Below are 108,094 nucleotides of genomic sequence, written 5' to 3'. Positions count from 1 at the left end.
ATCATTGGCGCTTCCTTTCGGAAGCTGTGAATCACGACATCGCGCCCAAGCCAACAACTTTATAGGTCCGAGCCCTAGCTGTGTGGTCTATCATCGATCGACTCTCAGTCTTGAGTTTTGCTCTTGTGCTCCGCCACGATAGCCGCTCTTACCGCATCCTGTGGTGACCGTATCGCGCCCAAGTGTAGCACAGCAAAGATACGCCTCCTGTCGCTTCCTTCAATAGGCGACGACCACGCATAGGCGCGGGTTGATTTCGCATTTCCCTCTAGGTCGAAAACATCGACCACGCCTTCCCATACGGTCTGGCCTTGGAATGTTTCTTTGACGGGGGCGGATTCGACATGCGTTGCGATGCCGCCGTGTTGCGATTCAACAGCGCCTTTTAGGTCAGAAGCATCCATTATTTTTGCTTCTTTCTGTATTTCATCCCGCCAAATTTCGCGCCTGGAACGCCCTCTATCTCTCCTTTGTCGGCCATCGTGCTTAGGATGCGCTTCATTTTGTCGCTGTCTTTGATGTGTGTGATCTCTCGCGCTTCCTTATTTCGGATTGTGGCGTGTTCTTCCAGATAGTTCATGATTGTTTGCTCAGGAGATGCGAGCGGCTCATGGCGTATCGTCACTAGCACATCGGAGTCTCGTTCTTCGATGCTAGGCTCCTTCAGCCCAAGCTGGTTCATCTTTTCAAATGCGGTGTTGAGCCCCTCGCCTACGTCCCTGTTTGGAGGGTTTGGGAACTTGTTTAGCAGTCTGACAATCGCCCCATTCCGCGCGAATCTTTCATTCAAGATATTCTCCGGCGTTATATGAGCGGGTAGGCGGCCGGGGCTTTGAACTTCGATTCTGTTGTCAAAAATTCTGACGTGTACATCGTCAGCAATACTATAATCTCTATGGATTACTGCATTAGTAATTATTTCGTGAAGCGTTTCACGAGGGTATATGATATCCTGTAATCCACTCGGCCCCATTCTTTTGATTTTCTCTACCTCTTCGACAGTTACGTCAACTGCGTCCTGAATTTGCTTGTATAGGTTTCCTTCGACGGTGATTGGGATAAATGTAAGTACGTCGCGGTAACCATCGGATTCGTTAGTCTCATATCTATAAACTTTTATTCCACATCGCTTCGGTAGCTGTGCTTGGGGCTCTTCTGAGAATAGGAGGAGTCCTGCCACAGTTGGCGAGTCATTCACGATAAGCGACTGCTTCTTAAGCCATGCTTCTGGCAACGCGCTTGGTACTACATACTTTAAGTAGTCGTGCGTTACTGGAGAATCAATAATTAAATCTTTTGGGGCATTTGTTGTATGGCCCTCAAATGATATAACTCCTTTTGTGTATTCAAGCCTGCGCAATTCATCATTCTTTATAAGAGGAAGGTTTTGAGCCCCGCGTCGGACATATGCCCTACCATCTGTAGCGGTAATTATTGCCTGAGTCCGAGATACGGTAGTGTGTAAAATCACGCCATTGCGCTTTGGGCAGCGCAAAAACTCATACTGAAAATCCTTTCCGAGAGGAAAATACCTTTCAAACGCCTGCATATGACCATTAGCTGATTCTATGTCTTTGAATCCGTCCCATTCTCTTTGTTTAACGCTGCCGCCAAGGATTTGCTCGGAGATGCCGATGTAAAGCTCGCCGCCATCGGAGTTGGCGAATGCCGAAATCGTGTGGCTCAGTTTCGCTGGGGCTATCGCCGTCGACTTAACATCCAAGAATTGGCCTTCCTCAATCCTTGTTACCAAGTCCGCCTGCTGCTCATCGATCTCAACCGTCGGAAGTTCAGGCGAAAACATATTTATCTGAGATTCGGACATTTCTTTTCTCTTGCTTCCGGATGTTCGTGTGATAAACTCCGGAAATCAAAAAGTCAATATTCCGGAGTTTGGAGCAAGCCGATGAACCGCCTATCTCTTGAGCGCCGTACCCAAATCGTTTCCGCCCTTGTCGAGGGCAACAGCATCCGCTCAATCGAGCGCATGACTGGCGTGCATCGCGACACGATTATGCGCCTTTTGGTTGAGGTCGGCGCGGGCTGCGCGAAGCTTCAGGACGAGCTTATGCGCGACCTGTCCTGCCAGCGCCTCCAGTGCGATGAAATCTGGGCTTACGTCGCCAAGAAGCAGAAGCAGGTGACGAAGGATGACGACAAGTCCCGCGTTGGCGATCAATGGACCTTCGTGGCAATGGACGCAGACACGAAGCTTGTCCCCTCGTTCCTTATCGGCAAGCGCGACCTTCCGACCGCCACGAAGTTCATGAATGACGTGGCCTCGCGTCTTTCGAACCGGGTCCAGCTTTCGACCGACGCCCTTGGAGCTTATGTCGACGCTGTTGAGCAAGCTTTCGGTTGCGAAGTCGACTACGGGCAAGCAGTAAAATTTTATGACGCTGAACCCGCTGGCGCTGGCCGCTACAGCCCGCCAAGCGTTGCGCGCGTCGAGCGCAACTCCATTGCCGGGGCGCCCGACCGCGCGCATATCTCGACCAGCCTTATTGAGCGCCAGAACCTGACCATGCGCATGTCAATGCGTCGCTTCACGCGCCTCACGAATGCCTTCTCAAAGAAGCTTGAGAACCTTCAAGCGGCGGTCGACCTTCACTTTGCGCATTACAATCTTGTGCGCACGCATAAGACTTTGCGCGTCACGCCCGCCATGGCCTCGGGCGTCGAAAGCCGCCTCTGGTCAATGCATGAGTTGGTCGAAGCGACAACGGAATGAAATGCACAGGCATAAGATGGCGGAGCCATTGACTCCGCCGTCTATTTGTTTCTGCTATTGGTTAATCGATTCTTCCTATGAGGTGCTGAATGCAACAGGGCGATAAGCGTTACGGCGTTGTACTCCTGCATCTATCGATGAAGTATGAACTTGAGGACTGCGGAAGAGACCTTGCGGTAATCCAGAAATCAATCGGACGTTGGTGTAAGCGCGGCATGCATGGGAAGCGCATGGTCGCGTTGCTGATCACGACCGAAGAATCTGTCCAGGAAATTGGGGAGCGCCTACGCCCGGTCATAGGCATTCTCGACTCTGTCGAGAACTTTTGGATTATGGCGGCCCCTAAGCCTAACGACGTTTTCGGGCAGCACGGGAACCTCGACCCCGCCGTTCATCGCATCGGCGAAGCTTGGGTCGAAGCATGGGAGCGGAACAAGCCGCATGACATGCGCGAGGCGCAACGGCGGAACGCTAGGTTCAAACAGCGGCATTAGCACCGCCAGCGCAGCGCAATCGTCTAGATGCTTGTCGAATCCGGCGGTGTGCGGGATTCTACGAAAAACTCTAACTGCCCAAAGTGCGCCCATTGACTTCCCTCCCGGTTTATTTTTCTGGGAGTATGCTCCAGCGCTGCCCACCACGCCAGCGTGACAACTGGTTGGGCATAGGAAAACGATATCTCCTAGGCGGTAATTTGTACAGCGTTCATTTTCAAATTAGGACACCACCGAAATCCCGGCGAGCTTCTCCCGTTGTGGGAGAAGCTCAAGGGAAAGCTTACGCCTGTCGGATCGCGGCGACGATCTTTTGCGCCGCGTCGTCGAGGTCGTCGGCGGGAATGACGTTCAGACCCGACTCATTGATGATCTTCTTGCCAAGATCGACATTGGTGCCCTCAAGCCGCACGACCAGCGGCACTTTGAGGCCCACCTCCTTCACGGCCGCGATCACGCCTTCGGCGATGGTGTCGCAGCGCATGATGCCGCCGAAGATATTGACGAGAATGCCCTTCACATTCGGATCGGCGGTGATGATCTTGAACGCGGCCGTCACCTTCTCCGTGGTGGCGCCGCCGCCGACGTCGAGGAAGTTCGCCGGAAACTCGCCATAGAGCTTGATGATGTCCATCGTCGCCATGGCGAGGCCGGCGCCATTGACCATGCAGCCGATATTGCCGGGCAGCGAGATATAAGCGAGGTCGTATTTCGACGCCTCGATCTCCTTCTCGTCCTCTTCGCTCTTGTCGCGCAGCTCGACCATGTCGGGATGGCGATAGAGGGCGTTGTTCTCGAAGCTGACCTTGGCGTCGAGGCAGCGCAGCTTGCCGTCCTTGGTGACGATCAGCGGATTGATCTCCAAGAGCTCCATGTCCTTGGCGACGAAGGCGGCGTAGAGCTTTTCGGTCAGCGCGCCCGCCTGTTTGGCGAGATCGCCGGTGAGGCCGAGCGCCGCGGCGACCTGGCGGCCGTGATGCGGCATCAGACCCGTCGCCGGATCGACCGAGAAGGTCACGATCTTCTCGGGCGTGTCATGCGCCACCTTCTCGATGTCCATGCCGCCTTCGGTCGAGACCACATAGGCGATGCGCGAGGTCGCGCGGTCGATCAGCATCGAGAGATAGAATTCCTTGTCGATGTCGGCGCCGTCTTCGATATAGAGGCGGTTGACCTGCTTGCCGGCCTCGCCGGTCTGCTGCGTGACGAGCGTCGCGCCCAGCATCTGCTTGGCGAAGGCTTCCGCCTCGTCGATCGACTTGGCGATGCGCACGCCGCCCTTGTCGCCCGCGCTCGCCTCCTTGAACTTGCCCTTGCCGCGCCCGCCGGCGTGGATCTGCGCCTTCACCACATAGACCGGGCCGGGAAGCTTTTCGGCCGCCGCGCGCGAATCTTCGGCGCGCAGCACGGCGACGCCGTCGGCGACGGGCGCGCCGAAGTCGCGCAGAACGGCCTTGGCCTGATATTCGTGGATGTTCATGGGCTATGTCTCCCTGGCGCAATGGCGCGCCGGCGCGGCGAAAAAATCGCGCTCAATGGGCATAGGCGGAGCCGTTTCGTCAAGGCGGCGGGAGGACGCGGGAGAGAGGCGACGCAAGCTGCGACGGCTTTTTAGAAGCGCGCCGCGCTTGTCCTCCAGGTACATGAGCCTCAACTGAAACTTCGTTAGCAAAACCTAAAGCTTCGACAATAAAGCGCGCATTCCGACACCGCGCCGCTGGAACAATTCTTAGCCCGCCGGGTTCAATCCGCACGGAGATCCCCTCTCCCCCCTCGACTTGGCGCTCGGTCAAACTGGCCGGGCGCTTTTTCTTGAGCCGAGGCATTGGCGGGATTAGCTGAGGGCTTCCCTCCCTTGCCTGGGATGGATCCACGTCAGCTCCCAGGTCTGGCGGCTTTTTCTTTTGAACAGAGACAAATAAATCACACTTAACAAAATTAGTAGAATGACCGAATATTCCGCATTGATGCATATCAACTCTGCTGATTAATCTGCGTCTCAGCTGAACACTCAGAGGAGGAGAGCCATGAAGACAATTAAAATAGCGTCAGCTCTGTTTCTAATGAGCAGCGTATCAGCTTTTGCAGCCGATCTGCCTTCAGTTAAATCAGCGCCAGTCGCTGCACCTACGCTGATGTGGACAGGCTTCTATGCTGGTATCAATGCTGGTGGGACGTGGGCGAATAACACTGGCGCCTACTCCCAGGGTATTCCTCTATATACTATCGATCGTTCTAACATATTCGGTAATACGTATTTACCAGGAACAAACGCTGCTGCAATCGGCCTAACACGCTCACTTGCGACAAACAGCAGCAGCGGTTTTCTTGGAGGCGTGCAAGTTGGATATAATTTCGAAGTTTATAAAAGTTTTGTTGTTGGGGCTGAAACCGATTTCCAAGGATTCGCTGGTGATAATGGGCCTGGACAGTTTCACTTCACATCTACGCCTTCAACTGTGAAGTCAGCCATCTATGGAGATATAACAACAACTACTTACACTACTATGCAGGCATCCAAATCCGTATCCTATTTAGGAACAGTTCGTGGGCGCGTCGGATATATCGTTACTCCTAACCTTCTTTTTTATGGAACTGGCGGCCTAGCTTATGGCGGTGCAAAGATTAGCTATTATGCCAGTCAGGAAAAAGTAGATCAAACCGACGAACTCGATCCAGGTAATATTTCTGCTTCAAAAATATTGGTAGGTTGGACAGCTGGTGGTGGAGTAGAATGGATACTTGCTCCTAACTGGACTCTGAAAGCTGAATATCTTTACTATAATCTGGGTAGCTTAAGCACAAGCAACGGTGGTTACTTTACAAGAGTTCATCAAGCTGGAATATATCCCGTACCAGATATTGTACCTGGCACTATAGTAGGCCTTGTACAAGCAAGGGCAGGCACGAATACTATCGATGGAAACATCATCCGTGCTGGCGTGAACTACCACTTCAACTTTGCTTCATCGCCAGTAGTCGCAGAGTTCTAATCAGTAATCACAAGGATGGACGAAATGCCAGGTCAGAAATGGCTGGGCTTTTCTTTTTGTGACCAATAGGTCACACTAAGATCAATAAGTTCATACGATGCGTTTTATGGCCTTGATGTGATCGAGTGCGAAAAGCTCAGCCCAATGCGCGCGTGATGACCAACATCGATAATCCCTTCGGCGAACGCGCCCAAAAATACTGGGATCGTCGCTACGATCTGTTTGCGAAATGGGATGAGGGCGTCGAAACCGATGAGGTGGGGCTGTTCTCCGTCAAGCCGGAGCGCTTTGCGCTGGAGATCGGCAATCTCCTGAGCGGCGCCGTCGTATTGGACGCCTTTTGCGGCATCGGCGGCTCGGCGATCGGATTCGCCAGATGCGGAAAGCGCGTCATCGCCGTCGACGTCGATCGCGACAGGCTGTCCATGGCGAGGCGTAACGCTGAAATCTACGGCGTCGCAGAGCGCATCGAATTCATTCATGCCGACGTCATGGAGGCCTATCCCAAGCTCTCATTCGATGCGCTGAATATCGACCCGCCCTGGGGAGGACCGGACTACTTCACGAAAGCGCGCTTCGGCTGGCAGGATTTTTCGCCAAATCCGCTGCCGCTCATCCAGAAGGCGATCCATTCGGGGATTGCCGTCGCTGTGGGATTGCCAGCGAATTTTTCAGCCGACGAACTGCGCGAACTGCCGCCTGAAACCGTCGTACGAGAGTCGAGGGACGCAGCGCGCGTGCTGTTCCGGACGGCTTATTATCCGCCGGTGGACTGAGGCCCATGCTTTCGTCTGCAATGTTTCAAAAATGCGAGCGATCAAAAATCGGCAGCTTCGCCAACGCCTATCTGGTGCGCGCTGTCAGGATCTATCTGCGAACACTTATATGATTGAAATAAGCACGTAATTATTATTGAAATAATGACGTAATTCGTCTTACAGTCGTATGTCGTGAAATAGAATGGACGAGACGCCGCATATCTGCAAATCTGGCGAACGAAGAACCCTCGACCGCCCGCTTCGTGGAGCCCCGGCTTGCCAAGACCCAGCCGACGGCACAAATTTGCCTCCGAAAACGATTCCGTTTGGCCATATTGGAATGGACGACTCTCGCTGTGAGCGATGGATTTAAACTGGCGCCGCCTGAACCTGCGCCAGCCGTGCCGCCCGAGAAGGCGATTGGCCTGGTCCCGGTCGACGAAGAGCAAAAGTCGAAACTGAAGGGGCGTGTCGTCGAATTCGTGGACGACCTCGTCGCGCAGGATTGTCATTCGCCCGAATTCGGCCGGCGCGTCGACCAGGTCACCAATTTGGGCCGTCGCGAAATTTCCGAAGCTGCGAACCACTCAAACCGTTTCCTGAATCGGCCGGTCCGCGCGATGGATGAGACGACGAGCCTCGGCGCCGACATTGCCGAGTTGCGCCGCACCGTCGAGGATCTCGATCCGCTCCGTCAGGGCGACCTCTTCGCCCCGCGCAGACTGTTTGGCGTCATCCCGTTCGGCAACCGGCTCCGCGGCTATTTCGACGCTTACAAGAGCGCGCAAAGCCATATCGCGACGATCCTTGCCCGCCTGAAGAGCGGCAAGGACGAATTGCTGAAGGACAACACCGCGATTGATGTGGAGCGGCAGAATTTGTGGGTCGCGCTCGGTCGGCTCGAGCAGATGATCTTTATGTCGAAGGCGCTCGACCTCGAACTCGAGTCCCGTGCGGCGGATCTCGATGCGACTGATCCGGCCAAGGCGAAAGCGTTACGCGAAAGCGCCTTGTTCTATCTGCGTCAGAGGACTCAGGATTTGCTGACTCAAATGGCGGTCAGCGTGCAGGGCTATCTCGCCCTTGATCTCGTGAAGAAAAACAACATCGAGCTTATCAAGGGCGTCGACCGCGCGTCCACCACGACGGTTGGCGCGCTGCGCACCGCCGTAACGGTCGCGCAGGCGCTGACGAACGAGAAGCTGGTGCTCGACCAGATTGGCGCGCTCAACGCCACGACCGCGAATATCATCGACAGCACGGGTCAGATGCTGCGCGATAATACCTCGCGAATCCATGAACAGGCGTCCAGCGCCACGATCCCCCTCGAAACGCTCCGCCGCGCCTTCCAGAATATCTACGACACGATGGACAGCATCGATTCCTTCAAAGCGCAGGCGCTGGAGAACATGAAGCAGACGGTCGCGGCTTTGGAAAGCGAGGTCGACAGATCGAAGGCCTGTATTGCTCACGCGCAAGGCCAGATCGAGGCGCAGTCGCCCGGCATGCGCGCCGGCGGATTGCTCGACGCGCTTGAGTGAGGCGCAGCGAGAATGGTCGAGTCGTTCCTTCTGCCAGAGAATCTGCCGTTCAGCGTCGCCATCGCGCTGATGGTGTTGCTGGGGCTCGTGCAGGTCCTTGGCCTCGGCGACGTGATTGACGGCGACGCCGAGATCGATACGCCGGGGAGCCTGACGATCGATGCGGGGCTTCTGTCCCTGATGGGGCTACGGCGCTTGCCATTTCTGATGTGGGCGATGCTGCTGCTGACGGCCTTCGGACTGATCGGCCTCGCCGGCCAGCAGGCGCTCGCCGCGTTGACCGGACACACGCTGTCGGCATGGCTTGCCGGCCCCCTCGCGGCGCTGGCCGCAGTCCCGGTCACGGGAGCGCTCGCACGTCCGCTCGCCGCCATTATGCCGCGCGACGAAACCACCGCGATCGACCTGGTGGCGCTGGTCGGACGAGAAGCGGAGATTGTGATCGGCAGAGCCGCGAAGGGCAGTCCAGCGCGCGCGCGCGTCGTCGATCATTTTGGGCAGACGCATCATGTCATGGTCGAGCCGGACAATGACGGGCAGACCTTCGGCGAGGGCGAACGTATCCTTCTTGTCCGACAGGAAGGCGAAAACTTCCGCGCGATCACGCGCGGCGACACATACTTGCCTCAGCTCGACTGAGTTGGGGCAAAACATGGCGGAATCTGCGGGCGTCAGGCCGTCTCGGATTCCCTGTATTTGGAGCGGCGAACATGATTCCCTTCAACGTCATTAAAACAACGCAAGAAGCCATCACCCTGGCCGAACTGCCCGCCTTGCAAATTCAAAGCGATAAGATGGATGCTCATCTGATCCAGATCGGCGTTTACGCCGTCATCCTTCTCTTCCTGCTGCTGACATTCGGGGTGATCATCACCCGCTTGTACAAGCGGGCCTCGAAGCAGATTGGATTTGTCCGAACCGGATTCGGCGGCGAGAAGGTCGTGATGAACGGCGGCGCGCTGGTTCTGCCTGTGCTGCATGAGACCATGCCGGTGAACATGAACACCGTGCGCCTCGCCGTCGAGCGCAAGAACAGCGACGCGTTGATCACGCTCGACCGCCTTCGCATCGACGTGAAGGCGGAGTTCTATGTGCGCGTGCGGCCTGACTCGGCGGCGATCGCGATGGCGGCGCAAACGCTCGGCGCGCGCACCATGCAACCCGAGGCGCTCAAGGATCTCGTCGAAGGCAAGTTCGTTGACGCACTGCGTTCCGTGGCGGCCGGCATGACGATGAACCAGCTGCACGAACAGCGCGCCGACTTCGTACAGAAGGTGCAGCAAGTTTCGTCGTCAGACCTTGCGATGAACGGCCTCGAACTTGAATCGGTCTCGCTGACGGGACTAGACCAGACCTCGATCGAACATTTCAATGCCAACAACGCTTTCGACGCGGAGGGCCTCACCAAGCTCACTGAGCAGATCGAACTGCGCAAGAAGGCGCGAAACGATATCGAACAGGACACGCGCGTTCAGATCGAAACGAAGAATCTCGAGGCCGAGCGGCAGTCGCTGCAGATCAAACGCGAAGCGGAATTTGCGTTGCTGGAGCAGACAAGAGAGATCGAGATTCGCCGGGCCGAGCAGGCGGCCGAGATTGCGCGCGAACAGGCGCAACGCAACCGCGAGGCGGACGAAGCGCGCATTCTCGCCAAGCAGCAGGTCGACGCTAAACAGATCGAGGCTGACCGCACGATCCAGGAAGCCAAGATCGCGCAGCAGCAGGCGGTCGAGCTCGCCCGCCAGGAACAGCAGATCGCGGTTCAGAACAAAAGCCGTGAGGAAAGCCAGGCCAAAGCCGAGGCCGACGCCGCGCGCGCCAAGGCGGTGGCGGCGGAGGAGCAGGTCGTCACGAGTCGCGCGACCGAAGTGGCCGAACGCGCCAAGCGGATCGAACTCATCGAAGCCGCGAAGGAAGCCGAACGTCAGGCGATCTCGATCAAGGTGGAGGCGGAGGCGGAGAAGGACGCCGCCGCCAATCGCGCCGCCGCGACGAGGCTCGCGGCGGAAGGCGAGGCGGAGGCCGAGAAGTTGCGGGCGGAAGCCGCCCGGGTCCGCTTCGAAGTCGAGGCGGCGGGCCAGCGGGCCGTCAATGAGGCGGCCAACCTGCTCTCGTCCAATCAGGTGTCCCTGCAGACGAAGCTCGCGCTGCTGAAGGTTCTGCCCGAGATCGTGCGCGAGTCCGTCCGGCCTTTGGAAGCGATCGACTCGATCAAGATCGTGCAGGTCGACGGCATCACGCCGCGCGGACCGTCGCAGGCTGGCAACGGCGGCGTCAGCAACGGCTCGGGCAATCTCGCCCATGACGCAGTTACCGCAGCGCTAGCCTATCGCGCGCAGGCTCCGGTGATCGACGGCCTGATGAAGGAGTTGGGCCTCTCCGGCGCGTCGCTCGAGTCGCTGGTGGAGGGCGTGGCCGCCGTCAAGGCGCAGGCCGAGCCCGCGGGGGAAGCGAGATAAGAGGTTGAGCAGACATATCGGCGTCACAAACGCACGATGACCCGATAACCCCATGTCCACAGAGGCGCGTCTAACCTGAAGCGAGGAATTTCTCCTGATAGACCTGTTGCTTCGGCACGCCGGCCGTCTCGGCCGCGGCGAAGGCGGCGTCGATCATGGCGGGCGGTCCGCACAGATAGATGTCCGGCCGCGCGTCATCTTTCGCCAGTTCGGCTTGAAGCAGATCAATCACCGTCCCGCCCGCAACGCCATTGCCATCGCCGCCTTCAACCACGGCGACTCGCAATTCCAGATTGGGCATCGCGCTCTGAAGCGTCTTGAGTTCGTCGACATAGAAGAGCTCATCGCGCCGCGTTACGCCGAAGAAAAGCTTCGCCGGCGTCTGATCGCCGCTGCTCTTCATGTGCCGGACCATCGACAATACAGGCGACAATCCGGTGCCGCCGCCGACGAAATAGCGGGGTCGCGCGCCGCTATCGCGCAAATTGAACGCGCCCGTCGGTCCGCGCAGGTTCAGCTTCATGCCCACTTTGGCGTCATTCGTCAGGAACTTCGAAAAGGCGCCCTCAGGCAAAATGCGGATGAAGAATTCGAGTGCGCCGTCGCCGGAAAGCGACGCCATCGAATAGGAGCGCCGCGTGTGCGTGCCGGGAATTTCAATGTCGACGAACTGACCCGGCATAAAGTTGAGCGAAATCGGCGATGTGCCGTCGGACGTCAGGACCTGCACGACCAGTCGAATGACATTGGACGACACCTTGTCGCAGGTCTTGATCTCGCCGACCCAGTTGGTCTGGATCGCCTCGAAGGAAATGCGATCAAAGGTATAGGGAACCATGATGTGCAGGTCGCTTCGCGGAAAGGTGCGGCAAAGCAGCACCATGCCGTCTTCCTCTTCGTCGGGCGGCAGGGCTTGAACGCTGACGTCGAAGAGTTCGTAGTCGCCATCCGTACATTCGCCCTTGCATGTCGCGCAACCGCCCGCCCGGCACGAGGACATGAGGATGACGCTTTGGCGGAGTCCGGCGGAAATCACGTCTTCGTTGGGCCCGCATTCGAAGGAACAGGTTTCCCCTTCCTCGGTTTCGATAGTGATCTGGTACATTTCAGTCGCCCTGAGGATGATCTTTGCCTCGTTGCACGGATTCGGCGCCGCGCACGACTTCGGGCGCGCCGAGACCAGCGTCTCTGAGCAAGTTCCGGATTCCGTCTACGTTCACGCCGGATGCGCTCGCGCCATCCTGACGCTCGAAAAATCGGACGACGAGCGCCACGGCTTCGTGCGCGGAGCGCTCCGACAATGAACACCCCTCCTGCACGAACTCGCCGTCACGCAGGATTTCCCAGTGCCACATATATTCGAGATCTCGGCCATACGCGGCATAGCGCGTCGATGCGTGAAGCAGCATCGCGTTCGGGTCCGCAGCCGGATCGCGACCCTCGCCGCGAGATTCAAAATCCAAGCTAAACATTGGCGCCTCCATTGCAGTCATGGATAGGAGCCCGGGCGCTTCCGCCCGAGCCCACAAAATCCATCGATCGCCGATGCGATCAGGACGCCTTCTGCAGATGCAGGACTTTCACGCCGCGCTCCTTGCGCAAGCCTTCCAGCGGCGTCGCATAGTAGTCGGTGTTGCGCATTTCCATGAGCAAAGTGCCGAGCGCCGCGTCAGTGCGCAGGAAGACGTTCACCGGCATCACCGGCGGCTTGTAGAGCTGCCGGAATTCGACATGGATGCGCTCGGCGTCATACTTGTTCTTCGCCGCCTTCATCTTGCCGATCCAGGTCGCCTCGACGGCGGCGGCGTCCTCGCCGGCCGATGTTTTCGTCATCAGCGCGCTGACGGGCAGGTGGCTGACTTTGAGCTGCGAGAGCTTTTCCTCGATTTTGCGTTCGATGTACTGATAGTCGGTGTCGAGGGCGTAGCTCTTGCGCCAGGGCGACGAATAGGCGAGACGGAATTCCTGAATGAACTTCGTCGCCGCATCGACGCTCGTCAGCTTGGAGATCTTGTCTTCCCAAGTCGCGCGCGTGGCGTTGTCATGGATGGGTTCTTTCTTCCCCATTGGTGCATTCCTTATCGTTCAGCCGACGATCAGATGTCGGTGAGGGCGCGATCGAGGCCCATGAGTTTCGAGGTGATGGTGAATTTGGAGCCGAGCGTATAGGCCCGCCCCACGGTCGACGACACATTCACGAGAAGGTCATAAACCGAGAACGTCTTACCGAGCAGATCGGAGGCTTCAGCCGCGTCGATCTCGATCGCGCCGTCGGCCTTGATCCACCAGAAGCCGGCCTTGTCCTCGACGACGATCGTCGGATTCTTGGCCTTGCCGTCCTTGAGGATGATGTCCTCGACGATCGCGTCGATTTCATCGCTCTTCATGAGTACGAGCACCACGGCGTTGGACTCATGCACGACCTGATTTTCTTCGGCGAAAAACTCGTCGGCGAAGGCCTTGCCGGATTTCTGCATGATGCCGGCATTGTAAGCGTTATGGGAAGTTGTCATTTCGACGTTTCCTTACTTCTTGAGGCCGGCCAGCACGGCGTCGACCCTCTGGTCGACATTGACCTTGTAGCCAATCTTGTCGGCGTAATCGGCGTTCCAGTCGCCGAAGACGCGATGCAGCGCTTCCGACACGCCAGCGCGATCCGTCGCGCCGGCGACCTTTTCGACCTTGGCGTAGAGACCGACGAAGTCCCTGAGCGCCACGACCGACTTGTCGAGATACTGATCGGTCCAAGCGTGAAGGAAGGTGCGATTATGCGCGCCAAATTCCGGATCATTGGCGAGACAATAGACGAAGAGATCCTCCATCGCGCCGCGTGTGATCTGGAAGTAGGTCTGCGACTGCGCCGTGAAGAAGGGCGTGAGCGTGTCGCCATAAACCGTCGCGAGCCGCTGGAAGAATTCGCGACGGACGAATTGACCGAACAGCGCGTCATAGACGCAATGGCCGGCCCACAGGATCTCATTCCAGTCCTGAATGCCCTGCCAGATCTCTTCGACCGCCGCGCGAGCGCCGGCATAGATAGGATCGGTCGTCCAGATTTTCTTCGGTATGTCGGTCGATGCGTCGAAGCCAGGAACGAGCTTGGCGATGAATAGACGCTCCATCTGGATCATCTGCGCATTGTCGACCTTGTCGAGACCGGCGAAGGTCGCCGACTGACGAATGGTGTCCGAGAGACAATCTCGGCCAACCGACGAATGCGAGTTGAACAACCCGTATTCATTGTAGAGCAGCGCGCCGTAATATTTGTTGAGGATCTCGTCGCGCCAGTAGGGGTCGATCGTGCGGATCGAGCCTTCGGCTGAATAGGCCGCGAGAAAGCGCTGCGTATAGCGCGCTTCTTCCGATTTGTCCTTCACATAGGGCGCATGCCAGCGGCGCGCCGGATCGCGATGGCGATACCAGTCGGTGGTGCGGAGCTCTGTGCTTTCATTGCCCCAGGACGGACGGCCGCCGTGGAATTTCTGCGTCCAGTCACCCCAGTCGAGGCCGCCGGCGATCCAGTCCGGATTGGGCTGCGCATAGACGGAGAGCTGCTCGTATTCGCACAGGCGCTTCCAGCGGGGCTGAATGAAGTAGTGATATTTGCGCTGCGTATCGAGCGGATGGTCAGGGATCGCCTTGAGAATGATCGCGGCGCGTTCGGGATCAATCAGGCCGCGCTTGGTGACGGCCGAGCTTTGCGGTTGAGACATCTCATATTTCCTCGGATTTTAGTGATTCGTGATTGGTTCGCCGGGCGCAGATGCGTCCGGCGAACATTTCGGGAGTCACACTTTTGGGAGTTACGCTTGGAGAGATCAGTTGAACTTCGCGAGCGGATCATGGAAGACGCAACCGGCGCGCTTGATGTCCTCGAGCGTCCAGAGATTGTCGCCACGCACATGCGGCTGGGCGATCAGCGTCTTGCCGTCCGAGCGAACGCCATGACCTTCGGCGATCACTTCCGAGAGCTCGCGACCTTCGTACTGCTCGAAGATCGAGTGGCACTCATAACGCTCCGGCTCGGTGAGCCACATACGCTCGCCCCACTCATCCGTGAGCGAGTGCTTCTGGCCATTGAACTCGTGAACGCGCAGCGAGCCTGAACCCTTGGCGAGGGACGGAATGAACGGCACCTGCGAAACGCGGTCGATGTAGACCTCGTGGCCGTTCTGGACCAGCCAGGCGTATGGAATGAACCCGCTCTTGGGGTCTTCGTAGCCGAGCTTCTTCCACTCGTTGTAGATCTTGCCGTAGTGATCGGCCCAACCGGGATAGTTGGCCTCGAACCACGCCTGATCCTCTTCGTCCGGCAGCGACAGACGCGAGAAGCCGAGCGGCCACAGCGCGTAAGCCGCAAGCGCGAGATCGTGGTGCGCCCAATAGGCGTCGACCTTGGCGTCGCGCAGCGAGCGCGGGCTCTCCACGCCATACTTGCCAAGACGACCAATCCAGATTCCACCCCAATCCTCGTAGACCCAGCGGTTCCAGGTCTTCACCCACGGCTCGACCTTGAACTTCGAGCCATACTCGAAGAGATAGCCAAGCGCTGGCGTGAAGTATTTCTGCTGCGTCCAGAAGGCGTTGTTCAGGTCGGTGTTCAGATATTTCGCCGCCGCCGGATCATTGGCGATCGAGACCACCGTCTGATAGCCGTTCGCCATGTGACGAAGCTCGTCCGTCTCGACCGAGAGGAACACGGTCGGCGTGATCTCGTCGCCATTGGCCGACGCCCATTCGGTGACCGCGACGATCAGCGGATTGGTGAAGCAGGCCTCGCCGACAAGCTGCAAGTTGACCGAGCATTCGACCGCGTCGCCGGAAATAAAGCCGTCCGCGAAGACGCGCTTCATGCCCTTCCAGAGCGGCCCGATGGCGCGGGTGCGACGCGCGTCATTGTGGCCAGCCGGATCGTGATAATGCTTTGAATAATAGTGGTTGATGAAGGCGCACTGATGCGTATGACGAATTTCGTCGAGCACCTGCGCGAGATAGCCGTTCTTCTGCTCGGCCGCCGTGGCGGAATCCCACAACATCGCCGAAGCGGCGATCGCGTTGTATTCGCCAACCTCGAGGAAGTTGGAGATGACCTTCATGGTCTCGCCCCAGCGCGGATGCACACGATTGCCCGCGCCAAGGCGCGTCAGACCGTCGAGCAGCGTGCCAAACTGGCGTTCGTCCTTCGCCGCTTCCATACGGGCGTATTCCTTGGCGATGACCTTGAACTGCTCCTTGGTCTGGTTCGCCATGTGATACTTGGTGGCGTATTTGGTGCGGTTGTTCTTGAAGTCCCAATTGAAGCTTTGCAGCCACTTGTGGACCTCCTGCGGCTCGACTCCCACCGGCGCGCGATTAACTTTTAGCGCGTCGGTCGCCGCTTTTGTCGCGAGACTGATAGCCATGCTTCCTCCTCAAAGATTTCTTCGAATGTTTTTGGGCCCAACATCCCGTCCGTGCGAGACGAATGCGATGACTGAGCCCCTTCGGCGCCGGAGTCTTGCGAGGCCGCAAAAGACCGAACGACCCTACGCCGCGCCAAGATGATGATTTCAAGGAACGACGTTACTTTCATAATCGCAAAGCGTATGCCAATGGATTCAATTGCTAGAATGCATTGGTTTTTAAAGGCTTTTAGATACGACGCAGACGATGTCGAAATGCATGCGCAAGTAAAACATTTATACAGGCGTTTAAGACTTATACGCATCGGACGACGCAGCCTTCGCGACGAGGACCAAATGTAAAGGCGGCGCATCCACGATACGCCGCCTTGATGTTTTCGTTAGGCGATTGGTCATCAGCAACGCGGATCTTCTCGCGTCGCCGCCGCCGCTCCGCCGTTAAAGCCGAATGTCGGATCGTCGGGCGGAAGAATCGTGACCGCGCATTCCACCATCATTAACGAAGTCGCCGTCCCGACCGCATTGCGCAAGGCAAGACGCGTAACCCCAACAGGATCGATGACGCCCATCTCGTACATATCGCCCCATTGCCCTCTGCGCACGTCGAAGCCGAAGAAATCGCTGTCGCCGCGGCGCAGTTCGAACAGAAGTTCATTGGCGTCTAGCCCCGCATTGGCGGCGATCCGGCGCAACGGTTCGTCAAGCGCATCGCGAACGATCGCGACGCCATGGTTTTGGTCGAGACCCTCGCCCGTCAAATGTTCGAGAGCGCGCCGCGCCCGATAGAGCGCGACGCCGCCTCCTGCGACGACGCCCTGCTTGCGCGCCATACGCGCCGAATTGAGCGCATTGTCGACGCGTTGAAGGCGTTCCTTGATGAGCACGTCCGAATATCCGCCGACCTTAATCGTCATCATCTTGCCGGTAAGCGCGCTGATGCGCTCTTCGAGCTTTTCGACCTCGCGGCGCTTTCCCGAAGGCGAGCCTTTGGAGCGATCTCCATTAACGATCCAGTCGAGTTCTCGCCGCGCGCGCGCCAGACGATCCGCGATTGCTTCCGGATCGCCGCCCGCGCCGATGACGATCGTCGCATCCTCGCTCGCGACGACACGACGCGCTTTGCCGAGATGCGTCCGCGTCACGCTGCTGAGATCTTCGCCAAAGGACTCCATGATCGGCCGCGCGCCGGTCAACGCCGCAAGATCGAGCAGATAGTCGTAGCGACTGTCGCCGAAGCCTGGCCCCTTGACCGCAATGGAAAGCAGGTTTTTGCGAACGTGGTTGAGGAGCAGACCGGGGAGCGCGGATTCCTCGAAATTCTCTGCGACGACAAGGAGACTGCCGCCGGTTTCACGCACGATCTCCAGCGTCGGGATGAGCTCGGAAAAATCGTTGATCACCCGGTCGTAGATCAGCACATAGGCGTCTTGCAATTCCGCCAGCTGGCGCTTGCTGTCGGTCATGAAATAGGGCGACCGATAGCCCTGCTCCCAGCGCATGCCGTCGACGCATTCGATTTCGTCGCAGACGCCTTCGCCGAGTTCGGCGGAGATCACGCCGCCCGCGCCGGCTTGCTCAAGCGCGTCGGCGACGATCTCGCCAATATCTTCCTCGCCCCCCGACGCGATGGTCGCGACGTGCGAAAGCCTGTTCCGCTCCGTACAGGGCCTTGCCTGACGAACGAGTTCCTCGTCGACAGCCCTCATCGCGCGTTCGATCCCGAGGGTCAATTCGCGTGGGTTCATTCCCGACGCCAGCGCCTTACGGGTGTCCTCGGCGATGCGGCGCGTCAAAACGACTGCGGTCGTCGTGCCGTCACCGGCCTCTCGCGAGACCGTCGTCGCCATGGAACGAACCATCGACACGCCGATACTTTCGCGTCTTCCCGGCAGTTCGATGGCTTGTGCGACGGTGACCCCGTCCTTCGTCGCGACCGGCGGCAGTCCGTGAGCGCGGTGCTCGATGATGACGTTTCGTCCACGCGGCCCAAGCGTGACGCCGACCGAGTCGGCGAGCGTACGGACGCCTACGAGAATGTCCCGACGGACTCCATCGCCGAATTGAATGTCCTTAGCCATGGGTTTCCTGCCTTGCCTTGTTCTGTTGTTTTTCAGCTATTCAATTTTCTTTTTCGGCGGCGTTGCGTCGAGATCGTCGCGTCCGGCATTCATGATCATGGCGCTTCTGCCTGCGCGCGCGCGACGATCGCGATTCCGATGCAGGCGATTCCAGATCCACAAGAGCGAGCGGTCGTCGAAATCCAGCCCGCGGCGGATTTCCTCCATGTCGACTTCGTCAAACTCGGCGAGCCAGAAGGCGCGAAGCTCGTTCGCACGCTCATCTCCAACGATCCCGCGGAGGCGTATCTCCTCGGCCTCGAGTTGCTCGAGCGTTGCGTCGAGACGCTTTGCCGCCTCCTCAATGAATTCACGATCGTCGGAATTCATCTGCTTACCTCGGGGGCGGCGATGCGGCGCACGCTGCGCATGCCATAGCGATCCATTTTGTGATAGAGCGTTGCGCGCGTGATCCCGAGGCGACGCGCCGCCTTGGCGATATTGCCTTCGCACTCCGTCAACGCCGCGCGCACAGCCTGCTCCTCCCAGTCGGAAAGAGCCGTTTTACGGACAGTTGTCGGCCAGTTGGCTGGCGCGACAGACGCGCGCATATCAGCAAATTTATCGGAAGCCTCCGTCTCGTCCTCCTCGACAAAATCATGCGGCAGATCCTCAAAACGGATCACGCCGTCACGTGCAACCGCCAGCGAAGACCGTATGACGTTACGCGCCTCACGAATGTTGCCGGGCCATGGATGACGAAAAAACAAAGCGCGCACCTCGTCGCATAAACGCTTACGGTCGCTTTGCCCTTCCTGTTCGCATGCAAGCAGATGATCGAGAAGCTGGAGGCGGTCCGGGCGCTCGCGTAGCGGCGGCAGCCAGATTTGCACTCCGTTGAGCCGGTAATAAAGGTCGCGGCGAAATTTTCCGTCCTTGACCATTTCCCGCAGCTGACAGTTGGTCGCCGCAACTACGCGCACGTCGACTTTGATTGGCCGGTGAGAGCCAATTGGAACCACCTCTGAAGAATCGAGAACACGCAACAGAGTCGCCTGCAGATCGAGCGCCATGTCGCCGATCTCGTCGAGAAACAGCACGCCGCCGTCGGCCTCGACAAATTTTCCTTTCTTTCCCTTGGCTCGAGCGCCGGTAAAGCTGCCACCCTCATAGCCGAAGAGTTCGCTTTCAATGAGTTCCCGCGGTATGGCCGCACAATTGATCGCGACGAGCGGTCGATCCCTTCGTGGCCCGCTTGCATGCAGCCGCCTGATCAGATGATCCTTGCCGACACCCGATTCACCGGTGATCAGAAGTGAGATATCCCGTTGCAGCACCGCGGAAGCCTTTTGCAGCGCGGCCTCCGACACATGATCTCGCCACGGCTCTTCTCGCTGCGCCGCTTTGAGCTTCACGCGCGCATGACGCCCGTCAGCGACGGCATCCAGACGAAGCGCTTCGAGACGGATGCGCCGCTGGGTTTTGCTGACGGTCAAATGCCGGACGCCTGCGGCCTCGCTCTCGCCGACGAGGTCGAACAAATCGACGCCAAGGACATCGCGGAACGGCTTGCCAATCATAGAAGCAACGCTATCCACGCCAAGGAGGTCAACGGTCGAACGATTTGCGCCTTCGATGACGCCTTCGGCCGAAACGAGAAGCTTGCCGTCGATGAGCGTCGACTGTTCCGCGAGAGTGTCGGCGCCGTTGCGATGGCGCAGACGTAAGAGATAGCCCTCGGTCGCGAAGCGTTCGAAAAGCCGCGCCTCAAGGAGCTGACACGTGATCCGCAAAAAACCGAGCATCAGTTTCGCGGTATCTCGTCTGTCGGTCACCATGCCGATCGTCGCGCAGGCGCGGCCGTCGGAGCCAAGGATTGGACACCCCGCGGTCGCGAATGGGTGAAGTGCGCGCGAGAAATGTTCCTTGCCCTCAAATGCCGCCGGCTCATCGAGAAGGCACGCGGTTCCCAGGCCATTGTTGCCGATGCTGGCCTCGTGCCAGCCAACGCCGATGCGGGCGAGATTTTGGCCAGCGGACATGATGCGCAGACCAGCATCGAGCAGGTGCACCACATGACCTTGAGTGTCGGCCAGAAGGATCGTCACATTCCCTTCATCGAGGAATGGACGCAGATTGTAGACCATGAGCGGCAGGCCCGCGGCGAAAGCGTCGCATAAACTCTGCTTGGCGTGGTCAATGCGGCAAAGCTGCGCGTGCATCGCCATTCGTGGCCCGAAATCTGAACCCGGCGGCAGATCGTATTCGTCGATGCAGCGCGCCCAAGCTTCAAGCACCTGTGGTCGTACCCAGTCCGCCCCCTGAGGAGCCTGACCGGTCTGGCGCATCCAGTCCCACGCGGCGCTCGGTCTCTCGAGTTCGAAAACTTCCGGAGGGGGCTTTTCGCCGTCGCGGGCGAATGCCGCAACGGCGCTCCCACGCATCATATGACCCATGATAGTCTTTCGCGATTATAGTTTGTGAGCGATCGCGGCCGTGCTCGGCGCGAAACTTGGCGCGCGATGCGCCCGACGTCGCGCACCCCGTAGCGATATTCGATGCGATCGCCGCTATGCCTTGGCGATCGACTCGCTGACGCGCGAACGAAGCCGCTGCACAATCTCTTCCGCTGCATAGGCGAATAAGGCGCCGATGATCAGCGACGCGACGGCGCCGAACACCGGATTGCCGACACTCGGAGACAAAATCCTCTCGGCACGGTAATCCGGCAAAGTCGCGACAAGCACACTGACGTAGCCCAGCAGTGACGCAGGAACGCTGCCGAGCAACGGCAAGCGCGCCGCGAGCGTAACCAGCGCCACCGTCACAGCGACGCCGAGCGCGGCCCAGACGGCGAAGTCGACGCCGAGCGCTTCGGGTTGATGCGTTGCAAAGACCAACGCGCCGAGTGCGAGAGAGGCGCCGAAGAGTGAATGGATCGCCGATTTACGAAGGCCGTCGAGCCCGCCTCCAAGGAGGAGAAAGGAAGCCCATCCGGTCAGAAGAGCCCAGACCTGCAGTCCAAAGGGAGAGGTGGGGCCCAGCGCCAGAAACGCCAGCGCTCCTGCGGCGATGCCGACGACAGCGGCGCAAAGGGCATCGTTGTATATTGCGCGATTAGATGCAGCGCTCATTAAGCAGTCCTCCTGAAGGCGCACGGAAAGCGTGGCCACGTCTGAAAGAAACCCATATCCAGCGGACGATGGCTTCTCGCCAGCCGCCCGGACATGCTTTTCGGCGTCAGACAGTGCGCGAAGGAGGCGCGCGCGAGCACAGAGGACGCAATTCAGGCGCAGCCTGAATTGCGTCGGGATTGAAAATAGAAACAAGCAAGACCGGCGGCGCTTCGTCAGGCGCCGTCTTCGCGGGAATCTCCGCCAAGGCATTTTCAACTGCGGAGCTGGCGTGAAGGATCGCACAAGCGACGCAATGCGCTTTGCTGGGCGCTTTCGACCCGGCGTCGTCCTGCGCCAGATCGACGCTGGAGCCGCACACGACGCTCAGGACGCCGCTCCCGCCGATATCCGCCATCGCGCCGCTGGCAAATCCGAACGCGACAGCATTGAAGAACAGAACAAATGCCGCCGCCCAATGTAGGGCGCCGCGCAGTGCCGCCGTGTTCTGGTCCCCCGCTTGGATCACAGTTCGCTCGCGATTTCTGAGTAACAGGAACGCTAAGACGGTTCCCACAATGCGTCAAACATTCACGTGACTTAAATAGGCGCGGCGTCAATATGACGCACGAGCAGTTGCGGCCGGTCTATAATCTTCCAAACACGGAAAGTGTTCGAATTTTATACAGTGCGCTCGCCTTCGGTTCATCAACAGAAAACGTGCTGACCACCTCACCGCCGCTGCTCACAAGATAGACGAGAGCGCTGTGATCGAGGCTCTCGACCGACGCATTCGTGCTTTTGGAAAAATAGACTCGCACCGATTTGGCGGCGGCTGCAACATCTTCGTCAGAGCCCGTAAGGCCGAGGACATTATCGCCAAAGCCTCTGACGAAGTTCCTCAACGCCTCTGGCGTGTCTCTCGCGGGATCGACCGACACGAAGTAAATGGGAAATGTGTGCGTCGCCGCGCCCGCTTCACGCAAAAGCGCCTGCGTTTCCATAAGCGTTGTCGGACAGATCGCAGGGCAGTTGGCGAAACCAAAAAACAGCAAATAGGGGCGCCCGCGCAGCAAATGGCTGTCAACGATAGAGCCCTCCGAAGACTGCAAACGAAAGTTCGGGCGCAACGGCGCGTTGGGCGAAGCGATCCCGCGATCGAATGTCGCCTCGACAAAAATCGTCGCAACGAGCGCCTGGACAGCCAGAGCGGCCAACGTCAATCTGATAACTCTGCTGTGGAGCATTTTCATAAAGGCTGTCCGCATTTTCGAACCCCAGCTTCGGCAAACCCGCGCGCGACAAGGACGCAAGCCTTCATCGTCGCTCTGTGCGCCTTGAATGATCGTTGATTGATCGAAGAAAGCATCAAGCCGCATCGGCGTCTTGCAACGAAGATGCCTCTCGATATGCCTCGAAGTTCGAACGCTATATCTTCGTAAACGCTGTTCGCATATGCGGCGATGTGTCCGTCATTCGTGGGCGGACGTCGCGACTGACTGAAACTTATACATTGAATGTTCGATACCTTTACACGCGCTCTGCGCGATCCGTTCGACACGATTTGGTTTTGACTGTCAGAGTCATGCCCGCCGCACCATACCGAGATGCCAAAGCGCCCGTGGGGCGACGCCTTGACCAAGTCAGCATCGACGTCACGACGCGCGCCCAGAAAGAGATCGGCTGTGAAGTGGCCGAGCCGTTGGAATTCCAGCGCATGATCGCGCGCGCCTGCGACGACGATCATCCGATCGACGAGAGGTTTTTTTGCACTGTCCAAGCCTAGCTATGGAATAGACCACAAGCGTCTGGATGGGCGCTGCAAACGCCCGATGAGAATCTCGGCTTCTGATGCGCTTTCTCGGCGGCGGAAGCGGAGTTCTCCGCCCAACCTCTCGGCCTGCACGGCAAGCTCGAAATAGCGAGAGTCTCGACAATGACAATGAAATTGGGCGATCTGAACGTCGGAGAACGGGGCCGCGTGACAGGCTTTGAGCCAGGCGACACGGCCCATCGACAAAAACTATTGTCCTTGGGACTCACCCCAGGCGCCGAATTCTCCGTCATGCGGGTCGCTCCGCTCGGCGATCCAGTTGAGGTGCGGGTGCGCGGCGCGTCCCTTAGCTTGCACAGGGATGAGGCGTCGGCTCTGCTGATAGAGCGCGTCGCCGCCGAAGTGCAACCCTATCGGAAGGCGACGACGACGATCGCCATCGTCGGCAACCCGAACTGCGGCAAGACCACGTTGTTCAACGGGTTGACGGGCACGCATCAGCGCGTCGGCAACTGGGGCGGCGTCACGGTAGAGAAGAAGGTTGGAGAATTTGAGTTTGCGGCTCAGCGCTTTTGTGTCGTGGATATGCCGGGGATCCATTCTTTGGACGCTTACGATGAAGCGACGTCCGTCGATGAGAGGATCGCGCGAGATTATGTTCTCTCCGGCGAAGCTGACCTCATCATCAACATTATCGACGCTTCCCATCTCGAACACAGCCTGTATCTGACGACGCAGTTGCTCGAAATGTCTGCGCCCGTGGCCGTCGTGCTCAACGTTATGGATGACGCCGACGACCGAGAAGCGGAGCTCGACGTCGACGCCGTCCGGCGTCGCTTGGGATGTCCCGTCGCCGCAATCGTCGGCACGCGGCGAAAAGAAATTGAAAGCCTCAAAGCACACATTCAGCAATGGGTTCAGGAGCGCGAGTTCTCGGATTTTTCCATCGATTATCCGCCATTGATCGAAACGGCGATCTCAGAGCTCTCTCTCTTGATCCGGGAAACGTCGACCACGAGTCGGCTGGACGATCGCTGGCTGGCTTTGCGCCTGTTGGAAGGCGACGGTTTCGCAACTCGTTTGGCCACGCCCGCGACGAAAGACGCCTATCTGCGGCTCGCCGGCCGAATTTTGCGCGAGAGCGGCGATGAGGCCGACACGATAATCGCCAACAGCCGTTATCAGTTCGCACATATGGTCGCCGACGAGACGCTGCCCGAGCGCTTCGCTGCAGCCGGCTCCCGCGCATCCGAGCGACTCGATCGAATTGTGCTGAACCGGTTTCTCGGCATTCCAATCTTCCTCGCCGTTATGTACTGCCTGTTCTGGTTCACGATTGAGCTCAGTCGCGCGTTCAGGCCATTCTTCTGGTTGCTTTCCGAGACGCTGTTCATCGACGGTCCCCGCTATCTCCTTGGAGCGATCGATACGCCCGCGTGGCTCACCGCCCTCATCGCGGACGGGCTCGGCAACGGTCTCCTGCAGGTCGTGACCTTCATTCCTATCATTGGCTTCCTCTATCTCTTCGTTTCGATGCTCGAGGAATCGGGCTACATGACGCGCGCCAATTTCGTCATGGACCGGGTCATGAAATCCTTGGGCCTTCCGGGGAACGCCTTCATCCCGATGGTGGTGGGCTTTGGATGCAATGTGCCCGCCATCATGGCGACGCGGACGATGGAGCGTCCACGAGACCGGATCGTCGCCGTGCTGATGAGTCCGTTCATGAGCTGCGGCGGACGGCTGGCCGTTTACACCGTCTTCGCGGCCGCCTTTTTTCCGGAGCACGGTCAATATGTGATCTTCGGTTTCTATCTCCTCGGCATCGTCTTCGCGGTGATGACGTCTCTGCTGATGAAGTTCAGCCTGCTGCCCGAAGAGCGCTCGTTGCATGTGCTGACATTGCCGTCCTATCACTGGCCCAAGCTGCGCAATGTGCTGATCAACGCCTGGATACGCCTGAAGATGTTCATCTTTCGGGTTGGCAAATACATCATCCCCTTGGTGTTTCTCGTGAAGATTCTGAGCGCATGGGGGACTGATGGCTCCTTCAATCAGCAGCCCGTCGATCAATCAATGCTGGCGGCGGGAGGACGCGCAATTACTCCCGTCCTGGCTCCAATGGGCGTCTTGCAAGACAATTGGCCGGCCACCGTGGCGCTCTTTACCGGGGCTTTGCATAAGGTGGTGATCGTGACCACGCTCAGCTCGATCTATATGGAGCAGGCTCAGCAGACGGCGCCGGCAGCGGTGGAGCCGCCGGTCCCTGCTGAAGCTCAGCACAAGGGGGCCGCCGCTTCGCCGGAAACAAAAGCAATCGCGGAACTTCCAGACGCCGCCCCCAGTCCCAGCCATGAGATCCAGCAGAGCGGCGGCGCCGGCTCGAAAGACGGAAAGCCGGTGAGCGCCGAACGCTCAGGCCAAACGCCAAGCGGCGATGTTCAGCGCAGCGACCGGGCCGACGCAGAAACGGGCGCGAGCGGCGTTGTGACTCAGGAGGACATGAAAGCGAAGATCGCTCCGTTATGGAGAAGCGCGGCCACGGCGCGGGCGTTTGCCGCCGCCGTCACCGAGGCCGGATGGATTCTCGCCCGAGGCGAGCGGCGCGACCTCGTTTTGATCGACCCTAAAGGCGGAGCGCATCCGATTGGCCGTAGCATCGAGGGCGTCAGCGCGAAGATTATCCGCAAGCGCATGGCCCGGCTCGACCGCATGAGCTTGCCGAACGTTCGTGAGGCGCAGCAGGCGCAAGTCCGCGCCGCCGTCGCCGCTGAACAGGCGCGTACAGCTTCCCAACATGTTCCGCCGGCTGCGGCGAAGCGGGCGCCGCCAATCGTCTCCGAGCATGCCGGCCAAGCGCCGAAGCACGACGTTCAGCAGGGCGGCCCCCCAAGCCAAGGCCTGCAGCGCGCACCGCCCAAGGAGGGACAAGGCTTCGGCTTGCTGGAAAGGCTAAGTCGAGCGGTTATGACTGTTCCGCAAAATCTCAAAGCGATGGTGGGAATGGGCAAGCCGGTGCGTTTGCATAAAGCGGCCGCGGGTCTCGCTCCGGCCTTGGCGACCAAATTCGATGGCCAAGTCGGCGCGCTCGCCTATCTCATCTTGATTCTGTGCTACCCCTGCATAGCCACCACCGCCGCGACCGTGCGCGAAACCAACCGGCGATGGACCGGATTCATGGTGTTTTGGACAATCAGCATCGGCTACGGCGCGGCAGTGCTGTTCTACCAGACTGGAACTTTCGTCTTGCATCCGTACGCATCGGCCGCTTGGATCGTGGGCCTCGTGACGTACTTCGTCGCTCTCGGCGCGATAAGTTTCTACGTCGGCGCAAGGCCGAGGACGATCGCTGCGCGCGACGTGGGGGCTAAAGCCTGATGCTCTTGGAGCTTAGGGATTATTTAGCGTCGCATGGCTGGGCGTGCGTCCGAGACGTCGCCGCCCATTTCGATATTTCTCCGCAAACAGCGCACGCAATGCTCGAGCATTGGGTACGCAAGGGCAAGGCTTCTCGATTCGAAAGACAGTGCCATAGCTGCACCCTTCCTTGTGCTAAATCGCTGGTTATCTATCAATGGATCGACCAGACGGCGGAAGGGACGGCGGGCATCAAGGTTCAGCTTACGCCTGAAGTCACGTTGGAGCCGGATCAAGTCGAGCGCTTCGGCGCTTTCATGCGGGAGCGCACAACCAGCGGCGAGACCACATTCCGGAAGGCCTATTCGCGTTCGATCGTCGACGCCATCGAGGTCGACGACAAAGTGATACGCATCCTCGGCTCAAGGGCCAGCCTGGAAACGGCCGTCATCGCCGCAGAACAAATCGGCAAGGGTGTTCGCGGTCTTATACGCGAATGGCGCTCCCTAGGGGACTCGAACCCCTGTTTTCGCCGTGAGAGGGCGACGTCCTAGACCGCTAGACGAAGGGAGCGGGAAGGAGCGTTCTATAGACCGCCGCCGCCCGCCGGGCAAGCTGTCACGCAAGGATCAGCCTCACCCGCCCGCCGAAGTCTTGCGGCCGAGCAGCGTCCGCGTCGCGACACGCTTCGCCTCGCCCTCGGCGGCAAGATAGAGGGCGCCCTTGGCCCCTTTGGCGCCGCGCACCGCCTCATTGATGCGATCGATCGAAGAGGGTTTCGGCGGCGCGCCCGCGACCTCCAGGCGTTCAGCGGCGGCCTTGGCCGCCTGCGCCGGCTTCGCGGCGCGATAATCCTCGATCGCGGTCAGTTCGCCGGCGATGACGGCGCCCTTTTCCAATTCGATCTCGCCATAGGTGATTTTACCCTCGACGCGCCCGGTGGCGCGCACGACCAGAAGCTGCTTGATCTCGATATGATCGGAAATCCAGCCGCTGACGTCGGCTTCCGTGGCGCTGACGTTGCCGCGTATGACGCCGCCCTGCCCGACCTGAATGACGCGCGCGGAGACGTCGCCCTCGATCGCGCCGTCGACGATGATGAGATCCGAGGCCGAGATTTCGCCCTTGAGCGTCACGCCGGCGCCAATATAGGCGACATTCTCTTCTTCGGGCCGAAAGTCCATCGCGTTCTTCGCCATCGCCAAGCTCCTCGGTCGCGCAAATGCGCGGAAAAGCTTACGTTGAGCGCGCCTCAACATTCAACGGAAAATGCGCCCAGGGCGGCTCAACCCGGCTTTTCCGTCGTCTCCGACAGCGGATGCAGATCGCGCACCATCGCCCGCATGCGCTCGTCGAGCACATGCGTATAGATCTGCGTCGTCGAGATGTCCGCGTGGCCGAGCAGTTCCTGCACCACCCGCAGATCGGCGCCGTTCTGCAGCAGATGGCTCGCAAAGGCGTGGCGCAGCGCATGTGGATGCATGTCGGCGGCCGGCAGGCCGGCGGCGCTCGCCAGCGCCTTGAGATCGCGCGCGAAGGCCTGGCGCGTGAGATGACCGCTGTCGCTGTCGGCCGGGAACAGAAAGCTCGAGCCGGCGCGCTCTGGCGCCATCTCCTCAAGCAGCTTGCGGTAGGAAAGAAGCGCGCGACGCGCCCGATCGGTCAGCGGCGCCAGGCGCTCGCGCCCGCCCTTGCCGCGAATGGCGATGAAAGGATCGCGCGAACGCGCGGCGGTTTTTGGCAGCGAGACAAGTTCGGAGACGCGCAGGCCGGTGGCGTAGAGCGTTTCGAGCAGCCCATAGAGCCGCGCCGCCCGCAGCCGCTCGCGAACCGGCCGCGTTTCGTCATCGAGCCCTTCGCTCGCGACCGCAAGCAGCCGATCGATTTCCGCGGTGGAGAATACGCCGGGCGCGCTGCGCCGCATCCGCGGTCCGTCGAGCCCGGACGCAGGGTCGTCGTCGCGATGACGGTCGACGTAGAGAAATTTGTGGAACTGGCGAATCGCCGAAAGGCGCCGCGCCACGGTCGCCGCCGACATGCCGCGCGGCTCCAATGAGGCGAGATAGGCGCGAATGTCTTCCGTGGACGCCGCGCCGGGATCGCGGCCGTTTGCGGAAAGATGCGCGATATAATCGGAAAGATCGCGCCGATAGGCGTCTTGCGTGTTGCGCGCCGCGCCGCGCTCCGCAGCCAGCATGTCGAGAAAGGCGTCGAGCTGGCGCGCTGCGCCGGCTTTCATGCGCTTAACTCCCCAGCATCATTCCGTACAGGCGTCACGAATGACAGCCGTCACTTGTTCAACCGCTGCGCCGGGATCGTATAGGTCATCTGGCGCGGTTGCGGCGTCACATAAGCGACGAGCGCGACCATGACGCCGTAGACGATCGCGACGATGGCGCCGACGATGATCAGAAAGCGGATGAGACTCGGCAAGGATTCGACTCAGCCCCCATAAACCTGAAGACTCTCTTCGCCCGAACGCGCGTCGATTGCAACCCGCGCGCGATGGACAGCGCCGATGCGCTCGAAATCATCGGCGTAGGAGCGCGGCCAATCATGACGAGGAGTTCATGTTGGAGCGGAATCGCGTCTGAGCGATTCGCGCGCAAATGCGCGTGCGGCGCTGCGATCAAGTTCAGAGGCGCGCGCCGAAATCAGAAATGCGTTTCGGGGTCTTCGTCCTCGGGGCGAATTTCATGGCGCATGATGAGCGGCGCCTGCGCCAGCGCGAAGACGAGCGTCAGCGGCAATATGCCGAAAACCTTGAAATTCACCCAGTCGTCGGTCGTCAGTATACGGCGAAGGACTTCATTGAGCCCCGCCAGCGCGAAAAAGAACAGGCCCCAGCGTATGGTGAGCTTGCGCCAGCCGGCGTCGTCAATGTGGATCGCCATGTCGAAGACGATCGGCAGCAGCAATTTGCCGAAATAGAGCGCGCCGATGAGGCCGGCGCCAAACAGCGTGTAAAGGATCGTCACCTTCAGCTTGATGAAGGTTTCGTCGTGCAGAAAATAGGTGAGCGAGCCGAACACCAGCACCAGCACGGCGGTGACCACCGGCATCGCCGGCAGATGTCGGGTGATCGCCCATGAGACGGCGAGCGTCAGGACGACGCCGGCCATCAGCACGCCGGTCGCGGCGAAAATGCCGTATTTGGAGTTGATGACGAAGAACAGCAGCAGCGGTCCGAGTTCCAGCGCCAGCTTCAGCCAGGGATTGAGCTTTCGTTTTGCCGCGATGGCCGTTTCCTGCGTCATCTCTCTTAGCTTTCCGCCTCTGACGTTTCTTCAAGCCCCGCGATCGCCCGTGCGAAGTCGCGCGCCGCAAACGGCTCCAGATCGTCGGCGCTTTCGCCCACCCCGATGAAGTGGATCGGCAGGCCGTAAGTCTCGGCGATTGCGACCAGAATGCCGCCTCGCGCGGTGCCGTCGAGCTTGGTCATCACGAGGCCGGTGACGCCGGCGATCCGCTCGAAAACATCCACCTGCTGCAGCGCGTTCTGTCCGACGGTGGCGTCGAGAACGAGCAGCACCGCATGCGGCGCCTCGGCTTCCGCCTTTTTCATCACGCGGACGATTTTTTCAAGCTCGGCCATCAACTCGGCGCGATTTTGCAGTCGGCCGGCCGTGTCCATGAGCAAAATGTCGGCGCCCTGCTCTTTCGCGCGCTTGATCGCGTCGAAGGCGAGCGCCGCCGCGTCGGCGCCTTCCGCGCCCGAAACGACTTCGGCGCCGAGCCGCGCGCCCCAGACCTTGAGCTGCTCGACCGCCGCGGCGCGGAACGTGTCGCCCGCCGCGAGCACGACCGTCTTGCCCTCGCCGGTCCATCTCGAGGCGAGCTTGGCGATGGTCGTCGTCTTGCCCGAGCCATTGACGCCGACGACGAGGATGATGAAGGGGCTTTTGCTGTCGTCGACGACGAGCGGCTGCGCGACCGGCGCCAGCACGCGCTCGACTTCGCGCGCCAGGATTTCGCGCACTTCCTCGGGCTCGATGTCCCGTTCATAGCGCGCCTTGCCGACCGCCTCGGTGATCCGCGTCGCGGCGCTAACCCCCAGATCGGCCCGCAGCAGTACGTCTTCGAGCTCCTCGAGCGTCAGCGCGTCGAGCTTACGCTTGGTGAAAACGTCGGCGACGCCCTGGGTGATCGCTTGCGAGGTGCGCGAGAGGCCGCCGGACAGGCGCGACCACCAGGAGCGCTTTTTTTCCTCTGGCGCCGCTTGCTCCGGCGCCTCTTCCTCCGGCGCCGGCTGGGGCGCCGCTTCGGGCGCGGGCGCGCTCTGGCCGCCGCCAAACAGGCGGGAGAACATGCCGCGCTTTTTGCCTTCTGTTTCCTGGCTCATTCACGGGATGGCCTACACGAGTTACGCCGAAAGGGCTAGCGCGCGGAGCCCCTAACTAAGCGCCTGGCGTGAACAGGCCGGCGTCCCGGCCCGCTTCCTTCCTCAGGCAAGGCGATCGGGTGAAGGGCTTCCTCATCCTGATGAGCGTGCGCAGCACGCGTCTCGAAGGACGAGGAAGCCCGTTCCTCAGGCCGACGCCTCGGCGCAGCCCTTCGCCATCGCCTCGCGGCCCGCCTCGAGAATCTCTTCCGGCGTCAAATCGCGCATATGCGTCGCGATGGACCAAACATGGCCGAAGGGATCGACGACCAGGCCGTAGCGGTCGCCCCAGAACATGTCGGCGACCGGCATTTTGACCGTCGCGCCGGCGGCGACGGCCTGCGCGAAGACGGCATCGACATCGTCGACCATGAGATGAATGGTCACGGGCGATCCCTTGAGCGCCTTCGGCCCGAGCGTGCCCCATTCCGGCACTTCGTCAACGAGCATCACCATCGAATCGCCGATCCGCACGGAGCCATGCATCAGCCGCCCGTTAGGACCGGGCAGGCGCATCATCTCCTCTGCGCCAAAGGCCTTCTTATAAAATTCGATCGCGTCGGCGGCGCCGGCGCAAATGAGATGCGGCGTTATCGATCGCATGCAGGAGGGATTTTTCTCGACATTGGCGTTCATGCTTTAACGTCCTTTCCTTCGGTTTGAGTTTCAGCCCCTAATGTGCGCAGCGCTTTGCGAAGCTTTTGTCCCTCGCTTTGTGAAAATCCGGCGTCGAGCGCCGCATGTTCTTTGCGCCAGATCGGCAGCGCCGCCGCGAGCAGATCGCCGCCCGCGTGGGTCAAAAAGAGCCTGCGGGCGCGGCGGTCCTTTTCATCGAGACGCGTCTCGACGAGACCGCGCCGCTCCAAGGATTTCAGCGCGGCGGTGAGCGTCGTGCGATCCATGGCGAGCGCGCTCGCAAGTCTCCCCAGGGTCGGCGCCTGCGGGGCGTTGAGCGACATCATCAGCGAGAACTGGCCATTGGTGAGTCCAAGCGGCGCGAAGGCGCGGTCGAAGCGCCGCGCGAGCCTGCGCGCCGCGCGCTGCGTCGCAAGGCAGAGACAGCAGTCGCGAACCTCATGAACGACCTCGATCGGCAGCTTCTTTGACATGGCGTCATTATGTTGATATCAACTTATATCACTTTTGTCCAGTTTTTCGTTTGAGGCGCACAGATCTCGGGTGTCATTCCCGACAGGCCGCAGGCCTGATCGGGAATCCAGAGTCCCAACGAGCACTCTGGGTGAAGCTCTGGATTCCCAATCGCGCGCAAAGCGCGCGTCGGGAATGACAGTGAGGAACCAATCGCAAGGAGCAGCCATGCCGTCGAAAGTCAGAACCTGTATCGCCTTCAAGGATCAGGCGGAGGAAGCGGCGCGCTTCTATGTCTCGGTCATTCCGAATTCGGCGTTCGAAAGCGCCTTCCGCCGCGAGCCGGACGGGCCGGCGGTGCTGGTCTCCTTCACCCTCGCCGGCACGCCCTATCAGGCGCTGAACATGGGCCGCGAGACGAGCCACAACGAAGCCTTTTCGATCTCGGTGACGACCAAGGATCAGCGCGAGACCGACGAGATTTGGGAAAAGCTGCTCGAAGGCGGCGGCGCCGAGATCCAATGCAGCTGGCTCAAAGACCGCTACGGAATCTGCTGGCAGATCGTGCCGGAAGCCTTGCCGCGCATGTTCATGGATGACGATCGCGCCGCGGCGGGCCGCGCCTTTCAGGCGATGCTCGGCATGGTGAAGATCGACATCGCCGCGCTCGAGGCGGCGTTTCGCGGCGATTCCGCTTAAGCCGAGCGCGCAATCGGAGCGGCGTCGCCCTTGGAGCGCTTCCCGATCGCATGACTCATGTGATCGATAGGAAGCGTCACTGCGACACGCGCGCTTCGGATTGAACCCGATGTCATTCCCGACGCGCGCTTTGCGCGCGATCGGGAATCCAGAAATGCCGATCATTCACGAATTTGCTCTGGATTCCCGATCAGGCCTTCGGCCTGTCGGGAATGACACAGGCGCTCATAATCAAAACATTGGCGCAGCTTCTCATCGAAAAAGTCTGTCGCCTTTTTCGGAGCCTGCTCTCGCGGCGACGGCGTTCCACTCCTTTTCCCAGAAGTCGGCGACGCCGAAGCGCGCGATGACCGCGCCTTTTTCGTCGAGAACGATCACCTCGTCGAAATCGACGACGTCGAGCGCCTTGGGACTGGAGAGCTCCATCTCGAAGAAGCGGCTCACTTCGGCGATGACGCTCGCCGCATCGGAGGATTCCCGCTCATATTCACGCAGCGGCTTCAGCTTCACATGGCCGCCTTCGGTCTCAATGAATTTGACTTCACGAACGCGATAGATCGCCATTGTCTTACCCTCGCTAACGCTGGGCGCATCTGTGTGAAATTGGTTGCGCAAGCGGCGCGTCAAGAGGGATAGCGGGACCGTCGCTGTCGTTTGGAAGCACAGGCCAACCTGTCGTTCCAACGCGCGCGCTTGGGCACATTCCGCGATGTCATTCCCGACGCGCGCATCGCGCGCGATCGGGAATCCAGAAAAGCCCATCATTTGCGATTTGCTTTGGATTCCCACTCGGCGTGAAAGAGACCGTCACCAAGCAGCGCGGCAAGTCATAGCTCCAAGCGTTGAACGCGCGCATCCGCCGCAAAAGGCGCGGAAGGCAAGCGGCTAAACTATCGACGCCCGACTGCCCCCGCTCGGCGGTTTAAGGCCGGGCGACTTATCCGCCGGCGTAAAATGAAAAAGAAGAAGGGAAAGGCTTAGGAGGCTCGCCCCTGACCGCTTCTGCAGAAAGGCGCGATTTTATCATTTCGTTGATCTGGCGCGTTGACGCCACGATTCGCAGGCGACGCTTCAAATCAACAAACGGCATAGCGTCGAGCAACGGAACGAAACTCGCGTTAACGAAAGACGACGTCGCGGTATCCAATCCAGCGAACGATACGGTCGCTACGTCGTGACTACCGAGAGCCTTGATAAGGCTTGCGTATAGTCGTGTCCCTTGCTCTTCCGTATCAGCCGCGACGATTATGTCGGCAACGATGATCACCATTCTAGTTCCTCTGTCTCGTCTGGAACATGAACGATCGTGTCCGTTCTGAACGTGATTTCCAAAGTTGTCCCGGGGCAAAACCCGGCATTTGGCACCGGATGAATGCCAACCCCGTTCTTAGATGGGTAGAATAGGACATAGCTAGTTGACGAGAAGATGCAGACCCGGCCTTTATTGGCCACGACAACCGTTTTAAGCAGATAGTCCAGCCCAGCGCCCCCATTCCGCGGCGTACTCCTTGTCGTAAACCCGTTCTCAACAGCCTTGATGATGGCTTGGCTGTCAGACAGCAGAGGTAGCGCAGACCTGACAACAGCAGGTATGCCGGCGCCAATCAGCTATAGCTATTGTTATTTCCCTCTTATTCGGAAAATGTTGCGCGAAAACACTGCCAATATCGCGAGTTGAATGGTCTTTAATATTATTAAATATTTCCGAAACGCATACATGAAATCCATGAACGGATGCTTGGTTGATGTTTATGCTCGTTGACAACCATGGCATCAAGTTTGTTCGAATCCATGAATGGCTATGATCGCTAGCGACTCGCTGAATAGGACGCGTCGTAGATCGTGGCTCAGAGTATAAGTTGTTCTTAATTCCAAGGTGACTTTGAAAAAACAGAGAGTCGTCTAAAAACTGCAACGCCTGACTGGGTTTGTCATGATTATAGAAAAAACATTTTACAGATTTTACATGTAACCACTGAATAAAATTACTTAGAAATGTAACGCCTGCCGGATCTATGAACCTTAAAGGTGCGAAATCTATCCCAATTTCTCCTGGCAATGTAGTGCCGCATTTAACGGAGAAGTCATGGGCAAACCGGCACAAGGACGCCCCATTGAGCTGAGATGGCAAAGGGAGAATCATTCGCGTCATGCATGAATGTTAGCAGCCTGATGAGGGCGGGTAACGTCGGCTATTTGTAAGCGGTTCGGCTGAAGGCGGTTGCTGGATTCCTCTTGACATTCCTGGAATAAATTCCTATCCTCTGCTCGCCTTCGTCAAGCGAGGGCGCGGCTCAGGGTCGAGCGGCGCCGGCGAGGGACGGATCCGGCGGGACGAACGACCCTCGTTCCCTGGTCCGGCGGCGCGTCGCCGGTCTGGGCTTCTCTCCTTTGCGCGGAGACGCATGAGAACTTCGTAGAGCCGCAAGGCTTGCCAAAACTCATGTGCAGGCTTTGAAAGCCCGGACCACAATATCCGAGGATGGCGCAGGCGTCGGTTACCCGAACGATGGGGAGCGGCTCCCTCAGCCCGGAGGCGGCGAGACGACGCGATCCGTGTCCGGGAGAAACCGGCCGTCGAAGACACTTCTTTGCGCTGCGGCCAGCGACGGCCGGGGCGTCCCGGACCGCTCGCCCCCCGCGCCTTAACGGCGGCGGGACGTCTTCGCGCGCCCGCTGCGCGCCCGATTCTTGGCGCGCTTGGCCGCGCCAGACATCAGCACACTTGCGCCACCACCATGGCGACGTCGTCCGACGCCGGCGCCTGCCCGCGGAAGGCGCGCACATCGGCGAGCACCGCCTTGATGAGGTCGCGCGGCGAGAGGCTGCGATGCTGCATGAACGCGGCGGACAGGCGTTCGAGTCCAAAGAAATCGCCCTGGCGGTTTTGCGCCTCGGTGATTCCATCGGTGTAGAACAGCAGCTTGTCGCCGGCGGCGAGTTCGAGGCTCCCCTCCTTGAAATCGACCGCGCGCACGACGCCGAGCACCAGGCCGTCGGCGTCGAGCTGCACGCACACCGCGCCGTCCGCGCGCAGCAGCAGCGGCGGATTTTGGCCGGCGTTGGCGTATTGCAGCGTGCGCGTGCGCGGCAGGAAGCGGCAATAGAACATGGTGATGAAGAGGTCCGCGGCGGTCAGGTCCTCGTGCAGGAGCTCATTGAGGTCGCGCAACAGCTCCGCCGGCCCGCTCAAAGCGTTGGTCGCCTTTCGCGTTTCGGCGCGCAGCGTGCTGCGCACTTCGGTCATGATCAGCGCGGCGCCGACGCTATGGCCGGAAACGTCGGCGATGACGATGTCGACCACGCCGGAATTTTCGAAATAGTCGAAATAATCGCCGCCGACATGGGTCGCCGGCACGCAGATTCCGGCGATCTCCATATGCGGGGTGCGCAGCGGCGCGTTCGGCAGCAGCGACAGCTGGATCTGCTTGGCGATTTCCAGTTCGTGGCGATTCTCTTCGACGCGCCGCCGGTCGGAAATATCGGCGTGAACGCTGACGAAATGGGTGATGCGCCCCGCTTCGTTGGCAACCGGCGAGATCGAGAGTTCGTCCCAGAAGGAGACGCCGTCCTTGCGGTAGAATTTCACCACCACCTGGCAGCTGGTGCGATGCACGATCGCGTTGCGGATGGCTTCAAGCGCCGCAGGGTCCGTCTCCGGCCCGCGCAACAGATGCAAGCTGTGCCCGAGCAGCTCTTCGCGGGTGAAGCCGGTGATCCGGCTCAGCGCCGGATTGACGTAGATGTTCGGAACGCGGGGCGCCTGCGCGTCCCAGACCGCAATGCCGATCGGCACCGCTTCGATCGCGCGGTTGCGCACGCGCAGCGCGTCTTCGAATGTCTTGCGCGAAGTGATGTCGTGGTCGACGCCGCGCCATTTTACCAGTCGGCCGGCTTCGTCGAAGATCGGCGCGCCGGTCGACTCGGTGAAGACGTCGCCGTCGTTCTTGTGCCGGTAGTGGTTGACGACGCGATGGAAAGCCCGGCGCAGCGCGAACGAGCTCGGCGCCGTCTTGAGAGCGGCGTCTTCTGCGCTCTCCTTGGCGAAGAGATCGAGATAGGACTTGCCCACGACCTCTTCGGGCGTCATGCCGAGCACGTCCTCGACGGCGCCGCTGCTATAAGTGTAGCGGCCGTCCGGGTCCTGCTCCCACAGCCAATCGCCGGCCATGTCGGCGATCTGCCGGAAACGCTGTTCGCTCTCGAACAGCGCCTCCTTGTCGCGCTTCTGTTCGGTGATGTCCTGCTGCATGGCGAGATAATGGGTGATCTCGCCCTTCGCGTTGTGCAGCGGCGTGATGATTTCGGAGGCCCAATAGAGCTTGCCGTCCTTTCTCTTGTCCTGGATCTGACCGCGCCATTCAACGCCGGCGCGAATGCTCTCCCAGAGCCGCCGATATTGATCCCCCTCGGTCCGCTTCGATTGAAGCATCCGCGGGTTCCGGCCGATGAGCTCATGCGGCGGGTAGCCGGTCAGGCTGGCGAAGCGGCTGTTCACATATTCAATTTCACCGTGCTTATTGGTGATCATCACCGCGATCGGACTTTGCTCGACGGCGGCGGAAAGCGTCAGCAACCTATCCTCAGCGCGCTTGAGCCGCGTAAGATCATGCGTGACGCCGACGAAGTAGCGCGTTCCTTCGAGCCAGATTTCGCCAATCGACAGATACATAGGGAAGGTGGTGCCGTTCTTGCGTCGCCCGACGACCTCTTGGCCAATGCCAATGATCTTCTTGACGCCGGTTCGCCTGTAGGCGGCAAGATAACTGTCATGCGCATCGCTATAAGGCGACGGCATCAACATCTTGACGTTTCTTCCGAGCGACTCCTCGGCGCGGTAGCCGAAAAGCTTCTCCGCGCCTTTGCTGAAGAGCAGTATGTCGCCAAATTCGTTGATCACGACGAGACCGTCGGCCATGCCGCCGAAGATCGTTTCGAGCATTTTCTTTGTCTCGTCGAGCGCGTCCGACTTACTGGACCCGCCGATGGGACGAAGCTTCAGCAGCGAACCGCCATCCCCGTCTCCGGAAAGCGGGTCGACCTCGCAGCGAATCTCGATCGTCGTTTTGTCCTTGCGCCGAATCCGCAGGGACAACCGCTCGCGAGCGCTAAACGCCGCCAAGCTCGGCTCACAATCGTCCGCGTCTGGCGCGACAAGCCGCGAAAAGAACTGCTCCCCGCGAAGCTCCCCTTCGCGATAGCCCGTGAGACGCTCGGCGGCTCGGTTCATCGATCGCAGCGCGCCAGACGATTCGAGGATGCAAAGAGCTTCATCGAAAGCGTCGAGAATGGCGCGATCGGCCGCGACCGTTTCCATGCGCTACGAAGCTCCTGCTTCCAAGGACGCGCGCCTTGGCTTTCGCGCCCTCTCCACGCCCTCCGCCGAGCGGCTGCGATAAGCGGCGTCGCACGCGTCGACCAAGGCGTTCAGCTCGGCGACGAAAGCTGCGAAAGGCGTCAGCGTCGTAAAGAGCGAAGCCTCGAGTTTGAACGCCAGCCGCTCGAGCCCGGCGAGACGAAACTCCAGGCCGACGTTTCGAAACAAAGCCCGCGCGTCGGCGATTCCGCTCAGCAACTGCATGGACGCGATGCGCGCGGACGCATCCCGCATTCGCGCGTCGAGCGCAGCCTGCAACTGCTGCTCCCAGAGGTCTCTTGGCTTCACCTCTGCCAGAAGGGCGGTAAGCTTTTCCAATCCGAACAGATTGGCGGCCTTATCGAAATATCCGCCAGCGACTCGCATGTTCTCTCCCGATTCGCGGGTAAGCGCGACAAGGAAAGGAAAATTCCGCAGCCGATTAAAATAAGGCGCCGCCACAGACGGGTCGCCCTGCGTTTCGCTGACACCCACGCGTTCACGATAGGCGCGCAGATCGGAACGCCAGCGCTCGATGTCTTCGTCGTCGGGGCTCAGCCGATGTCCACGCCGCATGGCCCAGTGACACATATATGCCAAAGCCTCTTCAAGCTGGAGAATCAGCCCGTACTGGCGCGCGGCGTCCAATTCGCGGCTTTCGCCAAAACTGGCGCGCCATCGATCGCCCTCGAAGATTCGATCGAAGGAAAGATAGAGCTTAACGGCATAGCTCAGCAGAGTTGGAACCAATCCCTCGCCCAGCAACAGGAAGCAAACTCCTGCCTGATCGACGACTTTGTTGCAGATCATCGTGACCGCGATTTCCCGCGCGAGGGAATGACTCCTGATCCGCTCCGAAAAATGAGACCGCAAAAATTCTGGGAAATAGCTCGCCAGAAATTCATACGACCAGGAACCCTGCAGAAAGGCCTCGTCCTCCAGCAGCCTCTGCTTCAGCGCCAGCTTCGAACTGGCCATCAGCAAGGCGAGCTCCGGTCGCGTCAGCTCTTTCGTTTCGCGCGCCGAGACATCCTTTCGTGTCGGGAAGGCCTCGGCCGCAGGATTGATATAGCCGGCGTTTTCAAGTTGCTCCGCGAGGTCCATGAATGGATCGAGATTGATGCGGCACCGCGCGCGATCCAATGACAGGCAAAGACTCTGTTGGTCATTGTCCTGCAATACGGACGCGCAAACCTCCTCGGTGAGGGATTCGAGCAAACGATTGGGATCTCCGACGTCTGGCGCGTTTTGGTCCGGCCGCGTGTGCAGCAGAGTCTTCAAATTGACTTCGTGATCGGAGAGATCAACGCCCGCCGAATTATCGACCGCGTCGGTATTAATCCGGCCGCCTCTCAGGGCGTATTCAATGCGCCCCCGCTGCGTAAAGGCGAGGTTGGCGCCCTCGCCGACGACCTTGGCGCGAAGCTGCAGCGCGTCGACGCGCGCGCCGTCGTTGACGCGATCGCCGACGCTCTCATTCGTCTCCGAGCTTGCCTTGACATAAGTGCCGACCCCGCCCATCCACAACAGATCCACAGGCGCGATCAAGAGCCAGCGGACCAGCGCTTCGCCATCGACCGCGCTATGCCGCACGCCAAGCCACGCACGCACCTCCGAGTTCAGCGGGATATCCTTGGCGTCGCGCCGATAGACGCCTCCGCCTTGTGAGAGCAGCGCCGGGCTATAGTCGCGCCACGTCGACTGCGGCAGTTGGAACAGACGGCGTCGCTCGGCGAAGGAAGTGAGCGGGTCCGGGTTGGGGTCGATAAAGATGTACTGACCGTCGAACGCGCCGCGCAGCCGAATGTTCGGCGTGTGCAGCATGCCGTTGCCGAAGACGTCGCCATCCATCGAGCCGACTCCGACGACCGTAATCGGCTCCGCATCGACGTTGCGACCGAGTTCATGGAAGTGCCGTCTTACACAGACCCAGGCGCCGCGCGCAGTAATGCCCAGTCGCTTATGATGATAGCCATGCGCGCCGCCGCTCGCGAAGGCGTCGCCGAGCCAGAATCCGTAGGATTTCGAAATCTCATTCGCGACGTCAGCCCAGGTGGCGGTGCCCTTGTCGGCTGCAACGACGAGATAAGGGTCGGGGCCGTCATAGGCGACGAGCGCCGGCGGCCGGACAATCTGCGAATCCTTCAGATTGTCGGTAAGATCGAGAAGCCCGCGCAAGAACTGCGAATATGCCTCCTTCCCGAGGCGCTGCCGCTCCGTCGCGTCTTCAAAGGGAAGCTTCAGAACAAAGCCGCCCTTGGCGCCCTGCGGCACGATGAGGGCGTTCTTGATCATCTGAGTCTGCATCAGCGCCAGGACTTCTCCGCGGAAGTCCTCGGCTCGGTCCGACCAGCGTATGCCGCCGCGCGCGACTTTCGCGCCCCGCAGATGCACGCCTTCCATTGAAGGGGAATGAACGTAGATCTCCGCCATAGGCTTTGGAGCCGGCATGTTGAACACGCCGAGACTGCTGATCTTTAGAGCAATGAACTTCCGCGCCCATTCGCCGCAAAAATAGAAGTTGGTGCGCACCGTCGCGTCAATGAGATTGAAGAGGTCGCGAAGAATGCGATCGTCGCCACCGTCTGTGACCTTGTCCAATACGTCGACAAGCTGAGCCCTGATCGGCGTGAGCGACTCCAACTCGATCTCAAAGGAGTCGCGTCCGCCGCGATCCGGTTCGAACCGCGCTTCGAAGTAACGATAGAGGAGTTGGACGACCGCCGGACTGTGCAAAAGCGCGCGATAGATGCGGGCGCGCTCGATCCGCAGGCCGAGCTGCTGATAATAGTTGCTATAGGCGCGAAAGAGATCGATCTGCCGCCAGTCAAGCGCGGTGACCAAGACCAACCCGTTCAAGGCGTCGCTCTCAACTTCGGCTGAGAGCACGGCTTTGAGCGCCTCCAACAGTCGACCGTGCGATCGTGCGATGCTCGCGCCGCTGCGCATCGAGGACTCGACGATGAAACTTCGAATGAAACGCGGCCCGGTGCTGAGATTGAGTGCGAACTGAATTTGATCTGCGACGCGTAGTCCGAGGTTCTGCAGCATCGGCAGAAGTTCGTCGAGCGCATGGACTTTGGCGCCAATCAGGCGAACTTCGTATCGGGCGACATCGGCTCCGGGGCCGCGCAGCTGACGCAATTCGACGATCTCGCTCTCGTTTTGGTTGGCCGCAATCAGCGCGAGATCGCGTGCGGCGCGCCGCGCCGGCACGAGATAGCGATAGGATTTGGGCAGCGCGTCGAGCGCCTCGCCGGAAAGATTCAGCCCAGAACGGCGACCGGCGCGGCGGAGGAAATCCCGCACCGCAGAATCCCAGTCCGCAACGCGGGGCGTCTCAGACGTCAATGTGTCCGGAGAGCGAAGCACGGGCAACCATTAGCTAGGCGATCTTCTTGCGCATTTCGAGAACATTGCCCGACTCCGTCTTGTGATATTGAACAGAGTCCATCACAGAGCGAATGAAGAATATGCCGCGGCCGCGTTCGCGAAGTTCGTCGATCTCGGGCGTCGGCAGAGCAGCAAGGTCGAAACCTTCGCCGTGATCGAAAACCCGGACGGAAAGATTGGCGTCCTCCACCGAAAAAGAGATCCGAACGGAGTCAGGCGAATTTGCCGCGGAGCTATACTGAATGGCGTTGGCGACGGCCTCGGTTAGCGCAAGATTGAGGTGAAAAGCGAGAGTGTCGCGTGTGTCCTCCGGAACGTCCAGCTCTTTCGCAAGCTGCTCGGCGATTGCGCCAACGAAACGCAGATAACGTGTCTGATTGGGAACGACGATGTCCAGATTGACGACTGTCTCGCACATCTCGATTCCCGCCCACCCCATTCGCGGACTCACGCGCTCAGCGCCAGCTGCAAGCTTGGATAGATATCGAAAACACGGTGCAGTCGCGTCAGTTCGAACATCGACCTGACACGCGGCTGCAAACCCGCCAAAGCGAACCCGATCGAGCGCAAACTCGCATTCTTGTAGCCTGAGAGCAGCGCCCCCAGCCCTGAGCTGTCGATGAATTGAACTCTCGCCAAATCGATAACGACGTTTTGTGCGCCGCCTTCGAGCGTCTTTAGCACCAAGTCCTTGAGCTCGCCCGAGTTGTGCGCATCGATGCGATCCTCCTGGATGCTCAGAACGGTTCGGTCGTCTCGCACTTCCTTCGTTACTCTCATTGTCCAGTCTCAGCTCGATTTATGGCCACAAAGGTCTCTCGGGAATAGATATGTCTGCGGCGCCCGATTAACAGGGCTTAGCGCCCAGCTTGCGGCAGCGAACGCTACGACGAAGGTTAATCAATCGAACGCCTGCGCCAGATCGGCGATCAGATCGTCCGGATGTTCGATGCCGATCGATGCGCGAACCAGCGAAGGCGTAATGCCGATTTCGCGGCGGGCCTCTTCGGTGAGCCCGGAATGCACGGTGGTCGTCGGATGACATATCAACGATTCGGTGCCGCCGAGGCTGACGGCGAGCTTGAAGATCTGCAGCCGGTTGAGGAAGGCGAAGGCTTCGGCTTGTCCGCCCACGACCTCGAAAGAAAAGGTCGAGCCGGCGGAACTCGACTGGCGCGCCATCAACAACCTTTCGGGATGATCAGCCGGCAGCAGCGGCGGATAGTGAACGCGGGCCACCTTGGGATGACCGGCGAGAAAATCCGCGACGATCGCCGCGTTCTCCGCCGCCCGGTTCATGCGCAAAGACAATGTCTCGAGCGAGCGGCCAAGCATCCAGCAGGAATGCGCGTCAAGCTGCGTGCCGATGGCGCTGCGCATCGCGCGAATGGTCTTCAGATGCGCGCAGGATCCGACGACCGCGCCGCCGATGAGATCGCTGTGCCCGCCGACATATTTCGTCAGCGAATAGAGCGACAAATCGGCGCCATGCCGAAGCGGCGATTGGAAAACAGGGCCGAGCAGCGTGTTGTCGCAGCAAATGACCGGCCTCGAGCCCTGTTTTTCCGCGATGTCTTCGGCGATACGTCGCACCAGCGCGATATCAACCAGGCTGTTCATCGGATTGGACGGCGTCTCGATGAAGATCATCGCGATGCGTCCGACGTCCATCGCGCGCGCGGCCGCGGCGCGGATATTGTCTTCGTCGAGCCCGTTGGTGAAGCCGACGCCGGTCAATCCGAACGGCGCCAGCGTCTTGTCGATGAGAACTTCCGTGCCGCCATAGAGCGGGCGGCTGCGCAGGATCGTTTCTCCTGGGCGCGCGAAGGCAAGTATCGTGGTGACGATCGCCGACATGCCCGAGGAAAAGACGAGACCGCATTCGGCGTGCTCGTAGATCGCCAAGCGGTCCTCGACGATCTCGAGATTGGGATGGTTGAACCGTGAATAGACCAGTCCGGATTCTTCGCCTTCCGGCGGCGCACGACGGCCGGCCATATAGTCGAAGAAGTCGCGCCCCTCTTCGGCCGTTCGAAACACGAAGGTCGACGTTAGAAATACCGGCGGCTTAACCGCGCCTTCCGACAGCGTCGGATCGTAGCCGTAGCCCAGCATGAGCGTTTCCGGCTGAAGCAAGCGGTTTCCGATGCTCGCCTTGTGGTAACGCGCACTGTCCATGGATGCTTCCTCGGCTGTCGCCGCGCTCGAAAATCAGGCGGCGCCGCCACGGTAAATAGCGCGCTAAAGCTGCTTCGCCCGCGCCAGCGGAACATTCGCCTCCGCCATTTCCGCCAGCGCCGCCAACGCCGCATCGATGTCGGCGGCCGTGTGATCCGCGCTGATCTGAAAGCGGATCTCCTCGTCGCCCCTCGGCACGACCGGATAGGTCAGCCCCGTAACCAGAACGCCTCGCCGCCGCAGATGCTCGACAAGCGCTACGGTGCGGGCGCTGTCGCGGGTCACGAGCGGCGCGACCGGATGCTCGCCGGGCAGCGTCTCGAAGCCAAGCCTGACGAGCCCCGCCTTGAAGCGTGCGGTCATGGCGCGCAGATGCTCCAGCAACGACAGGCCGTCCGGACTGTCCAGGATGTCGATGGCCTTATGCGCGGCGGCGGCTTCCGCCGGCGTGATGGGATTGGAGTAAACGTAGAAGGGCGAGCGCTCGCGCAGGTAGCGGATGAGAATTTCATCGCCGACGACATAGCCGCCATTGACGCCGAAGGCCTTGCCGAGCGTCGCCACGAGAATGTCGACCGGAGCTGACCGCGTATATTCCTCCGCGCCGCGCCCAGTTGCGCCGAGCGCGCCAACGCCATGTGAATCGTCGACGACGACGATCGCGCCCTCCACGAAGGCGTTATCGCGGCTGCGCGCCAGCGTCATGATGCGGTCGAGCGGCGCGTGATCGCCGCGCATGCTGAACACGCCGTCGGTCACGATGATGGCGCGGGTGCATGACCTCGCGGTCTCGTCGAGACATCGCTCGAGTTCGCCCATATCGAGATGTTTGTAGATCCGCTTCTCCGCAGGCGCCGCAAGTGAGATCGCGTTGATGATGCAATTGTGGTTGAGTTCGTCGCTGATGACTGCGGTCTTCTTGCTGACGATCTGCGGAATGAGGCCCATGATCGCCGCATAGGCCGACGAAAAGATGATCGCCGACGGCCGCGAATGAAAGGCGGCGAGCCGACGCTCCAAGGCGACATGAGGCGACCAGGTGCCGCTGATAAAGCGCACCGCGCCGGGCCCGGCGCCATAGTTCGTCGCCGCCGCATCTTCGGCGTCAATCACCTCTTCGCGCAGCGACATGCCAAGATAATTGTTGGCGTTCATGCGCAGGAACGGCTTGTCGCCTTCGCCTTCGATGAGAAGGCGCGGACCGTGGCCGTCACGCGGTGCAATGACGCCACAGAGCACGCTTTCCGCGCCCTTGAGCAGCCCTGCCTGCGAAAGTTCGCCGAGCTGCGCGGCGAGCGCCTTAGCCAAACCCTGCATTGGCATTGGGGACCTCGTCAGAATTCGGATCGTCAAATGGATCTGTCGCCGCGCCAAGACGCGCGAGCATTTCCCGCGTCATGGCGGCGAGATCGAAGCGCGGCGCAAACCCCCAATCTTCGCGCGCCGCGTTGGCGTCAAGCGACTGCGGCCAGGAGTCGGCGATCGCTTGGCGTAACGGGTCGATGCGGTAGTCCACGGCGAAGGAGGGCGCGTGTTTGCGAATTTCCGCGGCGATCTCGCCCGGCGTAACGCTCATGCCGGTGACGTTATACGCGTTGCGAAACCTCAGGCGCTCGGGATCAGCCTCCATGAGGTCCATGATCGCGCGCGTCGCGTCCGGCATATACATCATGTCGAGACGGGTCTCTGCAGCAAGGAAGCAGGAATAGCGCTTGCGCCGAGCAGCGGCGCGAAACATTTCGACGGCGTAGTCGGTCGTGCCGCCGCCCGGCGGCGCCGCGGAAGAAACGAGACCCGGCAGGCGCAATCCGCGCGCATCGACGCCAAAGCGCGTCGCGTAATAGTCGCAGAGCAATTCGCCCGCGACTTTGGTGACGCCGTAGATGGTCGTTGGCCGCTGGATCGTGATCTGCGGCGTGCGACGGCGTGGCGTCGACGGGCCGAACGCCGCAATCGAGCTTGGGAAAAACACCTGGCAACCGAAGCGGCGGGCCGCCTCCAGCACATTGTAGAGCCCGCTCATATTGACGCTCCAGGCGTCTTGCGGCCTGTCCTCGGCGACAGCCGAGAGCAGCGCTGCGAGGTGGTAGACGACGTCGATGTCACGCCGGCGCATCAGATCGGCGACCGCTTCCGCCTGCGTGCAGTCGAGGCGTTCATAAGGATCGTCAGATGGCCGCGCCTCTGCGAGGTCTGAAGCGATGACGCGCGCCGCGCCATATCGCTTTCGCAGGGCCGGCGTCAGTTCGGCGCCGATCTGGCCGAGGGCGCCCGTAACCAGGATGCGTCGCATGCGCCTTCCAATACCGCGGCGCCTCCGCCCATGCGTCGAGCGCCCTACTCCTCAGTTATGGCTGCTTTCCGCCGCGCCAATATGCGCGGCGCCCGTTTTTGCCAATTGCACAGAACCGGCGCGATCGACGCCAAGCGCCTGCAGGCTGTCCCCTAAGGAGCGCGTCTCCGCTTCCTCATAGAGCGCGAGTTCATCCAAAACCGGCGCACCGATCGCGGCCTCGAAGGCGCGTCGGTCCGCGCGCTCGGTCAATTCCTCTTCACCCCGCTCACCAAGATTCGAGCGAAAAATGCCAGCGGCGCTCACCGGCAGGAAATCCTCGTAAGTGATCGGTTCGGCGCGCAGAACGCCGGAGCGCAGGAGATCATCCAATGAAACGGGAGACGAAGACTGCCCCGCACGCGCGCGCGGAACGGCCGAATAGCGGAAGAAGGCGAGCTTCTCCCTTCGCAGCGCTTCGTAATCATCGGGAAACGCCGCGAAGCGCCGCGCCAGCTCCTCGTTAAAGACGCGCGCATTGGCGCCGTCTGTCGCGAGCGGAACCGCAGCCTGAGCTTCAGCGAGAAGCCTGTCGTAGAGCGCGCGCCCCTTGGCGGTCAGCGCCGCGCCTCTCTGCTCGATCTCGCCGAAGCGCGCGGCATGGGCGCCCGTCACGCGCCGGCCGTCTTCCTCGATGAATTCGACGGGCTCGGGGCGCGCCTTGAAGCTCGTCTGGCGCAACAGGATCGGGCAGCGGCGACGCGGGGGCCCCTCGACAATCGCTTTCGGAGTCATCCCGCGCGCCGCCATGGCGCTGTGCGCGGCATCGATATCGAGCGCGTGCACGGTAAGATGATTGATGTGCGGTCCTTTGAAACAGACGACGTCGGCGAGCAGCGGATGCGTCGCATGGAGCGTCCGATAGACCGCCGATGAGACCGTCGCCTGCCGGTTCCAGCGAAAAATCTTCGCCGCCTCCCGGACAAATTCTCGCACCTCTCCGTCGTCAAACCCACGTCTTTCGAAGAGATCGATCAGCGCTCGGCAGCGCGGCGTAAAAATGTCGCGCTGCGCCAGAACCTTGGCGGCGATCTCACGCGCCTGCGCGTCGGCGATGAGATCCAGCCTGAGAAGGGAAGTGAAGATGCGAAAGGGATTAGCGCGCAATGCGTTCTCGCCGATCGGACGGAATGCCGTCGAATGCACTGGAATTCCGGCGATCGACAGATCGTAATAGCCGACGGGAGCCATTCCCATGATCGCAAAGAGCCGGCGCAGCATCGACAGTTCCTCGGCGGTTCCGACGCGAATCGCGCCATGGCGCTCAACGTCGAGTCGCTCAAGCTCATTGTTTTCCGCCAGGCGCCGCTTGAGTTGCGGCTCGTCGGCGAGCGTCTGCCGGTTTACGTCGGCGACGAGCGCCTGCATCGTGCGATACTGCGGCGCTTCGGCCTGATACATGTCCGAGATCGCCGATGCGAACATTGTCCGAATCGAATCAGCGGAAGCGTCATTCATCTTTTGTGACCTTCGCTACCCTCGGGTATGTAATCCACAAGCGGCGGAAATCATGAGCGTAGCGTCATGCGCTAAGATCAAATTTGACGCCCTGCGCCAGCGGCAGTTCGCCTGAATAGTTAATCGTGTTGGTGGCCCGGCGCATATAGAATTTCCAACAGTCAGAGCCCGCTTCGCGGCCGCCGCCCGTGTCCTTCTCGCCGCCGAAGGCTCCGCCGATTTCGGCGCCGGAAGGTCCGATGTTCACATTGACGATGCCGCAGTCCGATCCGTCGGCGGCCATGAAGCGCTCGGCTTCGTCCAGGCGCGCGGTAAAGATCGATGACGCAAGACCATGTGCGACATCGTTATTGAGTGCTATCGCTTCGTCGAGGCTGCGGAACCTCATCACATAAAGGATGGGCGCGAATGTCTCCCGCCGAACGACCTCCGTCTGCCCCGGCATTTCGACGAGCGCCGGGCGGACGTAGAACGCGTCGGGGAATGTCTCCGTCAGCACGCGCTCTCCGCCGAGGATGACGCCACCTGCCGCGCGCGCATCTTCGAGCGCGGCGCGCATCGCCGCATAGGCGTTCTGATCGATGAGCGGGCCGACAAGCGCGGCGCCGTCTCGGGGATCGCCGACCGAGACTGATGTGTAGGCGCGCCGCAAGCGACCGAGAAGTTCGTCATAAACGTCTTCATGAACGATCAGCCGCCGCAGCGTCGTGCATCGCTGGCCCGCCGTGCCCATGGCCGCGAACGCAATTGCGCGAACGGCCAAATCAAGCGGCGCAGAGGCGCAAACGACGGCGGCGTTGTTGCCGCCGAGTTCCAGAATAGACTTCGCGAAACGACCCGCGAGGCGCGGCGCGATGGCGCGCCCCATCGCCGTCGAACCCGTCGCGGAAACGAGTTGAACCCGCGCGTCTTCGACAAGCGTTTCACCGACGTCGCGCCCGCCGACAAGCACGGTTGAAAGCCCGTCCGGCGCATCGCCGAAACGCGCCGCGGCGCGCTCGAATAGCGCTTGGGTCGCCAGCGCCACAAGCGGAGTCTTTTCAGAGGGCTTCCAGACCAGCGTATTTCCGCAGACCAGCGCGAGCGCCGCGTTCCAGGCCCAGACGGCGACCGGAAAGTTGAAACTGGTGATGATTCCGACGACGCCGAGCGGGCGCCAGGTTTCCATCATCCGATGGCCGCGGCGCTCGGTGGCGATGGTCAAGCCGTGGAGCTGACGCGAGAGGCCCACGGCAAAGTCGCAGATGTCGATCATCTCCTGAACTTCGCCGAGACCCTCCGTCGTGATTTTGCCGGCCTCGATCGTGACAAGACGCCCCAGCTCGGTCTTGACCGCTCTCAGCTCTTCACCGAGCAAGCGCACGAACTCGCCTCGGCGGGGCGCCGGGACGTTGCGCCAGATGCGAAAGGCATGCGCCGCTCTAGCAATGGCGCCATGCACGGCCGCCGAATCCGCGCTCTCGACGCGTGCAATGATCTCGCCAGTAATCGGCGAACGGGCTGTCACCGAGCCTCGCTCGAAGGACTCTGAATTGACCCCCATCTTGCGCAGGAGGGCCGCGGCTTCCGCGGCGACGCCTGGATCCAAAGCGCGCGCCTCCATTTCACCTCCCGATGTCCGCGGCGGCTGCGCGGCTGGCGCCGCGCCCTGCATGTGCCCATGTAATGTAGTCAGCACATTGAACATTCGCACGCATTTATCCAAAGCGAATGCGCGCCAAAAGCTCTCGGATATGGACAACTCGGAGTTCAGGAACCCCCACGTCGCCAGAAACTACGACCCGCTGCCCGTCGTACTCACGCGGGGACAGGGCGCGTATCTGTGGGATGTGGAAGGCCGGCGCTACATCGACATGATGAGCGCCTATTCTGCTGTCAGCCTCGGTCACGCGCATCCCCGAATCCTTGCAAAGCTCGCTGAGCAGGCGCAACGGCTCGCGGTGCCGTCCCGCGCCTTTTACAATGACCGGCTCGCGCCCTTTCTCGAGGAGCTCTGCACCCTGACAGGACTCGACGTCGCTCTGCCGATGAACACCGGCGCGGAGGCGGTTGAGACGGCGATTAAAGCGGCGCGCCGCTGGGCCAATCGCGTGAAGGGCGTTGCCAATCCCGAGATTATCGTCGCCGCAGGCAACTTCCATGGCCGCACCACCACGATCATCAGCTTCTCCTCGGAACGCGAGTATCGAGACGGGTTTGGTCCGTTCATGCCAGGCTTTCGCGCCGCGCCGTTTGGCGATCTCTCCGCCTTCGAAGCCGCCATCACCCCGCAGACCGCCGCCATTCTCGTCGAGCCTATCCAAGGCGAGGCGGGGATCATCGTGCCGCCGGACGGCTGGCTCACGGGGTTGCGCCGACTGTGCGACGAACGCGGCGTTTTGCTGCTGCTGGACGAAATTCAATCGGGTTTGGGGCGCAGCGGCGCCTGGTTCGCCTTTGAGCATGAGAATGTCCTTCCCGACGGCGTGATGCTGGGAAAGGCGCTCGGCGGCGGCGTTCTGCCCGTCTCCGCTTTTGTAGCGAAACGCGAGGTGATGGATGTCTTCACGCCCGGCTCGCACGGATCGACTTTCGGCGGCAACGCTCTCGCCGCCGCCGTTGGTTTAGAGGCGCTGCATGTCATTCGCGACGAACGGCTGGTCGAACGCAGCCAAGCGCTTGGCGCGAGAATGCTGCAACGGCTGCACGCGATGCGCGCCCCAGCGATCAGCGAAGTTCGCGGGCGCGGCCTCTGGGCAGGCGTCGAGATCGATCCGCGCTACGCGAGCGCGCGGGAAATCTGCGAGGGCCTGCTCGCCAAAGGCGTGCTGACAACCGCGACGCATCACACGGTCGTGCGCTTGGCGCCGCCCTTCGTCATTTCTCAAGAGGATCTCGATCTCGCGCTCGACGCCGTCGAGGAAGCGATCTCGAAATTTCACGCGCCGCGCACTCTCCATGGCGCCGCCGACGTCGGCCATTCACTTGAAGCGTAGGCGAAGCGGCTAAGCGCGTAGGCGTTCGCCTTTCGGATCATAGAACGGCGAAAGAGAGACGGTCGCCGGCCGGCGCTCGCCGGCGATTTCGAGTTGATATTCGCCAGAGAGCACAAAAGCCGGATCGACCCCCTCGGAATTTCGAACATAGCCGTAGCCGATCGCCTTGCCGATCGAATAGCCGTAGCCGCCGCTCGACAGCCAACCGACGCGCAGGCCGTTGCGATAGATCGTTTCACGCCCGAGCAGCGCGATCTCAGGATCGTCGACGACGAATCCGGCGAGAAGACGCGGCAACGGATTCGCGCCGACTTCAATGAGCGCGTCTCTTCCCTGAAAAGGCGCGCCGAACTTCATCTTGACGGCCCAGCCGAGACCCGCCATCGGCGGCGTGTGATCCGGACCGATATCCGAGCCCCACGCGCGGTAGCCCTTCTCCAGACGCAGAGATTCGATCGCTCGATAGCCCGCGTCGACAAGGCAAAACGGCGCGCCCGCCTCGATGAGCGCGTCATAGACCGAGACAGCGAAATCGACAGGGATGTGAAGCTCCCAGCCGAGTTCGCCCACATAAGTGACGCGGATCGCCAGCACCGGCGCGCCCGCCAAGCGAATTTCACGGGCGCTCATGAAAGGAAAGGCGACATTCGAAAGATCATAGTCGCAGCACGATTGCAGAATCTCTCTCGCGCGCGGACCCATCAATGCGAGCACCGAATTCGCCGAGGTGACGTCGATCACTTGCGCGTCCATGCCCTCGGGAATCGATCGCCTGATCCAGTCGAAGTCGTGCGTGCCGAAGGCCGTCCCCGTCACGACATAGAAGCGGTCCATCGACAATCGCGTGATCGTCAGGTCGCATTCAATCCCGCCCTTGCGGTTCAACAACTGCGTATAGGTGACCGCGCCCGGCGGCTTGGCGACAGTGTTGGCGGCGATCCAGGACAGCGCCGCTTCGGCGTCTTTGCCGACAATGAGCGCCTTGGCGAAGCTTGTCTGATCGAAAAGCGCCGCCGCCTCCCGGCATGCGCGATGCTCTCGTCCGACCGCATCGAACCAGCCCGGCCTGCCGAATGAATAGCGATCGCGCGGCGCTTCGCCCACGCTCACATCCGCGAACCAATTGGGCCGTTCGAAACCCATTTTTTCGCCGAAGCACGCGCCCTTCGCCTTGAGGCGGTCGTAGAGCGGCGAGCGCCGCAGCGGCCGGCCCGACGTAAATTCTTCGAAGGGCCAGGCGATGCTGTAGTGACGCGCATAGGCTTCGAGCGTCCGCACGCGCACCCAGGACGGATCCCTGTGTGGCGCGCCGAAGCGACGGATGTCGACCGGCCAAAGATCGAACGGCTGTTCGCCGTCCGCCGCCCATTCCGCCAGCGCCATGCCGGCGCCGCCCGCCGACGCGATGCCGAAGGCGTTGAAGCCGGCGCCGACGAAGAAATTGCGCACCTCCGGCGCTTCGCCGATCATCCAATTGCCGTCGGGCGTGAAGCTTTCGAGGCCGTTGATCATCTGCTTGACGCCGGCCTCGGCGAGCGCCGGCACGCGGCCGAGCGCGAGATCCATGATCGGCTCGAAATGATCCCAATCGTCTTGGAGAAGCCGAAAGGCGAAATCCTCGGGCACGGTGCCGGATGACCAAGGCACGGGATTTGGCTCATAGCCGCCCATAACGAGGCCGCCGACCTCCTCCTTGTAATAGGTGAGCCGATCCGGATCGCGCAGAGTCGGCAGATCGCTCGTTACGCCGTTGATCTTTTCGGTCACGAGATATTGGTGTTGCACCGCCGAGAGCGGAACGGTGACGCCGGCGCGCGCCGCGAGCGGCTGGGTCCAGAGGCCGGCGCAGAGCACGAGCTTCTCGCAGGCGATGGCGCCGCGATTCGTGACGACGCCGCGCACGCAATCGTTCTCGATGATGAAGTCCGTGACGGCGACGCCCTCGACAAGCTTTGCGCCCGCAAGCCGCGCTCCCTTAGCCAGCGCCTGGGTGATGTCAGAAGGATTCGCTTGTCCGTCCGTCGGCAGGAAAGCCGCGCCGATGACGTCATCGACATTCATCAGCGGCCAGAGCGCCTGCGCCTCCTTGGCGCTCAGGAGCTGCATCTCCAGACCGAAGCTCCTCGCGGACGTCGCCTGCCGCTTGACTTCGATCCATCGGTCGGCGTTGCAGGCGAGACGAAGACCGCCATTGCGTCGCCAGCCCGTCGCATAGCCTGTCTCTGCTTCGAGCCGATCGTAGAGCTCCACCGAATAACCGAGGAGCTTGGTGATATTGGCGTTGGTCCGCAACTGACCGATCAGTCCCGCCGCATGCCAGGTCGAACCCGAGGACAGTTGATGGCGTTCAAGCAGCAGCGTCTCCACGCCGCGCTTGGCGAGGTGGTAAGCGACGGAGCAGCCAACGATGCCGCCGCCGACGACGACGATCTGGGCGCTTCGCGGGAGATCCGTCATGCTCTTTCCATCTGCTGGAACGCCGCCCAGGCGTCATCGAAGCGCGTCAGATTTTGTTCTGAGTAAGCGACGTAATCGAAATCAATCGTGGACCGACTCTCCGAGACAAGGCTCCACAACGCTTCGCGCAACAGCGAGGCGCAAAGCATCGCCTTGAAGCGGCGCCGCAATGCATCGGTCGGCGCCGCCTCGAAATATTCCTCGAGCATCGCGTCGTCGTCCGTGGCGTCAAAGCCATTATTCGACGAGAGTCCGCCAAGATCGAACAGCGGCGTATTCCATCCGGCATAGTCCCAGTCGACGAGCCAAAGCCGACGCCCGTCGTCGATGAAATTCGCGGCAAGGAGATCATTATGGCCGAAGACAAGGTCGATCGCGCCCGTCGCCTTTTCCAAAATCTCGCTCGCGGCAAGCAAGCGCGGCAATTTCGCCGACATCCGGCTTTTGTCCTCGGCGAGCGTATGGGCGTAGTCGCGAATGATATGGAAGACGTTGAACGCCAGGGTCGGCCCGCGCAAATGCAGCGCAACCTCACGATGAACGCGCTTGATGAGATCGACGCAGCGTCTGCGGTTCGCCCGCATGTCTTCCGGCTCATAGGTGCGGCCCGAGATATATTCGAGCGCCATCGCCATCGGCGCGGCATACAGAACTTTCGGCGATATGCCGGAGGCGCCCGCGGCCCTGCTCGCCGCCAACTCGTTAAAGCGCATGACGCCATGAACCGGAATGTCGCCGCCAAGGCGAACGACGACGGATCGATCGCCATCCTTGACGATATAATTTTTGTTGGTGATGCCGCCGAGCAACGGCGCGATCTCGACCGGGCCGCGCCAGAGCGGTAGCGCGCGTATCAGGGCTTCGGGATCTGCGGTATGGGCTGACATCGGCTCCGGCGGGGCAATAAAACAAACTCTGACTGAGCTAATATATGCGGCTGGCGCGCAAAGGCCATGGGCTACGCGGGGCCTTGGGGAAAACCCTAAGAGCGGGCAGTGACATGTCCGCTGGGGCGCCATAGCCTGTGAGAAGGTCTTTCGAGGTCTGGCCATGTATGCGACGACGATACGTGGAACGAGCTACAGGTTCCCAGACCTTAAAACGCTGATGGCGAAGGCGACCCCATTGCGTTCCGGCGACTGCCTCGCCGGAATTGCGGCAATGAGCGCCGCGGAACGCGTCGCTGCGCAGATGGCCCTCGCCGATCTGCCCTTGAGCGTGTTTTTGAACGAAGCGCTCGTTCCCTACGAAGAGGACGAGGTCACGCGACTGATCCTCGACGGCCACGACCGAAACGCCTTTGCGCCGATCGCCTCGCTGACCGTCGGAGAATTTCGCGACTGGCTTCTCTCCGACGCCGTCGATGAGGACGCGCTTGCCGCCTTGACCTTTGGGATCACCCCCGAAATGGCCGCAGCGGTCTCGAAGATCTGCCGCAACCAGGACCTGATCCTGATCGCCGCCAAGCGGCGCGTCGTCACGAAATTTCGTAACACGCTCGGCCTGCGCGGACGGCTGTCATCACGCATTCAGCCCAACCATCCGACCGATGATGCTCGCGGCGTCCTCGCAAGCGCCATCGACGGACTTCTGCTGGGCAATGGCGATGCGGTCATCGGCGTCAATCCGGCGTCCGACAGTCCGGAACAGTGCTACGAACTCCTAAGCCTTCTCGATGAACTGCGCGAGACGCTGAACATTCCGACGCAATCCTGCGTGCTCGCGCATGTCACGACGACGCTGCAGCTGATGGAGCGACATGCGCCCGTCGATCTGGTGTTTCAGTCGATCGGGGGCACGCAGGCCGCCAATTCAAGCTTCGGGATCGACCTCGCCCTATTGCGCGAGTCCCACGAGGCCGCGCTTGCGCTCAGGCGCGGAACGATCGGCGACAATGTCATGTATTTCGAAACCGGCCAGGGCAGCGCGCTTTCGGCCAATGCCCACTGGAATTGCGATCAGCAGACGCTGGAAGCCCGCGCCTATGGCGTCGCGCGGATGTTCGATCCTCTGCTGATCAATACGGTCGTCGGGTTTATCGGCCCCGAATATCTCTTCGACGGCAAGCAGATCACGCGGGCGGCGCTCGAAGACCATTTCTGCGGCAAGCTGCTCGGACTGCCGATGGGCTGCGACGTATGTTACACGAACCATGCCGAAGCCGACCAGAACGATATGGATGATCTACTGACGCTGCTCGCGGTCGCCGGCGTTAATTACGTCATGGGTGTCCCTGGCGCGGACGACGTGATGCTGAATTATCAAAGCACCTCCTATCATGACGTGCTTGCCGTTCGGCGTATGCTGAATCTGGCGCCCGCTCCGGAGTTTGCGCAATGGCTCGCGGATGTCGGTTTGACGGACGCGCGTGGCGAATTGCAGGCGCCGGCGCTGCCTGCATCCTTTGCGCCGCTTCTCGAAAGAGCCTGAGGATGGCCGACGATCGCCCGACGCCTCTTGATAAGATGTCGATGCTGCGTTCGGCGACGCCGGCAAGAATTTTCCTGCCACGCGCCGGAGCAGCGCTGACGACGCGCGCTACTCTCGATTTCCAGCTGGCGCATGCCGAAGCGCGGGATGCGGTGGAAGAGCGACTCGACGCCGACCGGCTCTTCGACGAGTTGACCTCGCGCGGGCTGACGGCCGTCCGCGTGAAGAGTGCCGCCCGCGATCGGCGAAGCTTTCTGCTGCGTCCCGACCTTGGCCGAAAACTCGACGACGATTCCCGCCAGCATCTCAAAGCCCTCGCGGGCGATTACGACCTTTCATTTGTCATCGCCGAAGGACTATCCGCCCGCGCAATCGCCCGGCATGCAATTCCAGTGCTCGAAAGAGCGCTGCAATCTCTCGATCGAACATCGTGGAAAATCGCGCCGATCGTTCTCGCCGAACAGGGGCGCGTGGCCCTCGGCGACGATATTGGCGAAACGCTTGGGGCAAGGCTTGTGGCGGTTTTCATCGGCGAACGACCGGGCCTTTCCTCGCCCGACAGCATGGGCGTCTATCTCACATTTGCGCCGCGCGTCGGCCGCACCGACGCCGAGCGTAACTGCCTCTCGAATATCCGCCCGCAGGGCCTTCCCTATGCCGACGCCGCGCGCAAGCTGGTTTATCTTTGCCATGAGGCGCGCCGACGCCAGCTGACCGGCGTCGACCTCAAAGACGAAGCCGATACGCTTCCATCGGGAGAACTGCGCGCGATCGACGCCAAGAGTTAGCTGGGTTCCACCCGTAGCGGAACCCGGGCGTCAGGCAGATCCCAATTTGAGCGTCCCTTCGCCATTTCGCGCCAAACGTCCCGCTGGAAGCGAAACGGCTCCCAGCCGCGCTCCGTGAGTAAGGTCTTCACGGCGGACTATTTGGCGCGTCGTCCGATCATGCGCCGCCGCCGGGCAATAGCGCGTGTAGCGCCTCGATCGTGTCGGCGTCCTCCACGGGCTTATCCTGTCGCCAGCGCAACATGCGGGGAAAGCGAACCGCGATGCCGCTTTTGTGGCGGTTGCTGGCGCCGATTCCCTCGAAGCCGAGTTCGAAAACCATCGTCGGGCGCACGCTGCGCACCGGCCCGAAATTCTCGATCGTCGTCCTTCTGATCATCGCGTCGACCTTGCGCATCTCCTCGTCCGAAAGCCCGGAATAGGCCTTGGCGAAGGGCAGCAGCGTGCGGTCCGTCTGCTCCGGCGGGCCGCTCCACACCCCGAATGTGTAGTCGCTGTAAACGCCCGAACGGCGCCCATGGCCCCGCGCAGCGTAGATCAGCACGGCGTCGACGCTCATCGGATCGAGTTTCCATTTCCACCAGAGATCGGCGCCGCTCTTCTGGCGTCCGACGCCATAAGGCGCGTTCATCGCCTTCAGCATCATGCCTTCAGCGCCGCGCGCCCGCGCCTCTTCGCGCTGTCTTGCAAAGGACTCCCAATCGGGTTGCGTCAGCGCCGGGCTGAGCCGCAGGGGTAAATCGGCGCCGACCTGCATCGCGCAGGAATGCGCGCGCGACACGACCTCTTCGAGAAGCGCACGTCGCTCCCGCTGCGGCTTTTCGCGCAGATCGTGGCCGTCTTTCTCGAGCAGATCATAAGCGATCAGCGCCACCGGCCTGTCGCGCAGCATTTTGGGCGTGAGAAGCTTGCGTCCGAGACGCTGCTGCAGTTCGGAAAAGGAGCGCAGGTCGCTAAGATCGTCCACAGCGGAACGCGCGTCCGAACGGGGCGCGACGACGATAAGCTCGCCGTCGAGGACAATATCGTCGGGGAGAAAATCGACGAGCGCGGCAAGCTCCGGAAAACTGTCGCTGACAAGCTCCTCGCCGCGCGACCACAGCCACCACTCTCCGGCGCGATGGATGAACTGCGCGCGTATACCATCGAATTTCCATTCAACGAGCCAGTCGTCGACTGGGCCGAGCAGTTCTGGAAAAGCCGAAAGCGGCGTCTGAAGCGGGTGCGCGAGAAAGAACGGATAAGGCTGGCCGCGCAGAGGCCGCCCGTCTTCGCCCGCTTCGGCCGGCGCGACGAGCGCGATAAAATCTTGCGCCTGAGGCGTGCGGTTTGCCTGCGTGTAGCCCATCATCCGCTGCGCGACGAGCTTGGCGTCAAGCTCCGTCGCCTGGGCGATCGCTTGGGTCATTTGCAGCTTCGAGACGCCGATGCGCAATTCGCCGGTGACGAGCTTGAAGAATGGCAAGCGGTCGTCGGACGGCATGGCGTCGAGCCAGTCGCGTAGCGCCGCGAGCCGCGCTGCGTCATCGCGCTCGCGCAAGGGCAGTAGCCGTTCGTTCATCCAAAGATCGAGCGGCGCGTCTTCCACGCGGGTCGGCGGCGGCAGCAGAAGCGCCAGAGTCTCTGCAAGGTCGCCGACGCTGTGATAGCACTCGTCAAGGAGCCACTCGGGCAGCTCGGTCGCCTCCAAGGCGAACTGGCGCAGGAGCTTGGTCGAGATCATCTGGCGCGGCTTGCCGCCGGCGAGAAAATAGACCGTCCAGGCGGCGCTGGCATATTGCTCCGGATCGCCGACCGCAAGGCGCAGATAGTCGATCAGCGCCTGTCTCTTGTGCTGCGTCGACGTCGCGGCGTCGATGCGCCGGTAGAGCGTGGCGAAGGTCTTCATGCGCCGTCTGTGTCGGCCTCGGCGTTCGGCTCCGCCTCGCCCTCTTCGTCGCCATATTCGGTCGCCATCGGCCGCGCGTCATATCCTTTTTCGCGCAGATAGCGCGAAAGCGCCTCCCCGCTTCCATGCGTGACAAGGATACGCTCTGCGCCGGTTCCGGCGATCGCCTGCAACAGACCCGGCCAGTCGGCATGATCGGAAAGCGCGAAGCCTTGATCGACGCCGCGGCGTCGCCGATTGCCGCGCAGCCGCATCCATCCGCTGGCGAAGGCGTCTGAATGATCGCCAAAGCGTCGAATCCACCCGCTTTGCACGGCGTGGGACGGCGCCAGCGCAAAGCAGCGCGAAAGCCCCGCCTTGTCGAGCGCGCCGACGTTGAGCGTCGGCGGCAGCGAGATGCCGAGATCGCGATGAATCTGATTGAGCGGTTCGATCGCGCCGTGGCAGACGATCGGGCCGATATTGGCGTCAAGATGTCTGAGCAGGCGCTGCGCTTTGCCGAGCCCGTAGGCTTGCATGACGCTGGCGCGTCCCGCGCGCGCATTTTCCGCCCACCATGAATTGATGTCGCCCATCACTTCGGCTTGCGGGCGCCAGCGATAGATCGGCAGACCGAAGGTCGATTCGGTGATGAAGACATCGCACTGGACGGGCTCAAAAGGCGCACTGACGCCGTCCGCTTCGAGCTTGTAGTCGCCGGAGGCGACCCAGACCTCGCCCCCGCGCTCGATGCGCACCTGCGCCGAGCCGATGACATGGCCGGCGGGATGCAGCGAGAGCCGCACCTCGCCGATGTTTCGGCTCTCGCCATAACGCAGCGTCTCGATGCGAACGTCGCCGAGTCGTCTGCGCAGGATCGGCGCGCAATCCTCGTGACAGAGATAGGCGCCGCTGCCCCATCGCGCGTGATCAGAATGGCCGTGCGTAATCACCGCCAGAGCCGCCGGGCGCCAGGGGTCGATGTGGAATTTTCCAGGAGGGCAGTAGAGGCCCTCCGCGGCGGGAACGATCAGATCCTTGGTCATCTAGCCGAAGATATGAAAAGCGCGTCGGCGCGGCCCTTGGAGTAGCGCCGACAGCATAAATAGGAACTTGGTCGCACGGATTCACTCAGGCGACGACGGCCGAGTTCGCGATGCGCCGCGAGACGCCGCTTGCTTCCGCTGCGCCTGTGGCGGTCAAAATCGTCCATTGATCCTCTAGCTTGCGCTCGACTATATGAAGTGCTGGCAATTGCGCTTTTTCGATACGCGCCTGGCGCGTCAATCGTGAATGGGAGCTGGGAATGCACCTAGGGGTCGATTTTATCCTCGAAGCGCTGGCGCGCGAAGGACTCGACCATGTGTTCATGGTGCCCGGCGGCCTCGTCGATCCTTTTCTGCCTGCTTTCGGACGACAGGAAGCGCTGACGCCGATCGTCGCCGCGCAAGAAGGCGGCGCCGCCTATATGGCGGACGGCTACGCGCGGGCGAGCGGAAATTTTGGCGCCGCGCTTTGCATCGGCGGCCCCGGCCTCACCAATACGGTCACCGCGGTGGCAACCGCGCAGTCCGACGGCTCGCCGCTACTTCTGATGAGCGGCGAAGTGGCGACCGTCCTCGAGGGCTTGGGCGTATTTCAGGACGCAAGCCCCCAGACGCTCGACGACGTCGCGATCATGAAGCCGCTGACCCGCTATTCCTCTTCGATCGACAATCCGAAGAATATGCCGCATCTGCTTGAGCACGCCCTGCTACAGCTTCGTACCCGTCCCGCTGCGCCCGTACATCTCTCCTTGCCAGGCGACTGCCTGGCCGCAGAGCTTTCCGTCAGCCATACGCCGATTGATCCGGCCTTGATCAATTACAACGCGCTCTCGATGGCGGCCGCCGAGTCGTCGCTGCAGCATTTTTATGGCGGCGCCGGCGGCAAGCCGCCCGTCAAGATCGCCATACTGGCCGGCGCTGGCGTCGAGCACTCGAAAGCCGCCAATGCGTTGAAGGAATTCGCCGAGACTTGGCGTATTCCCGTCGCGACGACACTGCGCGGAAAGGGCGTCTTCCCAGAGGACCATCCGCTTTCGCTCGGCGTTTTCGGCTATGCGGGGACGCACCATTCCCGCGCGGCATTGATGGACCCCTCGCTCGATCTCCTGATCATCTTGGGGTCGGGACTGAACGAGCGCGACACGATGCATTGGGCGCTCCAAGTCAAACCCAATAGGACGATCTGCGTGAACTTGCTGCCCTCCGCGATCGGGACGCATGTCCAGGACGGCGGGATCGTTGGCAGCTGCGGCGCCTATCTTCGCTATCTGCTCGACCAGAGCGACAGATTGCGCGCGGCTCTCGAGCCGACGCTCTCCGCGCGCGCGGCTTGGATGTCGCAGATCCGCTCCCAGCCGCGCCTGCAGGACCCGGAAAACTGCGAGAGCGACGCGGTTCCGATTCATCCGGCGCGCGTCGTCAGCGAGCTGAGAAAGGCGTTCCCGCGCGACGGCATTCTGGTGGTGGATTCCGGCGCCCATCGAGCCTTCGCCGGTCATTACTGGGAAGCTTACGAACCCAAAACCTATGTATCCGCCACAAATCTCGGGCCGATGGGCTGGGCGATCGGCGCTGCGATCGGCGTGCAATGCGCACAGCCGCGCCGCCGCGTGGCGGTCGTCACGGGCGATGGATGCATGCGCATGGGCGGCATGGAAATCGCCACCGCGGCGCGCTACCAGCTGCCGGTGATCTACGTCGTCATCAACAATGCCGCGCTCGGCAATGTCTGGTTGCGCGCGCATGGACTCGGTCCAACGCCCGACGAAATGACGCGATTGCCGGATCACGACTGGGCAGGTTTTGCGCGGGCCTTGGGCTCTCGCGCCGAAACCGTGCGCTCTCCGGACGATCTTGCCGGCGCATTCGAGAGAGCGTTGCAGGGAGAAGGCCCATGCCTCATCGACGTCAAAGCCGACAAGGCCTTCACGACCCCGGTGAAGGACTGGGCCGAGGCCATTGCCGCCTATTCCTACCACGAGTGACAAGGGGAAGCGCCGATGGCTCAGTTGCCTTTTGATCCTTCAACGCTGTCGCCGGCGGATCGTGCCCGCTATGACCGCATGGTCGAACGGCGGAAGGCGCAAGGCGCAGGCTTCGGCGGTCCTTACGCCGCCCTGATGAACCATCCGCAGCTTTGCGAAAAGATCGAGGACCTCGGCTATTATTTAAAGTTCCAGGGCCATCTGCCCCGCGAGATCTATCAGTTCGTTGTGCTGTTCGTCGCACGCCGGACCGGCGCCGCCTTCGAATGGGCTGATCATGTTCAGCACGCCGAAGCGGCAGGCGTTCCATCCTCGCTGATCAGCGCCCTGGAGAAAGGCGAAGACTTAAGCTCCGTCGCTTCGTCGCCCTATGATCTTGTCGCCGCGGTGTTGGCGTCGACATTGTCCTGGCGAAATATTCCGCAGAACGTTCAGGACGAAGCCATCAAGGTGTTTGGCGTCGAAGGGTTTATCGAACTCGTCGTCCTGTCCGGTTTTTATCAGATGTTTTCGGCGATCAACCAGGGTTTCCACGTCGCATTGCCGCCAGGCGTCGAGAGCCCGTTCAAGTGAATCGCCCGTCAAATGGAAAGGCAGGCGCTTGGGCTCCGCTGTCGCGCCATGACATGATGACGTGTTCGGCGCGATATCGCGACGAGCGGCATGAAATTCCTTGAGGCACTCGCCGCCGGAAGCGCCGATTGAGCGGCGGCGCGCGCATTGCGAATGCGCCGCAGATGAACTCCGCAGCGAAATCGTCTCCCCGTGCCGCGATCTGGACGCGACCGGAGACGACGTCCGCCAACGGCGTGACAGTCTTGGCGTTGACTTGGCGTGACCGAATCGAAGCTGGTCCGGCGGTTTAACGGAGCGTTCTCTGCCGCTTTCGAGAGGGGAGTTCTCCTTCATAAACTTTCTTCGCCTCGTCTCGCACGAGCGCGCAGAACCATTTTACCAAAGGGTCCATGGCCCGAAGCTGGGAGGAAACAAGGGTCATCGGCAGTGAGATATTCTGGAAAGGAGGCTTCAGCAAAATAAGTCCGAAGTGATCCGCGAAGCGGCGCGCAAATGTGGCCGAGAGAGTCGTCACCATATCCGTCGCCGCGACGCAGGCGAGCGCGGTCGTAAAATGGGGGGCGATGAAGGCCATGCGGCGGGACACGCCTGACGCCGCGAGCATGGCGTCGATCTCGGACGCGCCATCGCCGAGCAGCGCGACGCCGACATGATCGAAACGACTGTAATCCTCGAGTTTCCACCGGCGCTTTGCCGCCCGATGGCCTCGGCGCAGAATGAGCGCAAGCTCGTCGCAGGCGACCGTCTGGCTCACGACCCCTGGCGGGAGAGGCGTGGTCGTCAACGCGAAGGCGAGGTCGAGCGCGCCGCTCTCCAATCGACTAAGAACGTCGCCGCCATAAGGTTCGAAGCGAAGATCGACCAGCGGCGCCTCACGCGACAGACGGCTCATGATTGGCGGTCCGAGCAAAATCGACTGAACGTCGGCCGCCGCGACGCGCAAGACTCGGCGTTCTTTCGCGGGGTCGAATGGCGTCGGCGCAAATACCGGCTTTAGACCATCGAGCGCAGCGACGACCTGCGGCGCCAGCGTTTGCGCCTTCGGAGTCAACACGAAGCCTTCGCGCGTGCGAACGAGGAGTGGGTCGCCAAGCAGGTCCCGCAACCGCGCGAGCGCGCGACTCATAGCCGGCTGGCTCAGCCCGACGTCTTCGGCGGCGCGCGTGACATTGCGCCGCCGCAGCAAGGCGTTGAGCGGCGGCAAGAGATTGAGATCAACGCCAGATAAATGTGTTTCATGCATAGTCGATATCATAACAATGCATTTTCTATATACAAAGCGCCGCGATATGCTCATGCGCACAAGGCGGCCTCGCCCGCATGAGGGTTGGAGAGGCCGCTCACAAATTTAACGAGATTCGAAGCAGAGGCAGATGAGCACTGATGTTACGGTCTTCGGCTTCGGCCCGGTCGGACGGGAGACGACGCGGCGGCTTCTCGCGCAAGGCGTCTCCGTTCGCGTCGCGCAACGCCACACGCCAAAGGATTTACCTCAAGGCGCGCGTTTCATCGCTTGCGACGTCCTGGACGCTGAGGCTGTCCGTCGGACAACTGAGTGTGCGCAGCAAATCGTGGTAGCGGTCGGATTTCCCTATGCAGGCGACGTCTGGCGCGTCGCCTGGCCACGCGCAATGATGAATTTTGTTAGCGCCTGCGAGGCGACGCGCGCCCGCATGGTGTTTGTCGATAATCTTTACATGTATGGTCCGCAAAACGCGCCCTTGCGGGAGGACATGCCCCTTGTTCCTTTTGGCGTGAAGCCGGCCGTTCGCGTCGAGGCGACCCGTATCTGGATGGCGGCGGCGGAAGCTGGACGAATCCGGGCGACGGCTCTACGCACCTCAGATTTTTATGGACCCGGCGTCACCTTATCTCATTTGGGCGCGAACGCCTTCGGCGCAATCGCCAAAAGCAAGCGCGCCTTGTTGCTGTCGCCGCCAGATGCGCAGCATGATTTTGCTTATGTTCCCGACGTCGCGCGTGGGGTCGTCACACTGCTCGACGCGCCGGACGACGCTTACGGCCACGCTTGGCACCTCCCCTGCGCGCCCACGCGCACGCCGCGTGAAATTCTAACTCTTGGCGCCCAGGCGCTCGAGCGTGCACCACGTATTTTTGCCTTGCCGCTCGCATCCCTTCCGGTCCTTGGGCTGGGCTTCCCTCTATTGCGGGAAATGACTGAGATGCGGTTTCTTTGGGATCGCCCCTACCGTGTCGATGCGCAAAAGTTTTCGTTGCGCTTTTGGTCGGACCCGACACCGCTCGAGGTAGGAGCGGCGGTGACAGCTCGATCTTTTGTCGACGGCGGGTGAACCGCTTACGCTGTTCCATTCGCCTTTCCTAAAATAATTCGAAGCCCAAACTCATACGCCAGATGACTGTCGCGCTATCCGATTTCCGTCGAGCCACCTCGCCTTAGGCCGTTGTTCGGTAGATCGCAGTGGGGCTTTCGCCATAGGAGCGCGCAAGATCGGCGACGGATTCGCGATCTTTCCCTCGGCGCCGCGCTTTCTGCTTCAGCGCCGCCGTCATTTTCGACGGTCGCCCCATATGCTGACCGCGCAATTTAGCGCGGGCACGTCCTTCGCCGGTACGCGTGCGGATTAAATCACGCTCGACCTCCGCCGGCCCGCCAAGCACAGCAATCATAAGCCGCCCCGTGCTCGTCGATGTGTCCCCGAACAGTTAGCGTCCTTGGGGACCCTTGAGTTCGACAACATTTCGCTCGGGGTCCGTGACATAGATAGAGGGTCCGTCGCCTTCGGCGCCGTAACGGAAGCGGGTCGGGCCGGCTTCGATGCCGTTGGCGTCAAGATGTCTGCGGATGCCAGGCTCATCAAAGGGTTCAACACGGAAACAGAAGTGATCTAGGTTCCGCCCGCCCTTCCCCGGCGCCTCGCCTCCGGCGCTGCCGAGTTCGCCATCGACCGGCACAAGATCGTCCCGCCTTGGCGGCTTCCGGCCTGTGTCGATTGCCCCTCCTGGACGCCGCAGCGGCGTCAAGAAGCCCGCGGGTTGCGCGCCGGTTACGATGACGAGGCACACGAGCGCATAAAATAGGAGGGGAAGCTCAAACTGGTTGTGATAGGCGCGATCAATCTGAGTCAGACGACGAGGCCATGCCGGCTGGCCTAACGCAATATCCGAGATTCTCACATCCCGATTTCGGATGCTCAAATAGCGCGATCCTCCCAACCAGAACAGCAATGTGAAGGTCCATGAGACAAGCTCAAAAACGGGCGTCAGAAGCCCCGTCATAGCAAAGCGTCCCCCAAGAAAGTTACGCTGAAGCCAGCGGAACGCCGACGGCGGATGATCGCCCGCCTGCGCCGGGACTGCGGATGCCCGAAGGATCATGCGCCTTTCGCCGAATTTCGCTGGGCCGATTTCCTACGGGTCCATATCAAACTCGATTTACATCGAAGTGACCCTGCCCTCGCGATCAAAGCAGCCAAAAGGCTGATTCGCGACGCATGGTGCAAAGACCCATGCGCTGAATGCCGCTGCACGGAAGAAGCGGTTTCATAGGAGACAACGGGACATAAGGTCGATTAGGAGCGTTTAGGACGGGGAATGCGTCTCAGATCACCACCCGCTCCACTAACTCAAGCGCTCGCCTTCGGCTTGCGCCCGCGCTTCGCCGGGGCAGCCTTGTCGCGCGATTGACCAAGCCCCATGCTCTTCGCCAAGTCAGAGCGCCGCGCCGCATAGTTCGCCGCGACCATGGGATAGTCGGCGGGCAAGCCCCACTTGGCGCGATACTCCTCCGGCGTCATCCCCAGCGTCGCGAGATGCCGCTTGAGCGATTTGAACCGCTTGCCGTCATCCAGACAGATCAGATGGTCCGCCGTAACCGACTTGCGGATGGAGACGGCGGGCGTGGGTTGCTCGGCTGGCAAAGCCGGCGTCGCCGGAACGCCCGTCGCGAGGCGGCGCAACGTCGCATCCACGGACAAAATCAGAGCGGGAAGCTCCGATACGGGAAGCGAATTGCGAGAGACGAAGGCCGCCACGATTTCGGCGGCGAGCTCGGTCGTATTCGGCTGGTCTATATCTGATGTCACGGAAATTCCTCGAAGCGGTCGCACCCCCCTCGATACGCGGACATTGCTTCCGCGTCGATAGGCGCCGTTCTACTTGCGCCGCAAATTCTGCGGCTTCAAACTCTGGGCGACGAGGGTTTCTGACCGTCGCGCCCCAAGGCCCACTCCTAAAAACTCAAAGAGCTAAGGGCGCAGCAGCCCGTGCCCTCCTTTAGAATTCACTCTTGAGAGCCCGTCTGAATACCGCCAACCAGGTCTCAAGCCTGTCACCCGGAGGAGCTAAGTCCTCGGGGTGCTTTGCATTGGCTAAAGAAGAGAGATTCACTTATCGGCGATAGCGCCTTCCACTAGCCTGCCCGCCAGCCCGGCAACCGCCATATGGGCCACGGTGTCCGTAAACGCCACATCCCCCATAAACTTTCTCGATTGGAGCCTGAACCGCATTATTCACCGAGGCCGCCGGCATGGCGTTCGATGCTGTGGGCGCGAAAGCAAAACCAAGACCTAGTGTAGCCGCAGTCACCAAAATCCGAAAGTGTGCCATAACTTCTCCTGTAGTTATCGGCGACACGCTATCTCCTAATTCGCAATTGCGCCACGCGTTTCGTGCGCTCTCAGCCGGAATTCGGGCTCGAACTGGTCCGGAGAGAGCTGGGACGGCATGGAGACGGCCCGGACGCCCGGCAGGCATGTCGGAAGGCCAGCGGCCCGCGCCGATCAGCCGTTAAGCTGCAAGCGTCGCGCCGCCGTCCACGACAAGGTCCTGAAGCGTGATATGGCTGGCGAGATCCGACGCAAGAAACACGACGGCGCTTGCGATCTCCTCTGGGGCAGCGATTTTTCCCAGCGGAATTCCCAATTTGAAGGCCCCAAGGTCTCCGGCGATCACTTGCTTCTCTGCGTCTGCCGAACGCCACATGGACCGCTGCATGGCGGTGTCCGTGGAGCCTGGGGAGACGAGATTGCACCTCACGCCATAAGGCGCGAGCTCCAAGCCCACGCAGTGGGTCAGACTGGTCAGCGCCGCCTTCGAGGCGCAATAGGCGCTCATCAGCATGCGCGGCGTATGCGCGGCGTTGGAGCCGACGCTGACGATCGCGCCCGAGCGCTGCCGTTTGAACTGCGGGATGGTCTGCTGAAACAGGTGGAAAGGGCCCGACGCATTGACGTTCATACACGCGGCCCAATCATCAAGGCTCAACTCTTCCGTCAGACCGAGACGCAGCACGCCCGCGGCGCTGACCAGCACATCCAATCTCGGACGCTCTTTCAGCAAGGCTCGGCAGGTCTCTTGCACCTGATCGCGCTCGCTGACGTCGAGGCGCACGGTCGCGAAAGGATAGCTCGAGGCCGCAAATGTCTTGTCCAGCCCGACAACGTCGCCGCCGAGCGCTGCAAATTGGGCGGCTGTCGCATAGCCAATTCCCTGGCCGGCGCCCGTGACCAAGATCCGCTTTCCTGAAAAATCCATGCGCAGCCGCCGAGATGTCACGCGGAGACGACCGCGGCGAGCCGGCGATCGATGATCTCCCACCAGCCATTCAAGGTCGGCTTTTTCGCCAGCTCGTCAAAACCCACATCTATGCCGAGCTTGCGCCATTTGGTGACCAGCATCATGACTCGCACCGAGTCGAGGCCGTAATCGATAAGGTTTTCGTTGGGGTCGAATTCTGATTCCTCGACATCGAGCGCCGGCAAGAGCTGTTTCTTGAGGTCTTCTCTGGTCAGCGGAGCAGAATGTGCGTTTCGGGTGGCGATCATGTCGTCAACGCCGACCACCATGCCGCAGCGTCCGGCGACATAGTTCAGAGTCATGAGATGATCCTCGAGCGAAAAATCGCCGATGGCGTCGGCGATCATGAAAGGCTTGATGTCATGCATGAACGCGTCGAGCGCCGTCGTCAGACAACCGATGTGGCCATAGACGCCGCAGATCGTCAGTTGATCTCTGCCCATGTCCTTCATCATCTCGGCCAATCGCGAGCGCTTGAACGCGCTATAACGCCACTTCGTCAGCACTGTATCCCCAGCGTCCGGCAATAGAGGCTCAACAATTTTGCGTCGGTGCGGTTGCGCGTTCAGACCAGATCCCCACATATCATTCAGCAAGCCGCGATCTTCGTCGCTCTGTTCAATGGGCTGGGCCGTATAGATCACCGGGGCGCCGTGGGCCCTGAAAAAGGCGCGCAGCCTTCGAATATTTGAGATGAGCTGATCGACGAGCGGACTTTCCTCGCCGTAGAAGCCGACGAAATAGTCTTGCATGTCGTGGATCAGCAGCGCTGCGCGCTCGGGCGCAAAACTCCAACTGACTTTGTTTAATCGGAAGGAATCCGGGCCCGGCATTGCGTAGGATGCAAGGGATTGTATGGCCATGGTCAATTCCTGTTTGCTTTTAGACGTTGAGCTTTGCCTGGATGTCATCGCGCAGCGTTTGCTTGTCGACCTTACCGAAGGCGGTAAGCGGCATCTGATCGATGAATTCAAAACGATCGGGGAGCTTGAATTCCGCAATTCCCTGGCTGCGCAGATGCTTTCGCAAAGCGATCGGCCTTAACGCGGCATCGTTCGCGACAATATAAGCGCAGCTTCTCTCTCCCATCAGGGAATCGGGCATGGAAATGAGCGCCGCGTGCACGACCGCCCGGTGCTGCAGCAGCAAATTTTCGATCTCTTCGGCAGGAATCTTCTCGCCGCCGCGGTTGATCTGATCCTTCTTGCGACCTACGACTTTCACATATCCGTCCGCCGTCATCTCGACGAGATCGCCCGTGTGATAGAATCCGTCTTCATCGAAGGCGCGAGCGTTATGTTCTGGCGAGCGATAATAGCCCCGGATCGTGTATGGACCACGAGCCAGCAGCTCTCCGACTTCGCCTGCGGCGACCTCTTCGCCATCTGCATCGACGACTTTCAGCTCATCATCGGGACTCATTGGCCGCCCTTGAGTCGTAAAAATGCGCTCGGGATCGTCGTCAAGACCCGTGTAGTTCACCAAGCCTTCCGCCATGCCAAAAACCTGCTGCAGCCGACAACCGAAGGTCGTGACAATTTGGCGGGCGACCGTCTCGCTGAGTCGCGCGCCGCCGACCTGCATCACTGTGAGATTCGGCGCTTCGCGAGAGTCGTTGGCGGCGGCGTCAAGCCATAACGAAGCAACCGTCGGCACGATGGCCGTGAAGTTCACCTTGTGACGACGAATGAGATCGAAGCAGAGATCCGCGCTCGGATTTCGCGCCATCACCACCGTTCCACCGGCGTGAAAGACGCCGAGCGCGCCGGGCGAACTCAGTGGAAAATTATGGGGGGCTGGAAGCGCGCACAGATAGCGGCTCTCGGATGTGAGGCGGCAGATTTCCGCGCTTCGCCGCACGCTGTAGTAGTAATCGTCATGGGTGCGCGGAATGAGCTTGGGAACGCCGGTGCTGCCGCCCGACAACTGGAAGAACGCCACCTGATCAGCCGCGGAAGGGCGCGGTTCGTCCTCCGCGCCGTCTGAGTCACATTCCCACAGCGACTCAAGATTTTCAGCATATTCAGTTCGTCCGTGGATGGCGATGACGCTCAATGTCGGCGCGAAGCTCCGCAAGTCGGTGACATAGACGCCATCCGCGAAGAGACGATGTTCGGCGGACGCGATGAGAAGTTTGGGCCGAAGCTGCTGCGCATAGGCGGTCATCTCCTGCCTGTCGTGGCTGAACAGCGCGTTGACCGGCGCCACTCCCATTTCCAGCAGCGCAAAAAAGACGATGTAAAACTCGGCGATGTTCGGGAGTTGAACCAGCGCCGTATCGCCTTGCGCGATTCCGCGGCGTGCAAGGCTCGACGCCAGTCGCGACGATTTGGCGTCGAGCTGAGCGTAAGTGAGATGTCGGTCACCGCAAATCAGCGCGACGCCGTCGGGACGACGACGACAAACGTATTGCAAAATCTCTGTCAGCGGCTCGCCGCGCCAATAGCCTTTGTCGTGATATCTGCGGGCAAAAGCTTTGGGCCAGGGCGTGAACTCTATCGGCATGCGGGGCGCTCCTCGGTTTCTATTCCGAAGGCGCGCAGCATCGTGCCAAGCTTGGCTTCAGTTTCCGCCCATTCTGATTCCGGATCGGAAGCTTCGACGATGCCGGCGCCGGCAAAGAGTCGAATGGCTTTGTCGTGAACCGTTCCGCACCTTATCGCCACCGCCCATTCGCCATCGCCCGCTGAATCGCACCATCCGACGGCGCCGCTGAACACCCCGCGGTCGAATGGCTCCAGAGCGCTAATCAGCGACCGCGACTCAGCGGTTGGATAACCGCAGACCGCTGGCGTTGGATGCAGCCGGCAGGCAAGTTGAAGCGCCGACGTGTGGTGGTTCGCCAGCTCGCCGGTGATCAATGTCGAGAGATGCCACATCGTCGACGTGTTCATGAGCGCTGGCTCAGTGGGCGTCGTTAGAGCTTTGCATACGGGCTCCAGCGCTTCCTGTATTTCATCCACGACGAGCCTGTGCTCGAAATTATCCTTGTTCGACTGCAACAGCGTGCGGCTCGCCAGCTGATCCTCTTCCGGGTCCGATCTGCGTTTGGCCGAACCGGCCAGGGGATTAGAGCGAATGGCGGCTCCGTCCTTTCGGATCAGGAGCTCTGGACTTGCGCCAAGCAATATCGCGCCATCGCCCAAAGGCGCCTTGAAATGATAGCCGCTGGGATTTTGCTTCACCAAGGCGTTCAAGATCGCTGCGACGTCGACCGGTTGCGCGAGTTCGATTTCGAGGATGCGGGATAGAACCGCTTTCGACATTTTCCCGGCGCGAAAGCTTGTGATCGCGCGCGTGACGGCGTCTTTAAAGGCGTCCTTGTCGGGGAGGCTGCGCATGCCGAGCACTGTGGGCGCGTGCTCCGAGCGTCGCTCTTCGACTATCAGCGTCTCTCTCGCGAAAGCCGTATAGCTCATTGGCACGAACAATGAGCAGGGCTGCCGAATGTCGAAGGGAATGGCGCCCGCGACGATGGGATTCGCCTGTCCGGCCTGCCGCGCCCGATTGATTGCGCCCTGCACGGCCGTCTGCAGGAAACTATCCGAATGCGCCGCGCCGCACGCCGAAAGACAAATTTTCTCGGCGACGCCGAACGCATTGATGCTGCGGTGCGGCGAGGAGAACAAGAAGGTGGGGTTCGCTTCAACGCTTGAATGTGATGGAGGAAGACTAACTGCATTCATTGTCGCACCTCTTTTGCTATAGAATTTCATCATCAAAGGCGTTCCATGCGCGGCCTCCGGATCAAGCCTTCTTGCTCTTCAAGAGTTGAGGCTGCGGCCATTCGCTCTTGTCGGCGGCGGTCGAAGGCGAATCCTCGCTTTTCTTTGACGAGGCGAAACGAAGCGAACGAAATCCCATCGCCATCGCCCCGCTTGAAAGAAGCGCGACAAGGCTGAAAATGAGAATGGCTGACGTCAGCGGAAAAACGCGACTGACGCCGCCAAGCGCGAGCGCGCCAAAAGCGTCGCCGGTGACCGCCTGGGCGGCCCATAGACCATTGACCCGGCCCAACAAATGTTCCGGCGTGTGGCGTTGGACGAGAGTGAACTGCAGCAGCGAGGCGATCGAGCTCAAATAGCCAAAGCTCGCGAGAGCCACAAAAGCGACGACAGGATCGCTGATAAATCCGAGCGAACCGAGCGCGACGAAAGCTGCCGCGCCGCTCGCAAGCAGCAGCGCTCCGGAACGAGCAAAGCCGCCGAGCCAACCGCCCGTTAAGGCCGCCACCGTCGCACCCAGCGGCGCAGCGGCATACATCATCCCCACCGCCGACGGCCCGACGCGGTACACGTCCTCGGCAAGCGCCGGCATGAGAATGCGAACGCCGCCGCCGAGACTAACAAGCGCCCCCACCGCCACCACGGCGCCGACAAGCCTGTTAACGAAAAGATAGCCTATGCCCGCCCCAAGCGCCCGCAGCGGGTGCTGCGGTTCGCGTCTGGCGGGAGGCATCGGCGGAAGCCGCATGAGCTGAGCGACGGTCAGCAGCGCGCCGATCGCGGCTGCAAGGTAATTCCACCCCACGCCGAAAGACGCGATCACCATCCCGCCGATTGCCGGAGAGAGGATTCCACCCATGCGAACCGTCAGCATGTTGAACTGGCCGGCAGCGCCAAGATTTTCGCGGCCGACGAGAAAAGGCGTTGCGGCGAGCAGCGCAGTAACGCCGAGCGCGCTGAAAAATCCGTCCCACAGCGCCAGCGCATAGATCGCCAGCACTGAGGGCGACGAGCTGAAGCCATTGACGGCGAGCGCCGCGAAGCCAAGGCCGCAAACAGATCGCGCAAAGAGGATGAGCTTGCGCCTATCCCACCGGTCCGCAAGCACGCCGCCCCCCAACAGCCCGGCGAAGGCGCCGCCGCCGCCAAGCGCCATGGAAATTCCGACTTGCATGGGCGAGCCGGTCAATTCCTGGATTTGAACTGGGACCGCCACTGTCAGCATGCCCAGCGAAAACACCGACAGGGTTCGAGCGATGACGACGGTACGAAACGCTGCATTGTCGCGCAGCAGGCTAAGGTCCAACAGCAGAGTAGATTTCTTCTTGGCGATGTTCTTGGCGACGGCGCCCGCCGGATCACGAGATGAACCCGACGACACGGCATGGCCTTCGTTGCGCGTCTCTTCCGACGCTTCTGGGGAGGGCTGAGTGTCCATCTCTAGCTCCTCGCCTCTCTGTCGCGCAGCAAGCCATTGAGGATTGGCCCCAAAGCCTGCAAGGAGTGCGGAGAGACAATGTCCGTGTGGGCGCAGTCCAGGTCGACGACGTTGAGCTGGCCCACATAGGGACGCCAGGTCTCCTGGACGTCCATTCCCGGCGGCAAGGTCCGCGTCGCTACGAATAGCGTTGCCGCACCGGGATAGCGCGCTGTCTTCGCGGTGGAGAGAAGACGAACTGAATCTTCGTAATTCCGCATGATATTGCCGAACATCTCGGCCTTCTCCTTCGCCAAGGCCGAGTCGAGGGCATCCTTGGAGGCGTTCATGAACAGCGCGCGCTCCTTCTCTATCTCTCTCTCTTCGTCTTCCGTTGGCGGCCTGCTCCAGTCTTGAATTTCTGGCGGATAGGTGTCGAGCAATCCGAGAAAGTCGACCACGTCGCCTTCTTCAACCAGGCGCGCGGCGATCGCCTGCGCCACCACGCCGCCCAGCGAATAGCCGAGCAGCCGATAAGGCCCGCAAGGCTGAATTTTTCGGATCGTCTCCAGATGTCTCCTGCAAACCTCATCCATTGAATCACAGATCGCGATAACGCCATTGGGGCGCGGCGACTGGAGTCCGATCACCGGGCAGTCGCTTTGGAGATAGCGGGTGAGGACGCTGAACTGCCACGAAAAGCCAGACGCGGGATGAATGCAGAACAGCGGCGCTTCCGCGCCCGATCGCAGGTGCAGCACTTCGCCGAAGCCGGCCTTGCGCTCTTCGCCCGCCTGTTCGTCGAAGAGCGTGCGTGCAAGCCGCTCGACGCTCGAACTGACGATGACTTCGCCGACGGAGACAGGCGTTTTGAACACCGTCTCCAACTCCGCGGCGAGTTGCATGGCGAGCAAGGAATGTCCGCCGAGCGCGAAGAAGTCATCGTCGGCGTTGACCTCGTCGATTCCAAGAACACGCGCGAATATTTCTGAAAGAGTCGTTTCAATTCCCGGAAGCGGCTTGCGGCCTTGGCGATGAAGCGCGTTTCCAGGCGCTGGCAGCGCCTTCCTGTCCAATTTGCCGCTGGCGTTCAGTGGAAATTCCTTCAGGCAGACGACAGCCGTTGGAGTCATATGGCCTGGGAGACGACGCAAAAGCGCGCTGCGCAACGCCTCGCCATCAAGCTCCGTATCGCTTGATGGAATGACATAGCCGATCAACTGACGCTCATCGGCGCCGCCGCCGACTCGTTCGCCCGTCGCTCTTGCTATGACTGCGGCCTGCGCCACGCCGGGCTGCTCCAGCAGCACGCTTTCGATTTCGCCGAGTTCGATCCGCTGACCGCGGATCTTGATCTGGTCGTCGCCTCGACCAAGATATTCGACGGTTCCGTTCGCGAGCCAGCGGACGATATCGCCTGTGCGATACATTTTCTCGCCGTCCGCAAAAGGATCGGCGACGAACCGACCGGCCGTGAGCGACGGGCGGCCGAGGTAACCATCGGCAAGTTGCACGCCCGAAAGATAAAGTTCGCCAGCGACTCCGACCGGCGTCGGCCGCAGCCACCCGTCGAGAACCCGCAGGCCTGTGTTCCACACTGGCCTGCCGATGGGAACGCTGGCCGCCTCAGCAGCGTCGTCTACGCCGACTCCGCAGGCCTGTTGAAAGGTGACGTCGACAGCCGCCTCTGTCGGTCCGTAGAGGTTATGCAACGGCGCGCCGAACAGCGTCTCATAGGACCGGGCCAATTCTTTTGACAGCGCTTCGCCGCTGCAGAAGACGAGACGCAAACTGCTGGAGTCCGCCGCATGGCCGGACTGAGATTTAGCCGTCGCGACGAAGGTCGCGAGCATTGATGGAACGAAATGGATCACGCTAACCCGGTGGTCCTGAATGAGCCGCAGCAGCTCGCGTGAGTCGCGATGCGCTTCGGGCGGCGCGACGACGAGACGCGCGCCTGTAATCAGCGGCCAAAAGAACTCCCATACCGAAACATCGAAGCTGCTTGGGGTCTTCTGCAAAATGACGTCGTCAGCGCTCAGTCGGTACTCATGCTGCATCCAGCGCAAACGATTGACGATCGCCTTGTGAGAGACCGTCACGCCCTTAGGGCGGCCTGTCGAGCCGGAGGTGTAGATCACATAGGCCGCATCTTCGGGGCTTGGGCGGATGACGCTCTTCAAGCTGTCTTCGTTCGGTCCATCCGATAGCTCATCATAGACGAGCGATGCGCCCAATTGCTCGAAGCGCTCCTGCAGATCACGCGTCGTGACAATGAGGCGAGGTCGAGCGTCTTGCACCATGTACGCAAGACGCTCTTCCGGATAGCTGGTGTCGAGTGGCAAATAGGCGGCGCCCGCTTCTTGCGCGGCCATCAGCGCGATGACGAGTCGAACCGAACGCGGCAGCGCAATCGCAACGATGTCGCCGGTCGTGACGCCGGCAGCCGCGAAGTTGCGCGCGAGCGCTGTCACTTGCCACCGAACCTCTCGGTAGGACAGCGCATAATCGCCGTCGACCAGCGCTATAGCGTCCGGCGTGCATTGCGCCTGATCCGCCAGCAGCTCGCACAGGGTGCTCGGATGGTTCTCCACCTTCGTCGTGTTGACGCGCACGAGCAGATCTCGCTCCTCGGGCAGCAAAAAGTCCATCGCGGAGAGCGGCACGTCGGGTCGGTCGACGATCTGTTCCAGCAGTCTCGTCACACGGCGGGCAATGCGCTCCGGTTCCTTGACGCCTTCGCGATATTCGAGCCGCAGCTCCAATTCGCGGCCCGGCAGAACCATCAGCGTCAAAGGATAATGCGTATAGCCGCGGTTGCGGGCGCTGACGCATCGCAGACCGCCGAAGTCCGCAGCGAACAGCTTCGCGTCTTCCGGATAATTCTCAACTACGAGCAATGTGTCGAACAAGTTGGAAACGCCGCACAGCCGCTGGATTTCGCCAAGGCCAACGCCGTCATGCTCCAGCAAGCGAATTTGGCGCTGCTGGATATTGGCAAGCTGCTCGAGCAGCGGCTGGTCCGGCCGCAGCCGCAAGCGGACCGGCAGCGTGTTGGTGAAAAGTCCGATGTGCGCTTCGACGCCTTCGATCGCCTCGGAACGGCCCGACATTGGCGATCCGAAGACGACATCGTTGCGACCCGTCATTGTTGCAAGGAATGCGCCCCACACGCCTTGCATCAACGTGTTGAGCGTCAGCCCGCGGCTGCGGCGCAGCGCCTCCAGCTCTTCCAGGAACCCGGGCCGAAATTTAAGCAGCAGCTCATGAATGGCGCCGAAGCGCTTCGTGTCTTCAAACAGCAATGTCGGCGCAACACCCTGCAGCGCTTCTCGCCACGCGAGACGCGCCGGGGCCGGGTCGCGGCTCGCTAGCCGACGAACCACTGTCGGATAATCGGGCGTGAGCGGCGGCAGCGCATCACCCGCATATGCGCCGAGCAGCTCTCGCAGCATAATCGTTGAAGACCAGCCGTCGCCGATCAAATGATGCGAGCAGATGAGCAGAACATGCCTGTCGGCGGCAAGGCGCACGAGCGTCGCCTGCGCCATCATCCGCTCCTGCGCCTCGGCGCCAAGAAACTCTCGATCCAGCTCTTCCCGCTCGATACGATCGAGTTCGGCGAACTGCTGCTCTTCATCGCATGCGTCTAGACTGCAACGCTTCCATGGCCAGTGACGTAGACTGGAACCCTCATCGAGCAGCGGAAGGATTTGCAGCGCCGCGCCGCCTTGAACGTCGAAGATGGCGGCCAGCTGAGGGTGGCGGCGGAGCAGCGTCTCCAGCGCATCCTTAAGTCTTTCGACGTCAAGCGGACCTGCGATGTCAAAGCGCGAGATTGCGTTGTAGCGGCTGGCTTGATCGCCGAGCCGGGCATGGAACAGCAGTCCTTCTTGCAACGGCAATGCAGGCAATACGGCGGCGATTGGACCGTAACGCTCCCGCAACGCATCTAGCTCCGCCTCGCTGATTTCGTTGGACTCAAGAGTTGCTACGGACGGCGTGGGCGCCTGCGACTCGAGCGCCTGAGCCATGCGGGCGACGCTTCGGCATTCGAAGATGTCTCGCGGGCGCAACAGAGCGCCGCGCCGACGCAGCGCCGCGCAAAGGCCTATCGCGGAAATGCTGTCGCCGCCCAGAAGAAAAAAATCATCATCGGCGCCGACGTGGTCCACGCGCAAGATGCCCGCGATAAGTTCGGCCAGCATCGTTTCGCGTCCGGGAAGCGGCTGACGACTTTTTGATTGAGCCGCCTCGGACGGATCGGGCAAAGCCTTCCGATCGAGTTTGCCGTTGGCGCTCAGCGGAAATTCTTCCAAAACCATGATCGCAACCGGCGTCATATAGGCCGGAAGGCGCTTCCCCAGCCCCGCGCGAAGCGCTTCGCCGTCGAGCGCGTCGCCGGGCATTGCGGGCGTGACATAGCCGATCAACTGGCGCGCATCGGACGCGAGCGCCGCCGCCTCTCCGCCGCCAAGAATTCGCGCGACGACGGCCGCCTGCCCGACGCTAGGGCGGTCCCGCAAAGCGCTTTCGATTTCGCCGAGCTCGATTCGCTGGCCGCGAATTTTCAGCTGATCGTCGCTACGACCAAGATAATCGACGGATCCGTCAGGCAGCCAGCGCGCGATGTCGCCGGTGCGATACATGCGTTCGCCGTTGGCCTCCGGGTCGGCGACGAATCGGCTGGCGGTCAGCGAAGCGCGGCGCCAATAGCCTTGCGCGAGTTGCGCGCCCGTCAGATAGAGATCGCCGGCGACGCCGATCGGCGCATGACGCAAGCGCGCGTCCAATATGCGCAAGCCTGTGTTCCACAACGGGCGCCCGATCGGCACGCCCGGTCCCCGCGCCGACGCGAGCGCCTGACCGAATGCAGGTTGATAGGACACCTCGACCGTCGCTTCGGTCGGTCCATAAACATTATGTAGGGGCGCGTGAATCAGGTTCTCGAAAGCTTCAGCGAGTTCCTTCGACAGGGCCTCGCCAATGCAAAACACCGCACGCAGGCTCATAGCGTCACGCGCGGCGTTCGCCGTCGCCCGAACGCCGGCGACAAAGGCGGCAAGCAGCGACGGGACGAAATTCATGGTCGTGATTCGATAGTCGCGGATGACCTGAAGCAGCGCTTCCGGATCACGATCGACTTCTTCCGGCGCCATCACGAGACGCGCGCCGCACGTCAGCGGCCCGAAGAACTCGCCGACCGAGACATCGAAGCTGCAGGGCGTCTTCTGCAACATAACGTCATCGGCGGTCAGCGAGTATTCGTCTTGAAGCCAGTACAGGAGATTGACGATCGCGCCGTGAGAGACAACGACGCCCTTCGGCTTCCCGGTGCTGCCTGACGTGTAGATGATATAGGCCGGGTGGCCGGTTGTGAGCGCCGTGTTGGGCGCGAACGAATGTTCTTCGATGTCGGGCGTGAGTTCATCGAAAATCAGAACCCGCCCCATCTTTTCGAAGCGGCTTCGCAGATTCTCACAGGTGATGATCAAGCGCGGCGCTGCGTCCTCGACCATAAAGGCCAGTCGCTCGTCTGGATAATTGATGTCGAGAGGTAGGTATGCGGCGCCCGCTTCAAGCACCGCCATGATCGCAAGGCTCAAATGAACGGAACGGGGAAGCGCCACGGCGACATGGTCCTCGGCGACCACCCCCGCGTCTGCAAGCATTTGCGCACGTCGAGAGACCTGCCGCCGAACCTCTTGATAAGTGAACGTATGGTCTGCATCAACGAGCGCTATAGCGTCTGGCGTCTTTGCCGCCTGGGCGGCGAGCATGTCGCATAATGTTAGCCGTGGAACATCTTTTGCGGTGTCGTTCGCCGCCGCGATCAACGCGCGCTCGCCTTCGGTCAAGAGCGGCGCCGCCCCGATCGCAAGCTCGGGATCTTCCGCGAGGCGCTCCACGAGACAGGCGAGCCTCTTCGCGTGCAGTTCCAGATCTTGCTTGTCGTAGCGATCGCAATTCGCGACGAGATCGATCGTCAGTCTGCCGTCGTCGACATAAAGATCGATTTCCACGTCTTCGACGGGGCCTGACGCCAACTGATGCGTTACGCCCACGACGCCATCGAAATCAAGCCGATAATCGAACATCTTGAGATTGAGCATCGGCCCGTAGAGAGATCGATCCGAACCGACCAACCCAAGATCTCGCCGCAGCTGTTCGGCTTCGTATCGTTGGCGCCGCCGCACCGCCCTCAGTTCCAAGGCAAGCGCTGTCGCCGCCTCCGACAGTAACATCGAGGGCTCGATGCTCAGCTGCACAGGCAGGACGTTGACGACAGGACCTGCGGCGAAGAGCGCAATGGATCCCATGCGTCGCATGAAGGGCATGCCGACCGTCAATCGCGTCGCGCCGCTCATCCGATGCAGATACGCAAAGACGGCCGCCATCGCCACTTCGACGCCGGAGACGCGAACCGCGGCGCCTTGCGTCTCGAACACCGTCATAACGTCTGGCGGAAGAGATATTCTTCGCCGCAGCGGCAAGGACACAGCCCCGGCCTGCGGGGTCCTCGCGCTCGGCTGCGACAATGCGATCGGGGTCGGCAGATTTTGGGCGTGGTCCAGCCAAAAACGTCGGTCTGCTTCCTGCGCCTTCGAGCCCTCGTACGATTGGTATTCTTCGACCACCTCAGAGAAGGAAGTGAAAGGCGAATCCCCTAACGGCTTTCGGCGCCTTAGCGTTGTATAGATCTCAGCGATTCGCCGCGCGATGGCCGTAAAGCTGAAACCGTCGACCATCATATGGTGGTATCGCTGGTACCAAAACCAGCGCTCGCCAATCGATGTTTCACCGAGGCGAATCAGAACGTGCCGGTAAAGCAACGCGTCGCCATTCAATGGCAGATCCGCCGCCAGATCGGCGCGCATGAAGGCAAGCGCTGCAGCCTCCGGATCAGGTTCTTCGCTGACGTCAACGACATCCAGATCGGGCGACTCCGCAGCGTTTCTGCGTTGAGGAATGATTTGCGAGAGCCGGCCCTCTGCCTCGATAAACCGGGCATGAACTGTATCAGCCTCGGAAAGTCCGATGCGAATGGCCAGGCGGAAAGATTCGACATCCACGGCGCCCTTCAACTCTACGTATTGCGCGACGATGAAGGCGTTTCGCGTCGGGGAAACTTGGTCCCCCATCCAGATGCCCGGCTGCGCGGCAATGAGCGGCAGCTCAAGCGCGATCGGCGAGGAAGGTCGCAAAGGCGGAGCAAGAAGCACTTGTCGTTCCCCTCGAAAGAAAGGCTGACTAGGAAGTCATTCGGTTAGCGCGGACGAGAAGCGTCACGAAGCGACTGCGGGCGCATGTCGGTCCAATATTCATCGACGAAATTTACGCAGTCGTTCCGATCGCTGGGACCGAAGAGCCGTCGCCAGCCCGCGGGCTGTGGGGCGAATGTCGGCCACAGACTGTGCTGGCCCTGGGAATTGACCAGAACGAGGAACGTAAGGCTTTCGTCGTCGAATGGGTTTGGCTGCGCGTCATTCACACATTCACTCCGTCGCGTTTGTAATTGCTAATCTTGAGGCGTCCGAGCGAGACGCCGGAGCGCCAGCTGGCGCGGCACGATGGTCGGCGAGCAGAAAGGACAGTCCGTCGAGCAATCCGCCACGCCAGCAAAGCGGATCGTGCCCGCCCGAATAGACGCGATAGTGGGCGTCGTGCCCTGCGTCGATGAGAGTCCGATGAACGCGGTCGCTGGCGACGCGAATGATTTTCTCGAAGCTTCCAGCCTCAAGGAAGACGCGAAGACGGGAAGCGCCGCTTTTGCTGCTCTCGATCAAATCGGCGACGACGTCTCGCGCATCGCCGAGAGTATCAGGAACGTGCGGCCGCAGATCCTCCCGCGCATAACCTCCCGGCCACCAAAACGAGCCAGATTGGCTGAGCACGCAACCAAAACACTCTGGCGAGCGAAGGCCGGCGAAAAGCGCCGCAAGTCCGCCAAAGCTCTGTCCAGCGATGACAGTCTTGCTCGGATCGTGGCCATACGGCGCGAGACCTGCCACGATTGGCAAAAGCTCCCGCTGAACCGCCTCCAGAAAGGCCTCGTCACACGCGAGTTCGCGACTTCGCATGTCTGCGTTGAGCGAATCGATGAGCACATAGAGGCTGGGCGGGAGCAAGTCGGCGTGCGTGGCATGGTCCAGGGCTGCGAAGACCGGCATGGCTTCGGCCCAATATTGGCCGTCCAGGAGCACGACGAGAGGAAGCTTGCTTTCTTTAGGCGTCGCGCCCGTGCGATAAATCCAAACACGGCGGCTGTTGCGCAGCCGAGCGCTGTTCCATTCCATTCGATGCAGGCGGCTCTGATCGGCCGCGGGTCGGCTGTTGCGGTCGACGTCTCGCCATGCCGTTTGCAACGGCGCCTGTGGAAGATGTGCTCCGGATAACGGCTGTCCGCGCAGGCCGACATGGCAAAGGTTGGGGTTCAACGAATCGGTCTGCGCGAACTTCAGCGCTGCGCGCCACCAATCCTTCGGCGCAATTTCGGTGTCAGGGCCGCGGGCGCCATGGAGATGGTTGTCGTCGAGAGGAATGAAGCAATAGCTTCCGCGCCATTCAGCCTCTACCTCGAAGGACCAATGCCAGACATCCGTTCCGGCGATCCGCTCCAAAGAGGCGGGTTCATTGCTATGATGATCGGTGACTGAGCAGATATCGATATAGACGCGTCGAGTCCTAGAGGTCGTCGCATCGCCTTCAGGATCACGCCACAAGAACAAGACGCGCGCCCGGTCCCCGCCTATCGCCTGGACAATTGGACAGCCTTCGATGGCGACCCGACGCCACCAGCGATCGGAACCCACGTCTCGGCCGAAACGGCCTTTCAACAATTGCTGGCAAGGCGTCGTCATCGCGCCGCCTCCTGCAATTGCCGGTGAGACGCGGCCCAAACACTGTCTGCAGGCCCATATTGCACGCGATGAGCTGCGGAGCGCGCCATCCAGACGAAGCATAGGGCGGCGGAAAGCGCGACGAGGTCGACGCCGAGCGCGGCCATGCTCGCCGAGCCTTGCATGCCGAGCGCAGGCGATGCCCAACTGAACAGTGAGGTGAAAGGAATTGCTGCGGCGGCTATCGCGGCAAGCCAGAGAAGCTCAACGCCAGCCGCGGCCGCTCCCCTGAGAAACGACCAAAGGACGCTCGCAAGGAAGACGGCGTAATAAACGCCATTGTGCCACACATCGATGTTCGCGACGCGGCCGTTCAACCATTTCGCCGCCACGATCGTGATGGAGATCGCGCAGATCGCGCCGAAACAAACGCCGACCGTGGCGGCGGACATCAGCCGCGTCGATGTCTTCTGATTTACGGGCCCGCCGTTTCGCCGTTCAGTTCGCCGGCGAGACTCAATCCAAAGCAAATTGCCCGAGTAGAAGAGGAAGGCGCCCGCGATGCCGAGCAGAAAATAGCAGACACGCACGACATCGCCGCCGAAGGTGGCGAAATGCAGGGCGAAGAACGTCGCCACGACGCCCGTCCAAGTCCCCTCTCTGCCGGGCAGATAGTCCGTGTTGGCAATCTCGCCGGTGACCGGACTGATGACCGCAAACCCCTTTCCTCTCGTCATATAGCGAGTGTCATAGCCCCAAACCTGAACCGAGGCGCCACGAAGCCCAGCGCTTCGGTAACGCATCTCGGTGGGGACGAAACTCGGCGACGCCGCCTTCACCCGCTCAAGGAGCGTGTTGACGGGCAGCATTGGCGCGGGTCGCTCGTCCTTCTTGATAGAGTTGAAGGGGTTGCTCGCGGCCATGATCGACTTCAGACGGCCGTCATAGACGACGTAGTCGAGCGCGTCGTACAAGGGCTCGTGCAGGCAGAAAACGACCGCGCTCAGCGCGATGACGATGTGGAACGGCAGGCTGACGACGCCCACGACATTATGCGCGTCGAGCCACATGCGCTTGAGATTGGGGGTTATCCGCAGGGCGAATAGATCCTTAACGAGCGAAGGCAGAACGATGATCAGGCCCGACACAAGCGCGACGGCATAAACGGCGCTCACGACGCCCATGATGGTCTCGCCGATGTCATTGGCGCCTGGAATGCCCGCGGTTCGGTGAATGTTGTCGACGAAGTCGGCAAGACTCGAGCGATATGACTGCGCCAGGCGCAAGTCGCCTTCGGGAGAGAGCTCCGCCGACCAGGGCGTCCTGTCGTCCTTGCCTTTCCGCCATGTGAGGCGCGCCCAAAGATCTTCGGTTTCGCCCAAATGGAGCGTGAATTCCTTGGCTGCGTCAGGCCGTGCGGCAAGCGTGTGCGCGATCAATTCATCCGATCGGGCAAGGGCGGTGAGGCGGACCGGAGCGGGGGATGAAACCCAGCGCGCGAGCGGCTCGGCAAACACCGTGATGGAGCCGGCGTAGAAGGCGATGAACAGAAACATCCCGGCGGTGATGCCTGTCCACGTATGAACAACCTTATAGAGTCGAACAACGTCGCTGCGCATCGTGCGTTGTCCCGGTTAGAGAAGGAGAAGGCGGCAGGCGAATAGGCCGGCGTATGCCAGTAGATTTACGCCGCCCAGCCAGAGCCAGGCGCGCATGCCGCTCGAAAAGAAGAAACACATGCTCAGCGTCGTCAGCCAGATCGGCGCGATCAGCCACATCACGAGCTGAAATTTATTTGGAGTCGCCAGTCCGCCGGGACTGAGCCACGCAAAGAGGCCCGCAAGCGCGATCGCAAGGCTGAAGCCCAGAATGGCGCCGGCCGAGGTTTTGCTGACCCAATCGCGTCGGATCTGACTCATGGCGCGTTCCTGACGAAGGTTCGCAGCGCCCCCAGACACGGGAAAGCGATGAACAGAAGCATGACCAGGGCGAGCGTCCCGAAAATCGCAGTTGAAAGCTGAACCGTCTGACTCCACAGAAAGACGCCAAGAAGCAGCAGCGCCGCGCCAGCGACGCCGCTCCACAACCCAGGCAGCGGCCGCGACAGCCAGCGCTGGTTCTGCGCGCCGAGATAGAGGCTGGCGGCGCCCATCGCGATGGCCACGCAGGCGGCGAATTGAATAGCTGCGGGCGAGAGGTTCAACGTCCGCTCCTATCCTTAGAAGTTGAAGGTTGCCGACAGCAGGACGGTGCGCGGCGCATCGAGCGTGGCGAAACCGTCGTTAAACGCTCCAGACCAGTAGCTGTGGTTGAACAGATTGTTCACATTCGCCCGCAGCGTCATGTCTGTGCCGTAGATCTTCGTGGTGTAGCGAGCGCCTGCGTCGAAGCGCGCCCATTCAGGAATTCGGTAGTAGTTCAACGAGTCGACATAGAGGGCGCTCGTATAGATGACGCGGCCTTCCACGGTCACCCCGACCAGATAGGGAAGGTCCCATTCGCCGTAGAAGTTCGCCTGCCATCTTGGTATGCCGAAGGCGTTTTTACCGGTGGTCTTTCCGTCCGCGCTCTGCGTGATGACGCCGATCATATAAGAGACGCCGCCGAGCACACGGACGCCCGGGATCGGCTCGCCGAAGACGTTCCACTCGATGCCCTGGTTGCGCTGCTGGACGGGTTTGTAAGATACGCGGCCTCCCGTGGTCACGGTCGCAAGCGTCGGTTGGGTGATTTCGTAAAAGCTCAGCGTATTGGCGAGAATGCCCAAATCGAGCTTCGCGCCGGTCTCGATCTGCTTGGAGACGAAGGGTGCAAACGACTCGTTGTAATTGGTCGACAGTGGGTTGGTGACGCGCAAACCTTGCGTGAGCCCTTCGATATAATTGGCGTAAAGCGAGAGGCGCTTGTCGAATGGCTTGACGATCAGGGCAAAGGCCGGCGAGAGACGATGGCTGTCATAGGCGTTCGTCTCGATGCCCGTATTGGCCTGGAACGTCTTGGTCATCACCCGCTGGCTGCGCAGACCGCCGATGAGCTGGATGCGTTCGTCGAAAGCCGAAATCGTGTCGGCGAAGGCGAGGCTCGCCAGATAGGTTTCTCCGGTCTTTCTCGGATCGGTCGCGAAATAGGCTTGTCCGAGACGGAACGGCGTATTCGGAACGACCGGCGGAGGAGGCGCCTGAGGCGGCACGACGGGCACGTAAATGTTGGAGCTGTAAGGCGAGATAAATCCGAATTCGGAGCTTTGGCTGAATTTTAGCGCCGAGGCGCTCAGCACGAATTGATGGCGCAGCGGTCCCGTGTCCAACTGGCCGCGAATGCCGCCCTGCGTCGACAGCGAATTGGTATAGCCGCGCAGATTGACGATTCGGGCTCCGGAGTAGTTGCCGAGCAGGTTTACGCCTGTCGCCTGAGTTCCGTTGGTGAAGCCGAAGTTCCGGCTGTCCAAAAAGCCGATTCCGCCAAAAACCGTGACATTCTCGGCGATGTCCAGCTCGGCGCGCGCTTCAATCGCCTTGTTCTCGAACCGCGCGTTGGAGCCGACAAACAGATTCTTGGTTGCGCTTGGCGCCGCGGCCACGCCAATGCCGGAGAAGCTCGCCATGAGCGCGCTGCCGTTCTTGAAGATTTCCTGACTGTGATAAGCGTCAATCGACAGCCTGATGCGCTCCTCCCGGAAATCGAGCGCCAGCGCGTTCAGGCCCCGCACCTTCCACTGCTCGTCGAGCGCAGTGCCTCCGCTTCGGTAAACGCCGTTGTAGCGAACGCCGAATTGATTGTGATCGCCGCCGCGTCGCCCGACATCGATATGCGTGCCGAACTGAGAACTGGATGTGTAATCCGTGCTGACGCTGGTGATCGGCGCGTCGCCGGCATGTTTGGTGACGAGATTAATCGAGCCGCCGACCGCGCCGAAAGGCGCCATGCCGTTGAGCAGCGCACCGGGTCCCTTGAGCACTTCGACGCGCTCCAGGAATTCGGTCGGCACATGGCCGTCGGGCGCGAGACCATACATGCCGTTGAGCGCGAGTTCGCTGCCCAGCACGGGGAAGCCGCGAATTCTGAAATTCTCGCGAATGTGCCCGGCCGACGTGGTCATGCGGACCGACGGATCGTTCTCCAAGACCTGCTGCAAGGTGCGCGCTTGCTGGTTTTCGATCAGCGCCGACGTGTAGCTCGTCACATTGAACGGCGTATCCATGAAATCGCGATTGCCGAGCATGCCGAGGCGGGCGCCGCGAGCGACCTCGCCTCCGGCATACGCGGGCGGAAGATTGCCGATTTCGCCCGTTGGCGGAGACGGCGCAACGCCGCTTGCGCCGGAGAGCAGCGCAGGACCGACCTGCGGAGCGGCGGAAGTCGCGCCGTGCGGCGTCGAAGCCACGTGCGGTCTCGGGCCGCTCGGATGAACGCTGCTCGCCCGCGCGCTCGATGCGACTGGGCGTTGCGTTTGTTGCCGCGGTTTTGTTTGCGGCTTTTCGCGCGGCGCATCCACGGTCACCGGAGGCAATGTTTGAGAGGCGTTCTGCGCCAGGGCCGACGCGACTTCGAGCGCGATCACGACCGGCGCGCCGAGACTACATACAAGCAGGGATTTTTTCCCGATTACCGAGATGTCCAGGCAGGCAAATCTGGAATGTTTCTTGGTCATTCTTCCGCCTCTACTATTGTGCAGTGCGACGCCACGCTTTGTATGCTGCACATAGCTCGAATATTTTTTTTCATCAATTATGTAGCCGTCATTTCGGAAGTATTTTAAGCGCAATGTGACATATGTACCATATATTACTTGTATTTATTCTCATTCCAAAGTAGCTAGTACTTTATTGCTTAAGTTGTAAACAAAGCGACTCGCACGCAGTCACCGTGCGGCGCCGAAGCCAACAGAATTCGATCACGCGGCGGACCGTTCGAAGAGAGCGCAAGGGCGGTGGTCTTGTTGCGTCAGATCTCGCCAGCCACACCAAGCTTCAGGATCTCGTGGTTGGGCGCAACGCTTCACCCGGCGGGCGCTTACGCCGCCGAGCTGAAGGAGCTCTGCTATTGTTCTTGCGCCCGGCTGTGCTCGAGTGCGACTGAATCGCGTGGGAATTTCTCCGTGACGGAACTGTGCGCTCGTCCGCTCAGCAGGGCGCGCAGCAGGACGGCGATCGTCGTCCCATTGTGCAGCGTGGCGGCGGCGAGAGGAGAAAGACGCCCGAACGCCGCCGCGGCCAGAATCGCCGAATTCACGCCAACCGCAAATCGGAAGTTCGAGTGGATCAAGCGCATCGCTTCTTGAGCGACCGCGAGTATCGTGGCGAAGGAATCCAGTCTGTCGTCCAGCAACACAATGTCGGCGGTGGCTCGGGCAATGTCGGCGGCGCGCGGCATTGAGATGCCGACATCCGCCGTCATCAATGCGGGACCGTCGTTCACGCCATCGCCGATATAAGCGACGCGGCGGCCCTCCTGCTTGAGCGCCCCTATGATGTTGGCCTTGTCCTCCGGCTGCTGTTCATAATGCACAGCATCTATGCCAAGCGTCTCTGCGAAAGCCAGCGCCGGCGCCTGGCGATCGCCCGTGATCATCACGAGGCGCTTGACTCCTAACGCGCGCAACTGCGCAAGCGTGCGCGCGCTCTCCGGTCGCCATCGATCACGCAATGCAAAGACCGCAATCGGGCGCTCATCGGCGGCGACATAGAGAAGCGATTTGCCTTGCTCTTGAAGCGCTCGCACGGTCTTGCGGGCGTCCGCGAATGAAATGTGCTCGTCGTCTTCGAGATAATGCCGGCTGCCAAACCGAATGCGACGTCCATCGACATTCGCTTCCACGCCGTGGCCGACAATGAAATTGACGGCCTCATGCGGGATATGGGCGAGCCGGCGCTGCCGCGCGAGCCCGACAACGGCGCGCGCGATGGGATGGCTCGTGTGCTCGCCGAGCGACGCGACCATGGCCGCCGCCCGTTCTTCGTCGATCCCGGGGTCCAGCGGACAAATGTCCGTGACCTCGAGCGTGTTGTGGGTCAGAGTGCCGGTCTTATCGAAAACGATCGTGTCGACCCCGGCAAGCGTTTCGATCGCCGTTCCGCTCTTGACCAGACAGCCTTCGCGCGCGGCTCGATACATCGCCGACTTGATCGCGATCGGCGTGCCGAGCTTCACGGCGCAGGAATAGTCGACCATGAAGACGGATTCGATCCGGCGCCAGTCGCGCGTGAGCGCGAACACCACCGCAGCTGTGGCCAGCGTAATGCCGACGCGCCGATCCGCAAAGACACTGGACATAGTCTGGATGTCGGCCGGGCGGTCAAGAGCGTCCTGAATGTAGCGCGAAATGCGTCCCGTCGTTGTGTCCTCGCCCACGCGCGCAGCCTGGACCACGAGCCGTCCGTCGGTGACAACGCTGCCTGCGAGCGCCTGATCTCCGACCGCGCGCGGCATGGGAAGGCTTTCGCCGGTCACTAAGGACTGATCGACATAGGCGTCGCCGGCCACCACTTGGCCGTCGACCGGAATGGTCTCGCCCGCGCCGATGACGACGCGCTCGCCGCCTTTAAGCTGCATGAAAGGCATGCGCGCGAGTTCGCCGTCATGGCATTCCACCCAGACGTCGCCAGGCGCCTGTCGCAGAAGCGAACGCAGCAATTCGTCTGACTGCTGGACGGTGGTGGCCTCGATATGCTCCGCCAGCGCGAGAAGGAAACGGGTCACGCTGGCGGTGACATATTCATGGCGCGCCGCCGGCACGCCGATGGCGAGCGCATCAAGAACGTCGGTCTTCAGCGTGCCGCGCGACGCCGCAAGGACGCCGCGCGCGAGGACGCCCGCGATGTTGAGCCAAGTGATCGCTGCGGCGAACGGCGCGGGAAGGAGGAGCGCGGCGGCGATCGCGCCGGCCGCGAGAGTCACGCGCTTGGCGTTAGCGGCTGGCGGAGGTCGCCAGCCATCCGCGGCCATTGATGGCGTTCGACGTGCGGTTTCGAGAATGGAGTCACGGACCTCGGGCTGTCCGTCGTACGCCAGCGTCAAAGATGCGCAGGCGCGATTGGCGCGCACAGAGGCGACGCCGGGAAGCTGTCGCAGCGCAACTTCCGTCTGCGCAAAATCGTCCACGTCCGACAAAAGCCGCAACCGGAGACGCTTGTCTAACTCATGGACAATTTCTACGTGCGCCATGGTCAGCGAGGAGGCCTTTCCTCAATAGCGTATCTCGGAAATGCTTGCGAGGCGGCGATCTCCGGACTCTGCCTTCACGCAGCCGCTAGATTTCGCTCCTAACTTAGTTTGGCGCGCCCCGGTCCACAATGCGTTGTGGTCATAGCGGAGTCGCTACCGCGCAACAGAGCCTGTCGCCGGCCTCCTTTCACAGAACTTTGTTCTCGCATCGGGCGTCCCTCGAGTCCAAGCCGTCGCTGCGGCTAGGCGGCTGCAGCGCTTCAACCATGTTCTTTGCCTTTCGCCTTAAGGACGATTAGCTAAGATCGCTGGCGGGACCCGCCGAGACCACTGACAGGAGCCGAGTCATGTTTGTCGCAATGAACCGCTTCAAAATCGTCAAGGGAAAGGAACAGGCGTTCGAGGACGTCTGGCGCTCGCGTCAGTCGCGGCTTCAGGAAAGGCCCGGCTTCATCGTCTTCCATCTGCTCAAAGGGCCAGAGCGGGAGGACCATATTCTCTATGCGTCGCATGCGCTGTGGGAAACTCGGCAGCACTTCATCGATTGGACGCATTCCGAACATTTCCGCGAGGCTCACAAAAACGCTGGTCAGAACCGCGATCTCTATCTGGGCGGTCCCGAGTTCGAAGGCTTCGACGCGGTTCTCACCGAATCCAATCCAAACTATGCGCCGCCGACTGCCGCAGAATAGGATTGATCTGCAAGACATACGGGACGGCGGCCTTCGGGCGAGGGCGACGCCGTTCGTATGCTCGCCGTCCTCTCTATGTCCGGATGGCATCTCTTGTCGACGCGCCGCACATGCCTCGGGGCGGAGCAGTTCAGCGAAGGCCGAGGTGGCCGCAGTCCGCGAGCGGCAGACTGACGATGAATTCGCTGCCCCGGCCGACGCCCTCGCTGCGCGCCTCCACCCGGCCGCCGTGGATTTCCACGAGGCTGCGGACAAGCGCGAGGCCGATGCCGAGCCCTCCTTCGGAAAGCCGAATCTGATCGTCCGTCTGCGCGAAGAGATCGAAGACGCGCGGCATCATGTCGGCGCTGATGCCGACGCCATTGTCGCGAACCCGCAGAACGACTTCATCGCCCCCGCGCGCGGCGTCGATTTCGATGCGACCGCCCGGCGGCGTGTATTTCGCCGCGTTGTTGATGATATTGGCCGCAATCTGCGCCAGACGGACAGAGTCGCCGAAAACCCGTAGCGGCTCATCCGCGACCTTCACGGTTACGCGGTGGCTCTTGCTTTCGATGAGCGGCTGACAGGATTCCAAGGCGTGCCGCAAGAAATCCGACACAGCAACGTTTTCCTTGCGCAAGTCGACTTTGCCTCGGCTGATCCGTGACACTTCAAGAAGGTCGTCGACGAGGCGAACAAGGTGATCGACCTGTCGCTGAACCATAGCGAGCAGCGGAGTGTCGGGAAATTGGGGACCATATTTCTTTTTCAAGACATGCACGGCGTTCCGGATCGGAGTGAGCGGGTTACGTAATTCATGCGCCAGAGTGGCGAGGAACTCGTCCTTGCGGCGGTCGGCGTCTTGCAGCGCGGCTTCGGCCTCATGACGCGCCGTCACGTCGGCATGAGTGCCGATGGCCCTTAGCGGCAGGCCAGCTGCGTCCCGCTCCACGACCCGTCCGCGGTCCAGAATCCAGCGCCAAGACCCATCCTTGTGATGCAGGCGGTGCTCGCATTCGTAGAAATCAGAGCGACCCTCCAGATGGTCAGTCAGTCTGGCGGCGACCTCCTCCCTCTCGTCAGGATGAATCAGCCTCTCCCAGGCTCGGACATCAGGTTCAATCTCGCTAAGATCATAGCCGAGCATCGATGCCCAATGACCGCCAAACTGGACCCGGCCGCTGGGCACGTGCCAGTCCCAGAACCCCAGCTGGCCGGCTTCCAGCGCCAGCGCGAGCTGCTGCTGGCTTTCCCGGAGCGCCAGTTCGGCCTGCTTGAGATCGTCGATATCGGCATTGCTGCCGAACCACTCGACGATCTCGCCGGTTGCGTCGCGAATGGGCGCCGCCTGAACGCGCATCCAGCGCCACTCGCCATTATGTCGGCGGATGCGGTGCTCGCTCCAAAACGGCTCGCCGCGCGCGACGGCTGCTCGCCACTGCGCCGCCACTGCCTCGAGGTCATCAGGGTGAACGACCTTGGTCCAGCCGTCGCCCAGCATTTCCTCGGCGGTCTGACCCGTGAAGGCCATCCATTCCTGTTGCGGCTGTTCATGCAGTCCGGATGGCGGACAGCTCCATGTGATCGCGCTCGCCGCTTCCACGAAAGAGCGATAGCGCAACTCGCTGTCGCGCAGCGCCTTCTCGACCCGCTTGCGCTCGGAAACGTCGATATTCACGCCGGTGAGGCGCACTGGCTTGCCGGCTGCGTCCTTGAAACCCTGAAACCACCCGGCAATCCAGTGCACGCTGCCGTCGGGCCATACGACCCGCCACTCATGCTCGACGGGCTCGCCCGACGCCAGCGTTTCGTTAACCTTGGCGACCGCGCCCGCGCGATCGTCTGGGTGCACCAACTGCTCCCATGCCGACCGCCTTCGGCCGAACTCGCCCGGCCCCAGCCCATACATCGCCTCTAATTCCGGCGTCCAGATGTTCACGTCCGTCGGAATGCGCCAGTCGAACGCGCCGATCTTCGCAGCCTCGGTCGCCAACCGCAGCCGAGCCTCGCTCTCGCGGAGCGCCTCCTCCGCCTGCTTTCGCTCGGTGATGTCCTGTGTAATGCCGAAGCCGCCTAGAAGCGCGCCCGCCGCGTCAAATTCCAGATAGGCTTTCTCACGCACCCATTTGACCTCGTCCCCCGACACTATGCGGTGCTCGATGTCGTAGGGTTCGCCGCGCAGACCGGCCTGCCATTTTGCGTCAACATCGGCCCGGTCGTCCGGGTGCACGATGGAAAGAAAACTATCGTAGGTCAGCGGCGTCCCCCTCGGCACGCCGAAGATCCGATGGTTCTCGTCCGACCAGGTCAAAACATTCCGGCGCACATCGAGCCGCCACCAGCCGATCTTTCCGACCTCCTGGGCGCGGTCGAGATCGTTGCGGCTTTGCTGCAACGCCTCTTCGGCTAGCCTGCGCTCGGTGACGTCCTCGACGAGCGTGATGATCCACCGTGGTGCGCCATCGGCGCGGCGAATGAGCGAGACGCTCTTGCGGACCCAAATGCTTTCGCCGTTCTTCCGAATGTAGCGGTTTTCGACAACGAAGCCCGGGATCTCGCCGGCGAGCATCCGTTCGGATAGGGCCCTGTTGGCGGGCCAATCATCAGGATGGATCAGCTCCGACCCCTTGAGGGCAAGAAGTTCCTCGCGCGTGTAGCCGGTGATCGCACAATAAGCGCTGTTGGCGTCCAGGTGCGTATCGTCCGGCCCGTTCATCGCAAAGCCGATCGAGGCGTTGGCGAAGGATACGCGGAAGCGTTCCTCACTGTCGCGCAGCGCCGCTTCCGCCTGCTTGCGTTCGGTGATGTCGCGCACGAAGGCGCGCATGCCGACAATATGGCCTCTTTCGTCGACAACGGTCCACGTTCGCAGACTTATCGGAAATACGGTTCCATCCTTGCGGATATATTCCTTCTCATATTCGGCGGATTCGCCGCGCGGAAGAATGTGCTCCCGCACGACCGCCGCTTCCATGTCATGCCAGACTTCTGGGGTCAGTTCTTGATAAGTCAGTCGCTTCAGCTCTTCGAGCGTGTAGCCGAGCATCTTCTGGTAAGCAGGGTTGGCTTCGAGAATATGGCCGCTCATATCGACGGTGACGATGCCGTCGCGACTCGTCTCAAAAAGCGGACGATAGCGCTCTTCGCTTGCCCGCAACGCGTCCAAGCGCTCTTTGCGCTCGGTTATATCTATCCGATCATGGAAATCGATGATGGAGCCGCTGTAGCCAATGAATACGTCTTGCGCATCATAGCGCGGCGCGCCAACCGCCAACGCCCAGCGAAACTGACCGTCCTGGCGTCTCAGCCTTGCCATGATCTGAAACGGGCGCTCTGATCCACTCGCTAGACCTAGCTCGACCTTCACCTGCTCCAGATCGTCCCGGTGGATGGCGTTGAGCCACCCTCCGCCCATTGCGGCTTCGGCTGTTTGGCCTGTGATTCTTGGCCATTGCCGATCGATATAATCGCATTGTCCAGCGACATCCGTTGTCCAATTTACAACCCAGAACGCGTCCATATTCGAAAAGGTCATTTGCTATCCAACGGACAGAATTGGGTAAGACACCGAACAGAAACACTCCCGCGCTGTTGGTCCTGCGTCCGCCGGCGCAATCCTGACGCTTCTGTTGGAAATCGCCGTCATGCGAAGCTTAAACGCAAGCGTAAGCGCGCCCTGCTTGCGCGCAAGACCTCGGCCCATTACTTGCGCGGCCGCGCCTGGGGCGCTCAGTCCTCACGACGTTCCCGCCAAGAATTACGTCGGGAGTGTCCCCGCCGCGGCACTCCTACTAACGCCGGCGTCCCTGGAAAATCCAGCTGAGGCGCGGCGCTAGCGGCGCGCTCCAGCTGCGGCTGCGCGTCGCATGAGCCGGCCTGATGGGCGGCAGTGGCCTCCCGCAATGGCGTCAGAGCGGCATATAAAGGGCCAAGCGGCGTGACCGGGGGAGTCCAGACGAAAGGCTCGCTAAGAGACGGCATTCAAGACGCGTGCGCCGATTGTCGCCTAAATTTGCTGTGATTCCTCGCCGCAGGCGGCAAGGATTTCTTCCAAAATGTCGATATCGGCCGGCTTGACCAGATGGCGGTCGAATCCCGCTTCGCTGGTGCGCTTCTTGTCCAAATCCTGCCCCCAGCCGGTGACCGCAATCAGCTGCGCCTGCCGACCGGCTGGCTCGTTGCGAATACGCCGCGCGGTTTCGTAGCCGTTCATCTCGGGCATGCCGATGTCTAGGAACACAATCCTCGGCTTGAAATCTGACACGAGCGAGACGCCCACCGCGCCGCTATAGGCCGTTCTCACGTCGCATCCCAGGACGTCCAGCAGCATCGCCAGGCTGTCGGCGACGTCCCTATCGTCGTCGATGACGAGAACACGCCGCGCCGAGGGCGTCGAAACGGAGAACTCGTTCAATTGGACAGCGTCTGCCGGGGAGATTGGCGCTCGCATGACCAATTCGCTCCTCTTGCGCTCGGCGGTTTCCCTTGAATACTTAGCGCACGCATTTTGGCAAGGCTCCCTCGGCGCATCCAAATTGCCTGCGAAGGTCGATGACGCGGATGTTCGCGAATGACGCTTGGCGACGTCACGCGCCAAAGCTGATATTCCGACCGTTAAGAAACATTCGGACCAGCTCCGCGAGGTTCTTGACGCGCATTTTCGCCATGACATTGGCGCGATGCGCTTCCACCGTGCGCACACTGATGCCGAGATCATGAGCAATGACCTTGTTCGAGCGGCCTTGCGCGAGCCTTTCGAGAATTTCGCGCTCCCGCTTGGTCAACGACATAAATCTTTCAGAGATCTGCCGCTCTTCCGCATAGCGCGACTGCACAGCTTCGTGCTTCGATAGCGCACCCCTGACGGCTGCAAAGAGCGCATCGTCATCGAACGGCTTCTCGAGAAAATCGACAGCGCCGCGCTTCATGGCCTCGACGGCGAGAGGCACGTCGCCATGGCCCGTGATGATAATGATCGGCAGATGAAGATTTCGGTTCTTCATCTCGAGGATCAGGTCGAGTCCGCTCACTTCCGGCATGCGAACATCAGCGATGACGCACCCAGCGCTTTCCGGCCCGATGGACGAAAGCATAGCTGGAGCCGACGGAAAACTCGATACGGCGAACCCTTCGGATTCGAGTAGAAGCTGAAGCGCGTCGCGCACCGCCGCATCGTCGTCCACGACAAAAACCGTTCCAGAGTTCATCCGCTGAAATCTCGTCCTCGCAATGGAAGATCACAGGAGAATATAGCGCCGCCTTCGGGGTTGACCTTAGCCCATAGTCGGCCATCGTGCGCTTCGACGATTGCGCGGGAAATCGACAGCCCAATGCCCATTCCATCTTTCCGCATCGCAAAAAGATCCAGCAGATCGGCTTTTTCCTTTCCGGCTGGTTCGCAGCCGGTGTCTTGAACTTCAACGCGTATGGCCTTTGCAGCTTGCGTCGCTGTGGAAACCAACAGCTCGCGTCGCGGCAAATCCTGCATCGCTTCAATGGCGTTTCGTATAAGATTCGCCAGAACATGTCTGATCTGGACACGGTCGGCGACGATGAAATCGTCGTCTTTGGTCAGCCGCTTGCTGATCGAGACCCCGGCCTCGGCGGCCTCCGCAGCGACGAGTGAAAGCGTCTCCTCGATCAGCGAATTAACGCTAAAGAGCGTCTTGTCTGGCTCGCCCTGCGCAACAAGCTCGCTCAGACTGCGGACGACCTGCCCGGCGCGCATGATCTGCATGACAGCCTTGTCGAGCGCTCCAACGATCGGCGTGACCGACTCCTTCGGAAGCCCTCCTGCGAGGCGCTGCGCCGCCCTGAGATAGGCGCTCGCCGCAGTCAGCGGTTGATTGATATTGTGGGCGAAAGTCGCAGCCAATCTGCTAATGGCTCTCAGGCGTTCGAGCTCTTTACGACTAACGCCAAATACATTGGGACCAGCATCATCCACCGAAGCGATCCTATTGGCCTGATTCAATCATAAATTCCGTCGCACTCGCCGCCATACGCCGCATGTTCGGCAAGTGCGAACTCCTAAAGCCTACGATCTATGACGCCGTAAGTGTGGCAACGCACAGACCCCGTCGTCATTGCTTTTGCGGCGCGTCCGCCCCTCCAGTGAGATCGCGCTGTTCCGGACTGAGCAGCAAGACCAGCCAAGGTGGCGGCGGCAGAACTCACGCCAGTGATTGTTTGTCCCGCTCAGCGCGGATTGCAGACTGAGTTTGCCTCGCCCCGCTCGCCGCAACAAGCGAGTCGAGCGTCCGCCGCGCCGATCGATTCCCGTACAAGCCTTTAAACGCGGGGGTACGCCGCACATAGGCGTTGAATTGCGGACGGTCCCGCGTGAAAATATAGAGGACAACGAGCACGTCTGTCGCAAGCGCCTGTGCGCCGAGATCCACAAGTCCCTGAATATCCGACACCATCAATTCAAATACGAACCCCTCGCCCTTTTGCAGGTTCAGCTGGTAGCTCGCAAACAACTGTTTTTACTTGAGTGAAAGCATCGCAACCACTTCGCGTGACGTAAGGCCCGACTGCTTTCTATACCTCGACGCCGACAACATTGGACGCTCCCGTCGTGTTCTCGTGCTCTACTCAAGGCGCTGTTGCCGCTCTTGCGGCGGCATTTACTTGGAGAGATCGCATAAGAGCACGCTCGCGCGCGAGGCAAAATTGGTAGACTTACGTAAGTGGAATATTGCATCAACCATTTTGTTGTATTCAAGAATAGACACGGCGCACGTCGACCGAAGCAAGAGAACAGATTGGTCTGGGACGGGAAAGACTCCGTTACGCAGTATCAGACCGACCAGAGCGAGCCGTTAACGAAGCCTCACCGTCAAAGCCGTTCTCAACTCATGAGCCCGCCCCCAAGACCTCGCGAAAGGCCCAGGAACACTGACAGACTCTGATGGCTCGAAAAATGCCATTTCTACGTAAGATTACCAGCTTGGCAGCCGCTTAGTCTTAGCGAAAATGGACATCGCTCAGCCGCCTTTTCGAAAGGTAAACAGCGCCGGCGTCGTTTGCCTGGTTTGCTGAGCGGCCTCTGCCGCTTCGGTTGTTGCGGAGGAGTCTTCGACGCAGAATTGGAGCGCGACGGATGGATACGGTTTCGGCGACCACCAAGTCCCGGAGGGGTTTCGCGTCGATGACGCCGGAGCGGCAACGTGAAATTGCGCGCAAGGGCGGCAAGAGCGTGCCGGGCGAACAACGCAGTTTCGCCAAAAACCCCGACCTTGCGTCGACGGCGGGACGCAAAGGCGGACTCGCAGTCAGCGCGTCAAAGCGCAGTTTTTCCGTCGATCGACAGCTCGCGTCACAAGCTGGCAAAAAAGGCGGGCATGCGACGCGCAACACGCGCACCGAGGATGACGTCATATCAGGAGGCGCATGACGAATCGTAACGCCGACGCCACCTCGCGCGTGACGCGCGCCTAGCTCGGACCGCAAGGGATTTTCAGAGTCAGACGCGCGTCCCGCAATTTGCCATGAGCTTGCTGCAGTGACGCACTGCAGCGCCTCAAGACATATTTCGGCGTCCCCTTCCATCAACTTCTGGAGAATACGGTCGCGGGCATGAAGCTACGACCGTGAACATCTAATCCACGCGAAGCCAGCGTTACGCGGCGCACAGATGCGCGTCGTGCAACCATCGCACGGCAGTTTACGATAAGCGCCTTGCAAGCAACACCGACGGGCCGAGTCCCTTAAGGCCGCCTCATCCATCTAAAAGGCGCGAGCGCCCAGCCTCGAAGCGAAGCGGCACCGCTAGATCGCGCGTCAACGAATCATCCTCGCCAGCACCGTCGCCACACACGGCATCGACGGCCGCCGTAAGGGCCGCGCCAGCATCGTCGTCACACGCGGCGCCTCGCCTCCTGGACAAAAGACGTGGCTGCCGCCGCATCGCGAATGGCTGGACCGTTCGCAGGCAACGCGCTTGGCAACAAACCAAAGAGGCCGGCTGTCGCAAGCGCCATTGGAAGAGAACGTATTCCCATCTCCTTCTTCGCTGGATGGATGGATCGACCGACCGCCCTCACACACCGGACGCTCGCAGCAGAGCGCCTGCTATAAAGAAACTCGATGTGCGCCGGCTCCAGCCCAAGACACCGACTTAATTACATCCCAGCGCGGAGATGAGAACCCTATGGTCGGACGAAAAGCCGAATTATCGAGGGGTGCCGGTTCAACTCATACGCAGAGCCTGCCCTTGATACACCCGCGCGCCGCCGCGAAACGGCCGGAGCCACACACACGCAACCAAGGAAAGATGACGCAAAAACCCACCCATCAGGGGCCACGGCGAGGACTGGCGATCGCGGCGCTGATCGTCGCCGGGGAATCCGTCTTTTTGCTGCCTTTCGTCTTGGCTCGCGTATTCCGGCCGACGCTCCTCGATGTGTTCGGCGTCACCAATCTCGAACTCGGCGCCGCCTATGCGGTTTATGGGGTGGTTGCAATGGCCGCGTATTTGTTCGGCGGGCCGCTCGCCGACAGATACCCCGCACGCAAAATGTTGACTGCCGCGTTGACGTCCACCGCCGTCGGCGGCCTTGTGATGGTGGCAATTCCATCCCCGTCGACGCTGGCGATCTTATATGGGTACTGGGGAATCACCACGATCGCGCTGTTCTGGGCGCCGTTGATTCGCGCCACGCGTGAGTGGGGACTCAACTTTTCCCAAGGCCGCGCGTTCGGATTGCTCGAGGGCGGCAGAGGCGCGCTGTCAGCCGTCATGGCGTCGATCATGGTGGTTCTATTCGCCGCGCTGTTGCCAGAAGACAGCGAGACGGCCAGTCTCGCGCAGCGCACGGAATCATTGCGATGGATCATACTGCTGTTGTCCGCGATGACCTGCGGAGCCGCCTTGCTCATCTGGCTGGCGGTGCCGGAGCGCAAAACGCCGGCGCAGCGAGCGGCGTCGATAAGCAACATCGCCCGCGTGTTCGCCATGCCGTCAGTCTGGCTGCAGGCTGCGGTGATCCTGTGCGCGTATGTGGGCTTCAAGGCGATCGACGACTTTTCGCTGTACGCGAATCAGGTCATTGGCCTGAATCAGGTAGAGGCGGCACGGGCCGGCGTCGCATCGCTCTGGATACGACCATTTGCGGCCATTGGCGCCGGCTACCTGGCTGAGCGGCTTGGCGCGCCCCTCATGATCGTCGGCTGTTTCGTGCTTCTCGCAGCCGGGAGCTCCGTGCTGGCCTCCGGCGCTATTGGCGCGGGCATGGTATGGACGTTTGTTTTAACGATAATCTTCACCAGCATCGGCGTCTTCGCGCTGCGTGGCCTGTATTTCGCAATCATGCAAGATGGCAAAATTCCTATGGAGTTCACAGGGAGCGCAGTTGGCTTGGTATCGGTGATCGGCTACGCGCCGGATATATTTATGGGGCCGCTCATGGGCTATCTGCTCGACCAGTGGCCGGGGACCGCCGGGCACAATTACCTGTTCTCGGTCGTCACCCTATTCGCGATGCTCGGCCTCATCGCCAGCTACATTTTCGCGCGACGCACCCAACTTCAGACCGGCCTGTGAACCGCTAAACCGCCCGAAGCACGCAGATCTGCCGCGCTCATACTCGACGAGGCTGTCGCACGAATGACTCGGGCTGCGTCGATGACTTGAAGCGACATCCCTTCTGGAATGCGGCCAGCTGCTCTATCGACGCCCCTTGAGCCCCGGCGCTTGCCGCAGGCGCGTGCTGAACCACCTGTAGGCTTGGATCTAGCCGCGCCGCCGAAGGGCGCGCCTGGCGGAAGCGGAGCGATTCTTGGGGCGATTCATGGGCTCAGTCTTTCGACCCGCCGTGAATTTCTGGGCTTCGCTGGCGCTTCTTCTGTTGGCGCTCGCTGTTGTGGCGTTTTCGCTCGTGGTTTGGCTTTGGCCGCACAGCGATTCTGCGCGACGCGTGAATTGAGCTCCCGCGCAGCCGGTCCCCTTCAGCCATCAACATCACGTCAGCGGATTGGGGATCGACTGCCGGTATTGTCATAACGCCGTCGAAGTTTCCGCCAATGCAGGCATGCCGCCCACTTATACCTGCATGACTGCCATTCGCAGATCTGGACCAGCGCCGCCTTGCTTGAGCCGGTACGCAACAGTCTGAGGGACGACCGGCCGCTGGTCTGGCGCCGTGTGACCGATGTTCCGGATTTCGTCTACTTCGATCACAGCATTCATATCGCCAAAGGCGTCGGCTGTTCGATCTGTCACGGCGACATGGCCAATATGGCGCTAACCTACAAGGCCAAATCCTTGACGATGCAGTTTTGCCTCGACTGTCACCGCGATCCTGGTCCGCGCCTCAGGCCAAAAGACAAAATCTACGACACCAGCTGGACGCGCGACGCGACGACGCCTGCGCCTGAGGTCCTGCTCGCCCAATACGGCGTGCCGCAGAGAAGCCTGACGGACTGTTCGATATGTCACAGGTGAATGCGCAATGGCGTAGCCTCGAGGAGCTTGCGCAAGACTCTCGACGGCCGCTATGCCGACAATCCATGGCTCCAGGAATTGCCGCGGCCGCTAAGCAAAATAAGCTGGGGCAATCCGCTCTTGATATCGCCCCGGCGCGCCCGTGAGCTGTCGCTGGCGAATGGCGACGTCGTCAAGATCACGGTCGACGGCGTGCACATGACAACGCCGATCGCCATCGCCCCGGGCCAGTCGGATGAATGCGTGGTCGCGCTTCTCGGATTCGGCAGACGCCACGCGGGCCCGGCGGGGCAGAATGTCGGCGTCGATTTCTTCAATCTTACGGGGCGCTCGTGTGGCGCGCTGGACATACAAAAAACCGACGCCACAGAAGAACTCGCAAGCACGCAGCACCACGCTACGATGTTCGACGAAGGGGGGGCTATGCGCGAAACGGCGCGCTGTCGCAGTTCCTCGCAGATCCTGAATTCGTTCGACGAAGCGATGTGTCTAAGCCGTCCTTTTATGAATGGAAGCCTCAAGGCCCAGCCGCCTGGGGCATGAGCATCGACCTCAACGCCTGCATCGGCTGCAACGCCTGTGTGGTCGCCTGCCAGGCGGAAAACAATATTCCCGTCGTCGGCAAGACCGAGATGCTGCGCGAGCGCGAGATGTACTGGCTGCGCATCGACCGCTATTACGACGGCCCGCCGGAGTCCGCGAAATTCAACTTCCAGCCCGTTCTCTGCATGCATTGCGAGGAAGCGCCATGCGAGCCGGTCTGCCCGGTCGGCGCGACGATGCATGACGCCGAAGGGCTCAATGTGATGGTCTACAATCGTTGCATCGGCACGCGCTTCTGCTCGAACAATTGCCCCTACAAGGTTCGTCGCTTCAATTATATCGACTTCGCGGGTGAAGAGCGCCGCGCAATCCAATCACGAAATCCCGAGGTCACCGTGCGCGCCCGCGGCGTCATGGAGAAGTGCACGTTCTGCCTGCAACGCAAAGGGGAGCGAGGTCGCCGCGCGTCGCGCCGGACCACTGTCTTACGCGCTGCTGGCGGAACAGAATACGAAGCCGCGCGTCACCTATGAAGCGCATATTTTCAATATCGATAAACCTAAAGAGACGCAGAAATGACGTTGTTCCAGGCCCGGTCGACGCTTGGAGTCTTCGCGGACGACAGACGGTTGCGAGCGAACGATCCGATCGTCGCGCCGGAGCAGACCATATCGACGATGACGACGACAATATGCGCGCCGCCGCTGCGGGAAAAATGGCCGCTATGGTGGAAGCTCAGTCTGGCCGCGGCGCTGCTCTTGGTCGTTATCCTCGTCATCGCCATCGGCTGGTTGTTTTATGCAGGCGTCGGCATCTGGGGCATCGACTGGCCGGTGGTCTGGGGTTTCGTAATCATCAATTACGTGTGGTGGATCGCCATCGCTTCGGGCGGAACCTTCATCTCGGCGCTCTTCTATCTGGCCGAGGTCGAGTGGCGCAACGCGCTCAACAGGATCGCCGAGACCATCACCATCTTCGCCGCCGCCTGCGCGGCCATCTATCCGATTTTGCACCTCGGCCGGCCTTGGCTGTTCTACTGGCTGTTTCCCTATCCGAACGTGATGACCGTCCGGCCGCAGTTCCGAAGCCCTCTGCTTTGGGATTTTGTGGCGATCCTCACCTACGTCGTCTCCTCGATTCTCTTCTGGTATTTCGGCCTCGTTCCCGACCTTGCGACGATGCGCAACAAGGCCGACGCGCCGCGTAAGCGCAGCGCCGCCCACCTTCGACAGCGAACGACTGCTCCAAGCGCCGACGCGCCATTTCGTCGATGTGATCGCTCAAGGCCACGGCGCCATGTACGCCTATGCGGGGCGCGTGCCGCCCACCGATCGGTGGGCGATCGCCGCCTATATTCGCGCCTTGCAAAAAAGCCAGAATGCGTCGGCGACCGATCTCGCAGCCGCAAAAGCGGAGACCGCGCCATGAGCCAAATCATCCTTATCCTGGCGTGCGCCGTGGGCTATGCCGGAGCCTTTCTCGGATGGGCGTTGGCGCCCGGGAGTTTTGGATTCGCTTGGCTGACGGCGCTCAGCGTATGGATCGCCTGGCCGCTCGGCGCCATGGCGCTGACGCTGATCCACGCGCTGACAGGCGGTCGCTGGGGAAAGGCCGTTCACGGCGTCCTCGCCGCCGGCGTGCGCAGCGTGTTTCTCGCTCCGCTGTTCGTCGTTCCTTACGCGCTGACAGCCAACCGCGTCTATCCGTGGCTTCAAAGCGGCGCGGCGCAGTTCGACAACGCGCTCTATCTGAACGGTCCCGCCTTTGTGCTTCGCGGCGTGATCTATCTGCTGGATCTGGCTCATTCTCGCCGTGCTCATCACGCGCGCGGACGCGGACGCCAATGAGCTCGCGTGGCTCGCGCCAGCAGGGCTCATTCTTCTCGCGCTGACGACGAGCTTCGCCGTCATTGACGCCGTCATGTCGCTTGATCCGACTTTCGCCTCGAGCCTATTCGGTCTCGGCTTCATCAGCGAGATTGGCGCGCTCGCTCTCTCCGCCGCGACGCTCGCCCTCATATGTTCGTCCTCGCCAGACCCCGAGGCCTTGCGCCAGCTTGCGCGCCTGCTTCTCGCCCTCGTCATTCTGTGGAGCTATCTGGCGCTCATGCAACTCATCATCGTCTGGCAGTCCGACCTGCCGCATGAGGTCGCTTGGTATCTCCCGCGCTGGCGTCAGGGCTGGAACGTCATCGCCGGGCTTATCGTGCTTACGCATTTCGTTGCGCCGTTCTTCACACTGCTTTCGGCCAGAGCGCAACATTCGCCAAAGGCCGTGGGATTTGCCGCTTCACCTTTTTTCCCCAGTTCGTGCTGGGCTATCTCGGCATGCCGAGACGTTATTTCGCCTACCCGCCACACTTCGAACCGCTAAACCTGCTGTCTTCCGCCGGCGCGATGGTGCTCGCGATAGGCTATCTGCTGCCGCTGGGCTATCTCACCCGGTCGCTGCTTTATGGCGAACGCGCGTCGGCGAATCCCTGGGGCGCGACGGGGCTCGAATGGATGACGTCATCTCCTCCCCCGACGGAAAATTCGGCCATCAACCAACTCGGCAAAGCGAAAGCCGCCGAGATTTCGCGCGAGGCGGGAGCGCGCATGAGCCGCTCTTCCCTGGATTGCTTCGTCGCTTGCGCTCCTCGCAATGCCGGCGCGCCTAGCTTCCGGCCGGAACGAGCCAGTCTTCGGCTGGCGCATAACCCTCGCCGACCGCCTTCCTATAATGCATCGTGAAGCCGCTGATCGCTTTCCGTAAAGCGTCGCCTGGCGAATCCGCCTCCGACGCGCAGCTCCAAAAGGGGCTCGGCTGGCGCGGCGTTTTAATCGCGTGGCTCAGGCGAAACGCTGTCCGCGATCCCCATGTCCGGCGTAATCGAATGGTGACGACGGTCTCGAGCGTTCCGATCCGAATCATATAAGCGCCTTCGTCGTCTTGCCTTTGAACGACGCTGACGCAATCATCTTGAAGCGCGCTTTCCACTGTGCACACGGCGTCATCCTCCCTGCTTTGCGCCCAGCGAAACGAAAGCAAAGCTCCAAACTGCCTGCATTGAGACGTGCGCGACCATCCTTGTCAAAAATGGCTAAAAAGCGCCCGGCCGACCTGACCGTCGGCCGGGCGAAAATCCGATGGTCAGGGCGCGGCCTTGCCGCCGAGCTCGGGGAAGTCCTTCAACTTACTCTGACCGTAAAGCAGTTTGCTCACGCGCTGATGACAGGGCCGCAATTCGCCTTCGGGCTGTCGCTGAGCGGCCCTAAACGATCGACAGAACGCCCCGCAGTCCGGCGCCGGGAAGCGTGCCGGCCAAGCGGAACGATCAATGGTGCGCGACTGTCTGCGTCCGCGCCGCGACGACAGCCGCGCGCAGCGTTTACAGATTCAGCACCAGCAGGTCGCTCTTGGCGCGCGAGACGCAGGCCAGGAAAAAGCCTTCGGCCTTTTCCTGATCGGAGAGACGCTTGTCGCGATGGTCCGCCTCGCCTTCAATGACCTGGATCTTGCAGGTTCCGCACATGCCCTGTTCGCAGGACGTCGGAATCTTTACGCCCTGCTCCTCGAGGAAAGCCGTGACGGTCTTGTCGCCGGGGACTTTATAAACGGCTCCCGTGCTGGCGATCTTGACTTCGAAGACCTTGTCGAGCACGGCTGGCGGCACTTTCGCGGTGAATCTTTCGACGTGGATTCGCTCCTTCGCCCAACCTTTCTGCTCGGCGAGGTGAATGATCGGATCCTGCCACCAATCCACGCCACAGATGAAGAGCTGCGTCTCTTCCGGTTGATCCTGCAGAAGGGTCACCGGATTGAGCAGCTGATTGAGTTCGCTCGCCTCATAATAATATTTCGTATTCTCCGCGAAATTCGATGTCGCGATCATCTCGCTGAATGAACCCGGCGACATCATTGCGTAGACGTAGTGCAAGTCGAAGGGAATGTCCTGGCGCTTGAGATGGTCCGCGATGCTCAGGATCGGCGTCACGCCGATGCCTCGCGCCATCAGGATCGCGCGCTTCGTTTGCCGCGGCACGCGAAACCGGTTTCTCGGCAAGCCCACCTGCAATTTGTCGCCGACATTCACTTGCGTATGCAGCGCCTTGGAGCCGCCGCGGCTGTTGGCGTCGTTCCACACGCCAATGACGTAGCGATGGCGTTCCGTGGCGCTGTTGCACAAGGAATATTGCCGCACCAAACCGCCGGGAAGCGTGACGTCGACATGCGCGCCAGGCGAGAAGGTCGGCAGTTCAGCGCCGGTGGGATCGACCAGTTCGAACGAGGCCATATTGTGGGCCTCGTCCGTCTTCTTGGCCACAGTGACTTCACGCAGAGTATCGTCCATCGCGTCGTCCGATCAAGATGCGGAACAGAGCGCAGAAAGTAGCAAGAAGCATACCCTTGGGGTCGCCGCAGGCGAGAGCCGCGGTGAACCGACAATGTCACCTATCGGCCAAAAGCCCAGGGTTGCGTCTCCGCTGTGGCGGTCTTGTGCGACATTCTTCGTCGCCATCTCCGCGCGCTCCTCCGCAGGTCGGCGAAAGTCATTGATCTTGTTTGTGATCGTGAGCCAGCCAAACTGGGCGCGCTTCTTGAATTAAGAGGTCGAAGAGGAGGCCGTATGGCTGAAGCCGAGATCGAACTCCAGACTTTGAACGACCGAATGCGAGACGCCGACGCACTGCCGAGCGACATCCGCGGCTATCACCAGCGCACGAAACATGCGCCGACGCGCTATGCGCTTGGGCCAGCCTTTCTCGATTGGACCTCGCAGCCCTCGCCCTTCCGGCGCTTCGAGGGCGCGCCGCGCGTCGAACTGCCGCTACGCGATCGCGAAGAGACCGCGCCTTTCCCCGGCCCTGCGCTGCGCTCCGCGCCGCTCGACCGCATGGCGCTCGGCCTGTTCCTGGAGCTCGGCTTCGGGATCAGCGCCTGGAAAAGTTACGAAGGCTCGACGTGGGCGCTGCGCAACAATCCCTCTTCCGGCAATCTGCATCCGACCGAAACCTATCTCCTCGCCAACGCCGCCGAGGGGCTCGGCGAGACCGCCGCGCTTTATCACTATGCGCAGGAAGATCATGCGCTGGAGCTTCGCGCTATTTTTGAAACGCCGGTCGTTCTGCCTGAGGGCGGCTTTCTGCTCGGATTGAGTTCCGTCCCCTGGCGCGAGAGCTGGAAATATGGCGAGCGGGCGTTTCGCTATTGCCAACTCGACGTCGGCCATGCGATCGGCGCCGCCGCGCAGGCCGCCGCCGCGCTGGGCTGGCGCGCGCATCTCTTGTGCGAACCCAGCGACGCCGACGTCGCGGCGCTGCTCGGCCTCGATCGGCCCGACGCTTCACATCGGCGCGAGGAAGAACATCCCGATGCGCTCTTGTGGATCGCCTCGGATGGGAACGCGCCCCCCGCCATTGACGTCTCCAGCCTTGCGCGCGCGCCGCGAACGTGGTCGGGCGCCGCAAATCGCTTGAGCGACGACCACGACGGCTGGCCGCTTGTCGACCGGGCGGCGCGGTTCTGCGTCAAGCCCCGCACGCCGACATTGGAGCCTTTGTCACGCGTTGCGCCGAAACCCGCCTTCCCCTTTCCGCTGCCCGACATCGGGCGCGTGGTGCGGCGGCGGCGCAGCGCGCAGCGCATGGACGGCGTCGCCCGCCTCTCGCAGGAGGCGTTTTGCGCCATGCTGACGTCGACGCTTCCCGGCGCCGAGCCCTGCCTGGCGCCCTTCCCCTGGCCGCCACGGCTAAATCTGCTGCTTTTCGTGCATCGCGTCGATGGCGTGGAGCCGGGTCTCTATCTGCTGCAGCGCGACGCCGAAACCACGGCGCGGCTGCGCGAGATGTCGGCGCTGGCGTTGCTTTGGACGCCGATCGAGATCGGACCGCTTAAACTCTTTCGCCTGCGGCAAGGCTCCGTCGAACGCGAGGCGAGCATGAACGCCTGCCGCCAGGCGATCGCCGGCAAGGGCTGTTTCGCCGTCGCGATGATCGCCGATTTCGACCGCACGCTTCAAGAGGACGGCGGCTTCGGCTATCGCCGGCTGCACTGGGAGGCCGGCGCGATCGGCCAGGCGCTCTATCTCTGGTCCAGCGCCATTGGCCTCTCCGGCACAGGGATTGGTTGCTTCTTCGACGACGAGATCCACGCGATGCTCGGTCTGTCGCCAGAGCAATACGCCTTTCAGGACGTCTACCACTTCACCGTCGGCGCCGCGCTGGAAGACCCGCGCATGCTGACGCTCCCCGCCTACCCTGAAGAGATGCGCGAGCGAACATGAACATCCAAATCGAAAGGCCGCATGTCGAAGCGCTGATTGCGCGCTTTCCCGCCCATTCGGGACTCTCGTCGCAACTGCGCTTCGGCGACAGAGTCGAACTCGATCTTGCGCATCTCTCCGGCGCCGAATTCGATTTCCTCGAGGAGCTCTATCAGCAATCGGGTCCCGAATTGCGCGCCAGAGCCGCGCAGCTCGCGACGCTGCGCTCGGCGCTCGAGTCGCAGGGCAAGCGCTTCGAAGCCGGCGATCTCGAAGACGTGTTGCCGGCGCTGGTCAAATATCTGACGACCGACGGGTTGCGCGGCTGGCTGTTCACGGCCAGCGTCGCCGCAAAAGCGCTCCCCTATGTCGTGACGCGTTTCGACTATGTGCCGGCCTCCAACGACGAGGCCGGCAAGATCCTGGTGGAACTGAAGGCCAACGCCAAGGGCACGCTGCAAACCAATCTCATGCGCATCATGGCGCCTGACGTCGTCGGCCGAACGATCAGCGAAATCCTCGCCGCCAAGGGCTTCTTGCGCGAGACGCCGGCTTTGATCGAGGCCTTCGACGCGGCCAGCGAGACCTATTTCGATTGGCGCGGCCGCTACGGCGCGCAATTTTCGGGCAAGGGCTCCGGCTTTCACGCCGAAGACCCCAACTCGACGCATCGCGACACGGACTGGACGCGCAAGGACGTCATCGTGCTCTCGACGAGCGGCGGCGAGGCGCGACTCGTCAACGACGAGGCGGTGCTTTCGGCGCGCAATCTGACGCTGGAGGCGCCGGGCGACGTGCTCGGGCATTTTCTGCGCAAGGCGGGCAAGAGCAACAATTTCTCCGGCGAGGACGAAATCGCCGAGCTGCGCGAACAGATTCCACCGGGACTCTTCACGCAAGTTCCCGTGCATCCCTATATTCTAATGTTCCATCTTGATCTGCATCATCACGTCTGGGTGCATGTCGATGAAATGCGACTCTATCGCTATCAGCCCGAGTTGAAGAGCAAGCTGGTGCTGCCGGAGGAGCAGACGGATCTCATCGACATTCTGACCGCCGAAATGGACGTGCTGATGGATGACATTGTCCAAGGCAAATCCGGCGGCACCACGGTGCTTTGCGCCGGCCCGCCCGGCGTTGGCAAAACGCTGACGGCGGAAGTCTATTCGGAAATCATCCAGCGTCCCTTGTACCGCGTGCATTCCGGGCAGTTAGGCCTCAACGTCGGCACAATGGAGACGGCGCTGAAGGAGATTTTAACCCGGGCCCAGCGCTGGGGAGCGGTGATGCTGATCGACGAGGCCGACGTCTACATCAAGCGCCGCGACGACAACATCGCGATGAACGCCGTCGTCGGCGTTTTCCTGCGCGTGCTCGAATATTTCAATGGTCTGCTCTTCCTGACGACGAACCGCGTCGACGACATCGACGAGGCGATCGTCTCGCGCTGCATCGCGCTGATCAAATACAACCCGCCAGACGCTGACGCGAAACGCCGGATCTGGCGCGTGATGACCGAGCAATTCGCGCTCAAAGTCGATGACGCGCTCATCGACGAACTCGTCGAGATTTTCCCCGCCGCCACGGGCCGCGATATAAAGGGGTTGGCGAAGCTCACGGCGAAGTTCTGCCACCAGAAGAATGTGCCGCCGAGCCTCGCCGTCTTCCGCCGCTGCGCCATCTTCCGCGGCCTCGACACGGCGCATGCGGCGTAGAGCTTAGGGCTCGGACCCATAAAGTTGTTGGCTTGGGCGCGATGTCGTGATTCACAGCTTCCGAAAGGAAGCGCCAATGA

At 61.1% G+C, this 108,094-nt stretch carries 86 protein-coding genes, 1 tRNA gene and 2 pseudogenes; 28 read left to right on the top strand and 61 right to left on the bottom strand.

Annotated features, from left to right (window positions below; translation table 11 throughout):
- Window positions 1–104: 104 nt before the first annotated feature.
- A complete protein-coding gene (locus HUN39_RS11755; RefSeq protein WP_175094689.1) occupies window positions 105–404 on the bottom strand; it encodes a hypothetical protein in 300 nt (99 codons plus the stop codon).
- Window positions 404–1,825: an ATP-binding protein gene (locus HUN39_RS11750; protein ID WP_210266941.1), complete on the bottom strand. Its 1,422-nt coding sequence runs from the start codon at window positions 1,823–1,825 to the stop codon at window positions 404–406. Before HUN39_RS11750 ends, HUN39_RS11755 begins: the two co-directional genes overlap by 1 nt.
- Before the next feature lie 81 nt (window positions 1,826–1,906).
- On the opposite strand from HUN39_RS11750, the gene HUN39_RS11745 reads away from it, so the two are divergent.
- Complete coding sequence (locus HUN39_RS11745; protein ID WP_175094688.1) at window positions 1,907–2,731, top strand: helix-turn-helix domain-containing protein; 825 nt, start codon at window positions 1,907–1,909, stop codon at window positions 2,729–2,731.
- A gap of 89 nt (window positions 2,732–2,820) precedes the next feature.
- Window positions 2,821–3,225 (top strand): hypothetical protein, encoded by a 405-nt coding sequence (locus HUN39_RS11740; RefSeq protein WP_175094687.1) that lies wholly within the window; start codon window positions 2,821–2,823, stop codon window positions 3,223–3,225.
- Window positions 3,226–3,508: 283 nt separating this feature from the next.
- Here HUN39_RS11740 and sucC read toward each other — a convergent pair whose 3' ends face one another.
- Window positions 3,509–4,705 carry an ADP-forming succinate--CoA ligase subunit beta gene (sucC, locus tag HUN39_RS11735; protein WP_175094686.1) on the bottom strand — a complete coding sequence of 399 codons (1,197 nt, stop codon included), beginning with the start codon at window positions 4,703–4,705 and terminating at the stop codon, window positions 3,509–3,511.
- A gap of 547 nt (window positions 4,706–5,252) precedes the next feature.
- On the opposite strand from sucC, the gene HUN39_RS11730 reads away from it, so the two are divergent.
- From HUN39_RS11730 to HUN39_RS11710, 5 genes are all read left to right on the top strand, one after another.
- Window positions 5,253–6,218, top strand: a complete 966-nt coding sequence (locus HUN39_RS11730) for an outer membrane protein (RefSeq protein WP_175094685.1) — start codon at window positions 5,253–5,255, stop codon at window positions 6,216–6,218.
- A gap of 155 nt (window positions 6,219–6,373) precedes the next feature.
- Complete coding sequence (locus HUN39_RS11725) at window positions 6,374–6,994, top strand: methyltransferase domain-containing protein (RefSeq protein ID WP_175094684.1); 621 nt, start codon at window positions 6,374–6,376, stop codon at window positions 6,992–6,994.
- 338 nt (window positions 6,995–7,332) lie between these two features.
- Window positions 7,333–8,517 carry a toxic anion resistance protein gene (locus tag HUN39_RS11720; protein WP_210266940.1) on the top strand — a complete coding sequence of 395 codons (1,185 nt, stop codon included), beginning with the start codon at window positions 7,333–7,335 and terminating at the stop codon, window positions 8,515–8,517.
- Window positions 8,518–8,529: 12 nt separating this feature from the next.
- Window positions 8,530–9,156 carry an OB-fold-containig protein gene (locus HUN39_RS11715; RefSeq protein WP_175094683.1) on the top strand — a complete coding sequence of 209 codons (627 nt, stop codon included), beginning with the start codon at window positions 8,530–8,532 and terminating at the stop codon, window positions 9,154–9,156.
- Between the two features lie 71 nt (window positions 9,157–9,227).
- Window positions 9,228–10,976 carry a flotillin family protein gene (locus HUN39_RS11710; protein ID WP_210266939.1) on the top strand — a complete coding sequence of 583 codons (1,749 nt, stop codon included), beginning with the start codon at window positions 9,228–9,230 and terminating at the stop codon, window positions 10,974–10,976.
- 70 nt (window positions 10,977–11,046) lie between these two features.
- Here HUN39_RS11710 and mmoC read toward each other — a convergent pair whose 3' ends face one another.
- The 12 genes from mmoC to HUN39_RS11650 form a co-directional block, all read right to left on the bottom strand.
- Complete coding sequence (mmoC, locus tag HUN39_RS11705) at window positions 11,047–12,081, bottom strand: aromatic/alkene monooxygenase hydroxylase FAD-binding subunit MmoC (RefSeq protein ID WP_175094682.1); 1,035 nt, start codon at window positions 12,079–12,081, stop codon at window positions 11,047–11,049.
- Window position 12,082: 1 nt separating this feature from the next.
- A complete protein-coding gene (mmoD, locus tag HUN39_RS11700; RefSeq protein ID WP_232366057.1) occupies window positions 12,083–12,448 on the bottom strand; it encodes a soluble methane monooxygenase-binding protein MmoD in 366 nt (121 codons plus the stop codon).
- A 79-nt stretch (window positions 12,449–12,527) separates the two neighbouring features.
- The gene (gene mmoZ, locus HUN39_RS11695; protein WP_175094681.1) at window positions 12,528–13,043 is read right to left on the bottom strand and encodes an aromatic/alkene monooxygenase hydroxylase subunit gamma; all 516 of its coding nucleotides are present in this window, start codon (window positions 13,041–13,043) and stop codon (window positions 12,528–12,530) included.
- Window positions 13,044–13,072: 29 nt separating this feature from the next.
- On the bottom strand, window positions 13,073–13,489 hold the full coding sequence (gene mmoB, locus HUN39_RS11690) for a methane monooxygenase regulator MmoB (protein ID WP_175094680.1): 417 nt from the start codon (window positions 13,487–13,489) through the stop codon (window positions 13,073–13,075).
- A gap of 12 nt (window positions 13,490–13,501) precedes the next feature.
- Window positions 13,502–14,689, bottom strand: coding sequence for an aromatic/alkene monooxygenase hydroxylase subunit beta (gene mmoY, locus HUN39_RS11685; protein ID WP_175094679.1), 1,188 nt, complete (start codon window positions 14,687–14,689; stop codon window positions 13,502–13,504).
- 105 nt (window positions 14,690–14,794) lie between these two features.
- A complete protein-coding gene (mmoX, locus tag HUN39_RS11680) occupies window positions 14,795–16,378 on the bottom strand; it encodes an aromatic/alkene monooxygenase hydroxylase subunit alpha (protein WP_175094678.1) in 1,584 nt (527 codons plus the stop codon).
- Between the two features lie 395 nt (window positions 16,379–16,773).
- Entirely contained in the window at window positions 16,774–18,456 is a 1,683-nt protein-coding gene (locus HUN39_RS11675) for an Hsp60 family chaperonin (protein WP_175094677.1), read from the bottom strand.
- A 36-nt stretch (window positions 18,457–18,492) separates the two neighbouring features.
- Window positions 18,493–18,825, bottom strand: a complete 333-nt coding sequence (locus HUN39_RS11670; RefSeq protein WP_175094676.1) for a hypothetical protein — start codon at window positions 18,823–18,825, stop codon at window positions 18,493–18,495.
- On the bottom strand, window positions 18,822–20,891 hold the full coding sequence (locus HUN39_RS11665) for a sigma-54-dependent Fis family transcriptional regulator (protein ID WP_232366056.1): 2,070 nt from the start codon (window positions 20,889–20,891) through the stop codon (window positions 18,822–18,824). Before HUN39_RS11665 ends, HUN39_RS11670 begins: the two co-directional genes overlap by 4 nt.
- Window positions 20,892–21,005: 114 nt before the next feature.
- The gene (locus HUN39_RS11660) at window positions 21,006–21,569 is read right to left on the bottom strand and encodes a DUF1097 domain-containing protein (RefSeq protein WP_175094675.1); all 564 of its coding nucleotides are present in this window, start codon (window positions 21,567–21,569) and stop codon (window positions 21,006–21,008) included.
- A gap of 106 nt (window positions 21,570–21,675) precedes the next feature.
- Window positions 21,676–22,077, bottom strand: a complete 402-nt coding sequence (locus tag HUN39_RS11655; RefSeq protein ID WP_175094674.1) for a DUF2946 family protein — start codon at window positions 22,075–22,077, stop codon at window positions 21,676–21,678.
- 118 nt (window positions 22,078–22,195) lie between these two features.
- Window positions 22,196–22,927 (bottom strand): SCO family protein, encoded by a 732-nt coding sequence (locus tag HUN39_RS11650; RefSeq protein ID WP_175094673.1) that lies wholly within the window; start codon window positions 22,925–22,927, stop codon window positions 22,196–22,198.
- Window positions 22,928–23,484: 557 nt separating this feature from the next.
- Here HUN39_RS11650 and feoB point away from each other — a divergent pair.
- Entirely contained in the window at window positions 23,485–26,700 is a 3,216-nt protein-coding gene (feoB, locus tag HUN39_RS11645; RefSeq protein ID WP_175094672.1) for a ferrous iron transport protein B, read from the top strand.
- Window positions 26,700–26,864 (top strand): annotated as a pseudogene (locus tag HUN39_RS19650) (FeoC-like transcriptional regulator); the annotation flags it as partial. The gene feoB and the pseudogene HUN39_RS19650, both read left to right, overlap by 1 nt.
- A 312-nt stretch (window positions 26,865–27,176) precedes the next feature.
- Here HUN39_RS19650 and HUN39_RS11635 read toward each other — a convergent pair.
- The 8 genes from HUN39_RS11635 to HUN39_RS11600 all read right to left on the bottom strand — a co-directional run bounded on the left by HUN39_RS11635 (window position 27,177) and on the right by HUN39_RS11600 (window position 32,169).
- Window positions 27,177–27,252: transfer RNA gene (locus HUN39_RS11635), tRNA-Glu, on the bottom strand.
- A gap of 62 nt (window positions 27,253–27,314) precedes the next feature.
- Complete coding sequence (locus HUN39_RS11630) at window positions 27,315–27,878, bottom strand: bactofilin family protein (protein ID WP_175094671.1); 564 nt, start codon at window positions 27,876–27,878, stop codon at window positions 27,315–27,317.
- An 86-nt stretch (window positions 27,879–27,964) separates the two neighbouring features.
- Window positions 27,965–28,918, bottom strand: a complete 954-nt coding sequence (locus HUN39_RS11625) for a tyrosine recombinase (RefSeq protein ID WP_175094670.1) — start codon at window positions 28,916–28,918, stop codon at window positions 27,965–27,967.
- 50 nt (window positions 28,919–28,968) lie between these two features.
- Window positions 28,969–29,112: an oxidoreductase gene (locus tag HUN39_RS11620; RefSeq protein ID WP_175094669.1), complete on the bottom strand. Its 144-nt coding sequence runs from the start codon at window positions 29,110–29,112 to the stop codon at window positions 28,969–28,971.
- Window positions 29,113–29,333: 221 nt separating this feature from the next.
- Window positions 29,334–29,936, bottom strand: coding sequence for a septation protein A (locus HUN39_RS11615; protein ID WP_175094668.1), 603 nt, complete (start codon window positions 29,934–29,936; stop codon window positions 29,334–29,336).
- Window positions 29,937–29,941: 5 nt separating this feature from the next.
- Window positions 29,942–31,021 carry a signal recognition particle-docking protein FtsY gene (gene ftsY / locus HUN39_RS11610; RefSeq protein WP_175094667.1) on the bottom strand — a complete coding sequence of 360 codons (1,080 nt, stop codon included), beginning with the start codon at window positions 31,019–31,021 and terminating at the stop codon, window positions 29,942–29,944.
- 186 nt (window positions 31,022–31,207) lie between these two features.
- Complete coding sequence (locus tag HUN39_RS11605) at window positions 31,208–31,696, bottom strand: VOC family protein (RefSeq protein WP_175094666.1); 489 nt, start codon at window positions 31,694–31,696, stop codon at window positions 31,208–31,210.
- Window positions 31,693–32,169 carry a MarR family winged helix-turn-helix transcriptional regulator gene (locus tag HUN39_RS11600; RefSeq protein WP_175094665.1) on the bottom strand — a complete coding sequence of 159 codons (477 nt, stop codon included), beginning with the start codon at window positions 32,167–32,169 and terminating at the stop codon, window positions 31,693–31,695. The genes HUN39_RS11605 and HUN39_RS11600 overlap by 4 nt, the downstream gene beginning before the upstream one ends.
- Window positions 32,170–32,377: 208 nt before the next feature.
- Between HUN39_RS11600 and HUN39_RS11595 the strand changes: the two genes are divergently transcribed.
- Window positions 32,378–32,848, top strand: coding sequence for a VOC family protein (locus HUN39_RS11595; RefSeq protein ID WP_175094664.1), 471 nt, complete (start codon window positions 32,378–32,380; stop codon window positions 32,846–32,848).
- Window positions 32,849–33,100: 252 nt separating this feature from the next.
- On the opposite strand, the gene HUN39_RS11590 is transcribed toward HUN39_RS11595, so the two are convergent.
- The 11 genes from HUN39_RS11590 to amaB all read right to left on the bottom strand — a co-directional run bounded on the left by HUN39_RS11590 (window position 33,101) and on the right by amaB (window position 49,168).
- On the bottom strand, window positions 33,101–33,412 hold the full coding sequence (locus HUN39_RS11590; RefSeq protein WP_175094663.1) for a hypothetical protein: 312 nt from the start codon (window positions 33,410–33,412) through the stop codon (window positions 33,101–33,103).
- Window positions 33,413–33,785: 373 nt separating this feature from the next.
- Window positions 33,786–34,118: an STAS-like domain-containing protein gene (locus tag HUN39_RS11585; protein ID WP_175094662.1), complete on the bottom strand. Its 333-nt coding sequence runs from the start codon at window positions 34,116–34,118 to the stop codon at window positions 33,786–33,788.
- Window positions 34,119–35,564: 1,446 nt separating this feature from the next.
- Window positions 35,565–38,165: a SpoIIE family protein phosphatase gene (locus HUN39_RS11580; protein ID WP_175094661.1), complete on the bottom strand. Its 2,601-nt coding sequence runs from the start codon at window positions 38,163–38,165 to the stop codon at window positions 35,565–35,567.
- A 3-nt stretch (window positions 38,166–38,168) separates the two neighbouring features.
- Window positions 38,169–41,513 carry an NAD-glutamate dehydrogenase domain-containing protein gene (locus HUN39_RS11575; RefSeq protein ID WP_332310754.1) on the bottom strand — a complete coding sequence of 1,115 codons (3,345 nt, stop codon included), beginning with the start codon at window positions 41,511–41,513 and terminating at the stop codon, window positions 38,169–38,171.
- 76 nt (window positions 41,514–41,589) lie between these two features.
- A complete protein-coding gene (locus HUN39_RS11570) occupies window positions 41,590–42,015 on the bottom strand; it encodes an ATP-binding protein (RefSeq protein ID WP_175094659.1) in 426 nt (141 codons plus the stop codon).
- A 29-nt stretch (window positions 42,016–42,044) separates the two neighbouring features.
- Window positions 42,045–42,377, bottom strand: coding sequence for an STAS domain-containing protein (locus HUN39_RS11565; RefSeq protein ID WP_175094658.1), 333 nt, complete (start codon window positions 42,375–42,377; stop codon window positions 42,045–42,047).
- Between the two features lie 120 nt (window positions 42,378–42,497).
- Window positions 42,498–43,775 (bottom strand): cystathionine gamma-synthase family protein, encoded by a 1,278-nt coding sequence (locus HUN39_RS11560; protein WP_175094657.1) that lies wholly within the window; start codon window positions 43,773–43,775, stop codon window positions 42,498–42,500.
- A 63-nt stretch (window positions 43,776–43,838) separates the two neighbouring features.
- Window positions 43,839–45,098, bottom strand: coding sequence for an aminotransferase class I/II-fold pyridoxal phosphate-dependent enzyme (locus HUN39_RS11555; protein WP_232366054.1), 1,260 nt, complete (start codon window positions 45,096–45,098; stop codon window positions 43,839–43,841).
- Window positions 45,076–46,068 carry an NAD-dependent epimerase/dehydratase family protein gene (locus HUN39_RS11550; RefSeq protein WP_175094656.1) on the bottom strand — a complete coding sequence of 331 codons (993 nt, stop codon included), beginning with the start codon at window positions 46,066–46,068 and terminating at the stop codon, window positions 45,076–45,078. Before HUN39_RS11550 ends, HUN39_RS11555 begins: the two co-directional genes overlap by 23 nt.
- Window positions 46,069–46,119: 51 nt before the next feature.
- Window positions 46,120–47,565, bottom strand: coding sequence for a 2-oxoadipate dioxygenase/decarboxylase HglS (hglS, locus tag HUN39_RS11545; protein WP_175094655.1), 1,446 nt, complete (start codon window positions 47,563–47,565; stop codon window positions 46,120–46,122).
- A gap of 64 nt (window positions 47,566–47,629) precedes the next feature.
- On the bottom strand, window positions 47,630–49,168 hold the full coding sequence (gene amaB / locus HUN39_RS11540) for an L-piperidine-6-carboxylate dehydrogenase (protein ID WP_175094691.1): 1,539 nt from the start codon (window positions 49,166–49,168) through the stop codon (window positions 47,630–47,632).
- A 130-nt stretch (window positions 49,169–49,298) separates the two neighbouring features.
- Between amaB and rocD the strand changes: the two genes are divergently transcribed.
- Window positions 49,299–50,540 carry an ornithine--oxo-acid transaminase gene (gene rocD, locus HUN39_RS11535; protein ID WP_175094654.1) on the top strand — a complete coding sequence of 414 codons (1,242 nt, stop codon included), beginning with the start codon at window positions 49,299–49,301 and terminating at the stop codon, window positions 50,538–50,540.
- A gap of 9 nt (window positions 50,541–50,549) precedes the next feature.
- Here the strand turns inward: rocD and HUN39_RS11530 are convergent, their stop codons facing one another.
- Complete coding sequence (locus HUN39_RS11530; RefSeq protein ID WP_175094653.1) at window positions 50,550–52,997, bottom strand: GcvT family protein; 2,448 nt, start codon at window positions 52,995–52,997, stop codon at window positions 50,550–50,552.
- Window positions 52,994–53,884 (bottom strand): choline kinase family protein, encoded by an 891-nt coding sequence (locus HUN39_RS11525; protein WP_175094652.1) that lies wholly within the window; start codon window positions 53,882–53,884, stop codon window positions 52,994–52,996. Before HUN39_RS11525 ends, HUN39_RS11530 begins: the two co-directional genes overlap by 4 nt.
- A gap of 163 nt (window positions 53,885–54,047) precedes the next feature.
- Here HUN39_RS11525 and HUN39_RS11520 point away from each other — a divergent pair, with 163 nt between their 5' ends.
- Together HUN39_RS11520 and eutC are read left to right on the top strand one after the other, a co-directional pair.
- Window positions 54,048–55,427, top strand: coding sequence for an ethanolamine ammonia-lyase subunit EutB (locus HUN39_RS11520; RefSeq protein WP_175094651.1), 1,380 nt, complete (start codon window positions 54,048–54,050; stop codon window positions 55,425–55,427).
- Between the two features lie 2 nt (window positions 55,428–55,429).
- Window positions 55,430–56,215, top strand: coding sequence for an ethanolamine ammonia-lyase subunit EutC (gene eutC, locus HUN39_RS11515; protein WP_175094650.1), 786 nt, complete (start codon window positions 55,430–55,432; stop codon window positions 56,213–56,215).
- A gap of 157 nt (window positions 56,216–56,372) precedes the next feature.
- Here eutC and HUN39_RS11510 read toward each other — a convergent pair whose 3' ends face one another.
- A complete protein-coding gene (locus HUN39_RS11510) occupies window positions 56,373–58,103 on the bottom strand; it encodes an ATP-dependent DNA ligase (RefSeq protein WP_175094649.1) in 1,731 nt (576 codons plus the stop codon).
- Window positions 58,100–59,128: a ligase-associated DNA damage response exonuclease gene (locus HUN39_RS11505; RefSeq protein WP_175094648.1), complete on the bottom strand. Its 1,029-nt coding sequence runs from the start codon at window positions 59,126–59,128 to the stop codon at window positions 58,100–58,102. The genes HUN39_RS11510 and HUN39_RS11505 overlap by 4 nt, the downstream gene beginning before the upstream one ends.
- Window positions 59,129–59,388: 260 nt before the next feature.
- On the opposite strand from HUN39_RS11505, the gene HUN39_RS11500 reads away from it, so the two are divergent.
- Together HUN39_RS11500 and HUN39_RS11495 are read left to right on the top strand one after the other, a co-directional pair.
- Window positions 59,389–61,113, top strand: coding sequence for a thiamine pyrophosphate-binding protein (locus HUN39_RS11500; protein WP_175094647.1), 1,725 nt, complete (start codon window positions 59,389–59,391; stop codon window positions 61,111–61,113).
- A gap of 15 nt (window positions 61,114–61,128) precedes the next feature.
- Entirely contained in the window at window positions 61,129–61,686 is a 558-nt protein-coding gene (locus HUN39_RS11495) for a carboxymuconolactone decarboxylase family protein (protein ID WP_175094646.1), read from the top strand.
- 289 nt (window positions 61,687–61,975) lie between these two features.
- Here the strand turns inward: HUN39_RS11495 and HUN39_RS11490 are convergent, their stop codons facing one another.
- Window positions 61,976–62,932, bottom strand: coding sequence for a LysR family transcriptional regulator (locus tag HUN39_RS11490; protein WP_175094645.1), 957 nt, complete (start codon window positions 62,930–62,932; stop codon window positions 61,976–61,978).
- Window positions 62,933–63,062: 130 nt separating this feature from the next.
- On the opposite strand from HUN39_RS11490, the gene HUN39_RS11485 reads away from it, so the two are divergent.
- Window positions 63,063–64,001, top strand: coding sequence for an NAD-dependent epimerase/dehydratase family protein (locus HUN39_RS11485; RefSeq protein ID WP_175094644.1), 939 nt, complete (start codon window positions 63,063–63,065; stop codon window positions 63,999–64,001).
- 103 nt (window positions 64,002–64,104) lie between these two features.
- Here HUN39_RS11485 and HUN39_RS11480 read toward each other — a convergent pair whose 3' ends face one another.
- Together HUN39_RS11480 and HUN39_RS19275 are read right to left on the bottom strand one after the other, a co-directional pair.
- Window positions 64,105–64,374, bottom strand: a complete 270-nt coding sequence (locus HUN39_RS11480; protein WP_408631404.1) for a recombinase family protein — start codon at window positions 64,372–64,374, stop codon at window positions 64,105–64,107.
- Window positions 64,375–65,046: an MAPEG family protein gene (locus HUN39_RS19275; RefSeq protein WP_232366053.1), complete on the bottom strand. Its 672-nt coding sequence runs from the start codon at window positions 65,044–65,046 to the stop codon at window positions 64,375–64,377.
- On the opposite strand from HUN39_RS19275, the gene HUN39_RS11465 reads away from it, so the two are divergent.
- Window positions 64,975–65,217 carry a ParB-like protein gene (locus HUN39_RS11465; protein WP_232366059.1) on the top strand — a complete coding sequence of 81 codons (243 nt, stop codon included), beginning with the start codon at window positions 64,975–64,977 and terminating at the stop codon, window positions 65,215–65,217. The two genes, HUN39_RS19275 and HUN39_RS11465, sit on opposite strands and share 72 nt — an antisense overlap.
- A gap of 77 nt (window positions 65,218–65,294) precedes the next feature.
- Here HUN39_RS11465 and HUN39_RS11460 read toward each other — a convergent pair whose 3' ends face one another.
- The 15 genes from HUN39_RS11460 to HUN39_RS11395 form a co-directional block, all read right to left on the bottom strand.
- Window positions 65,295–65,753: a MucR family transcriptional regulator gene (locus HUN39_RS11460; protein WP_175094642.1), complete on the bottom strand. Its 459-nt coding sequence runs from the start codon at window positions 65,751–65,753 to the stop codon at window positions 65,295–65,297.
- 304 nt (window positions 65,754–66,057) lie between these two features.
- On the bottom strand, window positions 66,058–66,198 hold the full coding sequence (locus tag HUN39_RS19645; RefSeq protein WP_408631403.1) for a GCG_CRPN prefix-to-repeats domain-containing protein: 141 nt from the start codon (window positions 66,196–66,198) through the stop codon (window positions 66,058–66,060).
- 258 nt (window positions 66,199–66,456) lie between these two features.
- Entirely contained in the window at window positions 66,457–67,203 is a 747-nt protein-coding gene (dhbA, locus tag HUN39_RS11455) for a 2,3-dihydro-2,3-dihydroxybenzoate dehydrogenase (protein WP_175094641.1), read from the bottom strand.
- Between the two features lie 17 nt (window positions 67,204–67,220).
- On the bottom strand, window positions 67,221–68,108 hold the full coding sequence (locus HUN39_RS11450; RefSeq protein ID WP_175094640.1) for an isochorismatase family protein: 888 nt from the start codon (window positions 68,106–68,108) through the stop codon (window positions 67,221–67,223).
- Between the two features lie 19 nt (window positions 68,109–68,127).
- Window positions 68,128–69,750, bottom strand: a complete 1,623-nt coding sequence (locus HUN39_RS11445) for a (2,3-dihydroxybenzoyl)adenylate synthase (RefSeq protein WP_175094639.1) — start codon at window positions 69,748–69,750, stop codon at window positions 68,128–68,130.
- A complete protein-coding gene (locus tag HUN39_RS11440; RefSeq protein WP_175094638.1) occupies window positions 69,741–70,931 on the bottom strand; it encodes an isochorismate synthase in 1,191 nt (396 codons plus the stop codon). Before HUN39_RS11440 ends, HUN39_RS11445 begins: the two co-directional genes overlap by 10 nt.
- A gap of 61 nt (window positions 70,932–70,992) precedes the next feature.
- Window positions 70,993–72,408 (bottom strand): enterobactin transporter EntS, encoded by a 1,416-nt coding sequence (gene entS / locus HUN39_RS11435; protein WP_175094637.1) that lies wholly within the window; start codon window positions 72,406–72,408, stop codon window positions 70,993–70,995.
- Window positions 72,409–72,410: 2 nt separating this feature from the next.
- Window positions 72,411–79,529, bottom strand: a complete 7,119-nt coding sequence (locus HUN39_RS11430) for a non-ribosomal peptide synthetase (RefSeq protein WP_232366058.1) — start codon at window positions 79,527–79,529, stop codon at window positions 72,411–72,413.
- A 125-nt stretch (window positions 79,530–79,654) separates the two neighbouring features.
- Entirely contained in the window at window positions 79,655–79,879 is a 225-nt protein-coding gene (locus HUN39_RS11425; protein WP_175094635.1) for an MbtH family protein, read from the bottom strand.
- A 4-nt stretch (window positions 79,880–79,883) separates the two neighbouring features.
- Window positions 79,884–81,248, bottom strand: coding sequence for an enterochelin esterase (gene fes / locus HUN39_RS11420; RefSeq protein ID WP_175094634.1), 1,365 nt, complete (start codon window positions 81,246–81,248; stop codon window positions 79,884–79,886).
- Entirely contained in the window at window positions 81,245–82,846 is a 1,602-nt protein-coding gene (locus HUN39_RS11415) for a PepSY-associated TM helix domain-containing protein (RefSeq protein WP_175094633.1), read from the bottom strand. The genes fes and HUN39_RS11415 overlap by 4 nt, the downstream gene beginning before the upstream one ends.
- A gap of 15 nt (window positions 82,847–82,861) precedes the next feature.
- A complete protein-coding gene (locus tag HUN39_RS11410; protein ID WP_175094632.1) occupies window positions 82,862–83,146 on the bottom strand; it encodes a hypothetical protein in 285 nt (94 codons plus the stop codon).
- Entirely contained in the window at window positions 83,143–83,430 is a 288-nt protein-coding gene (locus HUN39_RS11405) for a hypothetical protein (RefSeq protein ID WP_175094631.1), read from the bottom strand. The genes HUN39_RS11410 and HUN39_RS11405 overlap by 4 nt, the downstream gene beginning before the upstream one ends.
- Window positions 83,431–83,445: 15 nt before the next feature.
- Window positions 83,446–85,878 (bottom strand): TonB-dependent siderophore receptor, encoded by a 2,433-nt coding sequence (locus HUN39_RS11400; RefSeq protein WP_175094630.1) that lies wholly within the window; start codon window positions 85,876–85,878, stop codon window positions 83,446–83,448.
- Between the two features lie 389 nt (window positions 85,879–86,267).
- Window positions 86,268–88,328 carry a heavy metal translocating P-type ATPase gene (locus HUN39_RS11395; RefSeq protein ID WP_332310753.1) on the bottom strand — a complete coding sequence of 687 codons (2,061 nt, stop codon included), beginning with the start codon at window positions 88,326–88,328 and terminating at the stop codon, window positions 86,268–86,270.
- Window positions 88,329–88,738: 410 nt separating this feature from the next.
- Between HUN39_RS11395 and HUN39_RS11390 the strand changes: the two genes are divergently transcribed.
- Complete coding sequence (locus HUN39_RS11390) at window positions 88,739–89,083, top strand: antibiotic biosynthesis monooxygenase family protein (RefSeq protein WP_175094628.1); 345 nt, start codon at window positions 88,739–88,741, stop codon at window positions 89,081–89,083.
- A gap of 130 nt (window positions 89,084–89,213) precedes the next feature.
- On the opposite strand, the gene HUN39_RS11385 is transcribed toward HUN39_RS11390, so the two are convergent.
- The 4 genes from HUN39_RS11385 to HUN39_RS11370 all read right to left on the bottom strand — a co-directional run bounded on the left by HUN39_RS11385 (window position 89,214) and on the right by HUN39_RS11370 (window position 94,940).
- On the bottom strand, window positions 89,214–92,600 hold the full coding sequence (locus tag HUN39_RS11385) for a PAS domain S-box protein (RefSeq protein ID WP_175094627.1): 3,387 nt from the start codon (window positions 92,598–92,600) through the stop codon (window positions 89,214–89,216).
- Between the two features lie 471 nt (window positions 92,601–93,071).
- A complete protein-coding gene (locus tag HUN39_RS11380; RefSeq protein WP_232366052.1) occupies window positions 93,072–93,479 on the bottom strand; it encodes a response regulator in 408 nt (135 codons plus the stop codon).
- 172 nt (window positions 93,480–93,651) lie between these two features.
- Window positions 93,652–94,272 carry a response regulator FixJ gene (gene fixJ / locus HUN39_RS11375; protein ID WP_175094625.1) on the bottom strand — a complete coding sequence of 207 codons (621 nt, stop codon included), beginning with the start codon at window positions 94,270–94,272 and terminating at the stop codon, window positions 93,652–93,654.
- Entirely contained in the window at window positions 94,269–94,940 is a 672-nt protein-coding gene (locus HUN39_RS11370; protein WP_232366051.1) for a sensor histidine kinase, read from the bottom strand. The genes fixJ and HUN39_RS11370 overlap by 4 nt, the downstream gene beginning before the upstream one ends.
- A gap of 1,230 nt (window positions 94,941–96,170) precedes the next feature.
- On the opposite strand from HUN39_RS11370, the gene HUN39_RS11365 reads away from it, so the two are divergent.
- The 8 genes and pseudogenes from HUN39_RS11365 to HUN39_RS19260 all read left to right on the top strand — a co-directional run.
- Window positions 96,171–96,464: a con-10 family general stress protein gene (locus HUN39_RS11365; protein WP_175094623.1), complete on the top strand. Its 294-nt coding sequence runs from the start codon at window positions 96,171–96,173 to the stop codon at window positions 96,462–96,464.
- 879 nt (window positions 96,465–97,343) lie between these two features.
- Window positions 97,344–98,612 carry an MFS transporter gene (locus tag HUN39_RS11360; protein WP_232366050.1) on the top strand — a complete coding sequence of 423 codons (1,269 nt, stop codon included), beginning with the start codon at window positions 97,344–97,346 and terminating at the stop codon, window positions 98,610–98,612.
- Between the two features lie 543 nt (window positions 98,613–99,155).
- Entirely contained in the window at window positions 99,156–99,512 is a 357-nt protein-coding gene (locus HUN39_RS11355) for a cytochrome c3 family protein (RefSeq protein WP_408631402.1), read from the top strand.
- 27 nt (window positions 99,513–99,539) lie between these two features.
- On the top strand, window positions 99,540–100,055 hold the full coding sequence (locus tag HUN39_RS19270; protein WP_232366049.1) for a hypothetical protein: 516 nt from the start codon (window positions 99,540–99,542) through the stop codon (window positions 100,053–100,055).
- Window positions 100,052–100,588, top strand: coding sequence for a 4Fe-4S dicluster domain-containing protein (locus HUN39_RS19265; protein ID WP_332310752.1), 537 nt, complete (start codon window positions 100,052–100,054; stop codon window positions 100,586–100,588). Before HUN39_RS19270 ends, HUN39_RS19265 begins: the two co-directional genes overlap by 4 nt.
- 42 nt (window positions 100,589–100,630) lie before the next feature.
- Window positions 100,631–101,902 carry an NrfD/PsrC family molybdoenzyme membrane anchor subunit gene (gene nrfD / locus HUN39_RS19640; RefSeq protein WP_408631401.1) on the top strand — a complete coding sequence of 424 codons (1,272 nt, stop codon included), beginning with the start codon at window positions 100,631–100,633 and terminating at the stop codon, window positions 101,900–101,902.
- Window positions 101,868–102,428 carry a hypothetical protein gene (locus HUN39_RS11335; protein WP_175094622.1) on the top strand — a complete coding sequence of 187 codons (561 nt, stop codon included), beginning with the start codon at window positions 101,868–101,870 and terminating at the stop codon, window positions 102,426–102,428. The genes nrfD and HUN39_RS11335 overlap by 35 nt, the downstream gene beginning before the upstream one ends.
- Window positions 102,347–102,589, top strand: a pseudogene (locus HUN39_RS19260) (cytochrome c oxidase subunit I); the annotation flags it as partial. The gene HUN39_RS11335 and the pseudogene HUN39_RS19260, both read left to right, overlap by 82 nt.
- An 836-nt stretch (window positions 102,590–103,425) precedes the next feature.
- Here the strand turns inward: HUN39_RS19260 and HUN39_RS11330 are convergent.
- Window positions 103,426–104,388 (bottom strand): PDR/VanB family oxidoreductase, encoded by a 963-nt coding sequence (locus HUN39_RS11330; RefSeq protein ID WP_175094621.1) that lies wholly within the window; start codon window positions 104,386–104,388, stop codon window positions 103,426–103,428.
- 276 nt (window positions 104,389–104,664) lie between these two features.
- On the opposite strand from HUN39_RS11330, the gene HUN39_RS11325 reads away from it, so the two are divergent.
- Window positions 104,665–106,320 carry a SagB/ThcOx family dehydrogenase gene (locus HUN39_RS11325; protein ID WP_175094620.1) on the top strand — a complete coding sequence of 552 codons (1,656 nt, stop codon included), beginning with the start codon at window positions 104,665–104,667 and terminating at the stop codon, window positions 106,318–106,320.
- On the top strand, window positions 106,317–108,014 hold the full coding sequence (locus tag HUN39_RS11320; protein WP_175094619.1) for an ATP-binding protein: 1,698 nt from the start codon (window positions 106,317–106,319) through the stop codon (window positions 108,012–108,014). The genes HUN39_RS11325 and HUN39_RS11320 overlap by 4 nt, the downstream gene beginning before the upstream one ends.
- The last annotated feature ends 80 nt before the right edge of the window (window positions 108,015–108,094 follow it).

The sequence above is a fragment of the Methylocystis silviterrae genome (genome assembly GCF_013350005.1).
Taxonomy (GTDB): domain Bacteria; phylum Pseudomonadota; class Alphaproteobacteria; order Rhizobiales; family Beijerinckiaceae; genus Methylocystis; species Methylocystis silviterrae.
Note: the sequence above shows the minus strand (reverse complement) of the source record. Positions and strands in the feature narration are given on the sequence as shown.

Coding starts and splice junctions, on each gene's coding strand:
- HUN39_RS11755 (WP_175094689.1), bottom strand. CDS start 404: ATGGATGCTTCTGACCTAAAAGGCGCTGTTGAATCGCAACACGGCGGC.
- HUN39_RS11750 (WP_210266941.1), bottom strand. CDS start 1,825: ATGTCCGAATCTCAGATAAATATGTTTTCGCCTGAACTTCCGACGGTT.
- HUN39_RS11745 (WP_175094688.1), top strand. CDS start 1,907: ATGAACCGCCTATCTCTTGAGCGCCGTACCCAAATCGTTTCCGCCCTT.
- HUN39_RS11740 (WP_175094687.1), top strand. CDS start 2,821: ATGCAACAGGGCGATAAGCGTTACGGCGTTGTACTCCTGCATCTATCG.
- sucC (WP_175094686.1), bottom strand. CDS start 4,705: ATGAACATCCACGAATATCAGGCCAAGGCCGTTCTGCGCGACTTCGGC.
- HUN39_RS11730 (WP_175094685.1), top strand. CDS start 5,253: ATGAAGACAATTAAAATAGCGTCAGCTCTGTTTCTAATGAGCAGCGTA.
- HUN39_RS11725 (WP_175094684.1), top strand. CDS start 6,374: ATGACCAACATCGATAATCCCTTCGGCGAACGCGCCCAAAAATACTGG.
- HUN39_RS11715 (WP_175094683.1), top strand. CDS start 8,530: ATGGTCGAGTCGTTCCTTCTGCCAGAGAATCTGCCGTTCAGCGTCGCC.
- HUN39_RS11710 (WP_210266939.1), top strand. CDS start 9,228: ATGATTCCCTTCAACGTCATTAAAACAACGCAAGAAGCCATCACCCTG.
- mmoC (WP_175094682.1), bottom strand. CDS start 12,081: ATGTACCAGATCACTATCGAAACCGAGGAAGGGGAAACCTGTTCCTTC.
- mmoD (WP_232366057.1), bottom strand. CDS start 12,448: ATGTTTAGCTTGGATTTTGAATCTCGCGGCGAGGGTCGCGATCCGGCT.
- mmoZ (WP_175094681.1), bottom strand. CDS start 13,043: ATGGGGAAGAAAGAACCCATCCATGACAACGCCACGCGCGCGACTTGG.
- mmoB (WP_175094680.1), bottom strand. CDS start 13,489: ATGACAACTTCCCATAACGCTTACAATGCCGGCATCATGCAGAAATCC.
- mmoY (WP_175094679.1), bottom strand. CDS start 14,689: ATGTCTCAACCGCAAAGCTCGGCCGTCACCAAGCGCGGCCTGATTGAT.
- mmoX (WP_175094678.1), bottom strand. CDS start 16,378: ATGGCTATCAGTCTCGCGACAAAAGCGGCGACCGACGCGCTAAAAGTT.
- HUN39_RS11675 (WP_175094677.1), bottom strand. CDS start 18,456: ATGGCTAAGGACATTCAATTCGGCGATGGAGTCCGTCGGGACATTCTC.
- HUN39_RS11670 (WP_175094676.1), bottom strand. CDS start 18,825: ATGAATTCCGACGATCGTGAATTCATTGAGGAGGCGGCAAAGCGTCTC.
- HUN39_RS11665 (WP_232366056.1), bottom strand. CDS start 20,891: ATGGGTCATATGATGCGTGGGAGCGCCGTTGCGGCATTCGCCCGCGAC.
- HUN39_RS11660 (WP_175094675.1), bottom strand. CDS start 21,569: ATGAGCGCTGCATCTAATCGCGCAATATACAACGATGCCCTTTGCGCC.
- HUN39_RS11650 (WP_175094673.1), bottom strand. CDS start 22,927: ATGCGGCTTGATGCTTTCTTCGATCAATCAACGATCATTCAAGGCGCA.
- feoB (WP_175094672.1), top strand. CDS start 23,485: ATGACAATGAAATTGGGCGATCTGAACGTCGGAGAACGGGGCCGCGTG.
- HUN39_RS11630 (WP_175094671.1), bottom strand. CDS start 27,878: ATGGCGAAGAACGCGATGGACTTTCGGCCCGAAGAAGAGAATGTCGCC.
- HUN39_RS11625 (WP_175094670.1), bottom strand. CDS start 28,918: ATGAAAGCCGGCGCAGCGCGCCAGCTCGACGCCTTTCTCGACATGCTG.
- HUN39_RS11615 (WP_175094668.1), bottom strand. CDS start 29,936: ATGACGCAGGAAACGGCCATCGCGGCAAAACGAAAGCTCAATCCCTGG.
- ftsY (WP_175094667.1), bottom strand. CDS start 31,021: ATGAGCCAGGAAACAGAAGGCAAAAAGCGCGGCATGTTCTCCCGCCTG.
- HUN39_RS11605 (WP_175094666.1), bottom strand. CDS start 31,696: ATGAACGCCAATGTCGAGAAAAATCCCTCCTGCATGCGATCGATAACG.
- HUN39_RS11600 (WP_175094665.1), bottom strand. CDS start 32,169: ATGTCAAAGAAGCTGCCGATCGAGGTCGTTCATGAGGTTCGCGACTGC.
- HUN39_RS11595 (WP_175094664.1), top strand. CDS start 32,378: ATGCCGTCGAAAGTCAGAACCTGTATCGCCTTCAAGGATCAGGCGGAG.
- HUN39_RS11590 (WP_175094663.1), bottom strand. CDS start 33,412: ATGGCGATCTATCGCGTTCGTGAAGTCAAATTCATTGAGACCGAAGGC.
- HUN39_RS11585 (WP_175094662.1), bottom strand. CDS start 34,118: ATGGTGATCATCGTTGCCGACATAATCGTCGCGGCTGATACGGAAGAG.
- HUN39_RS11580 (WP_175094661.1), bottom strand. CDS start 38,165: ATGGAAACGGTCGCGGCCGATCGCGCCATTCTCGACGCTTTCGATGAA.
- HUN39_RS11570 (WP_175094659.1), bottom strand. CDS start 42,015: ATGTGCGAGACAGTCGTCAATCTGGACATCGTCGTTCCCAATCAGACA.
- HUN39_RS11565 (WP_175094658.1), bottom strand. CDS start 42,377: ATGAGAGTAACGAAGGAAGTGCGAGACGACCGAACCGTTCTGAGCATC.
- HUN39_RS11560 (WP_175094657.1), bottom strand. CDS start 43,775: ATGGACAGTGCGCGTTACCACAAGGCGAGCATCGGAAACCGCTTGCTT.
- HUN39_RS11555 (WP_232366054.1), bottom strand. CDS start 45,098: ATGCCAATGCAGGGTTTGGCTAAGGCGCTCGCCGCGCAGCTCGGCGAA.
- HUN39_RS11550 (WP_175094656.1), bottom strand. CDS start 46,068: ATGCGACGCATCCTGGTTACGGGCGCCCTCGGCCAGATCGGCGCCGAA.
- hglS (WP_175094655.1), bottom strand. CDS start 47,565: ATGAATGACGCTTCCGCTGATTCGATTCGGACAATGTTCGCATCGGCG.
- amaB (WP_175094691.1), bottom strand. CDS start 49,168: ATGGAGGCGCGCGCTTTGGATCCAGGCGTCGCCGCGGAAGCCGCGGCC.
- rocD (WP_175094654.1), top strand. CDS start 49,299: ATGGACAACTCGGAGTTCAGGAACCCCCACGTCGCCAGAAACTACGAC.
- HUN39_RS11530 (WP_175094653.1), bottom strand. CDS start 52,997: ATGACGGATCTCCCGCGAAGCGCCCAGATCGTCGTCGTCGGCGGCGGC.
- HUN39_RS11525 (WP_175094652.1), bottom strand. CDS start 53,884: ATGTCAGCCCATACCGCAGATCCCGAAGCCCTGATACGCGCGCTACCG.
- HUN39_RS11520 (WP_175094651.1), top strand. CDS start 54,048: ATGTATGCGACGACGATACGTGGAACGAGCTACAGGTTCCCAGACCTT.
- eutC (WP_175094650.1), top strand. CDS start 55,430: ATGGCCGACGATCGCCCGACGCCTCTTGATAAGATGTCGATGCTGCGT.
- HUN39_RS11510 (WP_175094649.1), bottom strand. CDS start 58,103: ATGAAGACCTTCGCCACGCTCTACCGGCGCATCGACGCCGCGACGTCG.
- HUN39_RS11505 (WP_175094648.1), bottom strand. CDS start 59,128: ATGACCAAGGATCTGATCGTTCCCGCCGCGGAGGGCCTCTACTGCCCT.
- HUN39_RS11500 (WP_175094647.1), top strand. CDS start 59,389: ATGCACCTAGGGGTCGATTTTATCCTCGAAGCGCTGGCGCGCGAAGGA.
- HUN39_RS11495 (WP_175094646.1), top strand. CDS start 61,129: ATGGCTCAGTTGCCTTTTGATCCTTCAACGCTGTCGCCGGCGGATCGT.
- HUN39_RS11490 (WP_175094645.1), bottom strand. CDS start 62,932: ATGCATGAAACACATTTATCTGGCGTTGATCTCAATCTCTTGCCGCCG.
- HUN39_RS11485 (WP_175094644.1), top strand. CDS start 63,063: ATGAGCACTGATGTTACGGTCTTCGGCTTCGGCCCGGTCGGACGGGAG.
- HUN39_RS19275 (WP_232366053.1), bottom strand. CDS start 65,046: ATGATCCTTCGGGCATCCGCAGTCCCGGCGCAGGCGGGCGATCATCCG.
- HUN39_RS19645 (WP_408631403.1), bottom strand. CDS start 66,198: ATGCCGGCGGCCTCGGTGAATAATGCGGTTCAGGCTCCAATCGAGAAA.
- dhbA (WP_175094641.1), bottom strand. CDS start 67,203: ATGGATTTTTCAGGAAAGCGGATCTTGGTCACGGGCGCCGGCCAGGGA.
- HUN39_RS11450 (WP_175094640.1), bottom strand. CDS start 68,108: ATGGCCATACAATCCCTTGCATCCTACGCAATGCCGGGCCCGGATTCC.
- HUN39_RS11445 (WP_175094639.1), bottom strand. CDS start 69,750: ATGCCGATAGAGTTCACGCCCTGGCCCAAAGCTTTTGCCCGCAGATAT.
- HUN39_RS11440 (WP_175094638.1), bottom strand. CDS start 70,931: ATGAATGCAGTTAGTCTTCCTCCATCACATTCAAGCGTTGAAGCGAAC.
- entS (WP_175094637.1), bottom strand. CDS start 72,408: ATGGACACTCAGCCCTCCCCAGAAGCGTCGGAAGAGACGCGCAACGAA.
- HUN39_RS11430 (WP_232366058.1), bottom strand. CDS start 79,529: ATGGGGGACCAAGTTTCCCCGACGCGAAACGCCTTCATCGTCGCGCAA.
- fes (WP_175094634.1), bottom strand. CDS start 81,248: ATGACGACGCCTTGCCAGCAATTGTTGAAAGGCCGTTTCGGCCGAGAC.
- HUN39_RS11415 (WP_175094633.1), bottom strand. CDS start 82,846: ATGCGCAGCGACGTTGTTCGACTCTATAAGGTTGTTCATACGTGGACA.
- HUN39_RS11410 (WP_175094632.1), bottom strand. CDS start 83,146: ATGAGTCAGATCCGACGCGATTGGGTCAGCAAAACCTCGGCCGGCGCC.
- HUN39_RS11400 (WP_175094630.1), bottom strand. CDS start 85,878: ATGACCAAGAAACATTCCAGATTTGCCTGCCTGGACATCTCGGTAATC.
- HUN39_RS11390 (WP_175094628.1), top strand. CDS start 88,739: ATGTTTGTCGCAATGAACCGCTTCAAAATCGTCAAGGGAAAGGAACAG.
- HUN39_RS11385 (WP_175094627.1), bottom strand. CDS start 92,600: ATGACCTTTTCGAATATGGACGCGTTCTGGGTTGTAAATTGGACAACG.
- fixJ (WP_175094625.1), bottom strand. CDS start 94,272: ATGAACTCTGGAACGGTTTTTGTCGTGGACGACGATGCGGCGGTGCGC.
- HUN39_RS11365 (WP_175094623.1), top strand. CDS start 96,171: ATGGATACGGTTTCGGCGACCACCAAGTCCCGGAGGGGTTTCGCGTCG.
- HUN39_RS11360 (WP_232366050.1), top strand. CDS start 97,344: ATGACGCAAAAACCCACCCATCAGGGGCCACGGCGAGGACTGGCGATC.
- HUN39_RS19265 (WP_332310752.1), top strand. CDS start 100,052: ATGAGCATCGACCTCAACGCCTGCATCGGCTGCAACGCCTGTGTGGTC.
- nrfD (WP_408631401.1), top strand. CDS start 100,631: ATGACGTTGTTCCAGGCCCGGTCGACGCTTGGAGTCTTCGCGGACGAC.
- HUN39_RS11330 (WP_175094621.1), bottom strand. CDS start 104,388: ATGGACGATACTCTGCGTGAAGTCACTGTGGCCAAGAAGACGGACGAG.
- HUN39_RS11325 (WP_175094620.1), top strand. CDS start 104,665: ATGGCTGAAGCCGAGATCGAACTCCAGACTTTGAACGACCGAATGCGA.
- HUN39_RS11320 (WP_175094619.1), top strand. CDS start 106,317: ATGAACATCCAAATCGAAAGGCCGCATGTCGAAGCGCTGATTGCGCGC.